Origin of the sequence: Bosea sp. PAMC 26642, from assembly GCF_001562255.1 — a bacterium.
GTDB lineage: Bacteria > Pseudomonadota > Alphaproteobacteria > Rhizobiales > Beijerinckiaceae > Allobosea.
In genome coordinates this window covers 5178117-5287559 of the sequence record NZ_CP014301.1, presented here as the reverse complement: position 1 = coordinate 5287559, position 109443 = coordinate 5178117, and the positions used below count along the sequence as shown (strand labels likewise).

111 protein-coding genes, 1 tRNA gene and 2 pseudogenes (2 of these 114 running past the window's edge) are annotated in these 109443 nt (G+C 65.8%); 46 read left to right on the top strand and 68 right to left on the bottom strand.

Going from position 1 to position 109443, the window contains the following annotated elements; all coding sequences use genetic code 11:
- Window positions 1-2617: the 3' portion of a UvrD-helicase domain-containing protein gene (locus tag AXW83_RS25300; protein ID WP_066621233.1), read on the top strand. It extends 155 nt beyond the left edge of the window; 2617 of the gene's 2772 nt are visible here — the last part of the coding sequence; its start codon lies off the left edge, out of view; its stop codon occupies window positions 2615-2617.
- 181 nt (window positions 2618-2798) lie between these two features.
- Here the strand turns inward: AXW83_RS25300 and AXW83_RS25295 are convergent, their stop codons facing one another.
- From AXW83_RS25295 to hisC, 4 genes are all read right to left on the bottom strand, one after another.
- Window positions 2799-4043, bottom strand: a complete 1245-nt coding sequence (locus tag AXW83_RS25295) for a tyrosine-type recombinase/integrase (RefSeq protein ID WP_066619030.1) — start codon at window positions 4041-4043, stop codon at window positions 2799-2801.
- A 164-nt stretch (window positions 4044-4207) separates the two neighbouring features.
- A tRNA-Thr gene (locus AXW83_RS25290) sits at window positions 4208-4283 on the bottom strand.
- Window positions 4284-4351: 68 nt separating this feature from the next.
- A complete protein-coding gene (locus tag AXW83_RS25285; protein ID WP_066619029.1) occupies window positions 4352-5299 on the bottom strand; it encodes a prephenate/arogenate dehydrogenase family protein in 948 nt (315 codons plus the stop codon).
- The gene (gene hisC, locus AXW83_RS25280; RefSeq protein WP_066619027.1) at window positions 5296-6402 is read right to left on the bottom strand and encodes a histidinol-phosphate transaminase; all 1107 of its coding nucleotides are present in this window, start codon (window positions 6400-6402) and stop codon (window positions 5296-5298) included. Before hisC ends, AXW83_RS25285 begins: the two co-directional genes overlap by 4 nt.
- Between hisC and AXW83_RS25275 the strand changes: the two genes are divergently transcribed.
- Window positions 6401-6592, top strand: a complete 192-nt coding sequence (locus tag AXW83_RS25275) for a hypothetical protein (RefSeq protein WP_156640416.1) — start codon at window positions 6401-6403, stop codon at window positions 6590-6592. The two genes, hisC and AXW83_RS25275, sit on opposite strands and share 2 nt — an antisense overlap.
- On the opposite strand, the gene AXW83_RS25270 is transcribed toward AXW83_RS25275, so the two are convergent.
- Window positions 6573-7409, bottom strand: coding sequence for a chorismate mutase (locus AXW83_RS25270; protein ID WP_066619021.1), 837 nt, complete (start codon window positions 7407-7409; stop codon window positions 6573-6575). The two genes, AXW83_RS25275 and AXW83_RS25270, sit on opposite strands and share 20 nt — an antisense overlap.
- 169 nt (window positions 7410-7578) lie before the next feature.
- Here AXW83_RS25270 and metX point away from each other — a divergent pair, with 169 nt between their 5' ends.
- Both metX and metW read left to right on the top strand, forming a co-directional pair.
- Window positions 7579-8748: a homoserine O-acetyltransferase MetX gene (gene metX, locus AXW83_RS25265; protein WP_066619018.1), complete on the top strand. Its 1170-nt coding sequence runs from the start codon at window positions 7579-7581 to the stop codon at window positions 8746-8748.
- 217 nt (window positions 8749-8965) lie between these two features.
- Window positions 8966-9535 (top strand): methionine biosynthesis protein MetW, encoded by a 570-nt coding sequence (metW, locus tag AXW83_RS25260; protein WP_066621231.1) that lies wholly within the window; start codon window positions 8966-8968, stop codon window positions 9533-9535.
- Between the two features lie 99 nt (window positions 9536-9634).
- Here the strand turns inward: metW and clpB are convergent, their stop codons facing one another.
- The gene (gene clpB / locus AXW83_RS25255) at window positions 9635-12256 is read right to left on the bottom strand and encodes an ATP-dependent chaperone ClpB (RefSeq protein WP_066619015.1); all 2622 of its coding nucleotides are present in this window, start codon (window positions 12254-12256) and stop codon (window positions 9635-9637) included.
- Window positions 12257-12434: 178 nt separating this feature from the next.
- On the opposite strand from clpB, the gene AXW83_RS25250 reads away from it, so the two are divergent.
- The gene (locus AXW83_RS25250; protein ID WP_066619012.1) at window positions 12435-12779 is read left to right on the top strand and encodes a DUF2293 domain-containing protein; all 345 of its coding nucleotides are present in this window, start codon (window positions 12435-12437) and stop codon (window positions 12777-12779) included.
- An 83-nt stretch (window positions 12780-12862) separates the two neighbouring features.
- On the top strand, window positions 12863-13654 hold the full coding sequence (locus AXW83_RS25245) for an MOSC domain-containing protein (RefSeq protein ID WP_066619010.1): 792 nt from the start codon (window positions 12863-12865) through the stop codon (window positions 13652-13654).
- Window positions 13655-13744: 90 nt separating this feature from the next.
- Here AXW83_RS25245 and AXW83_RS25240 read toward each other — a convergent pair whose 3' ends face one another.
- The 6 genes from AXW83_RS25240 to otsA all read right to left on the bottom strand — a co-directional run bounded on the left by AXW83_RS25240 (window position 13745) and on the right by otsA (window position 21526).
- Window positions 13745-14824, bottom strand: a complete 1080-nt coding sequence (locus tag AXW83_RS25240; RefSeq protein WP_066619007.1) for a DUF4167 domain-containing protein — start codon at window positions 14822-14824, stop codon at window positions 13745-13747.
- Window positions 14825-15215: 391 nt separating this feature from the next.
- Window positions 15216-16037, bottom strand: coding sequence for a peptide chain release factor N(5)-glutamine methyltransferase (gene prmC, locus AXW83_RS25235; RefSeq protein ID WP_066619005.1), 822 nt, complete (start codon window positions 16035-16037; stop codon window positions 15216-15218).
- Between the two features lie 41 nt (window positions 16038-16078).
- Window positions 16079-16327 carry a hypothetical protein gene (locus AXW83_RS25230; protein ID WP_156640414.1) on the bottom strand — a complete coding sequence of 83 codons (249 nt, stop codon included), beginning with the start codon at window positions 16325-16327 and terminating at the stop codon, window positions 16079-16081.
- A 72-nt stretch (window positions 16328-16399) separates the two neighbouring features.
- Complete coding sequence (prfA, locus tag AXW83_RS25225) at window positions 16400-17485, bottom strand: peptide chain release factor 1 (protein WP_066618999.1); 1086 nt, start codon at window positions 17483-17485, stop codon at window positions 16400-16402.
- A gap of 59 nt (window positions 17486-17544) precedes the next feature.
- Window positions 17545-19812, bottom strand: a complete 2268-nt coding sequence (ptsP, locus tag AXW83_RS25220) for a phosphoenolpyruvate--protein phosphotransferase (protein ID WP_066618992.1) — start codon at window positions 19810-19812, stop codon at window positions 17545-17547.
- A gap of 175 nt (window positions 19813-19987) precedes the next feature.
- Window positions 19988-21526, bottom strand: coding sequence for an alpha,alpha-trehalose-phosphate synthase (UDP-forming) (gene otsA / locus AXW83_RS25215; protein ID WP_082767398.1), 1539 nt, complete (start codon window positions 21524-21526; stop codon window positions 19988-19990).
- Here otsA and AXW83_RS27405 point away from each other — a divergent pair.
- Genes AXW83_RS27405 through AXW83_RS25205 form a run of 3 tightly spaced genes read left to right on the top strand, consistent with a single transcriptional unit; the run spans window position 21525 to window position 24430 of the window.
- Window positions 21525-21794, top strand: coding sequence for a hypothetical protein (locus AXW83_RS27405; RefSeq protein WP_156640412.1), 270 nt, complete (start codon window positions 21525-21527; stop codon window positions 21792-21794). The two genes, otsA and AXW83_RS27405, sit on opposite strands and share 2 nt — an antisense overlap.
- Before the next feature lie 23 nt (window positions 21795-21817).
- A complete protein-coding gene (gene otsB, locus AXW83_RS25210) occupies window positions 21818-22585 on the top strand; it encodes a trehalose-phosphatase (RefSeq protein WP_236841769.1) in 768 nt (255 codons plus the stop codon).
- A 6-nt stretch (window positions 22586-22591) separates the two neighbouring features.
- Window positions 22592-24430, top strand: a complete 1839-nt coding sequence (locus tag AXW83_RS25205; RefSeq protein WP_210179630.1) for a glycoside hydrolase family 15 protein — start codon at window positions 22592-22594, stop codon at window positions 24428-24430.
- 131 nt (window positions 24431-24561) lie between these two features.
- On the opposite strand, the gene AXW83_RS25200 is transcribed toward AXW83_RS25205, so the two are convergent.
- Both AXW83_RS25200 and AXW83_RS25195 read right to left on the bottom strand, forming a co-directional pair.
- On the bottom strand, window positions 24562-25707 hold the full coding sequence (locus AXW83_RS25200; RefSeq protein WP_066621217.1) for a M20 family metallopeptidase: 1146 nt from the start codon (window positions 25705-25707) through the stop codon (window positions 24562-24564).
- Window positions 25708-25896: 189 nt separating this feature from the next.
- Window positions 25897-27402, bottom strand: coding sequence for a catalase (locus tag AXW83_RS25195; RefSeq protein ID WP_066621215.1), 1506 nt, complete (start codon window positions 27400-27402; stop codon window positions 25897-25899).
- A gap of 127 nt (window positions 27403-27529) precedes the next feature.
- Between AXW83_RS25195 and AXW83_RS25190 the strand changes: the two genes are divergently transcribed.
- The gene (locus AXW83_RS25190; protein ID WP_066618990.1) at window positions 27530-28480 is read left to right on the top strand and encodes a hydrogen peroxide-inducible genes activator; all 951 of its coding nucleotides are present in this window, start codon (window positions 27530-27532) and stop codon (window positions 28478-28480) included.
- 89 nt (window positions 28481-28569) lie between these two features.
- A complete protein-coding gene (locus AXW83_RS25185) occupies window positions 28570-29076 on the top strand; it encodes a hypothetical protein (RefSeq protein ID WP_066618989.1) in 507 nt (168 codons plus the stop codon).
- Window positions 29077-29080: 4 nt separating this feature from the next.
- On the opposite strand, the gene AXW83_RS25180 is transcribed toward AXW83_RS25185, so the two are convergent.
- Window positions 29081-29587 (bottom strand): DinB family protein, encoded by a 507-nt coding sequence (locus tag AXW83_RS25180; protein ID WP_066618988.1) that lies wholly within the window; start codon window positions 29585-29587, stop codon window positions 29081-29083.
- A gap of 150 nt (window positions 29588-29737) precedes the next feature.
- Between AXW83_RS25180 and AXW83_RS25175 the strand changes: the two genes are divergently transcribed.
- A complete protein-coding gene (locus tag AXW83_RS25175; protein ID WP_066618986.1) occupies window positions 29738-30517 on the top strand; it encodes an alpha/beta fold hydrolase in 780 nt (259 codons plus the stop codon).
- 17 nt (window positions 30518-30534) lie between these two features.
- Here the strand turns inward: AXW83_RS25175 and AXW83_RS25170 are convergent, their stop codons facing one another.
- Window positions 30535-31758, bottom strand: a complete 1224-nt coding sequence (locus tag AXW83_RS25170; protein ID WP_066618983.1) for an NAD(P)/FAD-dependent oxidoreductase — start codon at window positions 31756-31758, stop codon at window positions 30535-30537.
- An 87-nt stretch (window positions 31759-31845) separates the two neighbouring features.
- Window positions 31846-32760, bottom strand: a complete 915-nt coding sequence (gene gcvA / locus AXW83_RS25165) for a transcriptional regulator GcvA (protein WP_066618980.1) — start codon at window positions 32758-32760, stop codon at window positions 31846-31848.
- A gap of 253 nt (window positions 32761-33013) precedes the next feature.
- Between gcvA and amaB the strand changes: the two genes are divergently transcribed.
- The 4 genes from amaB (at window position 33014) to AXW83_RS25145 (ending at window position 38920) form a co-directional block, all read left to right on the top strand.
- Window positions 33014-34534 carry an L-piperidine-6-carboxylate dehydrogenase gene (amaB, locus tag AXW83_RS25160; RefSeq protein ID WP_066618977.1) on the top strand — a complete coding sequence of 507 codons (1521 nt, stop codon included), beginning with the start codon at window positions 33014-33016 and terminating at the stop codon, window positions 34532-34534.
- A 169-nt stretch (window positions 34535-34703) separates the two neighbouring features.
- A complete protein-coding gene (locus tag AXW83_RS25155) occupies window positions 34704-35921 on the top strand; it encodes an acyl-CoA dehydrogenase (protein WP_066618974.1) in 1218 nt (405 codons plus the stop codon).
- A 142-nt stretch (window positions 35922-36063) separates the two neighbouring features.
- Window positions 36064-37254, top strand: a complete 1191-nt coding sequence (locus AXW83_RS25150; RefSeq protein WP_066618967.1) for a CaiB/BaiF CoA transferase family protein — start codon at window positions 36064-36066, stop codon at window positions 37252-37254.
- Window positions 37247-38920 (top strand): thiamine pyrophosphate-binding protein, encoded by a 1674-nt coding sequence (locus AXW83_RS25145; protein WP_066618961.1) that lies wholly within the window; start codon window positions 37247-37249, stop codon window positions 38918-38920. Before AXW83_RS25150 ends, AXW83_RS25145 begins: the two co-directional genes overlap by 8 nt.
- 144 nt (window positions 38921-39064) lie before the next feature.
- On the opposite strand, the gene tal is transcribed toward AXW83_RS25145, so the two are convergent.
- The 4 genes from tal to AXW83_RS25125 form a co-directional block, all read right to left on the bottom strand.
- The gene (tal, locus tag AXW83_RS25140; RefSeq protein WP_066618959.1) at window positions 39065-40036 is read right to left on the bottom strand and encodes a transaldolase; all 972 of its coding nucleotides are present in this window, start codon (window positions 40034-40036) and stop codon (window positions 39065-39067) included.
- Between the two features lie 230 nt (window positions 40037-40266).
- Window positions 40267-41103, bottom strand: a complete 837-nt coding sequence (locus tag AXW83_RS25135; protein ID WP_066621213.1) for a carbohydrate ABC transporter permease — start codon at window positions 41101-41103, stop codon at window positions 40267-40269.
- A complete protein-coding gene (locus tag AXW83_RS25130; protein ID WP_066618957.1) occupies window positions 41103-41999 on the bottom strand; it encodes a carbohydrate ABC transporter permease in 897 nt (298 codons plus the stop codon). The genes AXW83_RS25135 and AXW83_RS25130 overlap by 1 nt, the downstream gene beginning before the upstream one ends.
- Window positions 42000-42102: 103 nt before the next feature.
- Window positions 42103-43485, bottom strand: coding sequence for an ABC transporter substrate-binding protein (locus AXW83_RS25125; RefSeq protein ID WP_066618955.1), 1383 nt, complete (start codon window positions 43483-43485; stop codon window positions 42103-42105).
- A gap of 317 nt (window positions 43486-43802) precedes the next feature.
- Between AXW83_RS25125 and AXW83_RS25120 the strand changes: the two genes are divergently transcribed.
- Both AXW83_RS25120 and AXW83_RS25115 read left to right on the top strand, forming a co-directional pair.
- Window positions 43803-44795 carry an ABC transporter substrate-binding protein gene (locus AXW83_RS25120; RefSeq protein ID WP_066618953.1) on the top strand — a complete coding sequence of 331 codons (993 nt, stop codon included), beginning with the start codon at window positions 43803-43805 and terminating at the stop codon, window positions 44793-44795.
- A gap of 25 nt (window positions 44796-44820) precedes the next feature.
- Window positions 44821-46566: an ABC transporter permease gene (locus tag AXW83_RS25115; RefSeq protein WP_082767397.1), complete on the top strand. Its 1746-nt coding sequence runs from the start codon at window positions 44821-44823 to the stop codon at window positions 46564-46566.
- A gap of 2 nt (window positions 46567-46568) precedes the next feature.
- Here the strand turns inward: AXW83_RS25115 and AXW83_RS25110 are convergent, their stop codons facing one another.
- Window positions 46569-47483, bottom strand: coding sequence for a LysR family transcriptional regulator (locus tag AXW83_RS25110; protein WP_066618951.1), 915 nt, complete (start codon window positions 47481-47483; stop codon window positions 46569-46571).
- Between the two features lie 125 nt (window positions 47484-47608).
- On the opposite strand from AXW83_RS25110, the gene AXW83_RS25105 reads away from it, so the two are divergent.
- Genes AXW83_RS25105 through AXW83_RS25090 form a run of 4 tightly spaced genes read left to right on the top strand, consistent with a single transcriptional unit; the run spans window position 47609 to window position 51280 of the window.
- Entirely contained in the window at window positions 47609-49105 is a 1497-nt protein-coding gene (locus AXW83_RS25105; protein ID WP_066618949.1) for a CoA-acylating methylmalonate-semialdehyde dehydrogenase, read from the top strand.
- A gap of 29 nt (window positions 49106-49134) precedes the next feature.
- The gene (locus AXW83_RS25100) at window positions 49135-49344 is read left to right on the top strand and encodes a hypothetical protein (RefSeq protein ID WP_066618946.1); all 210 of its coding nucleotides are present in this window, start codon (window positions 49135-49137) and stop codon (window positions 49342-49344) included.
- Window positions 49341-50495, top strand: a complete 1155-nt coding sequence (locus tag AXW83_RS25095) for an isobutyryl-CoA dehydrogenase (protein ID WP_066618943.1) — start codon at window positions 49341-49343, stop codon at window positions 50493-50495. Before AXW83_RS25100 ends, AXW83_RS25095 begins: the two co-directional genes overlap by 4 nt.
- 17 nt (window positions 50496-50512) lie before the next feature.
- Window positions 50513-51280, top strand: a complete 768-nt coding sequence (locus AXW83_RS25090; RefSeq protein WP_066618940.1) for a short-chain dehydrogenase/reductase — start codon at window positions 50513-50515, stop codon at window positions 51278-51280.
- A gap of 3 nt (window positions 51281-51283) precedes the next feature.
- Here AXW83_RS25090 and AXW83_RS25085 read toward each other — a convergent pair whose 3' ends face one another.
- The 11 genes from AXW83_RS25085 to AXW83_RS25035 all read right to left on the bottom strand — a co-directional run bounded on the left by AXW83_RS25085 (window position 51284) and on the right by AXW83_RS25035 (window position 58020).
- The gene (locus AXW83_RS25085) at window positions 51284-51490 is read right to left on the bottom strand and encodes a hypothetical protein (RefSeq protein ID WP_066621207.1); all 207 of its coding nucleotides are present in this window, start codon (window positions 51488-51490) and stop codon (window positions 51284-51286) included.
- 65 nt (window positions 51491-51555) lie between these two features.
- A complete protein-coding gene (locus AXW83_RS25080; protein ID WP_066618937.1) occupies window positions 51556-52659 on the bottom strand; it encodes an anhydro-N-acetylmuramic acid kinase in 1104 nt (367 codons plus the stop codon).
- A 73-nt stretch (window positions 52660-52732) separates the two neighbouring features.
- Window positions 52733-53041, bottom strand: coding sequence for a DUF1330 domain-containing protein (locus tag AXW83_RS25075; protein ID WP_066618934.1), 309 nt, complete (start codon window positions 53039-53041; stop codon window positions 52733-52735).
- A gap of 3 nt (window positions 53042-53044) precedes the next feature.
- Window positions 53045-53332 (bottom strand): DUF1330 domain-containing protein, encoded by a 288-nt coding sequence (locus AXW83_RS25070; protein WP_066618931.1) that lies wholly within the window; start codon window positions 53330-53332, stop codon window positions 53045-53047.
- Window positions 53333-53371: 39 nt separating this feature from the next.
- On the bottom strand, window positions 53372-54079 hold the full coding sequence (gene pyrF / locus AXW83_RS25065) for an orotidine-5'-phosphate decarboxylase (RefSeq protein WP_066618928.1): 708 nt from the start codon (window positions 54077-54079) through the stop codon (window positions 53372-53374).
- Window positions 54076-54660: a histidine phosphatase family protein gene (locus tag AXW83_RS25060; protein ID WP_066618926.1), complete on the bottom strand. Its 585-nt coding sequence runs from the start codon at window positions 54658-54660 to the stop codon at window positions 54076-54078. The genes pyrF and AXW83_RS25060 overlap by 4 nt, the downstream gene beginning before the upstream one ends.
- 6 nt (window positions 54661-54666) lie before the next feature.
- Window positions 54667-55311 carry a DsbA family oxidoreductase gene (locus tag AXW83_RS25055; RefSeq protein WP_066618924.1) on the bottom strand — a complete coding sequence of 215 codons (645 nt, stop codon included), beginning with the start codon at window positions 55309-55311 and terminating at the stop codon, window positions 54667-54669.
- A gap of 33 nt (window positions 55312-55344) precedes the next feature.
- Window positions 55345-56397, bottom strand: a complete 1053-nt coding sequence (locus AXW83_RS25050) for a lysine-2,3-aminomutase-like protein (protein WP_066618921.1) — start codon at window positions 56395-56397, stop codon at window positions 55345-55347.
- Complete coding sequence (epmA, locus tag AXW83_RS25045) at window positions 56394-57458, bottom strand: EF-P lysine aminoacylase EpmA (RefSeq protein WP_066618919.1); 1065 nt, start codon at window positions 57456-57458, stop codon at window positions 56394-56396. Before epmA ends, AXW83_RS25050 begins: the two co-directional genes overlap by 4 nt.
- Before the next feature lie 12 nt (window positions 57459-57470).
- Window positions 57471-57788 carry a BrnA antitoxin family protein gene (locus AXW83_RS25040; protein WP_210179629.1) on the bottom strand — a complete coding sequence of 106 codons (318 nt, stop codon included), beginning with the start codon at window positions 57786-57788 and terminating at the stop codon, window positions 57471-57473.
- Entirely contained in the window at window positions 57769-58020 is a 252-nt protein-coding gene (locus tag AXW83_RS25035; protein ID WP_210179628.1) for a BrnT family toxin, read from the bottom strand. The genes AXW83_RS25040 and AXW83_RS25035 overlap by 20 nt, the downstream gene beginning before the upstream one ends.
- A gap of 175 nt (window positions 58021-58195) precedes the next feature.
- Here AXW83_RS25035 and efp point away from each other — a divergent pair, with 175 nt between their 5' ends.
- Window positions 58196-58765: an elongation factor P gene (gene efp, locus AXW83_RS25030; protein ID WP_066618911.1), complete on the top strand. Its 570-nt coding sequence runs from the start codon at window positions 58196-58198 to the stop codon at window positions 58763-58765.
- Window positions 58766-58855: 90 nt separating this feature from the next.
- Complete coding sequence (locus AXW83_RS25025) at window positions 58856-59374, top strand: DUF1993 domain-containing protein (protein WP_066618907.1); 519 nt, start codon at window positions 58856-58858, stop codon at window positions 59372-59374.
- A 244-nt stretch (window positions 59375-59618) separates the two neighbouring features.
- Here the strand turns inward: AXW83_RS25025 and AXW83_RS25020 are convergent, their stop codons facing one another.
- From AXW83_RS25020 to AXW83_RS24970, 11 genes are all read right to left on the bottom strand, one after another.
- Complete coding sequence (locus AXW83_RS25020) at window positions 59619-59990, bottom strand: hypothetical protein (RefSeq protein ID WP_156640408.1); 372 nt, start codon at window positions 59988-59990, stop codon at window positions 59619-59621.
- A gap of 23 nt (window positions 59991-60013) precedes the next feature.
- On the bottom strand, window positions 60014-60670 hold the full coding sequence (locus AXW83_RS25015) for an MBL fold metallo-hydrolase (RefSeq protein ID WP_066618903.1): 657 nt from the start codon (window positions 60668-60670) through the stop codon (window positions 60014-60016).
- A 102-nt stretch (window positions 60671-60772) separates the two neighbouring features.
- Window positions 60773-61114 (bottom strand): hypothetical protein, encoded by a 342-nt coding sequence (locus tag AXW83_RS25010; protein ID WP_066618897.1) that lies wholly within the window; start codon window positions 61112-61114, stop codon window positions 60773-60775.
- On the bottom strand, window positions 61111-62727 hold the full coding sequence (locus tag AXW83_RS25005; RefSeq protein ID WP_066618895.1) for a fumarate hydratase: 1617 nt from the start codon (window positions 62725-62727) through the stop codon (window positions 61111-61113). The genes AXW83_RS25010 and AXW83_RS25005 overlap by 4 nt, the downstream gene beginning before the upstream one ends.
- Window positions 62728-62926: 199 nt before the next feature.
- On the bottom strand, window positions 62927-63388 hold the full coding sequence (gene ptsN, locus AXW83_RS25000; protein ID WP_066621204.1) for a PTS IIA-like nitrogen regulatory protein PtsN: 462 nt from the start codon (window positions 63386-63388) through the stop codon (window positions 62927-62929).
- A gap of 85 nt (window positions 63389-63473) precedes the next feature.
- Window positions 63474-64061, bottom strand: a complete 588-nt coding sequence (gene hpf / locus AXW83_RS24995; protein ID WP_066618893.1) for a ribosome hibernation-promoting factor, HPF/YfiA family — start codon at window positions 64059-64061, stop codon at window positions 63474-63476.
- A gap of 173 nt (window positions 64062-64234) precedes the next feature.
- Window positions 64235-65764, bottom strand: a complete 1530-nt coding sequence (gene rpoN, locus AXW83_RS24990; RefSeq protein ID WP_066618891.1) for an RNA polymerase factor sigma-54 — start codon at window positions 65762-65764, stop codon at window positions 64235-64237.
- Window positions 65765-65939: 175 nt separating this feature from the next.
- On the bottom strand, window positions 65940-66770 hold the full coding sequence (gene lptB / locus AXW83_RS24985; protein WP_066618888.1) for an LPS export ABC transporter ATP-binding protein: 831 nt from the start codon (window positions 66768-66770) through the stop codon (window positions 65940-65942).
- 130 nt (window positions 66771-66900) lie between these two features.
- On the bottom strand, window positions 66901-67638 hold the full coding sequence (locus AXW83_RS24980; protein ID WP_066618886.1) for an LptA/OstA family protein: 738 nt from the start codon (window positions 67636-67638) through the stop codon (window positions 66901-66903).
- A gap of 1 nt (window position 67639) precedes the next feature.
- On the bottom strand, window positions 67640-68422 hold the full coding sequence (gene lptC, locus AXW83_RS24975) for an LPS export ABC transporter periplasmic protein LptC (RefSeq protein ID WP_168166155.1): 783 nt from the start codon (window positions 68420-68422) through the stop codon (window positions 67640-67642).
- A 122-nt stretch (window positions 68423-68544) separates the two neighbouring features.
- On the bottom strand, window positions 68545-69159 hold the full coding sequence (locus tag AXW83_RS24970) for a ribonuclease D (RefSeq protein ID WP_066618881.1): 615 nt from the start codon (window positions 69157-69159) through the stop codon (window positions 68545-68547).
- A 200-nt stretch (window positions 69160-69359) separates the two neighbouring features.
- On the opposite strand from AXW83_RS24970, the gene AXW83_RS24965 reads away from it, so the two are divergent.
- The 3 genes from AXW83_RS24965 to AXW83_RS24955 all read left to right on the top strand — a co-directional run bounded on the left by AXW83_RS24965 (window position 69360) and on the right by AXW83_RS24955 (window position 71644).
- Window positions 69360-69842, top strand: a complete 483-nt coding sequence (locus tag AXW83_RS24965; protein ID WP_066618880.1) for a DUF805 domain-containing protein — start codon at window positions 69360-69362, stop codon at window positions 69840-69842.
- Window positions 69785-70987, top strand: a complete 1203-nt coding sequence (gene dapE / locus AXW83_RS24960; protein WP_066618877.1) for a succinyl-diaminopimelate desuccinylase — start codon at window positions 69785-69787, stop codon at window positions 70985-70987. The genes AXW83_RS24965 and dapE overlap by 58 nt, the downstream gene beginning before the upstream one ends.
- 69 nt (window positions 70988-71056) lie before the next feature.
- On the top strand, window positions 71057-71644 hold the full coding sequence (locus AXW83_RS24955) for a hypothetical protein (protein WP_066618874.1): 588 nt from the start codon (window positions 71057-71059) through the stop codon (window positions 71642-71644).
- Window position 71645: 1 nt separating this feature from the next.
- On the opposite strand, the gene truA is transcribed toward AXW83_RS24955, so the two are convergent.
- The 3 genes from truA to def form a co-directional block, all read right to left on the bottom strand.
- A complete protein-coding gene (gene truA / locus AXW83_RS24950; protein WP_066618871.1) occupies window positions 71646-72383 on the bottom strand; it encodes a tRNA pseudouridine(38-40) synthase TruA in 738 nt (245 codons plus the stop codon).
- Window positions 72383-73312, bottom strand: coding sequence for a methionyl-tRNA formyltransferase (gene fmt / locus AXW83_RS24945; protein ID WP_066618868.1), 930 nt, complete (start codon window positions 73310-73312; stop codon window positions 72383-72385). Before fmt ends, truA begins: the two co-directional genes overlap by 1 nt.
- 148 nt (window positions 73313-73460) lie before the next feature.
- Window positions 73461-74042, bottom strand: coding sequence for a peptide deformylase (gene def, locus AXW83_RS24940; protein WP_066618865.1), 582 nt, complete (start codon window positions 74040-74042; stop codon window positions 73461-73463).
- 118 nt (window positions 74043-74160) lie between these two features.
- Here def and AXW83_RS24935 point away from each other — a divergent pair, with 118 nt between their 5' ends.
- The 3 genes from AXW83_RS24935 to AXW83_RS24925 are packed head-to-tail and all read left to right on the top strand — an operon-like array spanning window position 74161 to window position 76102.
- Complete coding sequence (locus AXW83_RS24935) at window positions 74161-75345, top strand: DNA recombination protein RmuC (RefSeq protein ID WP_066618863.1); 1185 nt, start codon at window positions 74161-74163, stop codon at window positions 75343-75345.
- A gap of 59 nt (window positions 75346-75404) precedes the next feature.
- Window positions 75405-75668, top strand: a complete 264-nt coding sequence (locus AXW83_RS24930; protein WP_066618861.1) for a type II toxin-antitoxin system prevent-host-death family antitoxin — start codon at window positions 75405-75407, stop codon at window positions 75666-75668.
- A 26-nt stretch (window positions 75669-75694) separates the two neighbouring features.
- The gene (locus tag AXW83_RS24925) at window positions 75695-76102 is read left to right on the top strand and encodes a hypothetical protein (RefSeq protein ID WP_236841768.1); all 408 of its coding nucleotides are present in this window, start codon (window positions 75695-75697) and stop codon (window positions 76100-76102) included.
- On the opposite strand, the gene AXW83_RS24920 is transcribed toward AXW83_RS24925, so the two are convergent.
- The 4 genes from AXW83_RS24920 to AXW83_RS24905 all read right to left on the bottom strand — a co-directional run bounded on the left by AXW83_RS24920 (window position 76103) and on the right by AXW83_RS24905 (window position 79522).
- Complete coding sequence (locus AXW83_RS24920; RefSeq protein WP_066618856.1) at window positions 76103-76612, bottom strand: OsmC family protein; 510 nt, start codon at window positions 76610-76612, stop codon at window positions 76103-76105.
- Window positions 76613-76704: 92 nt separating this feature from the next.
- On the bottom strand, window positions 76705-77487 hold the full coding sequence (locus tag AXW83_RS24915; RefSeq protein ID WP_066618853.1) for an ABC transporter ATP-binding protein: 783 nt from the start codon (window positions 77485-77487) through the stop codon (window positions 76705-76707).
- Between the two features lie 12 nt (window positions 77488-77499).
- Window positions 77500-78330, bottom strand: a complete 831-nt coding sequence (locus AXW83_RS24910) for an ABC transporter permease (protein ID WP_066618850.1) — start codon at window positions 78328-78330, stop codon at window positions 77500-77502.
- A 217-nt stretch (window positions 78331-78547) separates the two neighbouring features.
- Window positions 78548-79522, bottom strand: coding sequence for an aliphatic sulfonate ABC transporter substrate-binding protein (locus tag AXW83_RS24905; protein ID WP_066618845.1), 975 nt, complete (start codon window positions 79520-79522; stop codon window positions 78548-78550).
- Window positions 79523-79848: 326 nt separating this feature from the next.
- Between AXW83_RS24905 and AXW83_RS24900 the strand changes: the two genes are divergently transcribed.
- The 3 genes from AXW83_RS24900 (at window position 79849) to AXW83_RS24890 (ending at window position 83939) form a co-directional block, all read left to right on the top strand.
- Window positions 79849-82626, top strand: coding sequence for a [protein-PII] uridylyltransferase (locus AXW83_RS24900; protein WP_066621201.1), 2778 nt, complete (start codon window positions 79849-79851; stop codon window positions 82624-82626).
- 92 nt (window positions 82627-82718) lie between these two features.
- Window positions 82719-83321: a nucleotide exchange factor GrpE gene (gene grpE / locus AXW83_RS24895; protein WP_066618842.1), complete on the top strand. Its 603-nt coding sequence runs from the start codon at window positions 82719-82721 to the stop codon at window positions 83319-83321.
- A gap of 3 nt (window positions 83322-83324) precedes the next feature.
- Window positions 83325-83939: a trimeric intracellular cation channel family protein gene (locus tag AXW83_RS24890; RefSeq protein ID WP_066618838.1), complete on the top strand. Its 615-nt coding sequence runs from the start codon at window positions 83325-83327 to the stop codon at window positions 83937-83939.
- A gap of 86 nt (window positions 83940-84025) precedes the next feature.
- Here the strand turns inward: AXW83_RS24890 and AXW83_RS24885 are convergent, their stop codons facing one another.
- The 3 genes from AXW83_RS24885 to AXW83_RS24875 all read right to left on the bottom strand — a co-directional run bounded on the left by AXW83_RS24885 (window position 84026) and on the right by AXW83_RS24875 (window position 86725).
- On the bottom strand, window positions 84026-84649 hold the full coding sequence (locus AXW83_RS24885) for an alpha-ketoglutarate-dependent dioxygenase AlkB family protein (RefSeq protein ID WP_066618835.1): 624 nt from the start codon (window positions 84647-84649) through the stop codon (window positions 84026-84028).
- Between the two features lie 5 nt (window positions 84650-84654).
- A complete protein-coding gene (gene dapB, locus AXW83_RS24880; protein WP_066621198.1) occupies window positions 84655-85461 on the bottom strand; it encodes a 4-hydroxy-tetrahydrodipicolinate reductase in 807 nt (268 codons plus the stop codon).
- Between the two features lie 283 nt (window positions 85462-85744).
- Window positions 85745-86725: a TIM44-like domain-containing protein gene (locus tag AXW83_RS24875; protein WP_066618832.1), complete on the bottom strand. Its 981-nt coding sequence runs from the start codon at window positions 86723-86725 to the stop codon at window positions 85745-85747.
- Between the two features lie 210 nt (window positions 86726-86935).
- Here AXW83_RS24875 and AXW83_RS24870 point away from each other — a divergent pair, with 210 nt between their 5' ends.
- Window positions 86936-87235: a hypothetical protein gene (locus AXW83_RS24870; protein WP_168166154.1), complete on the top strand. Its 300-nt coding sequence runs from the start codon at window positions 86936-86938 to the stop codon at window positions 87233-87235.
- Window positions 87236-87576: 341 nt separating this feature from the next.
- On the opposite strand, the gene AXW83_RS24865 is transcribed toward AXW83_RS24870, so the two are convergent.
- On the bottom strand, window positions 87577-88821 hold the full coding sequence (locus AXW83_RS24865) for an amidase (RefSeq protein WP_066618828.1): 1245 nt from the start codon (window positions 88819-88821) through the stop codon (window positions 87577-87579).
- Between the two features lie 2 nt (window positions 88822-88823).
- Window positions 88824-89051, bottom strand: coding sequence for a DUF2798 domain-containing protein (locus tag AXW83_RS24860; RefSeq protein ID WP_066618825.1), 228 nt, complete (start codon window positions 89049-89051; stop codon window positions 88824-88826).
- 238 nt (window positions 89052-89289) lie between these two features.
- Between AXW83_RS24860 and AXW83_RS27680 the strand changes: the two genes are divergently transcribed.
- Window positions 89290-90444 (top strand): extensin-like domain-containing protein, encoded by a 1155-nt coding sequence (locus AXW83_RS27680; protein WP_066618822.1) that lies wholly within the window; start codon window positions 89290-89292, stop codon window positions 90442-90444.
- Window positions 90445-90783: 339 nt separating this feature from the next.
- On the opposite strand, the gene mepA is transcribed toward AXW83_RS27680, so the two are convergent.
- Entirely contained in the window at window positions 90784-91674 is an 891-nt protein-coding gene (gene mepA / locus AXW83_RS24850) for a penicillin-insensitive murein endopeptidase (protein WP_236841767.1), read from the bottom strand.
- Between the two features lie 239 nt (window positions 91675-91913).
- On the opposite strand from mepA, the gene AXW83_RS26845 reads away from it, so the two are divergent.
- The 7 genes and pseudogenes from AXW83_RS26845 to AXW83_RS24830 all read left to right on the top strand — a co-directional run bounded on the left by AXW83_RS26845 (window position 91914) and on the right by AXW83_RS24830 (window position 96439).
- Window positions 91914-92084, top strand: coding sequence for a DUF3309 family protein (locus tag AXW83_RS26845; protein ID WP_082767393.1), 171 nt, complete (start codon window positions 91914-91916; stop codon window positions 92082-92084).
- Between the two features lie 201 nt (window positions 92085-92285).
- Window positions 92286-92681, top strand: coding sequence for a hypothetical protein (locus AXW83_RS24845; RefSeq protein ID WP_156640403.1), 396 nt, complete (start codon window positions 92286-92288; stop codon window positions 92679-92681).
- A 115-nt stretch (window positions 92682-92796) separates the two neighbouring features.
- Window positions 92797-94282 (top strand): annotated as a pseudogene (locus tag AXW83_RS24840) (acetyl-CoA carboxylase biotin carboxylase subunit); the annotation flags it as partial.
- A pseudogene (locus tag AXW83_RS28345) lies at window positions 94255-94509 on the top strand (acetyl/propionyl-CoA carboxylase subunit alpha); the annotation flags it as partial. The pseudogenes AXW83_RS24840 and AXW83_RS28345, both read left to right, overlap by 28 nt.
- A gap of 48 nt (window positions 94510-94557) precedes the next feature.
- A complete protein-coding gene (locus tag AXW83_RS28340; protein ID WP_442855259.1) occupies window positions 94558-94797 on the top strand; it encodes an acyl-CoA carboxylase biotin carboxyl carrier protein subunit in 240 nt (79 codons plus the stop codon).
- Between the two features lie 44 nt (window positions 94798-94841).
- The gene (locus AXW83_RS24835; protein WP_066618811.1) at window positions 94842-95462 is read left to right on the top strand and encodes a glutathione S-transferase family protein; all 621 of its coding nucleotides are present in this window, start codon (window positions 94842-94844) and stop codon (window positions 95460-95462) included.
- Between the two features lie 188 nt (window positions 95463-95650).
- Window positions 95651-96439 (top strand): YdcF family protein, encoded by a 789-nt coding sequence (locus AXW83_RS24830; protein ID WP_066618808.1) that lies wholly within the window; start codon window positions 95651-95653, stop codon window positions 96437-96439.
- 13 nt (window positions 96440-96452) lie between these two features.
- On the opposite strand, the gene AXW83_RS24825 is transcribed toward AXW83_RS24830, so the two are convergent.
- The gene (locus AXW83_RS24825) at window positions 96453-96722 is read right to left on the bottom strand and encodes a DUF3253 domain-containing protein (RefSeq protein WP_066618805.1); all 270 of its coding nucleotides are present in this window, start codon (window positions 96720-96722) and stop codon (window positions 96453-96455) included.
- Window positions 96719-97438 carry a DUF599 domain-containing protein gene (locus tag AXW83_RS24820; RefSeq protein ID WP_066618804.1) on the bottom strand — a complete coding sequence of 240 codons (720 nt, stop codon included), beginning with the start codon at window positions 97436-97438 and terminating at the stop codon, window positions 96719-96721. Before AXW83_RS24820 ends, AXW83_RS24825 begins: the two co-directional genes overlap by 4 nt.
- 112 nt (window positions 97439-97550) lie before the next feature.
- Between AXW83_RS24820 and AXW83_RS24815 the strand changes: the two genes are divergently transcribed.
- The 3 genes from AXW83_RS24815 to AXW83_RS24810 all read left to right on the top strand — a co-directional run bounded on the left by AXW83_RS24815 (window position 97551) and on the right by AXW83_RS24810 (window position 100410).
- Complete coding sequence (locus tag AXW83_RS24815; protein ID WP_066618798.1) at window positions 97551-97973, top strand: rhodanese-like domain-containing protein; 423 nt, start codon at window positions 97551-97553, stop codon at window positions 97971-97973.
- A 9-nt stretch (window positions 97974-97982) separates the two neighbouring features.
- On the top strand, window positions 97983-98159 hold the full coding sequence (locus tag AXW83_RS27395) for a hypothetical protein (RefSeq protein WP_156640401.1): 177 nt from the start codon (window positions 97983-97985) through the stop codon (window positions 98157-98159).
- Between the two features lie 454 nt (window positions 98160-98613).
- Window positions 98614-100410 (top strand): ABC transporter ATP-binding protein, encoded by a 1797-nt coding sequence (locus tag AXW83_RS24810; protein WP_066618795.1) that lies wholly within the window; start codon window positions 98614-98616, stop codon window positions 100408-100410.
- A 42-nt stretch (window positions 100411-100452) separates the two neighbouring features.
- Here the strand turns inward: AXW83_RS24810 and AXW83_RS24805 are convergent, their stop codons facing one another.
- Complete coding sequence (locus tag AXW83_RS24805) at window positions 100453-100950, bottom strand: gamma-glutamylcyclotransferase family protein (protein WP_066618792.1); 498 nt, start codon at window positions 100948-100950, stop codon at window positions 100453-100455.
- A 192-nt stretch (window positions 100951-101142) separates the two neighbouring features.
- Window positions 101143-102315 (bottom strand): isovaleryl-CoA dehydrogenase, encoded by a 1173-nt coding sequence (locus AXW83_RS24800; RefSeq protein ID WP_066618789.1) that lies wholly within the window; start codon window positions 102313-102315, stop codon window positions 101143-101145.
- 329 nt (window positions 102316-102644) lie between these two features.
- Here AXW83_RS24800 and AXW83_RS24795 point away from each other — a divergent pair, with 329 nt between their 5' ends.
- The gene (locus AXW83_RS24795; RefSeq protein ID WP_156640399.1) at window positions 102645-102875 is read left to right on the top strand and encodes a hypothetical protein; all 231 of its coding nucleotides are present in this window, start codon (window positions 102645-102647) and stop codon (window positions 102873-102875) included.
- A 158-nt stretch (window positions 102876-103033) separates the two neighbouring features.
- On the opposite strand, the gene AXW83_RS24790 is transcribed toward AXW83_RS24795, so the two are convergent.
- From AXW83_RS24790 to rpsA, 7 genes are all read right to left on the bottom strand, one after another.
- On the bottom strand, window positions 103034-104011 hold the full coding sequence (locus AXW83_RS24790) for a glycoside hydrolase family 25 protein (protein WP_066618785.1): 978 nt from the start codon (window positions 104009-104011) through the stop codon (window positions 103034-103036).
- A gap of 154 nt (window positions 104012-104165) precedes the next feature.
- Window positions 104166-105119 carry a bifunctional Delta(1)-pyrroline-2-carboxylate/Delta(1)-piperideine-2-carboxylate reductase gene (locus tag AXW83_RS24785; RefSeq protein ID WP_066618783.1) on the bottom strand — a complete coding sequence of 318 codons (954 nt, stop codon included), beginning with the start codon at window positions 105117-105119 and terminating at the stop codon, window positions 104166-104168.
- Window positions 105119-105457 (bottom strand): lipopolysaccharide assembly protein LapA domain-containing protein, encoded by a 339-nt coding sequence (locus tag AXW83_RS24780; RefSeq protein WP_066618781.1) that lies wholly within the window; start codon window positions 105455-105457, stop codon window positions 105119-105121. Before AXW83_RS24780 ends, AXW83_RS24785 begins: the two co-directional genes overlap by 1 nt.
- 242 nt (window positions 105458-105699) lie before the next feature.
- Entirely contained in the window at window positions 105700-105984 is a 285-nt protein-coding gene (gene ihfB, locus AXW83_RS24775; RefSeq protein ID WP_066618778.1) for an integration host factor subunit beta, read from the bottom strand.
- 28 nt (window positions 105985-106012) lie between these two features.
- On the bottom strand, window positions 106013-106981 hold the full coding sequence (gene sppA, locus AXW83_RS24770; protein WP_066618776.1) for a signal peptide peptidase SppA: 969 nt from the start codon (window positions 106979-106981) through the stop codon (window positions 106013-106015).
- A gap of 70 nt (window positions 106982-107051) precedes the next feature.
- Complete coding sequence (locus AXW83_RS24765) at window positions 107052-108341, bottom strand: Hsp70 family protein (RefSeq protein ID WP_066618775.1); 1290 nt, start codon at window positions 108339-108341, stop codon at window positions 107052-107054.
- Window positions 108342-108585: 244 nt separating this feature from the next.
- A protein-coding gene (rpsA, locus tag AXW83_RS24760; RefSeq protein WP_066618772.1) for a 30S ribosomal protein S1 crosses the window boundary here: on the bottom strand, window positions 108586-109443 show its 3' portion. It continues 849 nt past the right edge of the window; 858 of the gene's 1707 nt are visible here — the last part of the coding sequence; its start codon lies beyond the right edge, outside the window — the gene reads right to left on this strand; it ends in the stop codon at window positions 108586-108588.

Genomic DNA, 109443 nt, shown 5'->3' with positions numbered 1-109443 from the left:
CATGCTTTGGACGGGCATCACCTTTTACCCCGAACATGGGCGGGCGGTGGCGGGTGATGGGTTACCAAACGCCGCAGGGGCAGCCCTGACCCGGGCGTTGAATGCCGTTCTGATCGAGAAGCGTCTTCGTGAAGAGCTGGAGCTTCTCGACAATCAGCATCGGATGATCGACCGATGGCTGGAGTTCAAGAGCAGCCAGGAACAAGCCTGTTCCCAACGGCGCCGATGGTTCACCCATGAACTCCAGGCCTCCGTGATATCTACTCGCCCGACTATGGATGCCAAGGCCATTCGCGATCGGCTGAAGGAGCCCGCAGTGGCGATGCGCCTGGGTCCAAAGGCCGACGCGCTGGAGCAATCTCTCTCGGCATGGGAAGCCGACCCTCACCCCGCCTGGGCCAGCTTCAACGCCGCACACACCGAAAGCGAGCTGAAAGCCTGCAAGGATCTGCTCGACCGGGTCGAGAGCAAGCCCCTGACCGAAGAACAGGCCAGGGCCGTCATCTGCTTCGACAACCGGGTGCAACTCGTCGCCTCGGCCGGGTCCGGCAAGACCTCGACCATGGTGGCGAAGGCTGCCTACGCCATTCACCGCGGGTTCGTGGATCCCGAGCGCATCGTGATGCTGGCGTTCAACAAGCAAGCCGCCGAAGAGCTCGGTGAGCGTGCGGCGAAGTCCTTTAAGCGCGTGGGTCTGGAGGAGGTGATGGTCGAGACCTCCACCTTTCATGCCTTGGGCTTGAGCATCATCGGCAAGGCCACGGGAAGGAAACCGTCCGTCCCGGACTGGGCGAGCGATGCCGTGAGCGGCTTCCGTAAGCTGACCGACATCGCCGAGCGTTTGAAGGAGAGCTCGCCCGCCTTTCGGCAGCGTTGGGATTTGTTTCGCTTCGTTTTCGCGAGGGACCTTGCCCGCCCGGGCGCGCCAGGCAAGGCGGACGTTTGGGACGGCCAAGGCAAGGGCGGGATCCGTACCGCCGCTGGCGAAGTGGTCAAGAGCCAAGAGGAGGCCATGATCGCCGACTGGCTCTTCTATAACGGGGTCGAGTACCGCTACGAAGAGAGTTACGAGCACGAGACGGCCGACGCCGACCATCGCCAATACAAGCCGGACTTCCACTACCCCAGGCTGGATCTCTATCACGAGCACTTTGCGCTCGATGCCCATGGCATGCCGCCATCCGAGTTCAGAGGGTACCTCGATGGGGTTCGTTGGAAACGCCAAAAGCATCTTGAGATGGGCACTTCGATGTTCGAGACCACCTCGCATGGTCTTCGCAACGGCCATGATTTCCCGCGGCTGGAAGCCGAGCTGACCGCGCGCGGCGCCGCACTGAATCCCGATCCCGATCGGGAGATTCCAGAGGGCGGTCGAAAGCCCATGGAAGCGGCCGAACTGACAGGCTTGGTGCGTACCTTCATCAGCCACGCCAAAAGCAATTGTTTGACGATTCCAATGATGTGCCAGCGCTTGGACGGCATTCCCGAGGGTAACTTCAAACTCCGATACCGGGTGTTCCTCGACATCGTGGCGCCCCTGCTGAAGGCGTGGGACGCCGCCTTGGCGGCCGAAGACGGCATTGATTTCGAGGACATGCTCAATCTGGCGGCAGGGCACTTGGAAAGCGGCCGCTACGAGGCCCCGTATGAGCTGGTAATGGTCGATGAATTCCAGGACGCCTCGCAGGGCCGCGCCCGCTTGTGCCGCGCATTAGTCCAGAAACCGGGCCGGTTCCTATTCACGGTGGGCGACGACTGGCAGTCGATCAATCGCTTCGCCGGCGCCGACGTTTCGGTGATGAGTGGTTTCCGACAGTCGTTTGGCCATGGCCAAGTCCTGAAGCTGGAACAGACGTTCCGCTGCCCGCAAGCCTTGTGCGACGTGTCCAGCGCATTCGTTTCGAGGAATCCCGCCCAGATCGCAAAGCGAGTACGGTCGGTCATCCCGGCACAAGGTCCGGTGCTCCAAGCCTTTCAAGTGGATACCAAGGACAAGCTGGCCGCCGCGATCGAACAATTCATCCTGAAACTGGCCGAGGGCGTTCGCGATGGAATCATCCCTCCGGGTCGAAGCGGCAAGATCTCAGTCTACCTGTTAGGCCGCTACAACGCCGATCGCCAATACCTACCGGCCCGCAAGACCCGTATCGATCGCTGGGTCGAGGTTTCATTTCTGACCATTCACCGGTCGAAGGGCAGCGAGGCGGATTACGTTATTCTGCCCGAGATGCTCAGTGCTCTTCGCGGGCGAAGCTTCCCCAACACCCGCGCCGACGACCCCGTGCTGACGTTGGCCATGCCCGAAGGAGATGACTTCCCACAGGGTGAAGAGCGTCGTCTGTTCTACGTGGCCTTGACGCGTGCGCGCCGGAGCGTGGCAATGTTCACCGTCCGCGGGCAATGCTCCGAATTCCTGCGCGAACTCGTAGAAGACGGGGCGGTGTCGATCACCGACACCGATGGCATAGCCGTCCGGGAGGAGAGCTGCCCCGCCTGCAAGCAGGGCGTGCTGGTGTTACGCACCGGGCCGTACGGGGAGTTCCGCTCCTGCTCAAACTTCCCGACCTGTCACTTCAAGCCCAGGAACAGACCACACGTCAGATTGCATCTTCAGTAGATCGGCGCAGGAATGAAGAGACCGGCGGATAAGGATAGATCGCAATCTTGGAATGTCCGCTTCCCGGCAATGCGTCAATTTCCGAAGCAGGACCGGTCAGGTTGGCCTGGCCAACTTCTGCAAACGACCCGCCTACGACGTGCGAGAGTCTAGCCCTGAGAACCTTGCTACTGAGGCGGGTTCATCCTGCCTTCGGCCCGAAGGAAATCACTCGCGCGCCATCGCGCCATGCGTCGAGTTGATCGGCCCACCATTGTGCCATCGTGAGCCGTTCCTTCCAATGCTCTCCACGCGCATATGCGCGGCGCACGGCGTCAGGGTCCTGATGCGCCAACGCCCTTTCGATGGCGTCGGAAGAGAATTTGCCGCTTTCGTTCAGGAGTGACGAGGCGGCGGCTCGGAAGCCGTGCGATGACATTTCATCCTGGCCATAGCCCATGCGTCGAAGAGCACCGTTCAGCGTATTTTCCGATATTGGCCGTTGCTCCACCTTCCGACCTTCGCCGCCGCTAACACCATAGCCGGGCAGAACCAGCCGGTCGCCGCCGGTGATGCGCTGGAGGTCTTGCAGGATCACCAGTGCCTGACGCGGCAGGGGCACACGATGTTCACGGCGCATTTTTGCGCGGATTGCCGGAATCGTCCAAAGCGCATTGCCTAGATCGAATTCTCGCCATTCGGCCAGCCGCAGCTCGCCAGGGCGAGGGAAGAGATATGCCATCAGCTTCAGCGCCGCATTCGTCGATGGCTGGCCGTTGAATCCCTCGATTGCTCGCATCAGCCCGCCAAGCTGAACCGGATCGGTGATCGCTGCGCGGTGCTTCACCACAGGAGCGGATATTGCGCCGCGAAGTGCGAAGGTGGGATCGTTGACGGCGCGAGCGGTCGCAATGGCATAGCGGAAGACTTCGCCTATGACGGCGCGCAGGCGCTTGGCGGTTTCGAGTCGGCCCTTACCTTCCGCTTTCCGCAGAACAACCAGCACTTCTGCAGCGGTGATTTCCGTCACCGGCCGATCGCCAATCGAAGAATTCGTCAGCCCATACAGCCATTCGAGTTTTGCAAGTGTGTTGGCCGCTTTGCCTTCCCGCCGCTTCTTCTCGAGAAGCTCGGCAGCCACCTTGGCGAAAGTCTGACCCTGCGCCTCCTGCGCCAGCGCCTTTTCGGCCTGCTTTTGAATTGAAGGATCACGACCGGCGACCAAGTGCGCCTTCGCTTCGTCGCGCTTGGCTCTTGCGTCGGAAAGGCCGATGGCGGGGTATGGTCCAATCGCCAGCTTCTTCTGCTTCCCGGCGAAACGATAAGCCAGCCGCCAGAGCTTCGCGCCACTGGGCATGAGCCAGAGCTGCAAGCCGCCACCATCGGACAGTTTTTTCACAGCGGCAGCGGGCTTTGCGGCGCGGATCGCGACATCGGATAGCGGCATCTGTTGGCCTCGCCTCTGTTGGCCGCGTTGGCTGGCCAACAGAAAGGCCAACAATCGGCCCGGCTGTCAATGTACGCCAAAGGACGCCAACGGCATGAACGAGCCAAAAAACCAACAAAAAACCGCCCTTTCGGGGCGGTTCAAGACGTCGGTGAATGTAGGAGTGGTGCCGCTTGAGGGATTCGAACCCCCGACCCCCTCATTACGAATGAGGTGCTCTACCAGCTGAGCTAAAGCGGCAACGCGTGGGGCCATAACAGCCCGGCCGATTCTTGGCAAGGTGAAGTCCCGACCGAAGCGGGGCAAGCTCAGGATTTGCGCAGCTTTTCCGTCTCCGGCTTTTCCTGGCCGAGCGCAACGATGCCGCGGCGGATGGCGCGGGTGCGGGTGAAATGCTTGTGCAGCGTCTCGCCGTCGCCATAGCGTATGGCCCGCGTCAGCAGCGCGAGATCTTCGCTGAAGCGGCCCAGCATCTCCAGCACTGCGTCCTTGTTGTGCAGGAAGACGTCGCGCCACATCGTCGGGTCGGACGCGGCTATGCGGGTGAAGTCGCGAAAGCCGCCGGCGGAAAACTTGATCACCTCCGACTGCGTCACGGCCGCCAGATCCTCCGCCGTGCCGACGATGTTGTAGGCGATCAGATGCGGCAGGTGGCTGGTGACGGCCAGCACGAGGTCATGATGCGTCGCGGTCATGACCTCGACGATCGCGCCCATGCCCTCCCAGAACTGGCGGGTGCGGGCGATGGCGGTCTCGTCAGTGCCGTCCGGCGGCGTCATGATGCACCAGCGGTTGAGGAACAGGCTCGGGAAGCCGGCATCGGGGCCGGAATTCTCGGTGCCCGCGACCGGGTGGGCCGGGACGAAATGCACGCCCTGCGGCAGATGCGGCAGAACCGCCTCGACGACCGCGCTCTTGACCGAGCCGACATCCGAGAGGATCGCGCCCGGCTTCAGAGCCTGCGCCATCTCGGCTGCTACACTCCCACAGGCACCGACCGGCACGCAGAGAATGACGTGGTCGGCGTCCCGAGCCGCATCGGCCGCCGTCTCGGCGACGCGATGTCCGAGGCCGAGTTCGCGGGCACGGAGACGGGCGGCCTCGTCGCGGTCGTAGAGGACGATCTCGCCGGCAAGGTTCAAAGCCTTGGCCGCGTGCGCGATCGAGGAGCCGATCAGGCCGATGCCGATGATGGCAAGACGGCCGAAGATCGGCTCCTCGCGCCGGGGCGCGAAGCTCTCCGGGTTCGCGGTCATGGCTTGTCTTTCAGGAAATCCGCCAACGCCGCCACGACGAGGCGGTTGGCCTCCTCGCTGCCGATGGTCAGACGCAAGGCACCGGGCAGGCCGTAGGCTCCGACGCCGCGCAGGATCAGCCCGCGCTGGGTCAGGAAGGCGTCGGCCTCCTTCGCCGTCTTGCCGGGCGTCGCGGGGAAATGGATCAGGATGAAGTTGCCGACCGAGGGGGTGATCGTCAGGCCAAGCTTCTCCAGTTCGGCGGTCGTCCAGGCGAGCCACTTGTCGTTATGTTCGTTCGCGGCCGCGACATGCGCCTCGTCGGCGATGGCGGCGGCGCCCGCCTCGATCGCCGCGCCGTTGACGTTGAAGGGCCCGCGGATGCGCTCGAGCGCATCGATGATGTGCGCCGGGCCGTACATCCAGCCGATGCGCAGATTGGCGAGACCGTAGATCTTCGAGAAGGTCCGCGTCATCACGACGTTCTCGCTTTCCGCGACCAGCTCCAGCCCGGAGGCATAGTCGTTGCGGCGGACATATTCGGCATAGGCCGCGTCGAGCACGAGCAGCACGTCGGCCGGCAGGCCGGCGTGCAAGCGCTTGACCTCGTCGAAGGGCAGATAGGTGCCGGTCGGGTTGTTGGGGTTGGCGAGGAAGACGATCTTCGTACGCGACGTGATCGCCTTCAGGATCGCATCGACATCGGCGGTGAAGTTCGTCTCCGGCACGACGACAGGCTTCGCGCCGGCAGCGAGGATGGCGATGCGGTAGACCAGAAAGCCGTGCTCGGTGAAGACGCCTTCGTCGCCGTCGCCAAGATAGGCCTTGGTGATGAGCTGGAGCAGTTCGTCCGACCCCGTGCCGCACAGGATACGGCCAGCATCGAGCCCGTAGCGGCCGGCAATGGCTTCGCGCAGCTTCGTGGAGGCGCCGTCCGGATAGAGTTCGAGCTTGCCGGCCATGCTGCCATAGGCTGCGACCGCCTTGGGGCTCGGGCCGAGCGGCGTCTCGTTCGAAGAGAGCTTGTGCAGCTTCACGCCGGCCGGGGCGGCGGATTTGCCGGGCACATAGGCCTCGATGTCGAGGACGCCGGGACGGGGGACGGGACGGCTGGCGATGGACATGAGTTTGGCTTCCGGTTTGGTTCTCTCCACCGTCATCCCGGACAAGCGGCGAAGCCGCGCCGATCCGGGATCCATCATCGAGCACGACAGCACTCTAGGATGGATCCCGGATCTCCGCTTCGCTGTGTCCGGGATGACGGTGGAGGATCAGGGGACAGGCATGGATGGGTTCACGAGCGGGCGGATTTGACGGCGAAGCGGGCGGCGTGGCTGCCGATCTCGGCGAAATCGCTGAGGCCGGCCGGCTCCAGGGCCTTACGGATCACGCCCTGATCGACTTCGCCGGAGGCGGCGACCAGCAGCGACAGATGCGAACCGTCGGCAGCGCTGGCCGAAACCTCGGCGAGATGCTGGGCGAGCCCCGCGCGCAGCGTCTCCGACCAGCGCTCGACGCGGGCGGCATAGAGTACGATCTCGCGGACGGCGGCGTCGGCCAGCGGCTTGGCGATGCAGTAGACCGGCGTGCCGGCGGGATGGCCGGGGCGCTCGATGAAGGGCAGACGCGCGATGATCTTGGGACGGTCGGGGCCGATCAAATCGCGCCACCAGATGCCGGCGCTGGCGCCCTGGTCCATGCGGAAGATGCCGAGATCGCCGGCCGAGTCCCCGACGGCGCGGATGACGGCGCGCGCATCCTCATGGGTGACGAAGGGTACGGTGAAGCCGAAATGGAAGCGGGCAGAATCGCGCATCGCCGCATCGCCGCCTGAGACGTCGGCATGGACCGCATAATTCGCCTGCACGAAGGTGAAGGTCGCGATGATGATACGCCAGATGCCCTCGATCGTATCGAGCGGCAGCAGACCCTTATGACGCAGCGCCAGCCGCTTCATCATGTCGGCCTCGCGGCCGGGCCGGAAGGCCGAGCCCGAGACCTGCGTCTTCTTGACCGCGATCAAGGTCTCGATGATCGAGGAGCGCTCCATCAGCAGCGCGTGCATCTCGCTGTCGATGCGGTCGATCCCGGCGCGCAGATCGGCAAGGGTGGTGGGAGCGGCTTCGGTCATGATGCAATCTTGGCAGGTTCGCGCGTCTCTTAGCGCCCATAGTGAAACTTGGCAAAGCCGCGATATAGCAGCGCGCGTTGACACCGCGCGCGTGGCACGGCATCGCTAAAGTTCGATCTTCCGAACAAGCAGACCGGCAAGACAAATCATTCTGTCAAAGCGGACGAAGATGAGCGATCTCTCCTTCACCCTCGCAGACCCGCTGAAGGAGGCCAACGAGCCCTCCAGCGCAGTCGCGCGGTTCGGCCCCGAGACGCCGCTGCTGATGGATTGCGGCGTCGTGCTCGAGCATTGGCAAATCGCCTACCAGACTTATGGCGCTTTGAATGAGTCGCGGTCGAATGCCGTTCTGGTCTGCCACGCGCTGACCGGCGATCAGCATGTCGCCAGCCGCAACCCGATCACCGGCAAGGGAGGCTGGTGGACGGCGATGATCGGGCCGGGCAAGCCGATCGACACCGAGCGCTTCTTCGTGATCTGCGCGAATGTGATCGGCGGCTGTACCGGCACGACGGGGCCGGCCTCGACGAACCCCGAGACCGGCAAGCCCTGGGGGCTTTCCTTCCCGATGGTGACGATCCGCGACATGGTGCGGGCGCAGCGGCACCTGATCGACTCGCTCGGGATCGACAGCCTGTTTTGCGCCGCCGGCGGCTCGATGGGCGGAATGCAGGTGCTGCAATGGGCGGCGAGCTATCCCGAGCGCGTGTTCTGCGCCCTGCCGCTGGCGACCGGCGCCAAGCATTCGGCCCAGAACATCGCCTTCCACGAGGTCGGCCGGCAGGCGGTGATGGCCGACCCCGACTGGCGCGGCGGGCGCTATCTCGAAGAGGGCACCCGGCCCTCCAAGGGCCTCTCGGTGGCGCGGATGGGCGCCCATATCACCTATCTCTCGGAGCCGGCCTTGCACCGGAAATTCGGGCGCAGGCTGCAGGACCGCGAGGCGCCGACTTTCTCCTTCGATGCCGACTTCCAGGTCGAGAGCTATCTGCGCCACCAGGGCGTCTCCTTCGTCGAGCGCTTCGACGCCAATTCCTATCTCTACGTCACCCGCGCGATGGATTACTTTGACCTCGCCGCCGACCATGACGGCGTGCTGGCCAAGGCCTTCGCGGGCACGAAAACGCGGTTCTGCGTCGCCTCCTTCACCTCCGACTGGCTGTTTCCCACCGCGGATTCGCGCGCCATCGTCCATGCGCTGAACGCGGCGGGCGCCTCGGTCTCCTTCGTCGAGCTTGAGAGCGACAAGGGCCACGACGCCTTCCTGCTGGAGGAGCCAAACCTGTTTGCGACGACGCGCGGGTTTCTGGGCGCGGCGGCGCGGGCACGGGGGATCTGATGGCGAGCACCTTCCGCTGTCATTCCGGGGCGGGCCGCAGGCCCGAACCCGGAACCCACGACTGGGTGAGCCCTGTCGACAGGCCGGCTGTGTCCGTCGAGCCCCGTCGTGGGTTCCGGGTTCTTCGCTGCGCGAAGCCCCGAAATGACAGCGGGAGCGCCCGGTGACAACGACAGACCTCAACACCAACCGTATCGACCTGAAGCTCGTCGCCGAGATGGTGACGCCCGGATCGCGCGTGCTCGATGTCGGCTGCGGCGACGGGGAATTGCTGGCGCTGCTGGCGGAAACCCGCAATGTCGATGCGCGCGGCATCGAACTCTCGCGCACGGGCGTGGCGGGCTGCGTCGCACGCGGGCTATCGGTGATCCAGGGCGACGCCGACACCGACCTCGCCGACTATCCCGACGACAGTTTCGACTACGTCATCCTCTCCCAGACCATCCAGGCGACGCGCAATCCCCGGCTCGTACTCGAACACATGCTGCGGATCGGCCGCCGCGCCATCGTCTCCTTCCCGAATTTCGGGCATTGGCGGATGCGCAGCCAGGTCTTCTTCCGGGGACAGATGCCCGTGACGGATTCGCTGCCCTATGCCTGGTGGGACACGCCCAACATCCATTTCTGCACGATCCGCGATTTCGTCTCGCTCTGCGACGCGGTCGGCGCCGAGAAAGAGCGCGCGGTCGCGCTCGATGCCGCCGGAGGCAAGGTCGGCGTCAGCGCGCCCTGGTGGTTCTGGAACCTGTTCGGCGCGCAGGCGGTGTTTTTGCTGAAGCGGGGGTAGGGCCGTGCCGTAGTGCTCGGGCTTGACCCGAGCATCTCATGGACGAAATCCTCGGGTCGCCGCTTGCGCGGCGCCCGAGGATGACGCAACTGCGCCGCGTCAGTTCAACGCCACGCCCACCGGACGCTTTTCCTTCACGGCCGCGACATCGCCGATCATCAGGCTGGTCGGGCCGACGGTGACCGGGACGCGGTCGCCGTCGCCGATCTTGCCCGAGAGCAGCAGCTCTGCCATCGGATCCTGGACGTATTTCTGGATCGCGCGCTTGAGCGGGCGGGCGCCATAGGCCGGGTCGTAGCCCTTCTCGGCCAGCCATTCACGGGCATCCTCCGAGAGGTCGATCGCCATCTTGCGATCGACCAGCAGCCTGGCGAGACGGGCCATCTGGATATCGACGATCGCGCCCATATCCGCCCGCCGCAGGCGGTGGAACAGGATGATGTCGTCGATACGGTTCAGGAACTCCGGCCGGAAGGCCTGCCTGACCACGCCCATGACCTCGTCGCGCACCTCTTCGGAATCCTGGCCCTCGGGCTGGGCGACGAGATAATCGGAGCCCAGATTCGAGGTCATGATGATCAGCACGTTGCGGAAATCGACCGTGCGGCCCTGCCCGTCGGTCAGGCGCCCGTCATCGAGTACCTGCAGCAGCACGTTGAAGACGTCCGGGTGGGCCTTCTCGACCTCGTCGAACAGCACGACCTGATAGGGCCGGCGGCGCACGGCTTCCGTCAGCGCCCCGCCTTCCTCATAACCGACATAGCCGGGAGGCGCGCCGATCAGCCGCGAGACCGAGTGCTTCTCCATGTATTCGGACATGTCGAGGCGCACCATCGCGGTCTCGTCGTCGAACATGAACGAGGCCAGCGCCTTGGTCAGCTCGGTCTTGCCGACGCCGGTGGGGCCGAGGAACATGAAGGAGCCGATCGGCCGGTTGGGATCCTGCAGGCCGGCGCGCGCGCGGCGCACCGCCGTCGAGACGGCCTCCACCGCCTCGCGCTGCCCAACGACGCGGGCCGCCAGCACCTCCTCCATGCGCAGGAGCTTTTCCTTCTCGCCCTGCAGCATCCGGTCGACCGGAACGCCGGTCCAGCGGCTGACGATCTGTGCGACATGGTCGGCCGTGACGGCCTCCTCGACCATGCCCGACGTGTCGCCTATAGCCTCGATCTCGGCCAGCGCCTTCTCGAGCTGCGGAATCTCGCCATAGGCGAGTTCGCCGGCGCGCTGGTACTCGCCCTTGCGCTGCGCCTGCGCCAGTTCGTTGCGGGCGTTGTCCAGCTTGGTCTTGAGTTCGGCGGCGGCGCCGAGCTTGTCCTTCTCCGCCTTCCAACGCGCGGTAATCGTGGCCGAACGGGTTTCGAGATCGGCGAGTTCGGATTCGAGCCGGCTCAGGCGCTCCTTCGAGCCCGCGTCGCTCTCCTTCTTCAGCGCCTCCTGCTCGATGCGCAGGCGCACGATCTCGCGGTCGATCGTGTCGAGCTCCTCGGGCTTGGAATCGACCTGCATCCGCAGGCGCGCAGAGGCCTCATCCATCAGGTCGATGGCCTTGTCGGGCAGGAAGCGGTCGGTGATGTAGCGGTTCGACAGGGTGACGGCAGCGACCAGGGCGGAATCCGTGATGCGGACGCGGTGATGCTGCTCGTATTTCTCCTTGAGGCCGCGCAGGATCGAAACCGTGTCCTCGACGCTGGGCTCGTCGACGAAGACGGGCTGGAAGCGCCGGGCCAATGCCGCGTCCTTCTCGACATATTTGCGGTACTCGTCGAGCGTGGTCGCACCGATGCAGTGCAGGTCGCCGCGTGCAAGCGCGGGCTTGAGCAGGTTGGAGGCGTCCATCGCGCCGTCGGTCTTGCCGGCGCCGACGAGGGTATGCATCTCGTCGATGAACAGGATCACGCCGCCATCAGCGGCCGAGACCTCGTTCAGCACCGCCTTCAGACGCTCCTCGAACTCGCCGCGGTACTTCGCGCCGGCGATGAGCGAACCCATGTCGAGCGAGAGCAGCTCCTTGTCCTTCAGGCTCTCGGGCACGTCGCCATTGACGATGCGCAGCGCCAGCCCCTCGGCGATGGCGGTCTTGCCGACGCCGGGCTCGCCGATCAGGACGGGGTTGTTCTTGGTCCGGCGCGACAGCACCTGGATGGTACGGCGGATCTCCTCGTCGCGGCCGATGACCGGGTCGAGCTTGCCGTCGCGCGCCGCAGCCGTGAGATCGCGGGCGTATTTCTTCAGCGCGTCGTAAGCCTGCTCGGCGCTGGCGGAGTCGGCCGTGCGGCCCTTGCGGATCGCCTCGATCGCGGTGTTGAGGCCCTGCGGCGTCACGCCCGCCTTGGCCAGCGCCTTGCCGGCCTCGGTGTCCTTCTCGATCGCCAGCGCCAGCAGCAGCCGCTCGACCGTGACGAAACTGTCTCCCGCTTTGTCGGCAGCCTTCTCGGCCGTATCGAAGACACGGGCGAGGCCGGGCGTGAGGTTCAGGCCCGAGGCACCGTTCCCGCTGACCTTGGGCAGCGTGTTCAGCGCCACATCGGTCAACTGCAGCGCCAGTTTTGCCTGGCCGCCGGCGCGGTCGATCAGGCCTGCCGCCATGCCCTCGCTGTCGTCGAGTAGCGCCTTGAGCAGATGCTCCGGCGTGAACTGCTGATGGCCCTCGCGCAGCGCGATGGTCTGCGCCGCCTGCAGGAATCCCTTGGCCCTGTCGGTGTATTTCTCGATGTTCATGTCTTGCGTCTCTCTGCCCACCGGCGCGCCCCGTAGCAGCGTGGTCCGGTTGCCTGTCGTCAGAATGGAGCTCCCGCCTGGGCCGCCCCTCGTGGACAGAGATAGGTGTGGCATCCGCGCAACGGAAGAGGGCAGGCCTGCAATTGACCTGGGCTGGATCCAGCGCGCACGATAGGCCATGGCAGGGACGCAGCGACAGCAGTCGATCCGCAAGGCGCTTCGGGCGCTGGCACCGGGGATCCCGCTCGCGGATGCGCAGGCGGTGCTGGCGCTGGCGGAGCGTCGGCACATGAAGGATCTGCCGCCCGCGACGGCGCTGTGGCTGGCACTCGGCAGCCATGTCCGGCATGTCCATACCGATTACGAGCAGCTGCTCGAGGACGGTTACGAGCGCGAGGCGGCGCGCTTCTTCGTGGCGGAGGAGACCGACGCCGTGCTCGCCGGATGGGGCTGCGAACGCTCCGTGACGGAGAGCGAGGAGGTAGAGGCCGAGGCCATCAAGGTCAAAGTTTCCCGGCGCTGATCGAACTCATCTGACGATTTGATCGAACGAGCCGGTGATATGGCGTTAGTCTGCCACAACCATTGCCGCTCGGATCGTCTACCATGCGTATCGCCTCGCTTTTTCGCTATCCGGTCAAGGGCCTGTCGCCCGAACGCCTGCCGCGTGCCAACCTCCCGACCGCCGGCTATTTCCCCGGCGACCGGATGTTCGCCATCGAGAACGGGCCTTCGGGTTTCGATCCTGCGGAGCCGGTCCATCAGCCCAAGATCAAGTATCTGATGCTGATGCGTAACGAGGTGCTGGCGACGCTGCGCACGCGCTATGACGACGCCAGCGGGGATCTTGTCGTCACCCGGAACGGCACCGACGAGCTGCGCGCCAATACGTCGACGCCAGAGGGTCGGGACAGCATCACGACATTCTTCGAAGGCTTCATGCCCGAAGAGCTGCGCGGCAGGCCAAGGCTGCTGCAAGCCTTGGACGGCTACCGCTTCACCGATTCGCGCTCTGGCTTCGTCTCCATCATCAACCTCGCCAGCGTCGCCGATCTTGCGGGCCGGATCGGCTCAAGCCTCGACCCGCTGCGCTTTCGCGGAAACGTTATGGTTGAGGGGCTTGCGCCCTGGGCCGAGAACGACCTCGTCGGCCGAGAGATCAGCGGCCCATCCGGCCTGAGGCTGAGGGTGATCAAGCGAATCGAGCGCTGCGCCGCGACCAATGTCGATCCGCAGACGGGCCTGCGCGATCTGCAGATTCCGAAGGCATTGATGACAGGCTATGGCCATGTCGATTGCGGCATCTATTGCGAGATCGTTGCCGGTGGGACGCTATCGGAAGGCGACAGGCTGGAGTCTTCGCCGGCCGAAGCGGTGGCACCGCTCGGTATTGCCTGATACCGAAATCGGTCGGTCCTCCGGTCTTCGACAAAGAAAAAAGGGAACCCTTGCGGGTTCCCTTCGATCGTTTCGGCAGATGATTTCACGTCACTCGGTAACGTTGTCGCTGTCGGAGCCGAGCGCGTCCATGACCTCGCGGGGAGAGCGGCGGCGGCGCGGGCGCTTCGGCGCGGATGCCTCGTCTGACACCGGCGCTGCCGCCTCCTGAGGCTTGGCCGGAGCAGCCGCGGGCGGCGTCTCCTCGACCACGGCGACCGGAACCCGCACCGGGGTGGTCAGGAAGGACGGCAGTGCCGCGGCGACATCGATCGCCGGTTCGGCTTCCGCATCGAAATCCCGGCGCGGGCGACGCTCGGCCCGTTCGGGACGCGGACCACGCTCGGGCCGGTCACGCTCGATACGCGGCTCGGCCTGCTGGCGGACCGGCGCGACATCGGGCTGTTCGGACGGCACGGGGATATCCGACCTCGGCGCATCGGGGCGGGGCGCATAACCGCCCTGCCCGCCGGGCGCATTGTCCTGGCGCTGGAAACGGCTCTCGCCGCGATCCGGGCGGTCGTTGCGATCAAAGCGGCGATTGCCGGTTCGGTCGTTGTTCTGGCGATCGTTGTTCTGGCGGTCGGAGTTGTTGCGATCGGGGCCGTTGCGGTCCTGATTGTTCCGATTCGGGCGGTCGAAGCGCTGGCCGTTGTTCTGCTGCGGGTCGGACTGGTCGCCCTCGGCACGGGGCGCTCCATTGCCGTTATAGCCGTTGCCGTTGGCGCCGTTGTTCTGGCCGCGAAGATCAGGCTGGGGCCCGGTGCCGGGCTGGAATTCGGGAGCGTCATCATCGCCCTCCTCCTCGCCGTCATCGGGATTGTCGCCGAAGCCGCGATTGGGCGGGAAACTGTGACCGAATTGCTGGGCCATCTGCTCCTGCGCGGCCAGCAAGATGCGATAATAGTGTTCCGCGTGCTGGAAATAGTTTTCCGCCGCGACCGGATCGCTCGACGACTGCGCATCACGCGCCAGTTGCAAGTATTTCTCGGCAACATGCTGCGCTGTGCCGCGCACCTTCACGTCAGGCCCGTTGGATTCATAGCTCCGCTGCAGCGGGTTCGGCGCCTTGCGGTTACCATTGCTGTTATTGTTGTTATTATTGCCGCTATTGTTGTTACGGCCGCGCATACGCCGGTTCTGACCTGGTCTCATTAGCGTCTATCTCGCGCTCTGTTCGTTCTGAGCAACCGTTGCGTCGTCATGCACGCTCCGGTGCACAGCGGGTTGCGACGCTGCACCGGGTTGAGTTGACCTGAAGGGGCGTTACGCCGTTTCTGGTCTTCACGCGCTCTTTCCATGGGGGGCTTTTACGCCCCGGAGGCCGTCGGCGCCACGACGCCTTGGGATTTCCAACCTGTTTCGTCAGTGTCGTCGATCCGCGGACAAATCCGAAGACAACATCTAGCCAATAAGGGGATGACCCAAGGCTCGGCACTGACGACACCAGCTTCGGCTGAAAAGCTCATAGCGCTTTTCGCGTATCTTTCCAAGCAAAATCGCAAAAAGCCTGTGGGCAGCGTCATGGCGTGAAGATCAGCGCCCGCAGATGTCCTCCGAGATCGTGACGCCCTCCTTGGTGAACGAAGCCCGCCAGGTTCATGATCGCGATCACATCGTCGGCCTGCCCCGCGCCGATCTCCAGCACGACGATGCCGCGCGGGGACAGGACGCCAGGCAGGCCGCGCGCCAGGGCCCGGTACGCATCGAGCCCGTCCTGGCCGCCATCGAGCGCCAGGCGCGGATCATGCTCGCGAACCTCCCGCGACAGCCCTGCGATGTCGCCGGCCGGGATGTAGGGCGGATTGGAGACGACGAGATCGAAGGCCTCGTCGAGCCCTTCTGTCCAGTTGCCCTTCCGGAAGGAGGCGCGTGCCGCCACACCATTGCGCTCGGCGTTGCCGCGCGCCGTGGCGCAGGCCTGACCAGACATGTCGATGCCGATCCCGCGCGCGCCGCCATATTCGCTGAGCAGCGCGATCAGCAGGCAGCCCGTGCCGGTGCCGAGATCAAGGATCGCGAGCGGCTCGTCGCGGCGCGGATCGAGGGCTTCGAGCGCGGCCTCGACGATCGTCTCGCTGTCGGGCCGCGGCTCCAGCGTCTCCGGAGAGAGCTTAAACGGCAGGCCCCAGAACTCGCGCTCACCCACGATGCGCCAGACCGGCTCGCCCGCCAGGCGACGGGCGGCCAAATCGTCGAGGCGATCGAGCGTCGCACGATCGAGAACATGAAGGTCCTCCGGAAGGTCCTTCAGCGCCGCCTCGACCAGCCAGCGTGCGTCCACTGCAGCCGATTCGATGCCAGCAACGCGAAAACGCGCCGCCAACCGGCGGCGCGCACTCATGATCGTATCGCTTTGCCCATAATCAGGCTCGGCGGACGAACTCAGTTGCCCTGCATCTTGCCGTTTACGCAGGTCTTCATCTTCGTGCGGATAGCGCTCTTGCTTTCGCGGGCTCCCCGCATCTCCTGCTGGCATGCACTCCGCGCTTGGCGCTCCGTCATCGCCTTGTCCAGGGCGGCCGGCTGACCGGCGGTCGCCTTGCGGAGCATACGCTCCTGCGACTGTACCGGGGACGCCACGGCCAGCCCCATCAGGCCCGCGACGGCGATGCTCGAAATGATCTTGATCATGATGTTCTCCAGCCGATTGAGGTCGTTGCGACACATCAACGCGGGGGAAGCCCGGAGGTTTCATCGTCATGGTCAGGACATGCCTTCTTCCGCCAGCAGTCCGGCCTGGTGCTCGGCGGTCAGCGCATCGATGATCTCGTCGAGTACAAGGCCCTGCATCATCTCGTCGAGCTTGTAGAGCGTCAGGTTAATGCGATGATCGGTGACGCGGCCTTGCGGAAAGTTGTAGGTGCGGATGCGCTCCGAACGGTCACCCGAGCCGATCTGGGAGCGCCGGTCGGCGGCGCGATCGGCATCGGCGCGGCTGCGCTCGATGTCGTAGAGCTTGGCGCGCAGCAGATCGTAGGCGCGCGCCTTGTTCTTGTGCTGTGAACGCTCGTCCTGGACCACGACCGCGATCCCGCTCGGCAGATGGGTCAGGCGCACGGCCGATTCGGTCTTGTTGACGTGCTGGCCGCCGGCGCCGCCGGCCCGCATCGTATCGATGCGGATATCGGCATCGTTCAGGACAATATCGACATCGCCCGCCAGCGGCAGCATGGCGACCGTCGCGGCGGAGGTATGGATGCGCCCGCTGGTCTCGGTATCGGGCACGCGCTGGACGCGGTGGACACCGGATTCGAATTTCAGCCGGGCATAGACGCCCTTGCCGGCGATCTCGGCGATGACCTCCTTGAAGCCGCCGACGGTGCCTTCGCTTTCAGAGAGGACATCGACGCTCCATCCCTTTTGGGCGGCGTGGCGCTGATACATCCGGAACAGGTCGCCGGCGAAGAGCGATGCCTCGTCGCCACCGGTGCCGGCACGGATTTCGAGGATGACGCCGCGCTCGTCGGCAGCGTCTTTCGGCAGCAGCGCGATCAGGATTTCGCGGGCTCGCGTGTCGATCTCGATGCGCGCAGCGTCGCGCTCCTCATAGGCCAGGTCGCGGAACTCGGCGTCGGTGGCGGGATCGTCGATCAGCCCTTGCGCCTCGTCCAGCGTCGCGAGCGCCTGGCGCCAGGCTGCGATGGCCGTGACGACCGGGTCGAGTTCGGAGAGTTCCTTGGCGAGTTCCACCGTCCGCACCGCGTCGGAGGCGGTGTTGATCTCGGCGGAGGCTGCGGCGTGGCGCGCGACGATGCCATCGAGGCGGTCCTGGGGAAGCTGAAGCGACATCGGAAACTCGGATATTGAAACGGTGCGAGGGGGGTCTTCCGGCGGCGAGGACGGCCTCGCTAGACCGGAACCTTGAACTCTGCCGCAAACGCCGCAAGCTGGGGCCGCAGGCTGGCGGAACCGTCGGGCGAGGCCAGCATCCAGTCCATGCGCTCGCGCAGCTTGCCGGTATCGAGCGCACGCAGCATAGCCTTGATCGGGCCGATCGCGGCCGCCGACATCGAGAAGGCGCGATAGCCCAGCCCGATCAGCGCCATCGTCTCCAGCGGCTTGCCGCCCATCTCGCCACAGACGGTAACCGGGCAACTCGCCTCGGCGGCCGCATCGACGATGCTGCGGAGCGCCCTGAGCGCGCTGACGCCGAGCGGATCGAATCGGTCCGAGACCCGCTTGTTCTCGCGGTCGGCCGCGAACAGAAACTGCATCAGATCATTGGTTCCGATCGAGAGGAAATCGGCTTCTCGCGCGATTTCCGGCAGTTCGAAGAGAAGCGAGGGCACCTCGACCATGACGCCCAGTCTAAGGCTGAGCGGCGGCTCATGACCCTGCTTGGCCAGCATCGCCTGCTCGCGCTGCATAAGCACGCGCGCACGCTGGAATTCGTCCACCGTCGCAACCATCGGCAGCATGATCTTCATGTCGCGGCCGGCGCCAGCGCGCAAAAGGGCGCGCAGTTGCGCGCGCAGCAGGCGCGGCTTGTCGAGGCCGATGCGGATCGCGCGCCAGCCCAGGGCCGGATTCTCTTCCTCGACGCGTTCCATATAGGGCAGCACCTTGTCGCCGCCGATATCGAGCGTGCGAAAGGTCACGGGCCGCCCTTGAGCCTGGTCGAGCACCGCGCTGTAAAGCTGCTGCTGTTCGCTGGTGGTCGGCATGTGTTGCGCGACCATGAACTGAAGTTCCGTTCGGAACAGGCCGATCCCGGAGGCCGCGGTGGCCTCGAGGTTGGGCATATCCACCAGCAGGCCCGCATTGATCTGCAGAACGACCGGGACACCATCCTTGGTGATCGCGGGCTGCGTCTTGAGCTTGCGGTACTGCTCCTGCTTGCGGGCACGCAGCCGCGCCTTGTCCTTATAGGCATTCTCGACATCGGGCTGCGGCCGGATCTGGACCTCGCCGGCCTGCCCGTCGACGATGACCGCATCGCCCGACTGGATCAGCGCGGTGGCATTGACGATTTCACCGACCGCCGGGATGCCGAGCGCGCGCGCCACGATCGCGATATGGCTGGTGGGGCCCCCCTCCTCCAGCACGAGGCCGCGCAGATGGGCGCGGTCGTAGTCGAGCAGTGCAGCAGGCCCCATCGAACGCGCGATCAGGATGGCGTTTTCGGGCAATTGCTCGCGCGCAACGCCGTTAGCCTTTCCCACCAGCGTCCGCAGCAGCCGGTTGGCCAGATCGTCGAGGTCGTGCAGGCGCTCGCGCAGATAGGGGTCGGTCTGGCGCAGCATCTTCGCGCGCGTATCCGATTGTACGCGTTCGACGGCGGCCTCGGCCGTGAGGCCGGTCATGACGACTTCGCGCATCCGCCTGAGCCAGCCCTGATCATGGGCGAACATGCGAAATGTCTCGAGCACGTCGCGATGCTCGCCGGTATGGGCGACGTCGCCGCGCTCGATCAGTTCGTCGATCGAGGCACGCATTTCCGCGATCGCCGCTTCCAGCCGCCTGACCTCGCTCGCAGGATTCTCGGCGATGAGGTTGGTGATGGCGACCCGCGGCTCGTGCAGCACCGCGTGGCCGAGACCGACGCCGTCGGCAAGCGACGCGCCGATGCCATGGATCGGACGGTCGAGCCCGATCGAGGCCCCGGGGGCGGCTAGCGACTTGAGGCCGCCGGCTGCGATCATCTCCGCCATGATCATGGCGGTGGTCTGCAGCGATTCGACCTCCTCCTCGCTGTAGAGCCGCGTCGCACGATTCTGGATGACGAGAACGCCCATCACGGCGCCGCCGCGCAGAATCGGTACGCCGAGGAAGGAGTGGTAGATTTCCTCACCCGTTTCGGGCCGGTAGGAGAAGGCCGGATGGGCCTGCGCGTCCGAAAGCGCGACCGGCTCGGCTTCGCGCGCGATCAGGCCGACGAGGCCTTCCCCTGCACGCATGGTCGTCAGGTGGACCGCCTCGCGGTTGAGGCCTTCGGTGGCGTAGAGCTCGAGCGAGCCGTCCTCGCGCAGGACGTAGACCGAGCAGACTTCAGCGATCAGATTGCCGGCGATCAGGACGACGAGCCGGTCGAGCCGCTCCTGCGGGCTGATCGACGCTGCCATCACCTCGCGGAGGCGGCGCAGCAGAACGCCTGGTCCTCCGAGAGCGCCTCGCATCGATCTCAGCCCTCCGCCTGCCTCTTCAGCCATCGCGGCCGATGCCTCCGGAGACCTGACACCTGTCATGGCCGAGTCGCAAGCGAGCCTTGGTTCCAGCCGCCTTCTAGCGAGGCCGGGGCCTGTTCGGCAAGGGCTACAACCTGACCGAGAACAGGAAAGGCGAGTATCCGGTTCAAGCGGGGCGCGACACCGGTGTCGTCTTGGCAGCCCGCGGCTTCGGTCTGGGCTTTGCCGGATTTGATCCGTCCGACTTCGGCACGGCCGACATGGGCGCCTTCTTGCGAGCAACGGGGCGACGCCGTTGCGGATTCGCTGGCGCGGACTCGGCGCCCGCCAATTCGATGCCGGACAGCGCCTGTAGGTAACGGTGCGTCCACCAGCCGATATCTGTCGCGGAGATCGTCGCGTAGAGCCGCTCGAAGCGGCGGATGCGCTCGGATTTCGGCATGGCAAGCGCGGTGCGGATGGCTTCCGCGACTTCGTGCGTGTCATAGGGATTGACGATCAGCGCCTCGCCCATCTGCTGGGCGGCGCCGGCAAAGCGCGACAGGACGAGTACGCCGGGATCGGCCGGGTCCTGCGCGGCGACATATTCCTTGGCGACGAGGTTCATCCCATCGCGCATCGGCGTCACCAGACCGACCTGGGCGCGCCGGTAGAAGCCCGCCAGCGCATTGCGGGAATAGGCCTTCTTGACCACCCTGATCGGTGTCCAGTCGAATTCGCCCAGCGCGGCGTTGAGGCGGCCGGCGACCTCGTCGGACTGACGATCGAGTTCGGCATATTCGGGCACGTCGGAGCGAGAGGGCGGCGCGATCTGCAGAAGGCCGACCCGGCCGCGCTGCTCGGGATGGTTGCGGAGGAACTGGCCGAAGGCCTCCAGGCGCTGCACGATGCCCTTCGAATAGTCGAGCCGATCGACGCCAATGACCAATTTGCGCTCGCCCAGGGTCTCCTTCGTCGTCTTGATGGGGCGCGTCGCGGCCCGCTCCGAGGCCGCGGCGAGTTTCCTGAAGGCTTCGACGTCGATGCCGATCGGAAAGGCCTGCACGATCGTCTCGCGGCGGCCCACCTTGACGTGATCGCCATCCACCTTGGCGCCGCATAGCGCCACGAGGCCACTAACCAGGTTGCGGACATCGACGACCGTCTGGACCCCGACGAGATCGTAGGCCGCCATGGTGCTGATCAGTGTGGCGCTGAACGGCAGCGCGCCGAAAACCTCGGCCGGAGGCCAGGGAATATGATGGAAATAGCCGATGCGATTCCTGACGCCGCGCCGGCGCAACTCGGCTGCCAGCGGGATCAGGTGGTAATCATGGATCCAGACGACGTCGTCGGGCTCCAGCAAGGCGATCAGCGCCTTGGCGAAGCGCCGGTTGACCGCGAGATAGCCGGCATAATCGGTGCGGGAAAATTCGGTCAGGCCGAGGCGATAATGCATATTCGGCCACAGGGCCCGATTGGAGAAGCCGAGGTAGTAGGTCTGGCGCTCGGCCTCGGTCAGGTCGGTAACGGCGTAGGTGACCTTGCCTCGCTGGACCGTCCGAACGGCATTGGCATCGGATTCCACCACGTTTCCGCTCCAGCCGAACCATAGCCCCCCGCGGGTCTCGAGCGCCTCGCGCAAGGCCACCGCCAATCCCCCTGCCGCAGCCTTCTCGTGGCGATCGGGGATGGTGACGCGGTTGGACACGATGACGAGACGCATGGCTGAACAGTTCTTTCAAAAACGACGCCTGCCCGAATTTCGACACCGGCGGCAGGAACAGAACGCTGCTGCGAACGTAAGGTTTCCCGAGGCGGCGCGGACGCCGAGCGGGATTATGGCTGGATCGCGGCCGGATCTCGAGATCAAGATCATGCTGGAAGACGAAGATTTCGGTTCGCGAAGCCTGCGAACCCATCGTAAACGTACTCTATGGGGCCACCAGCCAGGAAGCCGCATTTTGCCGGCCTCATGGCCAGACAGACAGTGATGACGGATTTGAGCGACACTCATTTGACGGATGGTATTGTTTCCTCTGCTGGCGAACAGCCGGGCATCGCCCTGTTTCTTGATTTCGACGGAACGCTGGTGGAAATCGCGCCCCTCCCCGACGCGGTGAAGCTCGACCGCAGGATGCCCGCCGCCCTCGACGCCTTGCGGAGCAGCCTCGGCGGGGCCCTTGCCCTCGTCTCGGGCCGGCCGATCGACTTTCTCGACGAGGTGCTTGCGCCTCATCGCTTCGATATAGCGGGTCTTCATGGCGCGCAGATCCGCATGGACGGCGAGATCCGTTCGCAACTGGACGTTCCGGATTCGATGCGCGAGGCGACGCGCGATCTCGTGCGGTTCGCCAACAGCAACGTCGGCGTGATCGTGGAAGATAAACGGATCTCGGTGGCGCTGCACTGGCGGATGGCGCCGCACCTGCAGGACGAGGCGCTGGAGATGATGCGCGCCATCGCGCTGCGCATGGGACCCGGCGTGCGGCTCCAGGAGGGCAAGGCGGTCGCCGAACTGGTCCCGGCCGGCGCCAGCAAGGGCGAGGCCATCGCCTGGCTGATGAGCCATCCGCCCTATGCCGGACGCAAGCCGGTCTTCATCGGCGACGACGTCACCGACGAGGCCGGCTTCGAGGCTGTCAACGCCATGGGCGGCCTGTCGATCCGGATCGGCGAGGGCGAGACCTGCGCCGCCCGCAGACTTGCCTCGCCAACCGAATTGCGCTCGATCATCCTTGCCGCTGCCGAGACCGGCAGCCTGACCGATTCGAGCTTTTCATAGGTTGACATGACAATTTCGACGACCGTGGGGCTGCATTCAGCCTCGCTCGACCTCGGCGTGATCGGCAATTGCTCGATCGCAGCCCTCATCGACCGGCGCGCGCGCATCGTCTGGGGTTGCTTTCCGCGCTTCGACCGCGACCCGGTGTTCTGCGCGCTGATCGACAACCAACCCGATGACGGCGAGGCCATGCCGGCGAAGGGCGTCTTCGCGATCGAACTGGTCGGCATGACGCTCTGCGAGCAGGCTTACCTCGACAATACCGCGATCCTCTCCTCGGTGCTTTCCGACGACCATGGCAATGCGATCGAGATCCTCGACTTCGCGCCACGCTTCGTACGCTATGAGCGTTTCTTCCGGCCGCCGCAGCTGGTGCGGCGCGTCAGGAGGATTTCGGGGCGGCCGCGCATTCGCGTCGTGGTGAAGCCATGCCTCGGCCTCGGCGCAGAGCCCGACGAGATGACGCGCGGCTCCAACCATGTCCGCTTCGTCGGGGCCGACCAGACGATCCGCCTGACGACCGATGCGCCGATTTCCTATGTCGTCGATGGCGTTCCCTTCGCGGTCGATCGGCCATTTTCGTTCTTCATCGGCTCGGACGAGGCGCTGCGGGCGGAGATCGAGACAACCTCACGCGAATTCCTCGACAAGACGACGGACTACTGGCGCGACTGGGTCCGGTCTCTCTCGATCCCCTTCGACTGGCAGAAGGAGGTGATCCGGGCCGCGATCACATTGAAGCTGTGCTCCTTCGAGGAATCGGGCGCGATCGTGGCTGCCCTGACCACTTCGATCCCGGAGGCGCCGGGCACGCAACGCAACTGGGACTACCGCTTCTGCTGGCTGCGCGATGCCTATTTCGTCGTGCACGCGCTTAATCGGCTAGGCACGACGCGGACGATGGAGGACTATCTTGGCTTCATCACCAATATCGTCGATACCTTCTCCGAAAGCGGGGCCGAGCATCTGCCGCCGCTCTATCCGATCACGCGCGGCGGGGCGCTCGACGAATTCGAGGCCAAGAACCTCTCGGGCTATCGCGGCCACCAGCCGGTGCGCTTCGGCAACGGTGCGGCGACCCAGATCCAGCACGACGGCTATGGCGCGGTCGTGCTCGCAGCGACGCATTCCTTCTTCGACCAGCGCCTGATCCAGCCCGGCAAGGACGCGCTGTTCGGGCAGCTCGAACATATGGGCGAGCTTGCGATCGCCTGTTTCGACAAGCCCGATGCCGGCCCGTGGGAACTGCGCGAGAAGGAGGCGGTGCACTCTTTCTCCAGCGTGATGTGCTGGGCGGCCTGCGACCGGCTCGCCCGCATTGCCGGGACGCTAGGCCGCGCAGACCGGAAAGACTTCTGGAAGGGCGAAGCCAGGCGGCTGAAGCAGATCATCGGCGACCGCATCTGGAACCAGGAAAAGGGCCATTTCGTCTCCACCTTCGACGGGGCCGACCTCGATGCGACGTTGCTGCTCTTCGCGGAACTCGGCTTCGTCAAGGCCGACGATCCGCGCTTCATCGCGACGGTGGAGGCGATCGGCCGCGACCTGACGCGCGGCGACCTGCTCCTGCGCTACGCGACGCAGGACGATTTCGGCTTCATGCACACCGGCTTCCTGATCTGCGCCTTCTGGTATGTCGATGCATTGCACGCCATCGGCCGGCACGAGGAGGCGGTCGAGCGCTTCAACCGCATCCTCACGCGCCGCAACAGCTTCGGCCTGCTCTCGGAGGACGCCGACCTGACGACCGGCGAACTCTGGGGCAATTTCCCGCAGACCTATTCGATGGTCGGGATGATCAATTCGGCGATGCGTCTCAGCCGGAATTGGGAAGAGGCGTTCTGAGATCGAGCGTAAGGCGCATCCGTCATTGCGAGCGCAGTGAAGCAATCCAGAGGGTTGCGCGAGACCTCTGGATTGCTTCGCTACGCTCGCAATGACGCGTCTGTGTCACGGCTTGGCTCGGTTGGCAGGTCTCACTCCATCCTCGCCGCCGTCCGCATCACGGCCAGCGCCAGCACCTGCGCCGCCGGCACGATGCTTTCGACCTCCAGAAATTCGTCGGGCGTGTGAGCCAACCCGCCGATGGGTCCGACGCTGCACAGGGTCGGACAGCCCTGCGCCGCCGTGAAGCCTGAATCGGCGCAGCCGCCGGTGAACTCGGCGACGGTCGCGATGCCGAAGCCGGCCGCCGCGTCGCGATAGGTCTCGAACAGTAGCGCCGATTCCGGCGTGGTTTCCAGCGGCACGAATTCGCCCTTGATGCTCAGCACGGCGGACGAGCCCGGCACCTCCGGCGTCTCGACGATCGCCTTGATCGCCCCGACCAGTTCGTCCCGCTGGGCGGCGGTGAGGTAGCGCAGGTCGATCTCGCACCAGGCATGGGGCGCGACCGTGTTGACGGTCTGGCCGCCGCCGATCAGGCCGACATTGACGGTGATGCCTCGCTCGAGGTCGGTCAGGCCCTGCAATCTGGGGATCTTGTGGCCGAGATCGACGATGGCCGAGACGCCCATCTGGTAGTTTGCGCCGGAATGGGCGGCCTTGCCGGTGAATTCGGCGCGCATGAAGACGCCGCCCTTGCGGCCCGAGGTGATCGACTGCCTGTGGTCGCGGGCAAACTCCGTGCCGGCCGGCAGGCGACTGGGCTCGGCATTGAAGACGCAGCGGGCTTCGCGCGCGGCCGCCTCGATGACCGGCCGGGACGAAGGCGAGCCGATCTCCTCGTCGCTCGTCGTCAGCATCATCAGCGGCGCGGTGAGACCGCCGCATTCGGCGAAGGCTGCCGCCACGAAGGCCTCGATGACGAGGCCCGCCTTCATATCGGCGACGCCCGGGCCATAGGCGCGGCCGCCCTCGATCGTGAAGGGGCGGCGCGTCGGCTCGCCCTGGGGGAAGACGGTGTCGCGATGGCCGAGCAGCAGCACCGGGCGCTGGTCGTTGGCCGTCGGATTGGGCAGGCGCGCCATGACCGCGTCGCCGAAGCGGGCGTCGGGCAGGACCTCGACGTCGAGCCCGTTCCGCTCATGGAAGCGCGCCAGCACCTGCCCTGCCCGATCGACGCCGGCCTTATCGTAGGAGCCGGAATCGGTGTCGACCATCTCGCGCAGCAACGCGATCATCGCGTCCTTGCGGGTGGCGAGCCAGTCGGTGACGGTCTTCTCTTCGGCAGTCAAAGGCACGGATTCGATCCCCACAACACGAGACTGGAACGCTAGAGCCTTCTGCGTGGTAATTGAACCATCATGCGATCGTAGCAAAAAGGGCCGCGGCTTTCGCCACGGCCCTCCTGTCTCCTGCTGGCAGCAGGATCATTCGGCGGCCTGCTGCGGGGTCGCGGGGGTCACCGAGATGCCCGGCCGCTCGGTGCCGTCTGCCTGCGACAAGGCGCGACGCACGCCATTGCCGTAATCGGGGTGGATCCTGTCGAAATGGACGAGCTGGCGCTCCTCGATCTCCAGCGGGATGCCGCCCATCGCCGCAGCGATGTTGGAAAACAGCCGCTCCTTCTGGCCGGCGTCGAACAGGTTGAAGAGCGCGCGCGGCTGCGAATAGTCGTCATTGCCGATGCGGTGGTTGTAGCGGGCGGCATCGCCCGAAATCCGCAGCGGCGGCTCCTTGGCGGAGGGCTGCTCGACCGGACCGCCGAAGGAGTTGGGCTCGTAATAGGCGTCGGGATGGCCGGTCCTGATGCCGCCATAGGTGTTCATCTGGCCATCGCGATGATAATGCGCGACCGGAACCTTGGGCTGATTGACCGGGATGTTCTCGTAGTGGGTGCCGAGCCGGTGGCGATGGGCATCGGCATAGGAGAAGATTCGGGCCTGCAGCATCTTGTCGGGCGAGAAGCCGATGCCCGGCACGATGTTTGACGGCGAATAGGCCGCGTTCTCGATCTCGGCGAAGTAGTTTTCCGCATTGCGGTTGAGTTCGAAGACGCCGATATCGATCACCGGGTATTCGCTGTGCGGCCAGACCTTGGTCAGGTCGAAGGGGTTGTAGGAGGTCTTCTCGGCGTCGAGCTCGGGCATGATCTGGACCTGCATCTTCCAGCGCGGGAAATCGCCGTTCTCGATCGCGTTGAAGAGGTCTTCCTGCGTCGATTCGCGGGTCTTGCCGACGACGACCGAGGCCTCGTCATTGGTCCAGTGCCTGTGGCCCTGCAAAGTCTTGAAGTGGAACTTCACCCAGTAGCGCTCGCCGGCATCGTTCCAAAGCGAGAAGGTGTGCGAGCCATAGCCGTTGATGTGGCGCACATCGGTCGGGAGGCCGCGATCCGACATCAGGATCGTGACCTGGTGCAGGCTCTCAGGGCTGAGCGACCAGAAATCCCACATCGCGGTGGGCGAGCGCATATTGGTCTTGGGATGGCGCTTCTGGGTGTGGATAAAGTCGGGGAACTTGACGGGATCGCGTACGAAGAACACCGGCGTATTGTTGCCGACTAAGTCCCAGTTTCCTTCTTCCGTATAGAACTTCAGCGAAAAGCCGCGCACGTCGCGCTCGGCATCGGCCGCGCCCATTTCGCCGGCCACGGTGGAGAAGCGCGCGATCATCGGCGTCGTCGCGCCGGGCTGCAGCACCTTGGCCTTGGTGTATTTCGAGATATCGCCGGTGATGGTCAGCGTGCCATGCGCGCCCCAGCCCTTGGCATGGACAGCGCGCTCGGGGATGCGCTCGCGGTTCTGGTGGGCGAGCTTTTCGAGAAGCTGGTAGTCCTGCAGCAGGACCGGGCCGCGCTCGCCGGCGGTGATCGAATTCTGGTTGTCGGGAATCGGCGCGCCGGCCGTCGTCGTCATGGTCGGGTTCTTCGACATGCAGTCCTCCATCATTCGATGGGCGGGACCCCCCAACCCAATTTCGAATTGGTCGAACTAACAGCGCTTTGTGACGATGATGTCCAATACCGTTTACGGGCGGCTACGATAAGTTTATCAAATCGTCATGATCACCTTGAAGCAGCTTCGCTATTTCGCCGCCGTGGCGCGACACCGCCATTTCGGGCGGGCTGCACAGGAATGCCATGTCAGCCAGCCGGCTCTTTCGCTGCAGATCCAGGAGTTGGAAAGCTATCTCGGCTGCCAGCTCATCGAGCGGCGGCGCAACGCCATCGCGCTCACTGAAACCGGCATCGAGATCGCCGGGCGGGCCCAGCGCATCCTGCTGGAGACGAGCGATCTGGTCGACCAGGCCCGGCATCGGCCCGGCCTGCTCAGCGGCGAACTCGACCTCGGCGTCATTCCCTCGATCGCGCCCTACCTGCTGCCGGCGACGCTGCCGGCGCTGCAACGGCGCCATCCCGATCTCGATCTGCGCCTGCGCGAGACGCAGACGGCGACACTGCTGGACGAATTGGCGGATGGCCAGCTGGACGTCGCGCTGCTCTCTCTGCCGGTCGAGCGGGCGGGCTTGGAGACACTGCCGCTTTTCGACGATCCTTTTCTGCTGGTGGTGCCGGCCGGCCCGGCGGCCCATGGCGCGGCTTTCACTCCCGAGACGGCACTGTCCGGCGATACCATGCTGCTGCTGGAGGAAGGGCATTGCCTGCGCGATCAGGCGCTCAGCTTCTGCGGCTCGACGCGGCTGGAATCGCGCCGGCAATACGGCGCCTCCAGCCTCTCGACGATCATGCAGATGGTGGCCAACGGGTTTGGGACGACGCTGATGCCGGCGATGGCACTGCCGGTCGAACTCAGGCCCGACATGCCGGTGAAACTGTTCCGCTTCGGCGAGCCGGAGCCGCGCCGTTCGATCGGCCTGGTCTGGCGCAAGAGTTCGCCGCGCCGTCAGGATTTCGAGGCGCTCGGGCGCATCCTCTCCGAAGTCGGCCTCGGCATCGCGGCCGCTGGCGAACGCGGCCTGGGGGCCGAGCCCGAATTGATCAGCCTGCGCTGAACGATGTCCGATCGCTAATTCGCCCGCCAGCGGTTGCATGCACGCGGCCAAGCGTCGATCATCGCCGCTCTTCCGCAGCGCAGGCCGCCATGACTTTGTTCAGCCGAATCCTCTACACCGTCATCGCCGGGGCCTTTCTCGTGGCCGCGGTGCTTTTGATCGGCGTCGCGGTCTGGCGCACGGTCACCGGCTTCTGGACAGGCGATGGCGCGCTGGAGACGATGCTGGACGGCATCGGCCTGATCATCATCGCGGTCGCGGTCGCCGATGTCGGCAAATTCCTGTTCGAGGAAGAGGTCATCAGCGATCGTGAACTGCGCCGCCCGGCCGAAGCGCGCGGCTCGCTGACGAAGTTCATGACGATCATCATCATCGCGCTGAGCCTGGAATCGCTGGTGCTGATCACCAAGGCCTCGCGGGGCAACATGGCCGATATCGTCTATCCGGGATTTCTGGTGCTGCTCGCCGTGCTGGCGATGGTCGGGCTGGGGCTGTTCCAGAAGCTCAGCCAGAACGCGACCGCGTCAGTCCCGCCCGAGGCGGACGCGACCAGCCAGGCAGCACCTGCCAAGCGGAGCAAAGCGACCGGCGGTTGACCCGTCAGCTCCAGTCTTCGACCAGCATCAGGTCCGTGTCGCTCGGCCTTGCACCCGCCGCCGTAAGCATCGCATGAACCTGGCCACGATGATGGGTCTGGTGATTGAACATATGGGCCACCAGCAGACCGACCGGCTTGCTCATCTCGCGCTGCGTCGCGCCGGAAAACCACGTCAGATCGCTGGCAAGCCAATCCGGCGAGAGCGTCGCCGCCCATTCGCCGATCAGCGCGTCGGTGGCCCGCCGCTCGGCTAGGAGTTCCGACCATCCCTCGATCATCCGGGCCGACTCACTGCCCGGAACCAACGGCTTCGGCGTGCCCGTGAAACGCGAGAGCCACATCCGGTCGCCCCATAGTAGATGGCAGAACGTACCGTGGATCGAACCGAAGAAGGCGCCGCGCTCCAGCCGCCGCGCCTCGTCGCTCAAGCTCGCGGCAGCCGCATACAGATTGTCGTTCTGCCATGCATTGTAGCGAGCCATGGTCTTAACGAAGGCCGGATCAATCATGGGTGGCTCCGTGAAGTGACGCTGATCCACTGCAGCGCGCTAGGCGATCTACAACCACCAGATGTCTGCGCCATACCTAAGCATAATCGCCGGACACATCCCATAAGCCGATAATCACTTATCGAAACCCCTTCAGGAGCAAGATTTGCCATGGCGATCGACAGGCGTAGTTTTGTTGCGGCTCTGGCCGCCGTTGCCGCAACCTCGGTGGTGTCCGGCCGGAGCGCGACAGCGAAGGCGGCCCTCACTCCCGCTCGTAACGTCGTGCTGGTGCACGGACTGTTCGCCGACGGTTCGTGCTGGACAGAGGTGATTGCCCGGCTTCAAGCCGCCGGGCTCAATGTCACTTCCGTGCAGAATCCTCTGACGACGCTGCCCGATGCCGTGGCCTCGGCCGAGCGGGTGCTGGCGCGGCAGGATGGACCGACTGTGCTGGTCGGGCACTCCTTCTCGGGCATGATCGTGACCGAGGCCGGCCTGCACCCCAATGTCTCGGCACTGGTCTATGTCGCGGCACGGGCTCCGGATGCAGCGGAAGACTATACGGCGCTGGCCAAGACCTTCCCGACGCCGCCGGCGACGGCCGGCATCGTCTTCGACGGGGACGAGGGGCGCCTCAGCGAGGCCGCATTCCTGCGCGACTTCGCCGGCGATCTGCCGCAGGCCGAAGCGAAGGTGCTTTATGCGGTGCAGCAACCCTTCCAGAAAGCGCTGCTGGCCGGCAAGACGACTCAGGCGGCATGGCGCTCAAAGCCAAGCTTCTATGCCGTTTCGACTCAGGACCGGACGATCAATCCCGATCTCGAACGCTTCATGGCCAGGCGCATGGGAGCCAGAACCATCGAAGTCGAGGCCAGCCACCTGTCGCTGATATCCCGCGCCCAGGAGATCAGCGATCTGATTCTTGAAGCCGCGGGCCAACCCGCCTGACCATGCAGGCGGTGCCGTCAGATGACATTCGTTTCCAGCAAGGGCCTGCGCGCGACGATGCGCTCATGGCCGAGATCGGCCAGATCGAGCGTGCGATAAGCGCCATGCAAAATGTGCTCGGCGAGCCCGCGCCCGACCGCCGGCGCCTGCTGCAGGCCGTGGCCGGAGAAGCCGTTGGCGAGATGGAGGTTGGGCGCGCCGACCGCCGGGCCGATGATCGCGTTGTGATCAAGCTCGTTCATGTCGTAGGGGCCGGCCCAGGCCCGGCCGGGCCGGATTTCCTCGAAGGCCGGGATGCGGTGGGCGAGCGTCGGCCAGACCGTCTCCTCGAAGAAGGCCCAATCGACATCCTCGACGGACGGATCGGTCTCGATCCACTCCTGGTCCTGCTCGGCGCTGAGCGGATAACAACTGCCGATGAAGAGCTGGCCGTCGCTGCCGCGTTTACCCTCGGGCCTGCACCAGACGCCGCTCGTGTCGATCAGCAGCGGGCAGTTGTCGACCGCGCCCTTGCAGGTGAAGCTGAAGACGTAGCGCTTCATCGACCGAACCGGGATCGCGACGCCGGCGGTGGCGGCCAGCCTGGCGCCATGCGTCCCCGAGGCGTTCACCGCCGCGCCGCAGGCGATGCGGCTGCCGTCGGCAAGCTCGACGGCAGCCACGCGCCCGCCCTCGACAATGTAGCGCGCGACTTCGCCCTGCCGATATTCGACGCCAAGCGAACGCGCCTTCTTGCGGAAGGCCTGCAGCACGGCCCAGCCGTCGAACCAGCCCTCTCCGCTAATGCCCAGGGTGCCGCAGGTGATATCGGATGTATTTAGCCAGCTGAATTTGCTGCGCAGCATTTCTGCAGCATAAAGCGCAACATCGGCACCTTCGGCTACCTGGAGCTTCTGGTTCGCGGCCAGGACAGGGGCACCCTCCTCGCTTGCGAGATACAGATATCCGCCCTCGTGCAGATCGATGACCGGCACGTCTTCATCCACGGCGAGATGCGTCCCGATGTTGCGCAAAAATGCGATGCCATGCAGCGAGATCCGGATGTTCACGGCGCTCGAATATTGCTGGCGGATCGAGGCTGCTGAGAGTGCGGAGGCCGCGAGCCGGTAGGTTGGATCCTTCTCGACCACGACGACCTTGCCGGTGAAGCCGGGATCGGCCGCCAGATGATAGGCGACGGAAGAGCCGATCACGCCGCCCCCGCAAATCACGACATCGACGCTTTCGGAAGAAGACGACATGGCGGTCCCACGCAGAGACGGTTTCGCTTGCAGCGACACCTTGGTGAACTGCGCGCATGATTGGCGCGCCGTGCAACGCTTGTCCAGTCAGTTGGCGGCGGCACATTCGCCCAGCAGCCAGTCGCGAAAGGCGATGACGGCCGGCAGCTCCGCACGCGTCTCGGGATAGACCAGATAATAGCCTTCGGTGCCGGTGACCGGCCGGTCGAACGGGATGACCAGCGAACCCGAACGCAGTTCCTCCTCGATCAGGAAGCGCGGCACGATGGCGAGGCCGAGGCCGGCGACGGCCGCCTGCGAAACCATGGCGAACTGCTCGAAGCGCGGCCCCATCAGCGCGCGCTGCGGCGGCAGGCCCTGCTGCTCCAGCCAGTTGGCCCAGGCGCGCGGCCGCGTCGATTGCTGCAGCAGCGGCGCGCGCAGCATATCCACCGGGACCTTGAGGCCGAGGCGCGCTATCAGCGAGGGAGACGCGACGGGCACGATCTCCTCTCCCATCAGCCGGTGCAGGAGCGCGCCGGGCCAGACGGGATCGCCGAAATGGATGGCGGCATCGAGTTGCTCGCGGCTGAAATCGAACGGCACCAGTTTCGTGGCGAAATTGATGGTGATTCCCGGATGCGCCTCGGTAAAACGTGGCAGGCGCGGGATCAGCCAGCGCGTGCCGAAAGTCGGCAGGATGGCGAGGTTGAGCACGCCGGCGGCGCCTCGAAACGCCATGGCCGAAACGGTCGCCGCCGCCAGCCGCGAGAGCCCGTCGCGGATATCGGCCGCATAGGCCGCACCGGCAGGCGTCAGGCTGACCCGCTTGCGAATACGCTCGAAGAGGGCGAGCCCCAGCACCTGCTCGAGATGGGCGACCTGACGGCTGATCGCACCTTGGGTGAGGTTGAGTTCCTCCGCGGCACGCGTAAAGCTGCCATGGCGCGCCGCAGCCTCGAAGGCAGCAAGCGACGAGAGCGAGGGCACCGAAAGCCGGCCGGGGATGATCTCGAAATCCATGATTTATTCTCATCAAGTCGTGAGAACATATCGGTTGCCGGAGCAGGGTGGAAGGGGGCATTGTTCCGGCTTGAAATTCGGAGGCGCTCCAACCACGCCGTCATCCCGGACGCAGCGAAGCGGAGATCCGGTATCCATCGGAGGCCATTGCGCTCTATGATGGATCCCGGATCGGCGCGGCTTCGCCGCTTGTCCGGGATGACGGCGCGTTGAGAGACGGCCTCGCGGCACACGACGTAAAGGCCCCGATCACATGACCTCTCCCCTGCCCCAGGACGCGCTCGCACTGCTCAAGCGCCTCGGCGTCACCGACGCCGCCTTTGCCCCGAAGGGCCTGACCGCTCATTCGCCGATCACGGGCGAGACCGTCGCGACGCTGAAGGAGACCAGCCCTGCCGAGGCTGAGGCCGCCATAGGTCGAGCCCAGTCGGCGTTCCTGCTGTGGCGCAAGGTGCCGGCACCGCGCCGTGGCGAGTTCGTGCGTCTGCTCGGCGAAGAGCTGCGCGCCGCCAAGGACGATCTCGGCCTGCTGGTGACGCTTGAGGCCGGCAAGGTCACCTCCGAGGGCCTGGGCGAAGTCCAGGAAATGATCGACATCTGCGATTTTGCCGTCGGCCTGTCGCGCCAGCTCTACGGCCTGACGATCGCGACCGAGCGGCCGAACCACCGCATGATGGAGACCTGGCATCCGCTGGGTGTCTGCGGCGTGATCTCGGCCTTCAACTTCCCCGTCGCGGTTTGGTCGTGGAACGCGGCGCTCGCCTTCGTCTGCGGCGACAGCGTCGTCTGGAAGCCATCGGAGAAGACGCCGCTGACCGGCATCGCCGTGCAGGCGATCGTCGAGAAGACGATGAAGCGCTTCGGCCCCGAGGCGCCGGCCGGCCTCTCCGAAGTCCTGATCGGCGGGCGTGAGATCGGCGATATCCTGGTCAGCGACCATCGTGTGCCGGTCGTCTCCGCCACGGGCTCGACCCGGATGGGCAAGGAGGTCGGCCAGAAGCTCGCAAGCCGCTTCGCCCGCGCCATCCTCGAACTCGGCGGCAACAATGCCGCGATCGTGGCACCCTCGGCTGATTTGGACATCGCGCTGCGTGGAATCGCGTTTGCGGCGATGGGCACGGCCGGACAGCGCTGCACCACCCTGCGCCGCCTGATCGTGCATGAGAGCGTTTATGACGCGCTGATCCCCAAGCTCATCAAGGTCTATGGCTCGGTGACGATCGGCGATCCGCGCAAGGCCGGCGTGCTGGTAGGCCCGCTGGTCGATGAAGCCGCCCATCAGGCCATGCAGAAGGCGCTCTCCGAGGCCAGGGCCGAGGGCGGCACCGTCCATGGCGGCGAGCAGGTCGAGGTCGGCGCTGGCGGTTTCTATGTCCGTCCGTCGCTGGTCGAAATGCCGTCGCAATGCGGCCCGGTCGAGCGCGAGACCTTCGCGCCGATCCTCTATGTGATGAAGTATAAGACGCTGGAACAGGCCATCGCGATCCAGAACGCGGTCGGCGCCGGCCTGTCCTCCTCGATCTTCACGCTCGACATGCGCGAGGCCGAGGCCTTCATTTCGGCGGAAGGTTCCGATTGCGGCATCGCCAACGTCAATATCGGCCCATCGGGTGCGGAGATCGGCGGGGCCTTCGGCGGCGAGAAGGAGACCGGCGGCGGCCGCGAGGCCGGCTCCGACGCCTGGAAAGCCTATATGCGCCGCGCCACGAATACGCTCAACTACGGCACGACATTGCCGCTGGCGCAGGGCGTCAGCTTCGATGTGGATGCGTAACGAGAGCTTTTGAAACGAGGAACGGCCGCCGTCATTCCGGGCGCAGCGAAGCGCAGACCCGGAATCCATCATAGGGCAACGACAGCACTCTAGGATGGATTCCGGATCGGCGCCGCTTAGCGGCTTGTCCGGAATGACGCGGTTGGGACAGCAGGGAAGGAAAAATACCATGGCAGAAGCCGCCCGCAGCCACGCCACGAGCCAGAAGCTGGCCGAATTCACCTGGGACGACGCCTTCCTGCTCGACGAGCAGCTGAGCGAGGACGAGCGCCTGATCCGTGACACGGCACGCGATTTCGCTCAGGAGAAGCTGCAGCCGCGCATCTCGGAGGCCTATCTCAATGAGGCAACCGACCGGTCGATCTTCAACGAGATGGGCGAACTCGGCCTGCTCGGCGTCACCGTCCCCGAGGAGTATGGCTGCGCCGGCGCCAACTACGTCTCCTATGGGCTTGTGGCCCGCGAAGTCGAGCGCGTCGATTCCGGCTATCGCTCGATGATGTCGGTGCAGTCCTCGCTGGTGATGTATCCGATCTATGCCTATGGCGACGAAAGCCAGCGCAAGAAGTACCTGCCCAAGCTGGCGTCCGGCGAATGGGTCGGCTGCTTCGGCCTGACGGAGCCCGATGCCGGCTCCGACCCGGCAGGCATGAAGACCCGCGCCGAGAAGGTGTCGGACGGGTATCGCCTGACCGGCTCCAAGGTGTGGATCTCGAACTCGCCGATCGCCGACGTCTTTGTCGTCTGGGCGAAGTCGGCCGCGCATGACAACCAGATCCGCGGCTTCATCCTCGAAAAGGGCATGAAGGGTCTGTCGGCGCCCAAGATCGGCGGCAAGCTCAGCTTGCGCGCCTCGATCACGGGCGAGGTCGTCATGGACGGCGTGATCGTGCCGGAGGAGAACCTGCTGCCGAACGTCTCGGGCCTCAAGGGTCCGTTCGGCTGCCTCAACCGGGCGCGCTACGGCATCTCTTGGGGCGTGATGGGCGCGGCCGAGGACTGCTTCCACAGGGCCAGATCGTATGGGCTCGACCGCAAGCAGTTCAACAAGCCGCTCGCCCAGACGCAGCTCTACCAGAAGAAGCTGGCGGACATGCTGACCGAGATCACGCTCGGCCTGCAGGGTAGCTTGCGCGTCGGACGCCTGCTCGACGAAGGCAAGATGGCCCCGGAAATGATCTCGCTGGTGAAGCGCAACAATTGCGGCAAGGCGCTCGACATCGCCCGCCAGGCCCGCGACATGCATGGCGGCAACGGCATCTCGATCGAGTACCATGTCATGCGCCACGCGGCGAACCTCGAGACGGTAAATACCTATGAGGGCACGCATGACGTTCACGCGCTGATTTTGGGTCGGGCGATCACCGGGCTGCAGGCGTTCTTCTGAAACCTTCCGACACCCTCCGCGTCATCCCGGGCGAGCGCAGCTCGACCCGGGATCCATGCCAGAACATCGCCGATCAGCGTTCAGGCATGGATCCCGGCTCTCCGCTTCGCTCCGGCCGGGATGACGGCGCGGATTACTTGCAATGACTTCAACCCCTCCCCTCGCCGGCCTGCGCGTCCTCGAACTCGCGCGCATCCTTGCCGGTCCCTGGATCGGCCAGTTGCTGGCCGATCTCGGCGCGGATGTCGTCAAGGTCGAGGCACCTGAGGGCGACGATACGCGCAAATGGGGACCGCCCTTCGTCGAGGCGGCGGACGGCGAGCATCTCTCAGCGGCCTATTTCCATTCGGCCAATCGCGGCAAGCGCTCGATCACGGCCGATTTTCGTACGCCCGAGGGCCAAGCGCTGGTGCGCCGGCTCGCTGCCCATGCCGATGTCGTGGTCGAAAACTTCAAGGTCGGCGGGCTCGCCAAATATGGGCTCGACGCCGCCTCGCTGCGGGCGGCCTTCCCGCGCCTGATCTATTGCTCGGTAACAGGCTTCGGCCAGACCGGCCTTTACGCCCCGCGCGCCGGCTACGATTTCCTCGTGCAGGGCATGGGCGGGCCGATGTCGGTTACCGGCGAACCGACCGGCGCGCCGATGAAGGCAGGGTATGCCGTCGCCGACATCTATACGGGTCTCTACGCCTCGGTCGGCATCCTCTCGGCCTTGCGCCGGCGCGATGCCACCGGCGAGGGGGCAATGCTGGACATGGCCCTGCTCGATGCGCAAGTCGCGGTGCTCGGCAATCAGGCGATGAACTATCTTGTCTCCGGCACCCCGCCGGCCCGGCTCGGCAACGCACACCCCAACATCGTGCCTTATGACGTTTTTCCCGTCGCGGACGGCCACATCATCATCGCCACCGGCAATGACGGGCAGTGGCGCAAGCTCTGCGAGGTCCTGGGCGATGCCGCGCTGGCCGACGAGCCCGGCTATACCGACAACCGTTCGCGCGTGGAGAACCGCGTCGCGCTGACCGAGCGGCTGCACCAGCTCTGCCAGCGCTATCTGAAAGCCGATCTGCTTGCGGCGCTAGAAAAGGTCGGCGTGCCGGCCGGCCCGATCAACGGCGTCGATGAGGTCTTCGCCGATCCACAGGTGCTGGCGCGCGGCATTCGCGTCGATCTGGAAAGCGACGCCGCGAAGGGCGGGGCCATCCCGACCGTCGCCTCGCCGATCGTCATGGACGGGGTGCGACAGGTGTCTGGGCGCTCGAGTCCGCGCCTCGGCGAACATGCGGATGAGATTCTGAACGACCCGGCCTGGGGAGGGCCTCAGCATGACTAATCGCACCGGCGGGCAGATCCTCGTCGACCAACTCATCCTCCATGGCGCCACCGACGCCTTCTGCGTGCCGGGCGAGAGCTATCTCGCCGTGCTCGACGCGCTTCACGACGCCGATCTCAAGGTTACCATCTGCCGGGCCGAGGGCGGCGCCGCGATGATGGCCGAAGCCGCCGGCAAGCTGACCGGCAAGCCCGGCATCTGCTTCGTGACGCGCGGACCCGGCGCGACCAACGCCTCCCCCGGCATCCACATCGCCGACCAGGATTCGACGCCGATGATCCTGTTCGTCGGCCAGATCGAACGAGGCATGCGCGAGCGCGAGGCCTTTCAGGAACTCGACTACCGCGCCGTCTTCGGCACCATGACGAAATGGGCGACCGAGATCGACGATGCGGCGCGCATTCCCGAGATCATCAGCCGCGCCTTCCATGTCGCGACGTCGGGCCGGCCCGGCCCGGTCGTGATCGCACTGCCCGAGGACGTGCTGACCGATCTAGCGGACGTGGCCGACGCCGAGCCTTATCAGGTCACCGAGACGCATCCGTCCCTTTTGCAGACGATCGACCTGCAGAAGCGGCTCTGGGCGGCGAAGTCTCCGGTCGCGATCTTGGGCGGCTCGCGCTGGGACCCGCAGGCGATCGCGCGCTTCCAGCGCTTTGCCGAGCGCTTCGACCTGCCCGTCGCTGTTTCCTTCCGCCGGCAGATGCTGTTCCCTGCCGATCATCCGAACTTCGCTGGGGATCTCGGCATCGGGCCCAATCCGAAGCTGCTGAAGCGCATCCAGGAGAGCGACCTCGTCATTCTCGTCGGCGGCAGGCTGTCGGAGATGCCGAGCCAATCCTACACGCTGTTCGGCATCCCCAATCCAGGCCGGCCGCTGGTGCATGTGCATCCGGACGCCGAGGAACTCGGCCGGGTCTACCGTCCGTCGCTGGCGATCAACGCCTCGCCGACCGCGTTTTGCGCCGCGCTGGAGACCGTGCATCCGCCGCAGGAGATCCCGTGGGCGGGCGAGGCCGCGCAGGCGCATGAAAGCTATCTCGGCTGGAGCGGCCAGCCTGCTCCGGTCGCCGGCACCTTCCATCCCGGCGAGATGGTGACCTGGCTGCGCCGGCACCTGCCCGATGATGCCATCATGTGCAACGGCGCCGGCAACTACGCGAGCTGGGTGCATCGCTTCCACCGCTTCAATAAATTCGCGACGCAGCTTGCGCCGACTTCGGGTTCGATGGGCTATGGCGTGCCTGCCGCGATCGGTGCCAAGCGGTTGTTCCCTGAAAGAACGGTGATCGCCTTTGCCGGCGACGGCTGCTTCCTGATGAACGGGCAGGATTTCGCGACCGCCGTGCAATATGACCTGGGTGTGATCGTCATCGTGATCGACAACGGCATGTACGGCACCATCCGCATGCATCAGGAGAAGCACTATCCCGGCCGGGTCTCAGCGACGACGCTGAAGAACCCTGATTTCGCGGCCTACGCGAAGGCCTTCGGCGGCCATGGCGAGCGGGTCGAGACCACGGCGGAGTTCGGCCCGGCCTTCGAGCGCGCAGTCGCCAGCGGCAAGCCGGCGATCCTGCATTGCCTGCTCGATCCCGAGGCGATTACGCCATCGAAGTCGCTGAACACGATCCGGGCGGAGGCGTTCGCGGCACAGGGGTCTTAGAGCGTCATCCCGCGCGCGCTGCGGCATGCAATGCCGCGGCGCAGATGCGGGAGCGCCATGAGGAAAAGGCGCCTTCTCGTCTTGCGGTCCCGTGTCTGCGCCGCATCACTGCGTGCTGCAGCGCGCACGGGATGACGCTCCCGATCAGACCAGCTTTTCGGCCACGAGCTTGCGCAGACCGCGAAGATCCTTGACGAAACCGCGGATGCCTTCGGCCAGCTTGTCGCTGGCCATCGCGTCCTCGTTCATGGCGAAGCGGAAGGCCTTCTCGTCCAGCACGATCTTCTTGGCGAATTCGGGCGCGGCCTGGGGCGATGAGGCCGGCGACAGCCTGCGCGGCAGGTCGCCTGTCGCGGCGGCCAGTTCGTCGAGCAAGGAGGGGCCGATCGTCAGTCGGTCGCAACCCGCCAGCGCCTCAATCTCAGCCATATTGCGGAAGGAAGCGCCCATGACGACCGTCTTGATGCCGAACGCCTTGTAATAGGCATAGATGCTCTTCACGGAGACGACGCCCGGATCGGTCTCCGCCGTGTAGGGACCACCGCCGGCCTTGACGTGCCAGTCGAGGATACGGCCGACGAAGGGAGAGATCAGGAAGGCGCTGGCGTCGGCACAGGCCACCGCCTGCGGCAGGGCGAAGAGCAGCGTCAGATTGCAGTCGATGCCTTCTGCCTGCAGCACTTTGGCCGCCTGGATGCCCTCCCAGGTCGAGGCGATCTTGATCAGAACGCGGTCCTTCTCGATGCCACGCTCCTTATAGGCGGCGATGATCGCACGCGCCTTGTCGATGGTGGCCTGCGTGTCGAAGGACAGGTCGGCATCGACCTCGGTCGAGACGCGGCCCGGCACGATCTTGGTGAGTTCGGCCCCGAAGGTGACGGCCAGCCGGTCGCAGACGGCATGGACCGTGTTTTCGCCCGCGTCGCCAGCCTTCTTGCCCCAGTCAACCGCCTCATCGACGAGATGGGCATAGGCCGGCGTTTCGACGGCCTTCAGGATCAGCGTCGGGTTCGTGGTGCAATCGACGGGCTTCAGACGACGGACCGCTTCGATGTCGCCGGTATCGGCGACAACGGTGGTCATCTCGCGGAGCTGGTCGAGCTTGGAAGCGGTCATGTCAGGGTCCTGGCAGTCTTCGTCTTGAATCTAACGCTCGCAATGTGACGCCTGTTCGGCAGCATGGCGAGGGAAATAGAGAATGTCCGGCATGCGTCCCACGTCATTCCGGGGCGGCTGAAGGCCGAACCCGGAACCCACGACCGGGTGAAAACCCTGCGGCCGAAATGGGCTCGCCCGGTCGTGGGTTCCGGGTTCTCCGCTGCGCGAAGCCCCGGAATGACAGGGGTTCAGCTCTTCACCGCACCTGCCGTCAGGCCGCCGACCATGTTCTTGCGGAAGCCGTAATAGATCACCGCGGGCGGGATGGCGTAGAGAAGGCCTGCGGCCATCAGCAGGTTCCAGGGCGCGTCGTCGGCCGACAGAAACAGGCCGAGTCCCACCGCGAGTGGAACGGCCCTCTCGCTGGAGAGCAGCAGGAAGGCATAGAGATACTCGTTCCAGGCCAGCAGCAGCGCATAGATGCCGATGACCACCATCGAGGGCTTCATCAGCGGCAGATAGACCAGCCGGAAGAGCTGGAGCGAGGTCGCGCCATCCATGATCGCCGCCTCGTCCAACTCCCTCGGCAGCTTGTCGGAGGCCTGCTTGAGCACCCAGATCGCATAGGGCGAGGCAAGCGCGACCATGGCCAGGATCAGCGCCGTCTGCGTGTTCAGGAGTCCATAGGAGCCCATCGCCTTGTACATCGGGATGGCGAGGAAGGCGGCCGGGATCAGATAGGTCGCCAGCGCCAGGTTCATGATGGTGCGGCCGCCCTTGACCCTCAGCCGCGAGATCGCGAAGGCGGCAAAGGTCGCGACCAGCAGCGTGATCATCCCCGTCGCGATGGCGATGAAGAAGCTGTTGAACATCTGCAGCCAGAAATTCGTCAGGTAGTAGTGCTGCTGCTTGAAGACGATCTGGAAATTCTGCAGCGTCGGCGCGTCGGGCCAGAGTTTTCCGGCCAGCATCGATTCCTGATTGGAGATCGAGAGCACGAAAAGATGGTAGATCGGCAGCAGCGTCCAGAGCAGGACGGGGATGGCGATCAGGATGAGTTTTCCCTCGTCGAGAACCTTCTTCATCATTCGGCTCCCTTCGAGAGACGCTTCACCATGAAATAGACCATCGGCAGGATCAGCGGCATCGCGATGATGATCGAGGCGATGCCGAGATCGAGGTTGTTGTTGCGCATGTAGCGGATGCCGAGGGTCGACAGCACATGGTTCAGGTCGCCTGGTCCGCCGCCGGTGAGCAGGTAGACGCTGTTGAAATCGCCCAGTGTCCAGATCATCGAGAGCATGGTGGATGTGACGTAGAGCGTCGCCAGCGACGGCCAGGTGATGAACTTGAACTGCTGCCATTTGCTGGCGCCGTCGACGCTGGCAGCCTCATAGAGGTCCTGCGCGATGGCAAGCCGGCCGGTGACGAGGATCAGCGTCCAGAACGGCAGCGACTTCCAGATATGGACCATGATCGACATGCAGAAGGCCAATGTCGGGTCGGTCAGCCAGCCGGGCCCCTCGACAATGCCGAACCAGTGGAACAGCTGCTGGTTGATCATGCCGTTTTCCGGATTGAGCATGACCCGGAAGGACAGGATGGTCGGGATGGAGGGAACCGCCCAGGGCAGGATGAACAGCACCAGCACGAAGCGCACCCAGGCCCGCTGCGCGACAAAGAAACCCGACAGGACAAGCGCGATCGCGAATTTCAGGTTCACCGCGACGAACAGGAAGACGATGGTGTTGATGACCGTGCGGATGAAGATCGGGTCGGCGAAGAGGGCTCGATAGGAATTCCAGTTGAGGCCGAGCCAGAGGCCGTAACCGACGGGGTAGACCACCATCACGGCGAAGACGAGCACATAGGGCGCCAGCATGATCGCGCCCCAAAGCGCGCGGTCACGCGTATGTCCGGAGACCGCGTCGCTCGACTTCGAGGCCGGCAGCGCCGGCGCGGCCATAGTGGTCGCTGTCATGGTTTTCTCCCTCGGCGTCGCCGTCGTGCTGAGACGGGTCGGCGCCCCGCGGCTGTTGTTTGCCGCAGGGACGCCTTGTCGGTCGATTCTACGATCGTCGGACTTAGCCGGCGATCTGCTTGATGCGGGCGATCATCTCGTCGACCGCGACTTCAGGCGCGATCTTGTCCTGGACCACGCGGTTGACGGCCTTGGCCCAGACGTTCTCGGCGTTCAGGGTCGTGAAGTTGTAGTTGTAGACGAACTGGAACGGGATCGTGCCGTCCTTGTACTGCTTGTAGACGACGGCGCGGTGGGGATCCTTGCCACTGGTCCAGAACGGGCTCTCGATGCCCTTCAGCGTGGTCGGCACCCAGCGGCCAGTCGAACCGTCGACGAAGGGCTGCAGGTTCTCGTCCTTGAGCAGGAAGGCCATGAACTCCTTGGCGCGCTTCTTGTTCTTGGCGTCGGCGAAGATCACAGCCGTCTTGACCGCCGCGAGATTGGTCATCTTGCTGCCGTCCGGCTTGGTCGGAAACTCGGCCGTGCGGATATTGTCCTCGTAGTTTTTCTTGGCCGTGGCACGCTGCTCTTCCGTGAGCGCAGGGTTGGACATGTCGTCCATATGCTTGCCCGCGATCGAGATCGTGGCGTTATGGGTCATGACGGTCGTGCGGTTGTGGAACGCGACGTTGTTGTCGGGATCGAGCCAGTTCACCGAGGAGGGTGGAGTGCAGCCACGCTGGAAAATATTGGCGTAAGCCTTCACGGCCTCGATCATCGCCGCCTTGTTCTTCGGCTGGTCGAGAACGACCTTGCCATCCTCGTCGACGATCTGGGCGTTGAATTCATTAGCGAAGGTCAGGAAGCTGTAGAACGTGTCCGACGCGGCAATGCCCATGGGATGGCCGACGGCGTAGATGCGCTTGCCCTTGGCGCGCATCGCACCCTGGACCTTGTCGCACCAGAAATCCCAATAGCCGTCCCAACCCTTGGGAATGTCACTCTCCTTGAAGCCCGCTTCCTCAAGCATGTCCTTCCAGTAGGTGATGTGCATCATCTGCTGTTCGACCGGAAAAGCGTAGTAGGACTTCGCCTTGGTCTTGCCGTTCATCAGGAAAGTCGTCGCCAGCGCCTGCGGCTGGAACTCCGCCTTGATCGGCGTGATCACATCGGTGACGTCTTCGAGCTTGCCGTCGAAGGCCCATTTGCCGGTGGTACGGAAGTCGTAGGTCGTGCAGAACCCGACATCGGGCGGTGTTCCGGCCTCGACGGCGCCGACCGACTTGGTGACGCAATCCTCGGTCGCATAGAGAGAAAGATCGACCTTGACGCCGGTCGCCTTCTGGAATTTGTCCACCACGGCAAGCAGGGCATCATCCTCGCCCTTGTAGAAGCCCTTGGTGAACCAGACCGTGACGGTTTCCTGCGCCACCGCGGCGCCGGACCAGCCGGCGGCGATCGCGGCAAAAGCCGCGCCAGTGACGAGACAACGAACCGATTTCATTGATACCTCCCAATTAAAACGTTTGAAGCCGACGATTTAGGACGTCTTAAAGTGGACCCTAGTCGAAAACCCCCATGACAAACAAGCGGCCCGAACGCCGGAAATTCGAGCAGTTCCAGAGAAAGCCGGGGAGGGTTAATCGCTTTTTGGCGCGCTTTGCCGCGATTTCCGACGATGCAGCATCAAGGAAACACAGACCGTCACTAATGCGTCATGAGTGCGCCTTACGGCGACGCAGGAAATCGGCTGGCCGAGACGGAGGCCGGATGCGGCTTGCCGCTTGTCCGCCTACCGCAGATTTGTCACTGGAGAACGCGATGCGTCATACCATGATCGCTACGACCGCCCTGTTGGTGCTGGCGACCGCAGCCATTGCGACCGCGACGCCCGTCTGGGCGGCGGAAGGCAAGCTCGTGCTCTACACCAGCCAGCCCAACACCGACGCGCAGCAGACGATCGACGCCTTCAAGGCGAAATATCCCAAAGTCGAGGTCAGCTTCGTGCGCGACGGGACGCCCCGCGTGATGGCCAAGCTCCGGGCCGAGTTCGAGGCCGGCGCACCGCAGGCCGACGTGCTGTTGATCGCGGATTCGGTGACGATGGAAGGCCTCAAGAAGGAAGGCCGGCTTCTGGCGCATGAGAGCGCCGATCTGTCGGCCTATCCGGGCGGCATCCATGATCCCCAGAAGATGTGGTTCGCCACCAAGCTGATCACCACCGGCATCGTCTACAACACCAAGGCGAGCCTCAAGCCGACAAGCTGGGCCGATCTCGGCAAGCCGGAGGTGAAGAACCTGCTCGCCATGCCCAGCCCGTTGACGTCGGGAGCCGCGCTGATCCACACCATGACGCTGACGGGAAATCTCGCCGGCGGATGGGGTTACTATGAAGCCCTCAAGAGCAATGGCGCCCTCGCGGCCGGCGGCAACGGCGATATCCTGCGCCAGGTTGCGACCGGGGAGAAGCTCTACGGCATGATCGTCGACTTTATGCCGATCCGTGAAAAGGCCAAGGGCGCGCCGGTGGAGTTCGTGTTTCCCAGCGAAGGCGTCTCGGCCGTGAGCGAGCCGGTCGCGATCCTCAAGACCACCAAGAACCCGGAGGCCGCCAAGGCCTTCGTCGATTTCCTGATCTCGAAGGATGGCCAGGAAATCGCGCTGAAACAGGGCTATGTCGCCGCACATCCGCAGGTCGCATTGCCTGCGGGCTATCCCGCCCGCGACACCATCAAGCTGATGCCGTTCGACGCTGCCAAGGCGTTGGCGGACGAAACCACCGCGCGCAAGCGCTTCAGCGACATCTTCGAGTGACGGTTCGGCGGGGCGCGACCGGTTCATGAGCACCGTCGCATCCTCGCCGGGCAGTCGCAATCTCCCCGGCGCGCCGTGGCCGCTCATCCGCTGGCCGGCCGGTCTTGGCCTGCCGGCCTTGCTGACGCTGACCGCGTTCCTTCTCGGCGGGCTGCCGTTGCTGCGGCTCATCGCGGCCGCCTTCGCGCCCGGCTGGCGCTTCGCGCCAGAAGGGGCGCTTGCCCAGATCGGCAGCCGCGCGGCGCTCAACGCGACGCTCCATACCTTCGAAACTGCCGGCGCCTCGGCGCTCGGCGCACTGCTGATCGGTGGGGCGGTCGCGCTGGCGCTGGGCGTGACCGATGTCCGCGGCAAGCGCGCGCTCGCCTTCACATTCGTCTTCTCGATGATGATCGCACCGCAGGTCGCGGCGCTCGCTTTCCTCAGCCTGTTTGCGCCGCATTCGGCCATTCTCGGCTGGCTCGGCCTGTCGCCGGAACCCGGCACGCAAAACCCCCTACTCGGACGCGGCGGGATCATTCTGGTGATGGCGCTGCACCATGCGCCGCTGGTCGCGATCACCCTGTGGACCGGCCTGCGCAGCGTGCCGCACTCGCTGATCGAAGCGGCGCAGATGGAAGGCGCCGGGCCCCGCACCATCGTGACGCGCATCCTGCTGCCGGTGCTGCGGCCGCAGATCATCGCGGCGGCCCTGATCGCCTTCGTCGCCGGGATCGGGAATTTCGGCATTCCGGCGCTGCTCGGGCTGCCGGTCAACTATCTCACTTTGCCGACGCTGATCTATCGGCGCCTGTCGAGCTTCGGCCCGGCAGGCCTGTCGGACGCGGCTGCCCTGTCGCTGCTGGTCGCCCTCGTCGCCGGTCTCGGCATCCTGGCGAGCGTGTTCGCGACGCGCCGCAACGGCGGCCGGGTCGAGATCGAACGGCCCTTGCAGCCCTTCTGGATGCTCGGCCGCGCGAGGCCGTTCGTGGCGGCCGGCTTGTGGGCGCTGCTCGCGCTCAAGCTCGGCCTGCCGCTGCTCGCGCTGCTGGGCGAGGCCTTGACGCCGGCGCTCGGCGTCGCCCTGTCCTGGCACAGCCTGACGCTGGACAAGTTCACCGAGGTGCTGGTCCGTCAGACGGTGACGGTGCGCGCCTTCCGCAACTCTTTCCTGTTTGCGGGCGCCGCCGCGGTCATTCTCGCTCTGGTCTCGATCGCCTTTGCCTATGGGCTGGAGCGACGCATGGGCAAGTTCCGGCGCGCGGTCGAACTGGTGATCGAGTTGCCCTATGCGCTGCCGGGCGTCGTACTCGCCATCGCCTGCATCCTGCTCTTCCTGAAGCCGCTGCCGCTGCTGGGATGGAGCCTTTACGCCACGCCCTTCATCATCCTGTTCGCCTATCTCGCACGGTTCATGCCGCTGGCGCTGAAGGCGCCTGTCGCAGCGATGGCACAGCTCGAGGCGCATCACGAGGAGGCGGCCAAACTCGACGGGGTTACGCTCTGGCAGATGCTGCGCTTCATCGTCGCGCCAATCCTAGCGCCGGCGGCGACGGTTTCGGCGCTGATGGTGTTCCTCGTCGCCTTCAACGAACTGACGGTGTCGGCCCTGCTCTGGACGTCGGGCACCGAAACGCTCGGAGTGGTGCTGTTCAGCCTGAAGGAAGCCGGCCTGGCCGGAGAGGCTGCGGCGGTAGCGCTCAGCGCCTCGGCGGTGATCCTTGCCGCGATGCTGGTTCTGGAGCTTTTTGCCAGGAAGCTGCCCGCCAACGTTCTGCCCTGGCGGATCTGAATTCAAGCCGCCGAAGCGCCCTCGCCCATCAGCAGGGCGCGGCTGGCCTTGGCCTCGCGCACGACGAAATCGACGATGGCCCGCACCCGGGCCACGTCCTTCAGATCGGCATGGACGAGCAGCCAGAACGAGCGGGTAATCGAGACGGTCTCCGGCAGAACCGGCACAAGGCGGGGCTCGCCCTGCGCCATAAAGTGATGAATCACGCCGATGCCGGCGCCGGCGACGACGGCGTTCATCTGCGCTAGGACGCTCGAACTCTGGATTTGCGCGCGCAAGCCTTTCGCGACCTCGTCGAGATAATCGAGCTCGGGCGTGAAGATCAGGTCGTCGATATAGCCGACGATGCGGTGAGAGAAGAGGTCGTCCGGCTTCGTCACGGGCGGCATCGAATCGAGATAGCCCTGCGTGGCGTAGAGGCCGAGGCGATAGTCGGACAGCTTGCGCGCCACGACCTTGCCTTCCTTGGGAGGGGCGAGCGTGATCGCGACATCGGCCTCGCGCTTCGACAGCGAGAGCAGGCGCGGCATGGCGATGAGCTGGATCTCGAGGCCGGGATAGGCGCTGGCCAGTCTGGCGAGGCGCGGCGCGAGGAAAATCGTGCCGAAGCCGTCCGGCGCACCGATCCTGACCGTGCCGGCCAGCGCCATGTCGGCACCGCCGATATCGCTCTGGATCGCCAGCGCGTCGGTTTCCATGCTCTCGGCCCGGGCGAGCAGCCGTTCGCCATGAGCCGTCAGCGTATAGCCCTGCGGCCTGCGCTCGAAGAGCTTGGCCTTGAGCGAGTCCTCCAGCGAGGTGATCCGGCGCGAGACCGTGGCGTGGTCGGCGCCGAGCCGGCGGGCCGCCGCGGTCAGCCGGCCTGAACGCGCGACCGCCAGGAAGAAGCGCAGATCGTCCCAGTCGAACCGCTCCAAAGGCGCTCTCCCTGATATTTGCTTTTGCGCACGGCCTTCAATCCATGATGGCTATAGCCGTGCGCAAACGTGAATGGTAGGGGTAGCGCCATTCACGGCACACCACCATTCGTAGGGAGGGCGCGATGCGTCAGGTCGGGCATTTCATCGGCGGCAAGCATGTCGCAGGCACCTCGGGCCGCACCGCCGAAATCTACCAGCCGATGGACGGCAGCATCATCGGCCAGGTCGCGCTGGCTTCGCCGGCCGAGATGCGCACGGCCGTCGAGAACGCTGCGGAGGCCCAGGTGAAGTGGGGCGCCGTCAATCCACAGCGCCGCGCCCGCGTGTTGATGAAGTTCCTCGACCTGATCGCCCAGAACAATGACGAACTGGCCGAGCTGCTCGCTCGCGAGCATGGCAAGACCATTCCGGATGCCAAGGGCGATATCCAGCGCGGCGTCGAGGTCGTCGAGTTCTCGCTCGGCGTACCCAATCTGATGAAGGGCGAGTTCACCGACGGCGCCGGGCCGGGCATCGACATCTATTCGCTGCGCCAGCCGCTGGGCGTGGTCGCCGGCATCACGCCGTTCAATTTCCCCGCGATGATCCCGCTCTGGAAGCTCGGCCCCGCGATCGCCTGCGGCAACGCCTTTATCCTGAAGCCTTCGGAGCGCGACCCCGGCGTGCCGATGCGGCTCGCCGAACTCTTCATCGAGGCCGGCGGACCTCCGGGCATCCTGAACGTGGTCAACGGCGACAAGGTCGCGGTCGATGCCATTCTGGACGACCCCGACATCAAGGCCATCGGCTTCGTCGGCTCGACGCCGATCGCGGAGTACATCTACGCCCGCGGCTGCGCCAATGGGAAACGCGTGCAGTGCTTCGGCGGCGCCAAAAACCACATGGTCATCATGCCCGATGCCGACATGGACCAGGCGGTCGATGCGCTGATCGGCGCGGGCTACGGCTCGGCCGGCGAGCGCTGCATGGCGATCTCGGTCGCGGTTCCCGTCGGCAAGGCCACCGCCGACGAACTGGTGAAGCGGCTGATCCCGCGCGTCGAAGCCCTCAAGATCGGCCCCTCGACCGACATGGCCGCCGATTACGGCCCGGTCGTCACCAAGGCGGCGGAAGAGAAGATCCGGTCCTATATCGATATCGGCCTCGCCGAGGGCGCGACGCTCGCGGTCGATGGGCGCGACTTCAAGATGCAGGGCTATGAGAACGGCTTTTATGTCGGCGGCTGCCTGTTCGACAACGTCACCAAGGACATGCGCATCTACAAGGAGGAGATCTTCGGACCGGTCCTTTCCGTGCTGCGCGCCGAGACCTATGACGAGGCGCTGAAGCTGACCAACGACCACGAATACGGCAATGGCACCGCGATCTTCACCCGCGACGGCGACGCGGCGCGCGACTTCGCCTCGAAGGTCCAGGTCGGCATGGTCGGCATCAACGTGCCGATCCCGGTGCCGCTGGCCTATTACACCTTCGGTGGCTGGAAGCGCTCCGTCTTCGGCGACCTCAACCAGCATGGCCCGGATTCGATCCGCTTCTACACCAAGACCAAGACGGTGACGGCGCGCTGGCCGAGCGGAATCAAGGACGGTGCGAGCTTCGTCATTCCGACGATGGGTTGATAGGATCGAGACAAGCGGAGGATGTCATCATGCCGAAGTTGAGCGAAATCGAGATCGGTCCGAACGACATCCTCATCCCAGACGTCAGCGACGAGGCCATCGCCGCCCTGCGGGCGCATGCTCAACTGATGGGCAAGTCCTTCAGCGACTCCGTGTTGGACGTTTTTGCGCGCGGGCTCGACAGCCCGCGCGAGAGCTTGGCCGGAGCTTCAGTCATTGTCTTGGACGATGAGGCATGACCGCCTTCTCCCTCACCGAAGACCAACTTGCCATCCAGGAGATGGCGCTCGGCTTCGCCGCCGAGAGACTCGCTCCCAACGCGATCCGCTGGGACGAGGAGAAGCATTTCCCGGTCGAGGAAATGCGCGCTGCGGCCGCCCTGGGCATGGGCGGCATCTACATCAATGAGGATGTCGGCGGCTCGGAGCTCTCGCGGCTCGACGCGGCGCTGATCTTCGAGGCGCTCTCGACCGGCTGCCCCACGGTCGCGGCCTATATCTCGATCCACAACATGTGCGCCTGGATGATCGACCGTTATGGCGACGAGGCGCAGCGCCAGGCCTTCCTGCCGAAGCTCTGCACCATGGAGCATCTGGCGAGCTACTGCCTGACCGAGCCCGGCGCCGGCTCCGACGCCGCAGCGCTCAAGACGAAAGCGGTGCGCGACGGCGACCACTACGTCCTCGACGGCCAGAAGCAGTTCATCTCGGGGGCGGGCGTCTCCGACGTCTACGTCGTGATGGTGCGCACCGGCGAAGCCGGCCCTTCAGGTATCTCGACGCTGGTCGTCGAAAAGGGAGCGCCTGGCCTCTCCTTCGGAGCCAACGAGAAGAAGATGGGCTGGAACGCCCAGCCGACGGCCGCGGTGATCTTCGAGAACTGCCGTGTTCCCGCCGCCAACCGGCTGGGGCCGGAAGGGATCGGCTTCAAGATCGCGATGGCGGGGCTCGATGGCGGGCGCCTCAACATCGGCGCCTGCTCGCTTGGCGGCGCGCAAGGGGCGCTCGACAAGGCGATCGCCTATGCGCAGGAGCGAAAGGCATTCGGCTCGCGGATCGCGGATTTCCAGGCGCTGCAGTTCAAACTGGCCGATATGGCGACCGAATTGGAAGCGGCGCGCAGCCTTTTATGGCGCGCGGCGGCTTCCCTCGACGCCACGGCACCGGACGCCACCAAGCTGTGCGCCATGGCCAAGCGTGTCGCGACCGATACCGGCTTCGAGGTCGCCAACCAGGCGCTCCAGATCCATGGTGGCTATGGCTATCTTGCCGATTACGGCATCGAGAAGATCGTGCGCGATCTTCGGGTTCACCAGATTCTGGAGGGCACCAACGAAGTCATGCGGATGATCGTGGCGCGTGGCCTGGTCGGGCGTGCGAAGGGCAACTGACGACAAGAGTAGTTCATATGGATTTGAAACTCGACGGCCGACGCGTGCTCATCACCGGCGCCTCAAAGGGTATCGGCGCCGCCTGCGCGAAAACCTTTCTTGCAGAGGGCTGCTCTGTCGTGCTGGTCGCGCGCGATGGTGCTCGCCTTGCCGCGACCGCGGAAGCGCTTGGCCAAGCCAATCGCGTTGCGTTCCATGCCGCCGATCTGTCGCAGGGTGGCGCGCGCGAGCAACTGGCGGCGGCTTTCCCCGACATCGACATACTGGTCAACAACGCCGGCGCGATCCCCGGCGGTGGCCTGCTCGACCTGTCAATGGAGACGTGGGAGCAGGCCTGGGCACTGAAAGTGATGGGCTACATCCACCTGACCAAGCTCTATCTTGCGCGGATGAAGGAACGGCAAGACGGCGTGATCGTCAACATCATCGGAGCCGCCGGCCGCAGCCCGCGCTACAACTATGTCTGCGGCGGAGCCGGTAATGCGGCGCTGATGGCCTTTACCGGTGCAGTCGGCGGACAATCCGTCGATTGGGGCGTGCGTGTCTTCGGGATCAATCCGGCACAGACGCGGACTGACAGGGTCACAACCCTGGCCAGAAGTCGCGCCGCCACAAGCCTCGGCGATGCGGAGCGCTGGCAGGAGATGCTGACGGGGCTGCCGCTCGATCGCCTGATCGAGCCGGGTGAAATCGCAAATGCCGCTGCGTTTCTGGCGTCGCCGGCCTGCGGGTATGTCAGCGGCACCGTCCTCGATGTGGACGGGGGCGGCGCCAACCGAAGCTGACGCTTATCGGGTCGCGCGGCGCGTTGAGCGCACAACGGTCGGAGCGGTGACGGCACCAGCCGCGCCGCCAACGACAGCGCCCACAGGCCCCGCCACCACTGCACCCGTGCCGGCACCAACCGCTGCGCCACCGACGCGCTGTTCCAGCGTGTTGCAGGCGCCAAGCGCAAGAGCGGCGGCGACGAGAATGAAGCTGGTCGTCTTATTCATCATGAAATTTCCTGGTGAGTTTGCGTATCGGCAACGCCGTCGAGAGCGCTTGGTTCCGGCGTGGGCTACCTGGGTGTGTTCAATCGGCCGCCGGTCATCGGCTGCGGCACGCCGGTCGTGCCCGGCAGGCTGAGCGGCAGGCCCTTGAGCGAACGGATCGCGAGATAGGCGAAGGTCTGCGCCTCGAGCGCATCGCCGTCCCAGCCGACAGCCTCGACCGGCTCCACCGGAACACCGAGCCGCTCGGTCAGCCGCGCCATGAAATGGCGGTTGAGCCGGCCGCCGCCACCGACGACCCAGCGTTGTGGTCTGCGCGGAACGTGACGTAGTGCTGAGACGAGGCTTTCGACTGTGAAGGCGGCGAGCGTCGCGGCTCCATCAGGGTCCGAGAGCGTTTCGACGACCTGTGCACGGCGATGGAAATCGTTGCGATCAAGCGATTTCGGGGCCGGCCTGTCGAAGAAGGGGTTGTCCATGAACGCAGCGACAAGGTCTTCGTCGACCTGCCCGCTCGCAGCAAGTTCGCCGTCGCGGTCATAGGCGAGACCCCGCCGCCGCTGGACGAAATCGTCGAGGATCGCACTGGCCGGCCCGGTGTCGAAGGCGATCACGGTCTCGCCGTCGATATAGGTGACGTTGCCGACGCCACCGAGGTTCAGCACCATCACGGGCTGGGCCATGCCTTGCGCCAAAGCGCGATGGTAGAGCGGCGCGAAGGGAGCTCCCTCCCCGCCGGCGGCGACGTCGGTGTATCGGAAGCGGTCGATCGTCGGAATACGCAGCGCGTCGGCTATGGCCGGGCCATCGATGAGCTGTCTTGTGAAGCGCAGATCGGGGCGGTGATAGACGGTTTGGCCATGGAGGCCGACGAGATCGATCGTCGCCCGGTCGATGGCCTGTTCGGCGATGAAGCGTTCGATCGCCGCCAGATGATCGGCCGTTACCGCCGCTTCGAGCTCGACCAGCGGCTCGGTCAGGGCTCTTTCGGCCTCGGCGATCAGCGCCTGCAGCGCGCTGCGTGTCTCGGGGCGGTAGGGGTACGAGGCGCCGGCGCCAAAGCTGACGGCGTCGACGCCGTCGCTCGTGACGATCGAGACGTCGATGCCGTCCATCGAGGTGCCGCTGATGACACCGATGGCGGTGAGGGTACCGACCGCACCTTTCGTCATCTCGATGTCCTGGTGGCTGAAATTGCGCCGTCATCCCGGACGCAGCGCGGGACCTGAGAGTTGAGCGAAATACTCAATCGCCCGGCTGAGCGCCGTCATGGCCGCCGATAATGATCAGATCGACCGCGCCGACATTGGCGAGATGTTTGACCGCCGCCTGGTATTCGGGGGAATCGTAACAGGCGCGCGCCGTCTCGACATCCTTGAATTCGAGGACGACGTTGTGCTTGCGACCCTCGCCCCGCGCCAGCTTGTAATCGCCACCGCGCACCAGGAACTTCGCGCCGTATTTGGCGAAGGCGACGGCGTTCAGAGAGCGATAGGCGTCGTACTCCGCCTGGTTCTGAACATCGAGCCGGGCGATCCAGTATCCCTTGGCCATGGTTCAGACGCCCTCGACCACGACGATGTCGATCTCGCCCGCACCCTCGCGCAGCTTGCGGGCCTCGGCATATTCCGGTGAGGTCGTATAGGCCTTGGCCGAGGCGAAGTCGGCGAATTCGATGACGATGTTGCGGACACGGCCCTCGCCTTCCGCGACCGTCATCTGGCCGCCGCGCACGATAGGCGTGCCGCCATAGATCTTCATCGCCTCGCCGGCCTTGGCGGCATAGGCCGCCCATTGCGTCGCGTTGGTAACTTTGGCGCGTGCCACGACATATCCCTTGGGCATTGTAAGCATCCGTTCTCGAGTGTGGATCGGCGCTGGAGCTTATGAGGCCGCGGCGATCTCGTCCATGATCGCGGCCGCCGCTCCACGCGGGTCCGCCGCGCGGATGATGGGACGCCCGATGACGAGGTGATCGACGCCGACACGGATCGCCTCGCCCGGCGTCAGGGTGCGCTTCTGGTCGCCTACATCGGCACCACTTGGCCTGATGCCAGGCGTGACGATGACCATGTCGGAGCCGACGACGTCGCGGACGATCTCGGTCTCGGCGGCGGAGCAGACGATGCCGTCGATACCGGTGGTGCGGGCCTGCTCGGCGCGCAGACGAACGAGGTCGCGCACGGCCAGCCCATAGCCGGCATCGCGCAGGTCGCTATCGTCGTAAGAAGTCAGCGCCGTCACGGCCAGCAGCTTGAGAGCGCTGTCGCCGCGGCCCTCCACCGCGCCGCGCATGGTCTGCGGATAGGCGTGCACGGTGAGGAAGGTGACGCCGAGCTTCGTCAGCGAATCGACGCCTTCGGTGACGGTGTTGCCGATGTCGTGCAGCTTCAGGTCGAGAAAGACCTTCTTGCCTTCGCAAATCAGCTGCCGGGCGAGGTCGAGACCGCCGGCGAAGGCGAGCCTATAGCCGATCTTGTAGAAGCTCGCGCCGTCGCCCAGCGTCGAGACGATACGGTAGGCATCCCAGATCGTCGGCACATCGAGCGCGACGATCATGCGGTCGCGGAGATCGTTGATCTTCTGCGTCATCGGCCGGCCACCTCCTCCATCGCGCACCACGGGTGGTGCACGATTCGCGTCGTGGCGTCGAATGCGAAGAGGTTGCCGCCGCCGCCAGGCTGGTCGTGCTTCCGGGCGATCGGCTCGGACAGGAGATGGCACAGGAGCAGCGTGCCGACGCCGCCATGCCCGACGAAGAGGATGTCGCCATCGACAGGCTGCGCCAGCACGGCCTCGACCTCAGCGAGGATCCTCGCCTGCGCGTCGCGCGCCCGCTCCCAGCCGCGCACGCTCTCGTCGGGCGAGGCGAAGAAGGCGTCGGCCATCTTTTCGAACTCCGGCGGCGGCAGGAACCCCGTCGCCGAACGGTCGTTCTCGTGCATCGCCTCGCGGATCTCGACAGTCAGGCCAAGCACGTCGGCGACGCATTGGCCGGTCTCGATCGCCTTGCGTTCGGCGGAGGAGACGATGCGGCGCGTGGCCTTGAGAAACGGGGCGGCGGCGAAGCTGCGGCTCCGCGCCAGGCCGAGGTCGGACAAGCCCCAGTCGGGCACGGGCACGTCGGGATCGATCCGGACCTGCGGGTGGCTGAGATAACGAATGGTTGGCATGGTCGGTCAGGCAGCGTCGCGCATCACTTGCTGGAAGACTTCGGCCCAGACATCGCCGGTCTGCGCGCCGGAGACCGCGAGCTTGCCGTCAATGATGAAGAAGGGCACGCCGGTGACGCCGACCTTCTGGGCATGGGCTTCCAGGCCGATCACGGTCTCGCGCAACTCGTCGTTGGAGAGTTCGTCGCGCGCCGCCTGCTCGTCGAAACCCTGCTCGACGGCAATCGCGACCAACGTCTCCAGATCGCCGACATCCCGACCCTGCTGGAAATAGGCCTTGAACAGAGCCGCGGTCATGTCGCTGCCGCGCTGCACCGTCGAGGCGGCGGCGACCAGCATATGCGCCATACGGGTATTCACGCTCCGCGTCACCTTGGGCCAGTTGAAGGTGACGCCGCTTTCGAGCGCGGCTTCCGAAAGCCTGATTTCGATCTCCTTGCGCTTGCCTGCGCCGAACTTGGCATCGAGATACTGCGTCCGGTCCATGCCCTCTTCGGGCATCTCGGGATTGAGCTCATACGGCAGCCAGGTGATGGCGACGCGGTCGGTCAAGCCATGGGCTTCGAGCGCCTTCTCCAGCCGCGCCTTGCCGACGAAGCACCAGGGACAGACGATGTCGGAGACGATCGCGATGGGCATCTTGTCTTGCATGGCGTGTCCTTCCATGATCGGCGGCTATGGTCGTCAGGTTGGTGGATAGGAATGCAGGCCGCCATGGCGGTCCTCGGCCATCGCCTCGGCGCCCGGGGTCTCGCAGCCCGACAGAAAGTCAGGTCCTACCGGAATTTTTCCCGCTCCGCCGGGGATGTCGAGAATATAGGTCGGCTGGCACAGCCCCGAAAGATGCCCGCGCAGGCTTTTGACCAGCGCCTGCCCCTCCTCCAGCGTGAGCCGGAACTGCGCGGTTCCGGGCGCGAGATCGGGGTGATGGAGGTAGTAGGGCTTCACGCGGTTCTCGACGAAGGCACGCATCAGCGCGCCAAGCGTCGCGACATCGGCATTGACGCCCCTGAGCAGCACGCTCTGGCTGATCAGGACATGACCGGCATCCGCGAGACGGGCGAGCGCTGCCCGCGCCTCGTCGGTGAACTCGCGCGGGTGATTGGCGTGGATCGCGATGTAGCTCGCCTTGCCGGATACGCGCAGCGCCCGCGCATAGTCGGCCGTGACCCGCTCGGGCTGGACCATCGGCACGCGCGTATGCCAGCGCGCGACCTTGATATGGGGGATGTCGGCGAGCCGCCGGGCAATCTCGCGCACGCGTCTTGCCGAGAGGATCAGCGGGTCGCCACCGGTCATGATGACCTCCCAGATTTCCGGCCGGGCGGCGAGATAGGCCAGTGCCGCATCGAGCCTGTCGCCGGCCAGCGCCTCGCCGCCGGGCCCGATCATCTCGCGGCGAAAGCAGAAGCGGCAATAGACCGGGCAGGCATGGACGAGCTTGAGCAGAGCGCGGTCGGGGTAGCGATGGACGACGCCCTCGACCGGCGAATGCGCAGCATCGCCGATCGGATCGGCGCGTTCCTGCGGCAGCGTCACCAGTTCTGCCGCATCGGGAACGAACTGCCGCGCGATCGGATCGGCGGGATCGGCGGGGTCGATCAGGGCCGCCATCGCCGGCGTGACCGAGACGGCATAGCGGGCCGCGACAGCGTCCAGCGCCTGGCGGCGACCTGGCGTCACGAGGCCCTGCGCGATCAGCGCGTCGATGCTGCGGAGCGGCGTGTGGATCGTCATGCCCGCGTCCTGCCCGGTTCCGCCACCGGCGTCCAGAGCACGTCCTCGATCCGGCGCGCATGGGTGCACAGCATTACCAGCCGGTCGAAGCCGAGCGCGATGCCGGATGCGGCGGGCATTTGTGCCAGCGCGGCCAGAAAATCCTCGTCCACCGGATAGCGCTCGCCATAGATGCGCGCCTTCTCGTCCATGTCGGCTTCGAAGCGCCGGCGTTGCTCGGCCGGGTCCGTCAGCTCCCCGAAGGCATTGGCGAGTTCGACGCCGCAGGCATAGAGTTCGAAGCGCTCGGCGACGCGCGGGTCGCCGGGCTTGGGCCTTGCGAGCGCGGCTTCGGAGATCGGATATTCGCACAGGATCGTGACGCGGCCTCGGCCGAGATGCGGCTCGATTGTCTCCGAAAGGATGCGGCTGAAGATGTCCGACCAGCTGTCGTCTTGCGCCAGGCGAATGCCGGCTGCAGTGGCGGCTGCAGCCAGAGCCCCGCGGTCGCCTACGCCATCGACGGCAACAGTCGCCATCAGGTCGATGCCGACATGGCGGGCGAAGGCGTCCTGCAGCGTCAGGCGCTCTGGTTTGGCAAAGGGATCGGCCGCAACGCCGCGCCATTGCAGCATCGTCGCGCCCGCCGCCGTCGCGGCCTCGGCCAGCAGTGCCGCGCAATCGGCCATCAGCACATCATAGTCCTCCCCCGCCCGATACCATTCCAGCATCGTGAACTCGGGATGATGCAGGGCCGTGCGCTCGCGGTTGCGGAAGACGCGCGCGAAATCGAAGATGCGGGTCTCGCCTGCCGCCAGCAGCTTCTTGGCGGCGAATTCGGGCGAGGTGTGCAGGTAGTAGGGGTGGCTCGTGCCGGCATCGTCGATCAGCGTCGTCGCGAAGCCGTGCAGATGGGTTTCGTTGCCGGGCGAGAGCTGCAGGATCGCCGCCTCGACCTCGACGAAATCGCGCGCCTCAAGCCAGCGCCGCAGCGCCGCCTTGATACGTCCGCGCGCCAGCAAGGCCGGCCGGCGGTCGGCGTGAATGTCGGGCCGCCAGAAGGGCGGGCTTCCTGAAGTCATGGGCTTTTGCGGTCAGCCCGCCTGCTTGATCAGCACATCGCGCAGAATGTCGTTGATGCGCGTCTGCCAACCCGGACCACCAGCCTTGGCGCGCTCCAAGACATCCTGATCAAGCCGCAGGGAGACGAGCTTCTTGGTTGGGGACTTCTGGGCTCCGCGCTCGCCTTGACGACGGCGGTGCTCGCGCATCAATGCGACGAGGTACGGCGGCAGAACCTCGTAAGCAGGACGCATCAATGCGAAATCTGCCTCGGTCAGTTCGCGAACCTCACCCTCTTCATCGGTCAGAGGTGGCAGGTCCATTGCTGCTTTAGCCTGTTGATTGCTCATATTTCGCAACCTCCCTTGCATTGGCCTTGCGAAAACTGATCACCCGGATGCCATCCGGGATCGGAGTGAAACAGACCACGAAGACGCGGCTCCCGATCAGCCCGGACGACACGAAACGCGGTTCCGGATAGGCAAAACGCCGGTCTTCGTGCGTCTCTGCCGTTTCCCAGGCAAAGTCATCGACGAGCGCGAAAGGTAGCCCGCGCGCACGAATATTGCGCTCATTCTTCAACGGGTCAAAATCGTGCCTCACTCTTTAATTGTATTTACAATGCCGCGATGTCAATGGCTGCTGCCGTGGATTCAGCCAAGACCGCTTCCGTTTTGCGCCCCGATGGAGTAGTTGCGCGGCAACGAATTGCACAACAGGCGCGAACGCCGCGCACCGAGCCTCAAGGACATCTCACGTGGTCAAGGTCATCGCCTCCTCCGTCCGCAAGGGCAACGTGCTCGATCTCGACGGGCATCTCTGCTCGGTCCTCTCGGCCGAGAGCTTCTTTCCCGGCAAGGGCACGCCGACGACGCAGATCGACATGCGCCGGATCCATGACGGCACCAAGATGACGCAGCGCTACAAGACGACAGAGCAGGTCGAGCGCGCCTATGTCGAGGATCGCGACTACACCTATCTCTATCAGGACGGCGAGCAATACGTCTTCATGAACCCCGAGACCTTCGACCAGATCAATGTCGACGGCGACGTGGTCGGCGACATGGCGCCCTATCTGCAGGAGGGCATGAAGGTCACGCTTTCGGTCTTCGAGGAAAAGGCCGTATCGATCGAGTTGCCGCAGCGTGTCGTGGTGGAGGTCGCCGAGACCGAGCCGGTGACGAAGGGCCAGACGGCCTCGTCCTCCTACAAGCCCGCAATCCTGGTCAACGGCGTGCGCACCTCGGTGCCGCCGCATATCGGGCCCGGCGTGCGCATCGTGGTGATGACCGAGACCGGCGCCTATGTCGAGCGCGCGAAAGATTGATCCGGATTAGCAAGCCGCGATAGCGGGCGATCCTCTATAGCGATGTTGGGCGGGCCCTTTCCGGGCCCGTTCTCATTCGAGGATACCGCCATGCCGCTCACCGCTCAGGCCGCCGTCTTCGCCGGCTTCACCCAGACGCTCGAGGCGCTGTCTGCCATCATCGACAAGGCCGTCGCGCAGGCCGCCGAGCGCAAGATCGCGCCCGAGGTGCTGCTGTCCTCCCGGCTGGCGCCCGACATGCTGCCCTTCAGTCGCCAGATCCAGTTGACCTGCGACTTTGCCAAGAACGCGGCCGCCCGTGTCAGCGGCGCCGAGAATCCGAAGAAGCCGGACGAGGAGACGAGCTTCGACGAATTGAAGGCGCGCATCGCCTGGACTTCGGCTTTCATCGCGTCCGTAGATGCAACAGCATTGGACGCCGGCCTCGCCCGTGACGTCACCTTCCCGCGCGGCCCCTCTGCCACGGTCACGATGACCGGCGAGAAATATCTGACGCGTTTCGCCGTGCCGAACTTCTATTTCCACGCCACGACGGCCTATGCGATCCTGCGCGAGAACGGCATCCAGATCGGCAAGGGTGATTTTCTCGCCCATGTTCTCGACGGCTGATGCCGACGCCTTGAAATCGACATAGGCCGTGTCCATATCAGCGTCACGGCGATGTCGAGGGCGTTCCACTGTCCTCCAGCGCCGTTGAAGACGGCCATGAGCCGAACGTTTGACGCCGGATGTACGCGCACCCGTTCAGGACATGGCCGTTGGTTCATTCCGAGGCCCGTAGCGGATATCCGCTGCGGGTCTTTTCGTTTGCAGTATCCTGCGCGAAGAGCGACCTGGATTGGAAGCTCTCAGGTCACCAGCAGACCGTCATGTTGGCTAGCGAGCGGTACCCTGAGTAGCGGATATAGACGCCGCTACCGTCGATGACGCTGACGATCGCGTATATGTCATCGATGTTGCGCGCTTCGATGATGTCAGGCGGCACGAGCGCCCTGAGAGTCTTTTCAAGCCCCGGATTGTCGCGCTTGACCTCGGCCAGACTATGATGCTGCGGCGCAAAGCAATGGATGCGTCCGCTTTTCGCCAGGGGCTCGAATGGGCGGATCGAGACGGGCTTCAATTCCGCCGACGGTGCACCGGGCCATAGCGAGAGCACCAAGAGACCAGCCCCCAGAGCAGTGACGGTCCAAAATATCGTTCTGCCGATGAGCATTCTCTTGGCCATCATCGCGCTCCAGGCGTCTCAGGCTACCCCTGCAGAAACTGGTTGTTCAGCCGCTCCTCGCCCAGCGTGCTGGCAGGCCCGTGGCCTGGCAGGAATTGCACGTCGTCGCCGAGCGGCAGCAGCTTGGTCTTGATCCCTGAGATCAGCAGGTCGTGATCGCCGCCGGGCAGATCGGTGCGGCCGACGGAGCCTGCAAACACCGTGTCGCCCGCCAGCAGGAAGCGCACATCCTTCTGGAAGAAGGTGACGTGGCCTGGGCTATGGCCGGGCACGTGATGCACGGCGAAGGCGACGTCGCCGACCGAGACCGTGTCCCCCTCATCGAGCCAGCGCGTCGGCGTGACCGGACGCAAGCCGAGCATGTCGAAGCGCAGACCCTGCTGCGGCAGTGAGTCGAGCAGAGGTTTCTCCGCTTCGTGAGGCCCGATGATCGGCAGTGACAGCGCCTCGGCGAGTTCGGTCGCGCCGCCGGCATGGTCGATATGGCCGTGAGTGAGCCAGATCGCGGCCGGTGTCACGCTGAGTTCCTTCAGCGAGCCTTTGATCAGCTCGACGTCGCCACCGGGATCGACGATCGCAGCCTGCATCGTCTTCGTGCACCAGACGATCGAGCAGTTCTGCTGGAACGGCGTCACCGGCACGACGGCGATGCCAAGGGGCGATTGCGGCTGGTCTGTCATGTCGGAAGCCCTTTTATTGGTAATATCAAAGCCCTCATCCTGAGGAGCCGCGTCAGCGGCGGAGTACTCCTCAGGATGAGGGCTGTGAGATACGCACCACCATCAGCGCGCACCGCAGCGATTGGCCAGCAGAAGCCGATAATCTGCGAGGGACACATCCGCCTGGCCGACATTCTCCTCGCGCTCGCGCCCGTTCTGACAGGTCGCGAAGACGGCGCGGGATTTCTGGAGATAGGCGACATGCTCGCGCCAGACCCGGCACTGCGTCGCCTGATCGCCATTGGCGGCGACCTGGAGCCGTGTCTGCTGCTGGCGCAAACCTGCCTCGTTCTGGAACAGGTCGCGCGAGCAGGTCGCGGGCGCGCCGGGACGGCTTTGGGCCATAGCCGAGCCTGCGGGGAGCACCAGGACGGCAAGGGCGGTTGCGACGAGACGGCGCCTCATCCGAGGTTCAGTTCCTTGAAGAAGTCGTTGCCCTTGTCGTCGATGACGATGAAGGCGGGGAAATCCTCGACCTCGATGCGCCAGACCGCCTCCATGCCGAGTTCCGGATACTCCAGAATCTCGACCTTCCTGATGCAGTCCTGTGCCAGCCGGGCGGCCGGGCCGCCGATCGAGCCGAGATAGAAGCCGCCATGGCGCTTGCAGGCCTCGCGGACGGCAGCCGAGCGGTTGCCCTTGGCGAGCATCACCATCGAGCCGCCGAAGGACTGGAACTGGTCGACGAAGGAATCCATCCGGCCCGCCGTCGTCGGCCCGAAGGAGCCCGAGGCCATGCCGTCGGGCGTCTTGGCCGGGCCGGCATAATAGACCGGGTGGTTTTTAAGATAGTCGGGCATGCCCTGCCCGCTTTCGAGCCGTTCGCGGATTTTCGCATGAGCGGAATCGCGCGCGACGATGATGGTGCCGGTCAGCGAGAGCCGCGTCTTGACCGGATATCGGGAAAGCGTCGCCAGAATCCCGCTCATCGGCTGGTTGAGATCGACCTTCACGACATCGCCGCCCAGCGAGGCATCCTCGACCTCGGGCAGATATTTCGACGGGTCGGTCTCGAGCGCCTCCAGCCAGATGCCATCCCTAGTGATCTTGCCCTTGGCCTGTCGGTCGGCCGAGCAGGAGACGCCGAGCCCGATCGGCAGCGAGGCACCGTGGCGCGGCAGCCGGACGACCCGCACGTCATGGCAGAAATACTTGCCCCCAAACTGCGCGCCGACGCCGAGCGACTGCGTCAGCCTGTGGATCTCCTCCTCCATCTCGATGTCGCGGAAGGCGTGGCCCGAGGGCGAGCCGCTGGTCGGCAGGGCGTCGAGATATTTCGTCGAGGCGAGCTTGACGGTCTTGAGGTTCTGCTCGGCTGAGGTGCCGCCGATGACGATGGCGAGGTGATAGGGCGGGCAGGCGGCGGTGCCTAGCGTCAGGATCTTCTCCTTCAGGAAGGCCAGCATGCGGTCCTTGGTCAGGAGCGAGGGCGTGGCCTGGAAGAGGAAGGTCTTGTTGGCCGAGCCGCCGCCCTTGGCGACGAAGAGGAATTTGTAGGCGTCCTCGCCTTCCGCATAGATGTCGATCTGGGCCGGCAGGTTGGTGGCGGTGTTCTTCTCCTCGAACATCGAAAGTGGCGCGACCTGCGAATAGCGCAGGTTGCGCTTGAAATAGGCGTCGGCGACGCCCTCGCCCAGCGCCGCCTCGTCATCGCCATCGGTCCAGACCTTGCGGCCCTTCTTGCCCATGATGATCGCGGTGCCGGTGTCCTGGCACATCGGCAGCACGCCGCCGGCCGCGATATTGGCGTTCTTGAGCAGGTCATAGGCCACGAACTTGTCGTTCGAGGTCGCCTCGGGATCGTCGAGGATCTTCGACAATTGCGCGAGATGGGCCGGGCGCAGCAGGTGATTGATGTCGATGAAGGCCTGTTCGCTCAGCTTGCGGATCGCCTCGCGCGAGACCGTCAGGAGTTCGCGATCGCCGAGCCTTTCGACCGAAACCCCTTCGGTGCCGAGCCTGCGGTAGGGCGTGGTGTCTTCGCCCAGGGGGAAGATATCGACATGGGTATAGGCCATCGGGCGGCGCTCCGGCAGTGAATGGCTCGCTCCCGCCGTGAGGCCGGGCGCGCTGGCGGAGGCAATAGCCGAAGTTGCGATCTGGTCAAATGCGAGAGATGGCCGCGCATTGTTCTTGGTTCACGACCGCGCCGTCATCCCGGACGCAGCGAAGCGTAGATCCGGGATGACGGCGCGTATGTCGGAGAGTCTTCGCTGACTACGCCGCCTTTGCCGCCGACTCGGACAGGATCGCATAGATCGCGGCCGGGTCGCGGGCGTGGCGCACCTGTTCCAGAACGGACGGGTTGCGCAGGACGCGGGCGACGCGGGCCAGCGCCTTGAGATGGTCGGCGCCGGCGCCCTCGGGCGCGATCAGGACGAAGATGATATCGACGGGCTGCCCGTCGAGGGCCTCGAAATCGATCGGCCTTTCGGCGCGGGCGAACAATCCGACCAGCCGGTCGATGCCCGGCATTCGGCCGTGGGGGATGGCGATGCCATCGCCGATGCCGGTGGAGCCGAGGCGCTCGCGCTGCAGGAGCGCCTCGTAGAGTTCACGTTCGGGCAAGCCGGTCAGAACGGCGGCGTGCCGGGCCAATTCCTGCAGCGCCTGCTTCTTGCCGTTGGCCCGAAGCGGCGAAATCACCGCCGCGGGGGTCAGGAGATCGGTGAGCGTCATGCGCCAGTCCATGCATGTCCCGTGCCGGGCTTGAACACCCGTCGGCACGGGTCAGGTTTGACAACCGGGGCCGCTGCTGCCCGGACTACGACAACGACGCTGGCGGATCGATCCAGCCGATGTTGCCGTCGCGGCGGCGGTATACGACGTTCATCCGGCCATTGCCAGCATGGCGGAAGATGACGACGGGGGCGCCGGTCAAATCGAGTTCGGCGACAGCGTCGCTGACGGTCAGGACATGGAAGGATTTGGTCGATTCGGCCACGATCACCGGGTTGTCGCCGACAGATTCCGCCTCGATCTCCTCGATCTCGTCGTCAGGAGCAGCGATCACATAACTGGGGATTTCGATCCCGGCTTCACGCCCATTGGGGATGGCGGAGCGATCCTTGAGCCGTCGCTTGTAGCGGCGCAAGCGCTTCTCGATGCGCTCGGCCATCTTGTCGAGGCTGGCATAGGCGTCGTGGGCCGTACCGGATGCCTCGAGCGTGATGCCGGAGGAAAGATGCAGGACGCCGTCGGTCTTGAAGCCCGTGCCGTCCTTGCCGACGGTGACATGGCCCTGATAGCCGCCCTCGTAGTATTTGCTCAGCGCAGCGGCGACCCGGGTTTCCGCCTGGCCGCGCAGGGCTTCGCCCACGTCGAGATTCTTGCCGGAGATTCGCAAGCTCATGGAGTGCTTCCCCTTATGTCGGAGCCTGCGACAGATGCTGCCGAAGACCCTTAGCCACGGCCAGTGATCGACCGTCCGTAGGAGGTAAGAACGGGGTGCGGGGGTTGTCAATGACGCCGCCGAAGAGGATGCCGCCATGCGTGGCGCACCGGAGCGTGACGCAATGAGCAGCTTCAGCGGCTGCCCATGGCCATCGCGACCTTTTCCCGCCGACGCTCCATCGACGAGGGAATTCGCAACGATTCCCGGTATTTGGCAACGGTGCGCCGGGCGATGTCGATGCCGCCGGCCTTCAGTCGTGCTACGATGGCGTCATCCGACAGGACGTCGCTGGGGATTTCGTCGTCGATCATCTGCCTGATGCGGAAGCGCACGGCTTCAGCCGAATGGGCCTCGCCATAGCCGGTCGCGGCGATCGCGGCGGAGAAGAAATATTTCATCTCGAAGACGCCGCGCGAGCAGATCAGATATTTGTTCGAGGTGACGCGCGAAACGGTCGATTCATGCATCCCGATGGCATCCGCCACGGTCTTCAGGTTCAGGGGCCGTAGGTGCTCGACGCCATGGGCGAAAAACCCGTCCTGCTGGCGCACGATCTCGCTGGCGACCTTCAGGATGGTGCGGGCACGCTGTTCCAGCGAGCGCGTCAGCCAATTGGCCGTCTGCAGGCACTCGGCGATAAAAGCCCGGTCTTCGTCCTTGATCGCGGCCTTGGAGACCTTGGCATGATAGGTCTGGTTGACGAGCACGCGCGGCAGCGTGTCGGGGTTGAGATCGACCAGCCATGAGCCGTCGGGCGCGGCACGGATGAAGACGTCGGGTACGACCGTCTCGGCCGTCAAACCGCCGAAACCGCGCCCGGGCTTGGGGTCGAGCTGGCGGATCTCGCTGACCATGTCGGCGATATCCTCGTCGTCGACGCCGCAGATGCGCTTCAATGCCGCGAAATCGCGCTTGGCGACGAGGTGGAGATTGGCGACCAAGCACTGCATCGCCGGATCGAAGCGATTGCGGTCGCGCAGCTGGATCGAGAGACATTCGCAGACGTCGCGGGCCGCGATGCCCGAGGGATCGAAGCCCTGGACGATGCTCAGGACACTCTCGACGCGCGTCACGCTGATGCCGAGGCGCTCGGCGAGTTCCGGGACGGGCTCACCCAGATAGCCGGCATCGTCGACCGCGTCGATAAGATGGCGCCCGATGATGCGGTCGGCCGGGTCCGTGATGGCGAGATCGAGTTGCGCGCTGAGATGCTCGTGCAGCGAGGCCTCGACCGTCAGGCCGCTCTCGAATCCTTCCGGCCCCTCCTCAAAGGAGCCGCCTGAGCCGCCATAGGCACCGCCGATGATGGGCAGCGAGTCGGCCCCGCGGGTGTCGAGCCGCGCGATGCTGGGCTGCTCGCCCTGGAAGACGTTGTCGAGCCCGGTGCCGAGCCGGTTCTCCATGCCCTCCTGGCTGTTCAGGCTCTCGGAGCGGGCGAAGGTGTCGGCATCGACGGCCAGCGGTCCGTCGCCGCCATTGGCACGCAGCGGACCCTCCGTGACATCGTCGCGCTCCAGCAGCGGATTCCGTTCGAGTTCGCCCTCGACGAAGTTCTGCAGCTCCAGATGCGACAATTGCAGAAGCTTGATCGCCTGCAGCAATTGCGGCGTCATCACCAGGGATTGCCCCTGGCGCAGCTCCATGCGCGGCATCATGGCCATTGCGCTCTCGACCCCATTCATGCCAGCGCGCCATTTCGGCACGCTTCTTGCCTGTGGGATGGAGCCTAGCCTTGTCGGTGCGGCACGTCAAAGCCCTTGCCTCGACATTGGGCAGGGAAGTTAATTGCTCGCTCCGCTATGGCCCGCTGGCGAGCTTTTAAGCCGAAACCGGCGCCTAAAGCCGGAAGTCTTCGCCCAGATAGACGCGACGGACATCGGGATTGGCGATGATCTCGGCCGGCGAGCCTTCGGTCAGCACGCGGCCGGTGTGGATGATGTAGGCGCGATCGACCAGGCCGAGCGTCTCGCGGACATTGTGGTCGGTGATCAGGACGCCGATGCCGCGATCGGTCAGCTGGCGCACCAGCGCCTGAATGTCCCCGACCGCGATCGGATCGATGCCGGCGAAAGGCTCGTCGAGCAAGATGAAGGATGGTTTTCCGGCGAGCGCGCGGGCGATCTCGCAGCGCCGCCGCTCGCCGCCCGAGAGCGCGATCGAGGGCGCCTTGCGCAGCCGGGCGATGTTGAACTCCTCGAGAAGCTGGTCGAGCTGGCGCTCGCGCTCCTTGCGATCCGGCTCGACCACTTCGAGCACGGCGCGGATATTGTCCTCGACACTGAGGCCGCGGAAGATCGAGGCCTCCTGCGGCAGGTAGCCGATGCCGAGCCTGGCACGCTGGTACATCGGCAGGCCGGTGATGTCGTTGCCTTCGAGCGAGATGATGCCGAGATCGGCCGGGACGAGGCCGGTGATCATGTAGAAGATCGTGGTCTTGCCGGCGCCGTTGGGGCCGAGCAGGCCGACCGCCTCGCCCTGGCGCACGAACAGGCTCGCTTCGGAGACGACGTTGCGGCCGCCATAGCTCTTGCGCAGGCCGCTGACGGCGAGAATGCCGGGGCCCCCGATCGTCGAGGCCGAAGGCGCGTCGGCAGCGGACTCGCCCGCGCCGAAGAGCCGCTTGATGCGAGACGCAACGCCCCCGCGGCGCAGCGCCGTCACGGGCATCGGCGCCGCGATCGACGCTGGATCGGGGTCTGGCGTGTAGGAAATGGACACTGCGAAAGGTGCGCCTGCTCTAGAGGTGGTCTTAGGATCGCAATAGGTCGGTCCGACAAGCGTGCCCGCGCGCCTTGTCTTAGTTGGTTGGCGCAGGCTTGGCGCCGGCAGCGCCCGGACGCGCCGGGGCGGCGGGTGTACCCGGCTTGGCTGCCTCATTGGAATTGGGAACGAAGAAGCCCTGGACGCGGCCCTTGTTGTTCTCGACATTGGCGACGCCGGTCACAGTGTTATAGACTAGCCGCTCGCCGCGCGTGATGTTGGGACCGTCGTTGAGCGCGACGTTGCCAGTCATGATGACCTGGTTATTGGCGCGATCGAAGACCGCATTGTCGGAAGTCGCGGCCTGGGTCTTCGAGACGACCGTGACCGGGCCGTTGCATTCGATCCGCTTGATGCTGCTGTCATTCGACTGGCCCGCCGCACCGGCAGGAGCCGCGGGGGCCGCGGGGGCCGGAGCCGGTGTACGCGTGGCGCCACCACCACCCTGCTGGCCGCTGCGGCCCTCGTAGAAGACGGTCATGATCGAGCAGCGCACCGTGGTCTCGCCCTGCACCGCCACCACATTACCGGTGAAGACGGCGCGGTTGTCCTTGTCGAGCACGTCGAGCTTGTCGGCGTCGATCTTGATCGGCTCCTTGCTGTCGCCGCCGAAGCCGCCGAGCGGGGAGCCCGAATCGCCGCCACGCCCGCGCCGCCCTTGCGCCTCTGCAGCATCGAAAGCGAAAGACATGGTCAGCACGCCGGCCAGCGCGAGCGCGGCCGCGCCGCGCGGGAGGAAGCGGCCTCGAGTCCGGGAGATCGGCGCTGGCCTCATGTCACTGTCTCGCTTCCATTGTCGCGGTATCGGCGGGCTCGGCCGCCGCACCATTGATAGGACCGGCCCCGGCCGGGGAGAGCAATTCCAGTGCCGGCGTGCTGCCCTCGCGCTCAGGTCCCGCGATGGTGCGGGCCGGCGCGTTCTCGATGACGGCGCGGACACGACCCTCGAAGGCGATCAGCGCGCCACTATCCTTCACGTCGAGCGAATCGGCATTGATCGTCGTGGTGCCGAGATTGACGCTGACCGGCTCCCTGGAGACCACCGTCCCGCCCTTGAAATCGACATCGGCCGTCCGCATCCGGATATCGTAGCCCGTTTCGGTGCGGACGCGAACGTCATCGATGAGACGCAGCTTCTCCTTCTGGGTGTCAAAAAAGCCGCTCTTGGAATTCACGGTCACCCAGCCCTCGCGCTCCATCTGGAGGCGGGCCGTCAGAACCGACAGCTCGACCTGGGTCGGATTGCGGATATCCTGCAGCGCGGCTTCGGCCGTCACCTCATAAGGGCGATTGTCCTTGCGGTAGCCGGTCAGGCGCGGCGTTTCCATCTTGACCTTGCCGCCCGAGATGCCGACGGAGCCGAGCGTCAAACCGCTCACGCCACGCAGCGGAGCAAGGAACGGCGTCACGACCAGGCCGACCACGGCCACGATGGCGCCGATCGGGATCGCGCGCCGCAGGAACAGCACGAGCAAAGTATGCCGGCGCGCTGCCCTGAACGCGGCCTGGCTCGAGAGATTACGCCCCGCATTCGCCAGGGCCCAATCATGGGTTGTCATCGCCACAGTCATATCCCGCGCAATGGCAGTCGCTAACGGCTTTTTCGTGTCGGGCCGCGGCAGAACACGCCAGTTGGCGCCGCCGACATCGCCCAGACTGACGCAAGACTCCTTAGAAATTGTCAAGCATGAGCGAAAATGTCGTTCTCGGGCCAGCCGGCGAGATCGAGTTCGGCCCGGAACGGCAGAAACCCGAAGCAGGCCTCGGCCAGATGCATGCGGTTCTCCCGGACAAGCATCGCCTGGAGACGCGCGTGGAGAGCGTGCAGGTGCAGGACGTCGGATGCCGCGTAGGTCAGCTGCGCCTCGCTCAGCAGGTCGGCGCCCCAGTCGGAGGATTGCTGCTGCTTCGACAGATCTATGCCGAGCAGCTCCCTGACGAGATCCTTGAGCCCATGCCGGTCGGTATAGGTGCGCGTCAGCTTCGAGGCGATCTTGGTGCAGTAGACCGGCCCGGTGACGACGCCGAAGGCGTGGCGCAGCACGGCGATGTCGAAACGGGCAAAATGGAACAGCTTCAGCACGTTCGGGTCGGCCAGCAGGCGGATCAGGTTCTCCGGGCGAGGCCCATCCTTGAGAATCTGCACCACATCGGCCGAGCCGTCGCCGCGCGAGAGCTGCACGACGCAGAGCCTGTCGCGATGCGGATTGAGACCGAGCGTCTCGGTGTCGATCGCGACGATGGGGCCTGCGGAAAAGCCATCCGGCAGATCGCCGCGATGCAGACGGATGGTCATGACGAGGAACCTCTCTGGGCCGGTGCACGGCCTGTCGGCGCTACCGACGAACGCAATACGCGTTCGCAGCTAGCGGCGCGGCCTTCGCCGTTCAAGCCTTTTCTCGGCAACCGTCCCCGCTCGCGGCGTTAACCTTCGATTCACCATAAGCTTCATTGCCGGGCCGGAGCGTGCGAGACAGGGGCAACGGAGCCCAACGCATGTCGATCTTCCGCCTGCTGACCGATTTCGAAGGCCGCATCGGGCGCAGCCGCTTCTGGCTCGGCAGCGCGCTCGTCGCGCTGGCGCTGCTGGCCATCCAGAAGATCGCACCTCTGCTCGTGGCGCCGCAGGCGGCCAGGCAATATGTTGCTTTCGCGGGTGCATTTGCCCTGTTTCCCTGGGCGGCTCTCGCGGCCAAGCGAGCGACTGACCGGGGCGGGGCTGCCCTGTTCGGTATCCTGCTCGTCTGCGCGATTGTACTCCCCGGACAGCTTCGCCCTTATTTCTCGTCCGTATGGGGCCCCTCTCTCGATACCGTGGCGCTGATCGCCTGGGTGGTCGCCCTGCTCGATCTCGGGCTGATGCCGTCTGCTGCCCAGAAAGAGCGGATTGCGGAGCCCGCAGCCGATGCTAAAGCGACGGCATGGACCCAGCTCAGCACGCCCCCATCGCCCTCGACCCCACCGATCCCGTCGCCCTGACCCAGGCGCTGATTCGCTGCCCCTCCGTCACACCGGCTGAGGGCGGCGCGCTCAGCCTGCTCGCCGGGATCCTGGCGGCTGAAGGCTTTGCCGTGCACCGACCCGTCTTTGGCGAGCCCGGGATGCCAGACATCAAGAATCTCTACGCCCGTATCGGCACAACAAGCCCCGTGCTGGTCATCGCCGGCCATACCGATGTCGTGCCCGTCGGCGATGCTGCGGCCTGGACGCGCGATCCCTTCGCCGGGACGATAGAGGACGGCGTGCTCTATGGGCGCGGCGCCTGCGACATGAAGGGCGGGCTCGCGGCGATGATCGCCGCCGTCCTGCGCTTCCGCCGGGCAAACCCGGAAGCGCCGGGCTCGATCGCGTTCCTCGTGACCGGCGACGAAGAGGGGCCGGCGGTCAACGGCACGGTCAAGCTGCTGGCCTGGGCGCATGAACGCGGCGAGCGCTTCGACCATTGCCTGCTCGGCGAGCCGACCAACCCCGCCAGCATGAGCGACATGATCAAGATCGGCCGGCGCGGCTCGCTGACCGGCAAGCTTATCGTCAACGGCAAGCAGGGCCATGTCGGCTATCCCCATCTCGCCGACAATCCGATCCGCGGGATCGTGCGGCTGCTGGCGGCGCTGGATGCTGCGCCGCTCGACGCCGGGACCGAGCATTTCGACCCGAGCAATCTCGAAGTCACCACACTCGATGTCGGCAATCCGGCAACCAATGTCGTGCCCGCGACCGCAAGGGCCGTGTTCAACATTCGCTTCAACGATGTCTGGACGCCCGAGACGCTCGCAGCCGAGATCGAACGGCGCATCCGTGAGGCGGCCGGAAACTCGGTGCGCTACGACCTGACCTTCGAGCCGACCAACGCCGTCGCCTTTCTCACCGAGCCCGGTCCCTTCGTCGCGATGATCGCGGATGCGGTCGAAGCCGAGACAGGCCAGCGCCCTGCCCTGTCCACGACCGGCGGCACCTCGGATGCGCGCTTCATCAAGAGCTACTGCCCGGTGGTCGAATACGGCGTCGTCGGCCAGACGATGCATCAGATCGACGAGCGGGTCGCGGTGGCCGATCTCGTCGCGCTCGAAGCGATCACGCACCGCCTGCTGAACATTTATTTTGCAGTGCAGCATAGGGCTTGACCGCCGCCGGCAAGCTGCCAATATGCTCCTTAGACGAAAGTCTAAGTTGGGCCATTTGGAGTGTCTGCCATGGCACTGGCTGCGGAAGATGTTGCGCGCTCGCTGCGCGGTTCGTGGCGGCTGATGTCGCAGGGCGCGAAGGCACTGCCGGAACTCGATCTCTCGAGCGAGGGCTTCCTGCGCTCCTATGGCGCTGCCGTGCTGACGGTTCCGGCCATGGTCGCCGTGCTTGCAGCCGAACGGACGATGTCCGGCCTGCCCAACAGCGAAGGCCTGTTTCACTCGACGCCGCTGGTGATCGCCGTTCTGGTTTCCCAGGTGGCGGCGTTCCTTTGCGTGCCGGCCCTGCTGATTGCGCTCGCGCCGCCATTACTGCGCTCTCCGGCCCTGTCGGGCTTCATCATCGCCTGGAACTGGACCGAGATCCTCGCCGCCAGCCTGCTGGCCGTTCCTGCGGCTGTCCATGCGATCGGCTGGTCGACGCCGACCATCGCCACGATGCACTGGCTCGCCTTCGCGGCGATCGTGGCAAAACTGCGCTATGCCACGGCGAAGGCGACGCTCGGTGCCGAGCGTGGCGTCGCCCTGATGATCGTCTGCGCGAGTTTTCTGGGGCAGTTGGGCGTCGCGAGACTGCTCGGGCTCTGGGGGTTCTAAGTCAGTAATCCACGCCCGCCAGATAAAGCCCACAAGGCGGTGCCAAAGCCGCGCATTGCGAGCGATCCTTCGCCGCCAGTACCTTGCCGAGCTTGTTTTCCGGCCAGCGGCCCGCGCCGACCATCTTCAGGCAGCCGACCATCGAGCGGACCTGATGATGCAGGAAGGAGCGGGCATGGGCGTAGACCACGATCTCGTCGCCCTCGCGCGCCACGTCGAAGCGGTCGAGGGTCCGCATCGGCCCGTTGGCCTGGCATTCGGCGGCGCGGAAGGCGGTGAAGTCGTGATGGCCGAGCAGCGCCTTGGCGGAGCGGTCCATCGCCTCGTGATCGAGCGTCATCGGCACATGCCAGAGCCTGTCGCGGTCAAGCCCGGGTTGGGCGCGGCGATCGAGGATACGGTAGATGTAATGGCGCCGCCGCGCGGAGATGCGGGCGTCGAAATCGTCGCCGACGGCCTCCGCGCTCAGCACGGCGACCGGCAGGTGCTTGAGCCGGGCATTGGTCGCGTCGCGGACGACATCGGTGCGCCACTCCCGGTCGAGATCGACATGGGCGACCTGATGCGTCGCATGCACGCCGGCATCGGTGCGCCCGGCGCAGTGTAGGCGCACGGCATGGCCGCAGAAGCCCTCGACCGATTCCTCGACGCTCTGCTGCACTGACGGGCCGTTGAGCTGGCGCTGCCAGCCCGAAAACGGCGTGCCGTCATATTCGATGACGAGCTTGTAGCGCGGCATCAGAGCTTGCTGCCGGCAGCGAGCCGCGCGCCGCGCAGGAACTCCGCGCCGCTCATCGGCTTGCCGCCGGCGCGCTGGACCTGGAGGAGCTTCACCGCGCCCTCGGTGCAGGCGATCGTGCCCTCGCCGTCGAGAAGCGTGCCCGGCTCGGCCGCGCCGCCGGCCAGCGCCGTGCGCAGCACCTTCAGCCGCTCCGCACCCTTGCCGAGGTCGATCTCGGCATAGGCTCCTGGAAAGGGCGAGAGGCCACGCACGAGGTCATGCAGCTGTCGCGCCGGACGCGCCCAGTTCAGCTGGCCTTCGGCATTGCCGAGCTTGGCGGCATAGGTCACGCCCTCCTCCGGCTGCGGCGTGAAGCGCAAGGCCCCGCGTCCGAGCGCGGCGAGTGCGCGCACCATCAGGTCGGCGCCGAGCGGGGCCAGCGCGTCGTGCAGTTCGCCCGCCGTCATGTCCGGACCGATGACAAGTTTCTCGACCATGCCGACCGGGCCGGTGTCGAGGCCGGCTTCCATCTTCATGACGCAGACGCCGCTCTCGGCATCGCCCGCCATGACCGCCCGCTGGATCGGCGCGGCGCCGCGCCAGCGCGGCAGCAGCGAGCCATGGAGGTTGAGGCAGCCGAGCTCGGGCAAATCGAGGATCGCCTGGGGCAGGATCATGCCATAGGCGACGACAACCGCCACATCGGCCTGATGCGAGGCGACGGTCTCGGCGGCCTCGTCCGTCCGCAGGCTCTTTGGCGTGAAGACCGGGATACCGAAGCGCTCGGCAGCGCGCTGGACCGGCGACGGCTTCAGCTCCAGCCCGCGACCGGCCTGCGCCGGAGCGCGCGTATAGCAGCTCACGACCTCGTGCCCCTGCCCGATAATCTCGGTCAGCGTCGGCACGGCGAAATCGGGCGTGCCCATGAAGATGACGCGAAGGGTCATGTATTCGATACTACCTCAACCTTGCCGTCATTCCGGGCGCAGCGAAGCGGAGACCCGGAATCCATCGTATGACACTGCGTGCTCGATCATGGATTCCGGATCGGCGCCGCTGCGCGGCTTGTCCGGAATGACGCGTGTTCCTGCTCGTTTAGGCCGCGTTCTCGCGCTTGGCCATCTTGGCGAAGCGCTTGGTGACGCGCTCGCGCTTCAGGCGCGAGAGATGGTCGATGAAGAGCACGCCGTTGAGATGGTCGATCTCGTGCTGCAGGCAGGTGGCGAGGATGCCGTCGGCATCGATCGCCTGCGTCTTGCCCTCGAGATCCATGTAGCGGACCTTGATGGCGGCGGGCCTTTCGACCTCCTCGTAATACTCCGGGATCGAGAGACAGCCCTCCTCGTGGACGTTCATCTCATCGGAGGACCAGGTGATCTCCGGATTGATGAAGGCCATCGGATTGCGCGGCTGGGCATCGCGCTTTTCCTGCGCTTCCGCGTTTTCCTCCGCTTCGCTGTCCTCTGTCTCGCCAGCGGCACGCTTGGCGACGTCGAGCGTCACCACGCGCCAGGGGACGCCTATCTGGATGGCGGCAAGGCCGATGCCCGGCGCGTCATACATCGTCTCGAACATGTCGCCGACGAGGGTGCGGATTTCGGGCGTGATCTCCTCGACCGGGGTCGAGACCAGGCGAAGCTGGGCGTCGGGCAGGATGATGAGCGGGCGGATGGCCATGGAAGGGCTTCTGTGCGGTTTTTGGTGACGACCCGGCGACATAAGCCCTTGCGCGCGGCCGGTCAAACTGTTCCGCTTTCGTTCGAATTCATTCACCCGAATCGATTACCGTCTCACCATGAGAGAGATCGCCTTCATCCTGCTCGACCGCCCCGTGACCTGGGCGGAGGCGGCTTTCGGCTTCGTGGGCGTTAGCCTGCTGCTGCTCCTGATGGTCGTCGTTTCGTCCTGGCGGAACGCGCGCAGCCGCGCGATCGAGGCGGCGATGGCGGGCGAACGAACCCGCGAGATGGACGACAAGGTCGCCGAGATGAATCGCCTGCAATCCGAGCTCGCCGGCCGGATGCAGTCCATGGCCGAGATCCTGTCGACGCGGCAGGGCGACCTCGCCCGCCTCGTCGCCGACCGGATGGACGGCCTGAGTCACAAGGTCGGACAGGGGCTGGAACAGAATGTCCGCCAGACCTCGGAAAGCCTCGGCAGGCTTCAGGAGCGGCTCGCCGTGATCGACTCGGCCCAGAAGAACCTGACCGACCTGACCTCCGAGGTGGTGACGCTGAAGGACGTGCTCTCCAACAAGCAGGCGCGCGGCGCCTATGGCCAGGGCCGGATGGAGGCGATCATCCGCGACGGCCTGCCGGCCGGCTTCTTCGCCTTCCAGCCGCAGCTCTCCAACGGCAAGCGGCCCGATTGCATGGTGACGCTGCCCGGCGACGGGCGCGGGCTCGTCATCGACGCGAAATTCCCGCTGGAGAGTTTCACCCTGCTGCGCGAGGCGCGCGGCGAGGAGGCGAGGAAAGCCGCCGGCGCACGCGTGCGCAACGATGTCGGCGTGCATGTGAAGGACATCGCAGAGCGCTATTTCCTGCCCGGCGAGACCCAGGACATGGCGCTGCTCTTCGTGCCGTCGGAATCGATCCATGCAGACCTGCACGAGCATTTCGACGACGTGATCCAGAAGGCGCATCGCGCCCGCATCATGATCGTCTCGCCCTCGCTGCTGGCGCTGGCCATCCAGCTGATGCAGTCGCTGGTGCGCGACGCCCGGATGCGCGAGGAGGCGCAGGTGATCCAGACCGAGGTCGGCAAGCTGCTCGACGACGTCCGGCGGCTCGGCGAGCGCGTCGACCGTCTCGACAGCCATTTCCGCCAGGCCCAGGAGGACGTCGTCCAGATCAGGACCTCGGCCGGCAAGGTCACAGGCCGGGCCGAAAGGATCGGCGCGCTGGAGTTCGACGAGGCGAGGGCCGAGCCGACGCTGCCCTTTGCGAAAGGGGCGGCGCTCAAGGATGCGGCGGAGTGAGGCTGGCGGGCAGCTCTAATTCATATTATGTGTATAATACACATCTTTGGGAGGCGGCCATGCGAGTAACGACGGCTGATTTCATCAAGAACTATGGCTCGCTGGCGGACAAGGCTTTGGCCGAGCCTGTCACGATCACAAAGAACGGGCGTGATCGTCTGGTGGTGATCTCGGCCGGCGAGTATGAACGCCTGCTGCGCCGGGATCGTCGCGTCGTTCTGGCCGAGGAACTCAGCGATGAAGAACTGGCGCTGATCGCGCAGGCCGAGGTTCCGCCCGGCTACGAACATCTCGACGCCGAACTCGCGGATTGGAAATTTTGACTTGGCCAGCGCCCGTTCCCGGGCTCGTGATCCGCTACGCCTATCTCCGGAAGCGAGAGGCGGCACGTGGCCGCGAGGAGGCGCCAAAAGACAGGCCCGCGGCGGTTGTCGTCACGATCGCCGACGAATCGGGCCAAACCCGCGTTTACGCGCTGCCGATCACCCATTCACCTCCGCTTGAGGCAAACGACGCCGTCGAGATTCCGGCCATCGCAAAGCGCCGCCTCGGTCTGGACGGCGAGCGGTCCTGGATCATGTTGACGGAGGCCAATGTCTTTCTTTGGCCGGGGCCAGATCTGCGCATTCTGCCAGGCTCCGATCTCTCGAGCGTAGCCTATGGCATGCTGCCGCCAGGCGTGCTGCGGGAAGTCAGGAAGCGCTTCCTCGCGCGGGCACAGCGCAGACTATTGCGACTCGTCCCGCGGCCGGATTGATCACCCCACCTTCAACACCGCACTCAGCTCCGGCTTCACGTTCAGCGTCTGGAACACCACGCAATAGCGTTCGGTCAGCTTGAGCAGCGTATCCAGCTTCTCCTGCGGCGCGTCGGTCTCGACGTCGAAGGAAAGGCGGATCGCCTTGAAGCCGACGGGCGCGTCCTTGGCGACGCCGAGCGTGCCGCGGAAATCGAGATCGCCTTCGGCGTGAACCACGCCCTTCTTGAGGTCGATCTCGAGCGCGGTCGCGACCGCCTTCAGCGTCACGCCCGCACAGGCGACCAGCGCCTCCAGCAGCATGTCGCCCGAACAGAGTTCGGCGCCCGAGCCACCCGTCGCCGGGTGCAGGCCCGCCAGCGCGATGGCGCGGCCGGTCTCGACCTTGCAGGCGATGTGCTGGTCGTCGAGCTCCCCCTTGGCCTTGAGCGTGACGATTCCGGCGTCGGGGTCGGTGCGATAGGCATCCTTGAGCGGAGCCTGCATCGCGCGGAGAGCGGTCACGTCCATGGAATCGTACCTCGGTCTCGGTTGAGCCTGTCTGACCCGCTGATAGACCCTCGCGTAACATGAGGCCAATACGTCTTTCGCGGAACCTGATCCTACCACCACATCCCCGCCGTCTCGGCCGTCTTGTTCTGAAGCGGGGCCTCGTCGCGCAGGGAGCGGTCGAGCGTGCGCAGGGCTTCGCGCTTGAGCGCCTCGAAGGCCGGCGAGAGCCGGTCGCGCGGGCGGGCGAGCGGGTTGTCCAGTTCGTCGAAGATGCGGCCGGGCTTGGGCTGCATCACGATGATGCGGTCGGCGAGCGTCACCGCCTCCTCGACGTCATGCGTCACCATCACCATCGTCGGCCGGCTCTCGTCCCAGAGCGCCAGCAGGTGGCCATGGAGGCTTGCACGGGTCGTGGCGTCGAGCGCCGAGAAGGGCTCGTCCATCAGCAGCAGTTTCGGCCTCGTGATCAGCGCGCGGGCGATGGCGACGCGCTGCTGCTGCCCGCCCGAGAGCTCGCGCGGCCAGCGCTTCTCGTAGCCGGCGAGGCCGACGCGGACGAGGGCGTTGGCGACCAGCCCCTCGCGCTCGAAGGCCGACAGATGCGACAGGCCGAAGGAGACGTTGTCGGCGACGTCGAGCCAGGGGAAGAGCCGCGGCTCCTGGAAGATCACGCCGACATCGGCACGCGGCTCGGTGATCGCCTCCCCGTCGAGCAGGATGGCGCCGGAGCTGGGCCGGTCGAGCCCGGCAATCAGCCGCAGCAGCGTGGTCTTGCCACAACCGGAGCCGCCGACGAGCGAGAGGATCTCGCCCTGGCCGACGCTGGCCGTGATGCCGGACAGCGCATGGGTGCCGTCCGCATAGGTTTTCGAGAGCGCCTCGAAGCTTAGCATCGGGGTGACTTTCTAGAGCGTGCCGCGTGCCGTGTCCTGCCAGGCGAGGAAAGGCCGCGTGATGGCGAGAAGCAGCGCATCTGCCAGCTTGCCGAGCACGGCGAAGCTGATGATGGCCGCGATGATGGTGTCGGGACGGCCGAGCTGCTGGCCGTCCACGAGCAGGTATCCGAGGCCTTCGCTGGCGCCCATGATCTCGGCCGCGACCACGAACATGAAGCCCAGCCCCAGCCCCGAGCGCAAAGCCGTGAACCAGGCCGGCAGGATCGCCGGCAGCATCACCCGCCTGACCATGGCGAGGCGCCCGAGCCTGAAGACGCGGCCGACTTCGATGATCTTGCGGTCGATGCCCTGGATCGCGGCGGCGACGCCGAGATAGACCGGGAAGAACACGCCGACCGCGATCAGCGCCACTTTCGACGCCTCGAAGATGCCGAACCACAGGATGAACAGCGGCACCCAGGCGATGGACGGGATCGCGCGCAACGCCTGCAGCGTCGGGTCGAGCAGGCCACGAGCCACCGGCAGGGCGCCGGTGATCGCACCGAGCACGGTGCCGACGCCGGCTCCAAGCCCAAAACCCGCCGCGACGCGCCAGAGCGTCGCCGCCGCATGTGTCAGCAGTTCGCCCGAGGCCGCGAGGCCCCAGAGTGTCTTAGCCACGACGCTCGGCGGTGGCATCAGCCGGCCGTTTGCGATGCCGGCCCTGACCAGGACCTCCCAGGTGATGGCAAGCAGGATCGGCAGGACGAGCCCGGCCAGGGCGAGGCGGCGGCGCGCGCGCGGCGCCGGGTCAGACCTGACGACGGTATCCTCGATCGTGGCAGGGGCAAGTATGCTCATGCAAGGTCGGCCAGACTCTTTTGCCTCGACGGAGAACCCTCTCCCGGAGGGAGAGGGCAGGGTGAGGGGTCGGCCCTTCTTCGCATGAAGCGCCACCTATCCGCAGCTCTAGCGAACATAACCGCTTCACTGGTCCAACGGCCATCACCTCACCCCTGCCCCTCTCCTTACAGGAGAGGGGTTCCCCGCGCCTCCTCGTCCAAAGTCACCGCCTGAGTCAGTTGCTGGCGGCGGCGAAGCGCCGGTCGAGCAGCGCATCGACCACTGCCTTGATATCCGTGGTCGCGGGCAGGACGCCGGCATCCTGCAAAGCGAGGCCAGCCGCGACGATCGTGTCGGCCTGGGCCTGGCCGATGCTGGAATGGGTCAGCTCGGTGCGGGTCAGCTGGCGCTCGATCACGGCCTCGGAGAGCTTGGTATAGTCGACCAGCGTCTTCTTCAGCTCGGCCGGGTTCGCCAGCGCATAGGCGCGCGCCTCCTCATAGGCGGCGATCACCTTGCGAACGAGCGCCGGCTGCTCGGCGGCAAAGGCCTCGCGCACGTTCAGCACGCCCCAGGTGTTGTCGGCCGCCTTGCGGTGAAACAGTTTTGCGCCGGCCTCGACCTCGGCTGCCGCCATCAGCGGGTCGAGCCCGGCCCAGGCATCGACATCGCCGCGCTCCAGCGCGAGACGGCCGTCGGCATGCTGCAGCAGGACGAGCTTGACGTCCTTCTCGGTCAGCTTGGCCTCCGCCAGAGCACGCACCAGGAAGATGTGCGGGTCGGTGCCGCGGGTGACGGCGACGCGCTTGCCCTTGAGGTCGGAGACCTTGGAGATCTCGCTCTTGGCGCCGGTGACCAGCGCCGTCCATTCCGGCCGCGAATAGACGTAGATCGACTTGATCGGGTTGCCGTTGATCTTGCCGATCAGGGCGGCGGCGCCGGCGGTCGAGCCGAAGTCGAGCGAACCGGCATTGAGGAATTCGAGTGCCTTGTTGGAGCCGGCCGACTGCACCCAGCGGACGGTAATGCCCTCGGGCGCCAGCGCCTTCTCCAGGATTCCGCGCTCCTTCAGCACCAGGCTGACGGGATTATAGGTGGCGTAGTCGATCCGGATTTCCTTGGGCGACTGGGCCGTGGCGTTCGATGCGGCGAACGCTAGCGAGGCTGTAGCCAGGCCGGCAAGCACGATACGGCGCGAGAAAATGGTCATGACGGAAGTCCCTTCGTTTCGAGTTATGCGAAGGGATCGGGCCGAACATGACTGCTCGACCTGCGCCCCGACGCTTTAGCTGCACTTGTTTCGCGCCCGCAAGCTGCTGGCTCAAATCGGCGCGTATCCGTCTTGTAGGTCCGCACGTTCTGTTTGTCAAACAGGACGACAGGAAACGTCGAATAGATAATTCTACGTCAGGTTCTGTGTATTTAATCTTTCTTGCGAATCCCCTCCCCATGTTACCAGCAGAGCTGGCAGAGGCCGAACCGGCCGCATTCCGAAGGTCCGTCGCCGTGTCTTCCGTCGCCGATCAGCCGCGTTTCGTGCTCACTGACGTTCTCGACAATCCGGCGCGCGCGGTCGCGAGGCTGATTTCGGGCCTCGGCAAGCCGCCGCAAGCCGACATGCGCCAGGAGCTGGTGGCCGGCCTGCGTCGCGTGCTCGACGAGGGTCATGCTTCGGCCAGGGCGCTACTTGCCGGGCCGCGCAATGGGCTCGCCTGCGCGCAGCGCATTTCGGCGACGATGGACGGCGTCCTCGCTTGCCTGCATGTGGCGGCTACGGAGTATTTCTATCCGGCGATCAATCCGTCCCAGTCGGAACGGATCGCCGTCGTCGCCGTCGGCGGCTATGGCCGCGGCACGCTGGCGCCGGGCTCGGATGTCGATCTGCTGTTCCTGTTCCCGCACAAGCAGACCGCCTGGGGCGAGAGCGTGGTCGAGGCGATGCTCTATCCGCTCTGGGATCTGAAGCTGAAGGTCGGTCATTCGGTTCGCTCGGTCGACGACTGCGTGCGCGAGGCGCGGGCCGACATGACGATCCGGACCGCCCTGCTCGAGGCGCGCTTCCTCACCGGCGACAAAGCGCTGTTCGAGGAGATGGTGCGCCGGTTCAATGCCGAGGTGGTGGAGGGCACGGCGCCGGCCTTCACCGAGGCCAAGCTCGCCGAGCGCGAGACGCGCGTGCGCCGGGCGGGTACCTCGCGCTATCTGGTCGAGCCCAACGTCAAGGACGGCAAGGGCGGCCTGCGCGATCTCAACACCCTGTTCTGGATCGCGAAATACGCCTACCGCGTCGAGGATGTCGGCGATCTGGTCGAGGCCGGCCTGTTCGACGCCAAGGAATTGCTGATGTTCCAGCGCTCGGAGGAGTTCCTCTGGCGGGTACGCTGCTGGCTGCATTTCATCACCGGCCGCTCGGAGGAAAGGCTCTCCTTCGACCTGCAGCGGCAGGTCGCGGCCGCGATCGGCTATGCCGGGCGCAGCGGCCAGGCGCCGGTCGAGCGCTTCATGAAGGCGTATTTCCTCGTCGCAAAAGATGTCGGCGATCTGACCGCGATCGTCTGCGCGGCTCTGGAGGCGCGCCAGCAGAAGCGGCGCGCGACGCTCAGCCGCCTGCTCGGCTCGTTCTCGAAGCGCCGCCGGGTCCGGGCGCTGGGCCATCCCGACTTCACGCTGAAGAGCCAGCGGCTCTGCGTCGTCGATGGCGATGCCTTCAGGCGCGATCCGGTCAACCTGATCCGGCTCTACGAGATCGCCAGCCGCGACGACCTCGCGATCCATCCCGATGCCAGCCGGCTGGTGACGCAGTCCTTGCGGCTCGTCACGCCGCAACTGCGCAACGACAAGGAGGCGAACCGGATCTTCCTGGAGATCCTCACGGCGCGGCGCTCCCCCGAAGCCGTGCTGCGGCGGATGAACGAGTCCGGGTTGCTCGGCAAGTTCGTGCCCGATTTCGGCCGCGTCGTCGCGATGATGCAGTTCAACATGTATCACCACTACACGGTCGACGAGCACCTGATCCGCGCCATCGGCGTGCTGGCCGAGATCGATGCCGGCGTGCTCGAGATCGAACACCCGCTCGCCAACGAGATCATGCCGACCGTCGCCAACCGGCGCGCGCTCTATGTCGCGCTGTTCCTGCACGACATCGCCAAGGGCCGCCTGGAGGACCATTCGATCGCAGGCGCCATCATCGCCCGCAAGCTCGGGCCGCGGCTGGGGCTGACCGAGGGGCAGACCGAGACCGCAGCCTGGCTGGTCGAGCACCATTTGGACATGTCGACCGTGGCGCAGAGCCGCGACCTCGGCGATCCCAAGACGATCGAGAGCTTCGCTGCGATCGTGCAGACGCTGGAGCGGCTGAAGCTGCTGCTGATCCTGACGGTCGCCGACATCAAGGCGGTCGGCCCTGGCGTCTGGAACGGCTGGAAGGGCCAGCTCCTGCGTACGCTCTATTACGAGACCGAGATCGTGCTAGCCGGCGGCCATTCGGTGATCGAGCGCAAGGCGCGGGTCGAGAAGAAGCAGGATGCCTTGAAAGAGCGCCTGGCCGATTGGGACGAGGCCGCGCGCGACGCCTATCTCGCCCGGCACTACCCGGCCTACTGGATCAAGGTGGACGTCGCCGAGCAGGAGAAACATGCCCGCTTCCTGAGGGAAGCCGAGGAGGCGGGCCGCACCACGGCGACGCTGGTCGAGACCGACCAGTTCCGCGGCGTGACGGCGCTCACCATCCTGGCGCCGGACCACCCCCGCCTGCTGGCGATCGTTACGGGGGCGTGCGCTGCGGCCGGCGGCAACATCGTCGATGCGCAGATCTTCACGACGACGGACGGGCTGGTGCTCGACACGATCTCGGTCTCGCGCGCCTTCGACCGCGACGAGGACGAACTGCGCCGGGCCGAGCGGATCGCGGCCGCGATCGAGCGCGCGCTGAAGGGCGAGATCAAGATCGCCGATCTCGTAGCGCAAAGGCGGGCGCCGCCGCCGCGCGGACAGACCTTCCAGGTGGCGCCGGAGGTCATCATCGACAACGTATTGTCGGCCCGGCACACGGTGCTGGAGGTTTCAGGCCTCGACCGGCCGGGCCTGCTCTACGACCTCACCACGGCGATCGGGAAGCTCAACCTCAACATCGCCTCCGCCCATATCGCAACCTTCGGCGAAAAGGCGGTCGACGTGTTCTACGTCACCGACCTGACCAATGCGAAGATCGTCTCGACGGCGCGCCAGCTTACCATCCGCAAGGCGCTGCTGGAGGTCTTCGCCTTCTGGCACGACAAGGCGGCGGCGAAGCCCAAGGCGGCCGTCCGCGCTTGATTTCGCCGGCGCGAACCCCGATATCGGCCCGGAATGCAATCCGCAAACTTTGTCAGGCGGACTGCCCGCTACAATAGGAATTGGATCACGCCATGACGCAGCAGCCTGCGACGGACAACCCGAACGCCGAGCCCGCCATCGACGAGACCGCGACGCTGTCGCCCGAAGAGATCATCCAGGCTAATTTCGCCCGGATCGAGGCCGAACGCGACGATCTGAAGGACAAGCTGCTGCGGACGCTGGCCGACATGGAAAATCTGCGGCGCCGGACCGAGCGCGAGATCGGCGACGCCAAGGCCTATGCGGTGACGAGCTTCGCGCGCGACATGCTCGCTTCGGCCGACAATCTGCGCCGTGCGCTGGAAAGCGTGCCCGAGAGCGCCCGTGCGGCCGAGGAAGCGGCGCTGACGGCGCTTATCGAAGGCGTCGAGCTGACCGAGCGCGACCTGCTCAAGACGCTGGAGCGTCATGGCGTGCGCCGGATCGACCCCCAGGGCGAGAAGTTCGACCCGAACCTGCACCAGGCGATGTTCGAGGCGCCCGACGCCGAGACTCCCAAAGGCATGGTCTCGAAGGTCGTTCAGTCCGGCTACAAGATCGGCGAGCGCGTGCTGAGACCCGCACTGGTCGGCGTCTCGGCCGGCGCCCCGAAGCCGCCCGAGCCGGTCTCTCCCGCAGCATCATCGGGCGAGTAAGCGGTGCTCGAGGCCGCCGGCGTCGCCGTCTTCGCATTGACCGGCGCGCTGGTGGCCGCCCGCAAGGGCATGGACCCGTTCGGCTTCATCCTGCTTGCGACCGTCACCGGCGTCGGCGGCGGCACGCTGCGTGATCTCCTGCTGGGCCGTGTCGTGTTCTGGGTGCGCGACCCGTTCGACGTGCTGGTCTGCACGGCGGTCGCGCTTTGCGCCTGGGGAACGGCCTATGTCAGGCCCGGTATGCTCGACGGCTGGGCCGGCAAGCGCCTGCTGATCTGGGCCGATGCGGCGGGCATGGCGCTGTTTGCCGTCGCCGGTACGCTGCGGGCGCTCGATGCCGGCATCTCGCCGCTGTCGTCGGTCGCGCTCGGCGCGATGACCGGTACCTTCGGCGGCATCCTGCGCGACATCCTGGCCGGCGACCGGCCGATGGTGCTGTGGAGCCGGGATTTCTACGTCACCGCCGCGGCGGCGGGCGCGGCGATGACGGCGGGGCTGTCCCTGCTCGTGATCGAGCCCCTTCTGGTGATGGCTGCCGGCATCGCGATTGGTTTTGGCCTGCGCGCGGGCTCGATCCTGTTCGGCTGGTCGTTTCCGGCGCTGCCGGGCAAAGAATGATCCTCGTCATTGCGAGCGCAGCGCAGCAATCCAGGAGGATTGCGCGAGCCCTCTGGATTGCTTCGCTGCGCTCGCTATGACGGGGATCATTCCGGCTTCGTCACCCGCCTCAACGTCAGATTGATCCGTCCGCCCTGCGGCAGCAGGGCCGAGGAGCCGGCGAGGATGGGGTCTATGCCGTGAAAGGCCAGCCGCGCCTCGCCGCCAAACAGCAGGGCATCGCCGGATGCCAGCCTGAGCGAGACCGTCTTGCCGCCGCGCGCGGTGCCGCCGATGCGGAAGAGCGCGGTGTCCCCGAGCGAGAGCGACAGCACGGGCGCGTCGAAATCCTCTTCGTCCCGGTCCTGATGCAGGCCCATCTTCGCGCCCGGCTCGTAGAAATTGACCAGGCAGGCTTCCGGCGGATGCGGATAGCCCGCAAGTTCGCGCCACGCCTGCAGCAGGACCGGCGGCAACGGCGGCCAGGGTGCGCCCGTGTCGGGGTGCAAGGGCTGGTAGCGATAGCCGCTCTGGTCCGAGACCCAGCCGAGGCTTCCGCAATTGGTCATGCGCACCGAAAAGGGTTTTCCGGTCTTCGGCATACGCGGCTGGAAGAACGGTGCCTGCCGCGCCGCCTCGCGCAGGTCCGCCACCAGCGCGGCCTGCGCATCGGAGCCAAGATAGCCCGGCCAGTGAACGACGCCAGGAGTAACCTGAAGGCGCGTCGCCATCGTGCTCAGAGCGTGTCGAGGCCGAGGACGTCGGCCATCGAATAAAGACCCGGCTTGCGGCCCCTGCCCCAAAGCGCGGCCTTGACTGCGCCTTGCGCGAACAGGCCGCGATCCTCGGCGACATGGCTGAGTTCCAGCCGCTCGCCGGCGCCGGCGAAGATTACCTTGTGGTCGCCGACGACCGTTCCGCCGCGCAGCGCCGCGAAGCCGATCGTGCCGGGCACGCGCGCGCCGGTCTGGCCGTCGCGGACGGCGACGCGGGTGTCCGCGAGATCGACCGATCGCCCTTCGGCCGCCGCCTCGCCGAGCATGACAGCGGTGCCTGAGGGCGCATCGACCTTCATGCGGTGATGCATCTCCACGATCTCGATGTCCCAGTCGGTGCCGAGCGTGGCCGCGACCTTGCGCACCAGGCCGGCCAGCAGATTGACGCCGAGGCTCATATTGCCGGAGCGGACGATGGCGGCGTGACGGGCGGCGGCCTCGAGCTTGGCCAGATGATGCGGCTCAAGGCCGGTCGTGCCGACGACATGGACGATGCGGGCCTGGGCGGCGAGCGTCGCGAATTCGACCGTGGCGTCGGGCGAGGTGAAATCGAGAACGCCCTCGGCATCGACGAAGGCCGGCAGTGCCTCGTCGGTCACCAGCACGCCGCCTGCGGGCAGGCCGGCGAGGACCGCCGCATCCTGACCGAGCGCGGGCGAGCCCGGCCGCTCGATCGCGCCCGACAGCACGCAGCCTTCCGTCTCATGGATCGCCTTGATCAGCATCCGGCCCATGCGCCCGGCGGCGCCGACGACGACGAGACGCATGTCGGTCATGAGGGAAAACTCCGTCTTATGAGAGATCGCGATAGAACCGCTGCGTCATCCCGGACGCAGCGAAGCGGAGATCCGGGATCCATCCTAGAGCACCGTGTCGCCCTGTGATGGATCCCGGATCGGCGCGGCTGACGCCGCTTGTCCGGGATGACGGCGTGGTTCCAGATTGACTTGATCGCCCTATAGGACGGATCGCCGCGCCGCGACACCCAAAACCCGCGCAACGAAAAACGGCCGGGTTGCCCCGGCCGTCCTGATATTCATGTGGCGCCGATCAGGCCGCCGTCTGGATGCCTGAGAGCTTCCAGGCGCCGCCGCGCTCGCGCAGGAAGGTCCAGTGCTCCGTGACCTCCTGGCTCGCGGTCGCATTGCCTTCGACGACCTTGCCGGAGCTGCGCTCATAGAGCGCGTTGATCAGGCTGAAGCGCATCGCGACGGTTGCGTATTCGGCATTGCCCTCGCGCCAGGCCTCGGCGAGGTCGCCCTGCAGCAGCTTAACGTCGGTGACGCGGTCGACGAGGCCGCGCTTGGCGTTGCCCGAGAGATCCTCGTCGAAGTAGCCGAACATCTCCGTCGTGGTGCGCTGGCGCAGACCGGCCTCGTCCTCGTTGGAATAGGCGGTGTTGATCTCGCCGAGCAGGCGCTCGAAAGCGCTGAAGTCCTCACCCGAGATCTGGATCGGCACGGTCTGGACAGCGGGCCGTGCCTGAGCGGTGCCACCGCCCATCGGGTTCATCGGCTGCTGCGGCGGCTGGTAGGCCTCGCGAGCCGAAGGTCCGCCGGCCATGGCGAGCTGCGGCTCGGAACGGCGACGGAAGAAGCGCAGAGCGAGCCAGATGGCGCCGCCAATCAGGGCGATCTGCAGCAGGAAGCCGAAGACCCCCGCGAGGGAGGCAAGACCGGCAAAGAAGCCCGAGCCCGAGAGCAGGCCGAACAGGCCCGCGCCGAGCAGGCCGGCGCCAAGGCCCATCATCAGGTTGCGCGCCATCGACGGGCGGGCCGCCTGCGAGGCGGCTGCGCTAGCGGCGCCTGCCGCGGCGGGAGCCGCCGGCGACGGGGTCGCGCTACGCTGGAAGGGCTGGGCGCCGTTGGGCGCGGTATCGGTGCGGGCAGGCGCGGATTCGGTGCGCGAGCCACGGCTGCCGACGCTCTTGCCGCCACCGGGCCGCGCCTCGGCGAGAACCGGAACGAGCAACAAGGCGCCTGCGAGAACGGCAACAACCCGGCCGCGACGGGCAAGCGAGATGAGAGACATGCTTCCTCCTGAGGCTCCCCTCGAGCCTTCTTGGCGCCAATATGGTTGGCCGGCCCGAGCGATACAAGAGCGATTCCCGAAAGCGACTACGACTAAAGTCGTACATCGTGTCGACGAAAATGGAAGGACTCGCTCGCGACTTGGGCGCGGTTGCCCAACATGCTAGTCTTCGCACGGTGTAGGCGTTCCCGGCGACCGAGGGATCTGGCCATGTGCATGATACCCCGCAGACATTATCCAAGGGCACAGCCGCCCTGGCTGGCATCCATCGCCATGCTGTTGGCAATGACGGCCGCTTCTCAGGCCGGCGAGCCGGCGATCGCGCTCGATCGGCCTCGCCTGGCGCAGGCCCCGGAACCGTTGTGCTTCTGCTGGAGCGACGGCCGCAAGATCGCGGAAGGCGCCACGGCCTGCATCCGGACCAGCCAGGGCCGGCGACTGGCCGCCTGCGGGCGGGTGATCAACATGATGTCGTGGGAGGTCACCGAGAATCCCTGCCCGGAAAGCTGACCGGCCTGCTTCGAATGTCCACGGATCAAAACGAAAAACGCCGCCGGACCCACATCCGGCGGCGTCTTCCAATGGCTCTTGTGGTCCTTCAGACTCGAGACTGACCTCAGTCAGAACGCTCCGAAAACGATCGCGATCACGAACACGAAAGCCGCGCCCATCGCCAATCGGTCGAGACTTAGCGTGAGGCTCATCGCATCCTCCTTTTGTCGTTGACCTGACATGACGCTAGCAGAATTGGCGGTGGCCGCAAGAGGGCGCGAGCGTGACGGACCGATGGCGAGCCAAGAGTATGCTTAAAATTGTGTTAAGCGTTTGATTTCACTTGGGGACAGATTGAACTAGCCGGTTGCTGTCACAAGCTTTTCCAAGGCCTTCGCCACAGCTATGACATGCGCGTCGGCGCCGAAGCCGGCGATAATCTGCACCCCTACTGGCAGCCCGCGCGGCCCGCGCATGACCGGGATCGTCAGGCAGGGCGAGCCGAGCAGCGTCCAAAGCCGGTTGAAGCGCGCATCGCCGGTGGAATCGCGGGTCGCGGGCGCCTCGCCGGGCGCGGCATAGGCGAGCACGACATCCACCTCCGCGAAAAGACCGCGCGCGGCGTCGCGGCCCCGGCGCGAGAGCCGCCGGGCCTCGTCATACTGCGCCGGCGTGACCGTGCGGGCCGTGTCGAGATAGGCCCGCAGCTTGGGCGCGATGGCATCGCGGTGATTTGCGTATTCCCAGGCCAGCGCCTGGGTGGCCTCGTAGTCCTGAAGCGGGCCGTGAGCCCAATAGGCTTCGGCTAGCGCCGATGGGCTGGCGAGTTCGACGATCCGCGCACCCGCAGCGGTCGCGAGTTCGCAGAGCCGCGCCAACGCCGCCTCGGTGCCGGGCTCGGGCTCGCCGGCAAAATCCTGGCGCTGGATGCCGAGGCGCAGGCCCTTCAGGTCGGCCGGTGCGGAATCGAGGTCGGGCCGGCCGGCGATGGCGGCCAGCGACAGGCCGAGATCGTCGGCGCTTGCGGCCATCAGGCCGACGGTGTCGAGAGACCAGGAGAAGGTCTTCACGCCGACGGTCGGCAGCAGGCCGTAGGAGGGCTTGATGCCGGCGATGCCGCAATAGGCTGCCGGGCGCACCACCGAGCCGCCGGTCTGCGTGCCGATGGCGAGCGGGACCATGCCGGCCGCGACGGCGGCGGCTGATCCGGCCGAGGACCCGCCCGGGCTCGCCTGCCGATCATGGGGATTATGCGTCGGGGCGGGATCGAGGAAGGCGAAGGCGGTGGTGTGGGTCTTGCCGGCGACGGTCGCACCCGCCGCCTTCAGCGCCATCACGATCGGTGCATCAGCGTGCGGACGCCAGCCCTCATAGATCGGCGAACCCATGCCGGTCGGCAGGTCGGCCGTGTCGATGATGTCCTTGACGCCGCAGGCGATGCCGGCGAGCGGTCCCGAACCGGCGACGAGGCTGGAGGGACGGCTGGCGAAGGCCTGGATATCGGGTTCCGCCGCGTCGATCGCTGCCTGACAGCGGGCGAGTTCGGCCTGAGGACTGCTTTTACCGGAGGCGATCCGTCCGATGATCTCGCGCAGGCGCAGCATGCTCACTCTCCAATTCGCTCGACGATGGCCGCGGTGATCGCGCGGGCCACCGGCAGCGCGAAGAACGCCACGAAGGCCGCGCTCGGCCAGGCGATGGCGAAGGCGCGCATCCAGCGCGACAGGAAGTCCGGTGCGAAGCCGAGATTGACGAAGGTGATCACGGCGGAAACCACAAAGGCCATCATGAAGGCCATCACGACGGGGAAGATGAAGCGGGCCTTGCCAGTCATGGGGTCTGCGGTCTCCTGAGCCTACCCTGTCTTGCCACGGGGCGTGACGTGCGCGCCAGCCGGCTTCGGACATGGCCGGCTGCAACAGGCGCCGGCTTCACTCAAGGATTGACGTTCCGGTAGGCTGCGGCGGCCCTTTAAGGCCCGGTTAACCGCTCCGCCAAAGTTAATCCGCCTGTGTCGCGGCGGGCTCAGTCGGTTGAGAAACCGTTCACCAAGCGGGTCGCATTTGACTCGTATGCGACGCGTTCATCTCGCCCTCATTGCCCTTGGCCTGCTTGGCGCAGGGCTCGCCGGCTGCGGCAAGTTCCAGAAGCCGCAGCGCGCCGCCTGGCGCGACCAGGCGGAGGCGGCCTGCATGGCCTCGCGCCAGGTGCAGCTCTCCTCCTATGTCAGCCTGCGCGAAAAGCCGATCGACGGCCCGGGCACCTGCGGCATGGAAAAGCCGCTCAAGGTTTCGGCCTTCGCCAATGGCGGCATCGGGCTGACGAGTTCGGCAACGCTGTCCTGCCCGGTCGTTGCGACCACCGACAGATGGCTCGCCGAGGTGGTCCAGCCGGCGGCGCAGAACGTGCTCGGCGCGCAGGTGATCGAGATGCGGGCGGGCTCCTATTCCTGCCGCGCCATGAACAACGGCTCTAACACCAGCCGGACCTCCGAGCACGCCTTCGGCAACGCCGTCGACGTCTTCTCCTTCCGCCTCAATGACGGGCGCAACATCACGGTCAAGGACGGCTGGCGCGGCTCGCCCGAAGAGCAGAACTTCCTGCGCGAGATCTTCGTGGGCGCCTGCGAACATTTCTCGACCGTGCTCGGCCCCGGCGCCGACATGTTCCACTACGACCATTTCCACATCGACCTCGCGCGGCACTCCAAGAACCGCCACGTCTGCAAGCCGGTGATCAAATACACGCCGAACTATAACCTGCCGCCGCCTGACCCGGCGCGCTCCTATTCCTCCGCTCAACCCCTGCCGCAGCCGCGCGCCGCTGCGCCGATGGTGGCGGGGGGCGGGATGCTGCGGCAGCCGAGCGACGCCCTGCGGCCTCCGGGCGCCGTGCAGGGCGGCTATCCGGTGGCGAATTATCACAATGGCCGAAGCCCGTCCCCAGGTCCGGGTCAGGGACTGGAATCGCAGCGGCGCTTTATCGAGGAACTGTCGAGCCAGCCGCTGAACGCGCCGCGCTACAACCGGCCGGAGCCCTTGCCAAGCGAAGCGCGCGGGCCGCTACGGCTGCCTGGCGCCGTGCCGCCGACCGAGGAGACCATCGTCGGCGACGACGAGGGCACCGGCGTACTCGACCAGGAGGGGATGGAGCAGGCCCAGCCCGCGATCACGCCGCAGCGCGACCCGTTCGCCTACAGCGCCGGACGGGCGGCGCCGCGGCGGTAGGGAGATCATCTGCCAGCTGCCCTGCAACCTCGCAGTTTCCTCCAGCCCTCATCCTGAGAGCCTGAAAATGAATTGAATAATTCAGGACCTTCTCACATCTCTTATGCCAACGGACCGTCATTCCGGACAAGCCGCTTTAGCGGCGCCGATCCGGAATCCATGCCGGAACGCTGGTCCTTAAAAGTTCAGGCATGGTTTCCGGGTCTCCGCTGCGCTGCGCCCGGCATGACGGCGCTTGGGCGGCAAACACGAAGCCGTTGAAATTACTCAGTTCATTTCAGGCAGCCTTTAGGGAGCGCCGAAGGCGTCTCAGGATGAGGGCTTGGAGAGAAAAGCCTTTCACCGCGACACCAGCACCTGCCGGCATTCGGCCGGCAGCGCGTCGAGCGACATCGGCGGCTTGGGCTTGGGGGCCGGGCCGGTGCGCGGCTTGGGCGGGTCGAAGATCGCCTTGTGCTGGCGCTCGATCCAGCCCGAAAGCTCCTCGCCGCAGCCATCGCCGAAATTGGGCGGTTCCTGGCCGGAGCAGCCCTCCATGCCGGCGGGGCAGCTCATCCGGATATGGAAATGGTAGTTGTGGCCCCAGATCGGCCGGACCTTGTTCAGCCATGAGCGGTCGGCGCCGGCCTCGCGGCAGAGCGCGACCTTCAGCGCCGGGTTGACGAAGATGCGCTCGACCCTGGGCTCGCTCGCGGCGGCCTTGATCAGCTTCGTCTGGGCGGGCGTCCAGTTCCTGGGATCGACGTCGCGCCAGTCGGGCCTCGCCATGTTGACGGCGGGCATGTTCTCACGCGCCTCGCTGTCGAGCCGGACGCGGGGCATCGGGGTCAGCCAGAGATCGGCGTCGAGGCCGATCTGGTGGGAAGCGTGTCCGGTCAGCATGGGCCCGCCACGCGGCTGCGAGATGTCGCCGACGAGAATGCCCGGCCAGCCATTGATCCTGGGCACGTCGCGGGCGAGCTTTTCAAGATAATCGATCAGGATCGGATGGCCCCAGTTGCGGTTGCGATTGAGCCGCATCACCTGCCAGCTCGGCCCGTCGACTGGCAGTGCCTGCGCGCCGGCGAGGCATCCCCGCGCATAGGAGCCGATGGCCCGCGCCCGCATGTCGGCAGGCGCCGTCTTCTGGCCGAAGAGCGCGCGCGCGGCATCGGGGAAGGCGGCGATATTGGCGGCCCGGCGCCTGGATTCCTCGGCCGCAGTGTCCTGCGCATGGGCAGAGGTCGCCATACATGAGGCAAGGACGAACAGGCAGAACGCGGTGATTCGAGGCGATGGGTTACGCATCGCGACAGGACGCCGCCTCCGCCCGGTTTCGTCAAGCGGGGTCGAGACAAGAAAAGCCACGCTTACAGCACACTAACCTGCCCCATCTTGCCGTGGTGGAACTTGCGGGTCGTTACTGACGTTCTCCGTTCATATTCAGTCGTCGCATCACGCGCCGACGCGATTTCTGAAGGGAACGCGCCATGTCAACGATTCTCATCATCGTTCTGCTCATCGTCTTGTTCGGCGGCGGATATTACGGCCACCGGAGCTACGGCACGGCGGGCCTCGGCGGCGCGCTCGGGCTGGTCCTGACGATCGTCGTCGTGCTGTGGTTGCTCGGCGTGCTCGGCGGCGTCCCCGTCAGGGTCTGACGGCACGCCAGTAACATCCTCGCAACCACGTCGCATCAGCTTCGTTTAACCTGAACATCGATTCAGATTTGCGAATTAACCACCTGCTGGCGAGTGCCGATCCAACGTGTTCCTGCAACAGGAACACTCCGGCACAAAACAAAGCCGGACAGGGGTCAAGCGATGATTGGTCATGAACTTCGTGAATTCGTCGATCGCGTCATGGATAAAGACGCGATCGACGATGAAGACGTCAAGATGCTTCAGCGCAGCATCCTGGCAGATGGTGTGATGACGCGCGATGTCGTCGATGTTCTCGCCGCGCTCGACCGGGCGGTCTCGACGCGCTGCAGCGAATTCTCCGATTATCTCGTCGCGCTCATCGTCGATCATGTCGTCTGGGAGAGCCGGCCGACCGGGATCGTCGACCGCGAGACCGCGCAATGGCTGGTGACGACCCTGTCGGCGGGCGAGGGACCAACCCCGACCGCGCAGCGCATCGCCTTCGAGATCGTCCGGGAGGCCGAGCGCTGCGACGAACTTCTGCTCGGCTTCACGCTCAGCCGCGGTGCCGTTTCGCCCGGTCGAAGAGCTGACCGCGTCATGCTCGCCAGCTGAGCGGGTTACGCACCGGCATCGCTCCCGCCCAAACTTTGGCATCAGTGGACGTCGGCCTCGGCGTCCCATAAACCCGGCTATGACAGGCCTTGTCGGCTGCCGGGAGACGCTACGCATGTTCTCGAAAATCCTGATCGCGAACCGTGGCGAGATCGCCTGCCGCGTCATCAAGACGGCCAAGCGCATGGGCATCGCGACGGTCGCGGTCTATTCCGATGCCGACCGCGACGCGCTGCATGTCGAGATGGCCGACGAGGCCGTGCATATCGGGCCGCCGGCCGCGGCGCAGTCCTATCTCGTCATCGAGAAGATCATCGCGGCCTGCAAGGAGACGGGCGCGCAGGCCGTCCACCCCGGTTACGGCTTCCTCTCCGAGCGCGAAGCCTTCGCCCAGGCGCTGAAGGACAACGGCATCGTCTTCATCGGCCCCAATCCGGGCGCCATCGCCGCGATGGGCGACAAGATCGAATCGAAGAAGGCCGCCGCCGCAGCAAACGTCTCGACCGTACCCGGACATCTCGGCATCATCGAGAGCCCGGAGCACGCCGTCACCATCGCCGACCAGATCGGCTATCCCGTCATGATCAAGGCTTCGGCCGGCGGCGGCGGCAAGGGCATGCGCATCGCCCATTCTTCGTCCGAGGTGGCGGAGGGCTTCGCGCGTGCCAAATCGGAGGCGGCATCCTCCTTTGGCGATGACCGCGTCTTCGTCGAGAAATTCATCGTCGATCCGCGCCATATCGAGATCCAGGTACTCGGAGACAAGCACGGCAACGTCATCTATCTCGGCGAGCGCGAATGCTCGATCCAGCGCCGCAACCAGAAGGTCGTCGAGGAGGCCCCCTCCCCGCTGCTCGACGAGGCGACGCGGCGCAAGATGGGCGAGCAGGCGGTCGCGCTCGCCAAGGCGGTGAACTATGACTCCGCCGGCACGGTCGAGTTCGTGGCCGGTCAGGACAAATCCTTCTACTTCCTCGAGATGAACACGCGGCTGCAGGTCGAGCATCCGGTCACGGAGATGATCACCGGCGTCGATCTTGTCGAAGAGATGATCCGCGTCGCCTATGGCGAAAAGCTGCGGATGACGCAGGCCGATGTGAAGCTGAACGGCTGGGCGGTCGAATCACGCGTCTATGCCGAGGATCCGACGCGCAACTTCCTGCCCTCGACCGGACGGCTCGTGACCTACCGGCCGCCCGCCGAAGGCCCCGACGGCGATGCTACGGTCCGCAACGACACCGGCGTCTTCGAAGGCGGCGAGATCTCGATCTATTACGACCCGATGATCGCGAAACTCGTGACCCATGCGCCCACCCGCGAGGCTGCGATCGAGGCGCAGGGCCGCGCGCTCGACGCCTTCGCCATCGACGGCATCCGCCACAACATCCCCTTCGTCTCGGCGCTGATGCACCACCCGCGCTGGATCGCCGGCAATCTCTCGACCGGCTTCATCGCCGAGGAGTTTCCGGAGGGCTTCGCGCTGCCGCAGCCGCAAGGCGAGATCGCGCTGCGGATGGCCGCCATCGCCATCGCCTGCGACCACCGGCTGAACCAGCGCAAGCGGCACGTCTCGGCCCAGATGGAGGGCTGGCGCAAGGTCGCCTTCGACCGGACGCGCATCGTCGTGCTCGGGGCCGAGCGCTTCGAGGGCGAGGTTTCCGAGCAGGGCGCGGCTGTGTCGATCGGCTTCGGCGAACGCAGCATGGTGGTCGCCAGCGACTGGCGACCGGGCGAGCCGGTCTGGCGCGGCACGCTCGACGGCGTTGCGGTGGCAGCGCAGGTCCGCGCGATCCTGAACGGCGTCTCGCTCGGCCATGCCGGCGCCTACGCCAACGCCCATGTCTACACGGTGCGCGAGGCCGAACTCGCCGCGCTGATGCCGGAGAAGATCGCCGCCGATACCGGCAAGTTCCTGCTCTGCCCGATGCCCGGCCTGGTCAAGGCGGTCTCCGTCGCGGTCGGCCAGGAGGTCAAGGCGGGCGAGGCCTTATGCATGGTCGAGGCGATGAAGATGGAGAACGTGCTGCGCGCCGAGAAGGACGTCACCATCGCCAAGATCCTGGCGAAGGAGGGCGATTCGCTCGCAGTCGACGCGGTGATCATGGAATTTGCCTGAACTCACCGGACAATCGCGGCAACGACAATGAGGAACGCGCCGATATGCTGACGATCTGGGGGCGGATCAGCTCCATCAATGTCCAGAAGGCCGTATGGGCGGCGGGCGAGGTCGGCCAGAGCTTCGAGCGGATCGATTGCGGCGGCACGTTCGGCGGGCTGCGCGAGCCGGTCTTCCTCGCCAAGAATCCCAACGCCCAGATCCCGGTGCTGGAGGATGGCGAGGTCTGCATCTGGGAATCCAACAGCATCGTGCGTTACCTCGCGGCGCGCTACGGCTCCGGCTGGATCTGGGAGGAGGACCCGGCGCTACGCGCCGATGCCGATCGCTGGATGGACTGGATGCAATCGGAACTGCAGCCGGCGATGACTCCGGCTTTCTGGGGCCTAGTGCGCAAGGTGGCCGGCTTTACCGATCCCGACGCGATCGCGGCCAGCGCGGCCAAGGCGGAAAAGCTGATGGACATTCTGGAAAACCATCTCGCCGGCCGGACGTTCCTCGCCGGCGAGCGCTTCGGCATGGCCGACATCACGGTCGGTTGCGGCGCGCATCGCTGGCTCAACATGCCGATCGAGCGGGCGGAACGGCCGCATGTCCGGCGCTGGTACGAGGCCATCGCCGCGCGCCCGGCCGCGAAGCCGGCCCTGCCGCTGCCCGTGGCGTGAACCCGAAATGGCATCGGCTAGATCGCTCCGCGCCGACCCGCAGGGACCGCCGCAGATCAAGCCGATCAGGCGTTAGCGATCTGGCCAGCTTTGACGGTTAGTGCTGGAGCGTTCGTCTCTCCCAGCCCTCATCCTGAAGGGTGGCATAGGTCAGGGGAGAGATACGCCCCACGCAGCCGAGGCCCGCGATGTTCTTCACCCTGTCCAAGATCGTCTGGTTCGTGCTGTCGCCGATCAATCTGGTCGTGCTGCTGGCGGCGTTCGCGGGACTGCTCGCCTTCACGCGGTTCGCACGGGCTGCGCGCTGGCTCGGCGCGCTGGCGCTGACGGGTCTCGTCCTGCTCTCGTTCAGCCCGCTGCCGCGGATGCTGGTGCGGCCCCTGGAGGACAGGTTCCCGCAGCAGAACGCGGCCAAGGGGCCCGTCGCCGGCGTGATCGTTCTGGGCGGTGCCATCGGCGTCGCGCGCGGCGACGTGGTCCTGAACTATGCCGCGGCGCGCATGACCAAGGCGGTCGAACTCGCAAGGCTCCATCCGCAGGCGAAGATCGTGTTTGCCGGCGGCGGCGCCAGCCTGCTGTCGCCGATCGTCCACACGGAGGCCGATGGAGCCAGAATGCTGTTCGAGAGCCTCGGCCTGCCGCCGGAGCGGCTGGTGTTCGAGGACAAATCGCGCAACACCCGCGAGAATGCGAGTTTCACCCGCAGCCTGGTCGACCCCAAGCCGGGCGAGCGGTGGCTGCTGCTGACCTCGGCCTGGCATATGCCGCGCGCCATCGGCGTCTTCCGCAAGGCCGGCTTCGATGTCGAGGCCTTCCCGGTCGATTACATCTCCGGCGGCGAGCAAGCGGACTTCATCCGCCCCTATGCGCGCGCGCCGCGCGGGCTCGGTATCGCCGACGACGCTCTGAAGGAATGGGCCGGGCTGCTGGCCTATTGGCTGGTGGGCTATACGGACGCGCTGTTTCCAGGGCCGTAATCGAGCACCGCCGTCATTCCGGGGCGCCCGGCAGCGACAGCCTGTAGACGCCGCGGAAATCGTCGGGATCGACCGGGCGGCCCTTGCGGGTGATCACTAGCCTGCCCTCCTTCATCAGCCGGACCGCGATCCGGCGCGCCGGCTGCATCAGCGGGCCCCAGCCGTCGGGATGGTCGCCGCCGACGGCCCGCGCCGCCTCGGACGGACAGATCGTCTTGCCGGCGCCCCGCTCGGCGGCGAGCCGCAGCATGGCGGCCTCGAGGTCGGTCTCACGCTCGTTCATGGCTTCGGCTCGTGCTCGCGCAGGACTCCAGGCGGGGGATAGCGGAAGACGCGGGCGGCATCGGACTGGAACTGGCGCCGATACATCGCGATCAGCACCGCGCTGGTGAAGATCAGGAAGGTCGTTGGACCCAGGAACCAGCCCATATAGGCGAGCGCGAAGAAGAACGCACGCTGACCCCGGTTGAAATGCCGGCCGGCCGCGATGTTCATCTCGGTCATCTCGTGGACGGCCCGGGCCGCGTCGTGCTCGTCATGGTTCTTGGCGGGCGGCAGCGCGCCGATCAGGATGACGCAGTAGTTGAACAGCCGGTAGCTCCAGGCGAACTTGAAGAAGGCGTAGCCGAAGATCACCGCGAGCCCGATCACCTTCATCTCCCAGGCGGCGCGGCTCGTCGGCGTACCGAAGGGCAGGTCGGCGAAGAGCGCGACGACGCGGTCGGTCGATTGCAGCAGGGAGAGCGACCCGCCGATGGCGATCAGCGAGGTCGAGGCGAAGAAGGCGGTGCCGTTCTGCAGGCCGTTCATCACCTGCGTATCGACGATGCGGTTGTCGCGGCCCATCGCCTCGCGGACCCAGCGGGCGCGCCGCAGGTTCATCCGCATGTTCAGGCTCCGGCGTGCATGGGGCCCCATCTCGACGGCATAGTGATAGCCGATCCAGGACATCGCGAAGAACGCGAACGCCATGATGTCGAGCGTGCCGAATCCGATCATTGCCTGTTCCTTTCGCAGCGACACTGCGTTGCGAGACCGGTCGTCGCAAGGCCGGATTGACGCGAACGGCCCGGTTGGCCACGGTGCGCGCCTTCGCGACAGGGGCTGCGCCATGCCACAACAGATCACCACGGGCTACAAGGCCTTGCTGGAGCGGGCCGAGGCGGAGGTCGAGACGCTCTCGGTCGAACAGGCGCGGGCCCTTCATGGCCGCGACGACGTCGTCTTCGTCGATCTGCGCGATCCGCGCGAACTGGAGCGCGAGGGCCGGATGCCCGGCGCCTTCCATTGCCCGCGCGGGATGCTGGAGTTCTGGATCGATCCCGAGAGCCCCTATGCCAAGCCGGTGTTCAGCCAGGACAAGCAGTTCGTCTTCTTCTGCGCCGGCGGCTGGCGCTCGGCGCTCGCGGCACAGGTCGCGCAGCAGATGGGGCTGAAGCCGGTTGCGCACATGGGCGGCGGCTTCGGCGCCTGGAAGAAGTCCGGCGCGCCGTTCGAGGCGGATGATCCGAAAGACACGGGCGGGAAGAGCTGAGCCGCCGCCTTGTCCCATATCCTGATCGTTCTGGCCGTCGTCGCCTTCCTGTTCCGCAAGCCGCTGGGGCGTATCCTCTCACGCCAATTCCCGGACCGCGCCAAGCGACACCGTGTCATCGGGACGGTGATCCTGGCCTTCGGGCTGGTGATCGCGGTCAGGCTTGCGGCGCTGTTCTGGAAGTAGGGGGAGTCCTTCTCCCCTTGCGGGAGAAGATGGCTCGGCGAAGCCGAGACGGATGAGGGGTCGCTCCCCGCTCTCCGATAACGCCATTCTTCAATATGATAGCCCGGCGCGACCCCTCATCCGGCGCTGCGCGCCACCTTCTCCCGCAAGGGGAGAAGGGGAGCGGTGGAGCGCCCCGCGACCACCCCATGCGCAAAACGCAACTTGCGCGATCAACTTCGCTGCGGTTATCCTGACTGCCTTGGCTCCAGCACCAGACAGGGAGGGCTGAATGGAATTCATCACCGTCGTCGCTCTCTCGCGATCGTCCCACCGCTAGGTCGGACTCGCACGTGGCCCGCCTCAAGGCGGCGCCCTGAGCATTTTCAATCGCCTCGTCATTTTCGCTGGAGTTCGGCGCGCGTCGCCATCTCCGCTTTTTCGGAGCCGGCCTGACCACAGGCCGGATGATCCCATGTCCCGACAGACCCGAACCGGGCGGCCCGAGCCGTTCCGGGCCGTTCTCGGCTTTACCTTCCGCCACTGGGCGCGCGCGCCGCGCCATGTCGGCTTCGTCGTCGCGACCGTCATGGCCGCGACGGCCGCAGACCTGTTCCTGCCGCTCTATGCCGGGCGGCTGGTCGACGCCGTCTCCGGCGCACGCGAGCCGGGGCTCGATGCCGCGCTGTGGGCGCTGGCGGCGATGCTCGTGCTGGGAGCGATCACGGTCGGCTTCCGCCATCTCAGCTTCATCGGCATCACCGGCATGACGCTGCGTACGATGAGCGACGTCGCGCAGGAAGCATTTGCGCGGCTTCAGCGCTTCTCGACCGACTGGCACGCCAACAACTTTGCCGGCTCGACTGTGCGCAAGATCACGCGCGGCATGTGGGCGCTCGACCTGCTGACCGACACGATCCTGATAGCGCTGCTGCCTTCGCTGATCGTGCTCGTCGGCACGACGGCGCTGCTGGCCTGGCACTGGCCGGCGATGGGGCTCGTCGTGCTCGTGGGCGCGCTGGTTTATGTCGGCGTCACGGTGGCGCTGTCGTTGCGATATGTGGCGCCCGCCGCGCGGCTGGCCAACAGCTGGGACACGCGCGTCGGCGGGTCGCTGGCGGATGCGATCTCGTGCAATCCGGTGGTCAAGGCCTATGGTGCCGAGCTGCGCGAAGATTCGCGCATCGCCGAGGTGATGGCGAAATGGTCGTTGCGGACGCGGCGGACCTGGGTGCGCGGCACCACCTCCGGCACGGCCCAGCAGGTCGTTCTGCTTGGCCTGCGGGCTTCCGTCGTCGGGCTGGTGATCTGGCTTTGGGCCAACGGGCAGGCGAGCCCCGGCGACGTCGCCTTCGTGCTGACGAGCTATGCCGTCGTGCATGGCTATCTGCGCGATGTCGGCCAGCATGTGCACAATCTACAGCGCTCGGTAAACGATATGGAGGAACTGGTCGCGATGCACGGCCAGCCCTATGGCGTGGCGGACCGGAAGGGTGCTGGCGCGATGGCCGTGACCGCGGGGGAGATCGCCTTCGAGGACGTGACCTTTCATTACGGGGGCCATGCCGAGCCGCTCTATCGCGATTTCTCGCTGACGATCGCGGCCGGCGAGAAGGTCGGCCTGGTCGGGCGCTCGGGCTCCGGCAAGACGACCTTCGTCAAGCTGGTGCAGCGTCTCTACGACGTCACCGATGGCCGCATCGCGATCGACGGGGTCGATATCGCTTCGGTGACGCAGACGTCCTTGCGGGCGCAGATCGCGATCGTGCAGCAGGAGCCGGTGCTGTTCCACCGCTCGCTGGCGGAGAACATCGCCTATGGCAGGCCCGGCGCCTCGCTAGCCCAGATCGAGCAGGCGGCGATGCTCGCCAATGCGCATGACTTCATCATGCGGCTGCCGAAGGGCTACGCGACGCTGGTCGGCGAACGCGGCGTCAAGCTTTCGGGCGGCGAGCGACAGAGGGTCGCGCTGGCCCGCGCCTTCCTGGCGGACGCGCCGATCCTGATCCTGGACGAGGCGACGTCCAGCCTCGATTCGGAATCGGAGGCGCTGATCCAGGAGGCGATGGAGCGGCTGATGCTGGGGCGGACCACGATCGTGATCGCGCACCGGCTCTCGACGGTGCGGGCGATGGACCGCATCCTCGTCTTCGACCGCGGCAAGGTGGTCGAGGAAGGCCCGCGCGAGGCGCTGCTCCAGCGCGAAAATGGCGCCTATCGGGCGCTGTTCGAGAAGCAGGTCAGCGAGCTGGCGAAGGGGCTGGCGGTGTAGCTCTTCCTTCTCCCCTCGGGGGAGAAGGAAAAACGCACGCCTTCACTTCGGCGCAGCCGACCGCGGCCGGACGCCCTTCACCGGACCCGGCGGCAAAGCTTCGCTCGCGCCGGTTTCCGGCCGTCCGAGGAACCGCGCCAGGCCAGCGATGTAAGCCTCCGGCAGCGCCCAATGCCGGGCGCTCGCGATCACCGTCTCCATATAGCCGAGCTTCGGCCGACCGACCTCGCCGGAGCGGCCGACATAGACCATCGCCCGCTTCGCCCCACCGGGCACGATCACCGGCTGGCTGATCTTGACGTAGAGCCCGCTCGCCAGTTCCTCGAACTTGTCGAGCGTGCGGATGTCGGCGAGCGCGCAGTCCCAGAGCACGCCATGGACCGCCTCGCGCGGGTCGCGGATCACCGAGGCATAGCCGTCGGTGGTGACGATGAAGCGGTGGCGCGGCAGGCGCGCGAGGCCGAGCGCCTTCGAGCGCGGGCAGCGCTCAGCCATCCCGACCGGGTCCATGTTGAGGCCATAGGCGAAGTAGAGGGGCATAGGGCCTCGTTGATCAAGAAGAGCGCTGGAAGAACCCCTCTCCCGGATGGGAGAGGGGCAGGGGTGAGGGACCGCGGCCGGACGTTGAAACGCGACGGCGCCGTGGGGCTCTTTCTCCGGCGGCGGCAGGCCCTCATCCGGCCCTCCGGGCCACCTTCTCCCATTCGGGAGAAGGACAGAGGCGGCGGTGTTTCACCTCGTCTTCTGGAACAATTCCCGCCCGATCAGCATGCGCCGGATCTCGCTGGTGCCGGCGCCGATCTCGTAGAGCTTCGCGTCGCGCAGCAGGCGCCCGGTCGGGTAGTCGTTGATGTAGCCGTTGCCACCCAAAAGCTGGATTGCATCGAGCGCGATCTGCGTCGCCTTCTCGGCTGAGATCAGGATCGCGCCGGCTGCGTCCTCGCGGGTGGTCTCGCCGCGGTCGCAGGCTTTTGCGACAGCGTACACATAGGCCTTGCAGGCGTTCATCATCACATACATGTCGGCGAGCTTGCCCTGGACGAGCTGGAACTCGCCGATCGACTGGCCGAACTGCTTGCGCTCATGGACATAGGGCATGACCACGTCGAGCGCCGCCTGCATGATGCCCAGCGGGCCGGCCGAGAGCACGACGCGCTCATAGTCGAGGCCCGACATCAGCACGTTGACGCCGCGTCCGACGCTGCCGAGCACGTTTTCCTCGGGAACCTCGCAATCTTGGAAGACGAGCTCGCACGTGTCAGAGCCGCGCATACCCAGCTTGTCGAGCTTCGGATGCGTCGAGAAGCCCTTCATGCCCTTCTCGATCAGGAAGGCGCTGACGCCCTTGGAGCCCGCAGCCGGATCGGTCTTGGCGTAGACGACCAGCGTCTCGGCGATCGGGCCGTTGGTGATCCACATCTTGTTGCCGTTCAGGACATAGCGGTCGCCGGTCTTCTCGGCGCGCGTCTTCATCGAGACGACGTCGGAGCCGGCGCCGGGTTCGGACATGGCGAGCGCACCGACATGCTCGCCCGAGATCAGCTTCGGCAGATACTTCGCCTTTTGGGCGGCGTTGCCGTTGCGGGCGATCTGGTTGATGCAGAGATTGCTGTGGGCGCCGTAGGACAGGCCGACCGAGGCCGAGGCGCGGCTGATCTCCTCGATCGCCACGACATGCTCGAGATAGCCCAGCCCGGAGCCGCCATCCTCCTCCTTCACCGTGATGCCGTGCAGACCGAGCGCGCCCATCTGCGGCCAGAGATCGCGCGGGAACTGGTTCGTCGCGTCGATCTCCTGCGCGCGCGGCGCGATCTTCTCCTGGGCGAAGCTATGGACCGTATCGCGGATCGCGTCGGCGGTCTCGCCAAGGTCGAAGTTGAACGGGCGTGGCGCGTTGGCGAGCATGGTGTCCTCCCGGATATCTTGGAGCTATTGCTTCTTGTCGGCTTTATAGCGCGAAACGGCCTGCTGTCAGGCCGTACCGCGCAATCTGCTCCTGTCGCGTTCTAATCCTGCCGCGCTCCATGGCCATCCGGCCGCAGGCGACGCTTTTCACCAGCACCCCTGCCAAGCCAGTCGAATGCTCAAATAATCGACAAATCGCATTGAATCCGTGCCGGTTACGCTTGCTTAACCGAGCAGAGGCTATTGTCGGCCGTGCGCGATAGAAATCGCGCGGCTGCGTCGGCGTGAAAACGTCATGTTGTGTTGTGTTCAGTACCCGGGAGGCTCAATTGCTTATCGCGATAATCCTGGTCGTGGTAGGCTTTCTGCTCAGCTTGCGAGCACGCATCGTTGTTCTCGTTCCGGTCTCCGTTGTCCTGATAGCCAGCTTTACTTTGATCTGGGTTGCCTTGGGGCAATTCAACCTGTTCAGGGTCGCGATTTTGATCGGCTACATCTTCGCGCTGAATACCGGCTACCTGATCGGCGCGTCGACGATCCACTACAAGCGTGAACAGTAGCAGACCCGCCGATCCACGCCGCCACGATGGTGGTCTCGCCGCGATGTCACCCTCGGCCGAGGCCGCGTAGGGCCGCCTTTTGTTTTGGTCGAAGCCTGCCGTCACGTGCCGAACCGCTTGCTCAAGTAGCCCCCTCGCCGACATCGATCAAACCTCCCTTAATCCCGCCCGATCGTGCCCGTCGATGCATCGCGATTGGCCGCGGTGCGCTGCGACAGCTTGCCCGGCGGAACGAGCCGCAGCTGCGTACCGCCCGCCGCCTTGGGCGCATATGAACCCGCCGAGGTCGCCGGCGGCTTCTGTCCCGCGATCATCTTCTCGCCGCCGAGCCATCTGCGGGCGCCGATGTCGTAGCGGCCCTGCCGCCAGGCGGCGAATTCGCTCTCGCTTCCGAAGAAGGCGTTGCGATCGACGTCGCCGGTGATGCCGGGGACCTTGCCGGTCGTGGTGAATTGCCAGAACTCCCATTTTGTCCGGGCGTAGCGATGCCTGAGCGGGGCCGCCGTCGAGCGCAGCCAATAGGGGTAGTCGTTGAACTCGCCCTCGAGAATGTCCTCGTGGAAGTTGATGTCGGTATAGATGATGGGCTTCTTGCCGGTATGCGCCTGCAGCGCCGCCAGCATGGTGCGGATTTTTGCCAGCGCATCCTCGCGCGAGACCTTGCGGGTGCATTGCGAGCCGTTCTGCCACTCGACATCGAGCACCGGCGGCAACGCGTCGGGATCGCGCGGGATGTGGCGCTTGAACCAGCGCACCTGATCCTTGGCGGGCCTGCACCACCAGACGAAATGATAGGCGCCGCGCGGCACGCCCGCCTTCTTGGCACCGTCCCAGTTGCGGCGGAAGTTCGGGTCGAGATGGTCGCCGCCCTCGGTCGCCTTGATGAAGGCGAAACGGGTTCCGGCATCCTTGACCTTGTCCCAATCGATCTCGTCCTGCCAGCGCGAGACGTCGATGCCCTGGATCGCCATGCGGCGGGCGTCGCGGACACCGTGATGGGGTTCGCTGTCGCCCTTCTTGGGATAGAAGGCCGCCGCCGGGGCGACGAGGGACGCCAGAAGGCCGGCCGCCGCAGCAGTGGACAGAGCGGAGAGCCGCCAGGCCGCCGGAGTGAAGACTGTCGATCGTACAGGCATACGGCCCCCTTTCACCTCGGAGTTGGGACCTCCGTGGTTAAGAGCCGGTTAGAATTGGCTTGCATCCGAACGGCTTGTTTCAGCTTTGGTTAACCGGGGCGCCCGCCGCCGTGTCGCGGCAGCCAGCACCGGCAGCTCCGCCGCTCTCGAGAGTTCAACCGGCGGCCGCGCGTTCCCAGACCGCAACCGCTGCCGCGAGATCCTCGAGCGCGACGCCGACCGACTTGAACAGCGTGACCTCGCCGCCCTCGACGGTGCCGGCGATCGTGCCGCGGCAGAGATCGGCCAGCGTGCCGGCGATCTTGTCGGCGCTGTAGCTGCCCTCTGCGATCGCGACCGCAACGTCGCCGCCCTCGCCGATCGCCTTGGCGGAATCGACGACGACACGGGCACGATCGAGCGCGTCGGCATCGGTCTCGCGCATCTGCATGGTGAAGGCGCCGATGAGGTCGAGATGGGCGTCGCGCTTGAGCCATTTGCCATGGATCAGGGGCTCGGTCGCATTGGTCGCGCAGGAGATGATATCAGCGGTGCGGGCCTCGCCTTCGAGATCGGCAACGGCACGGACGACGATGCCGTCACGCGCCAGTTCCTCGACCACGGCGGCGGCCGCTTCGGGTCGGCGCGCCCAGATCGCGATGTCGGTGAGCGGGCGCACGGACATATGCGCCTTGATCAGGAAGGGCGCGAGCGCCCCGGCGCCGACCATCAGCATCCGGCTGGCGTCGGGGCGCGACATGTAGCGGGAGGCGAGCGCCGAGGCCGCAGCCGTGCGCCACAGCGTCAGGCGGTTGCCGTCCATCACCGCCAGGGGCGCGCCGGTCTTGCCGTCCATCAGCAGATAGGCGCCCATAACGCCGGGCAGGCCGAGCTTGCCGTTGCCGAAGAAGACCGAGAGGATCTTCGTGCCGATATAGGGTTTCTCGGCGTCGGCCGCGCTCCAGGCCGGCATGATCAGCAGAACGGCAGGGTCCTCGCCCGGACGCTGGACGTCGTGATGGACGCGCGGCGGCATCACCGCGTCGCCGCGAAAGGCTTCGTCGAGCGTATCGATCAGGTCTGGATAGCTCAGGGCGGCGTCGATGGCGCCGTGGTCGAACAGCCGCATCAGGCGCGGCCGCTGGTCAGCGCCGGGAGGGCGGAATCGGGCACGGCGGCGCGCAGCATCTGCGTTTCGCCGCGCAGGCTCTCGGCCTCGCGGCGGTTGCGCCGGGCAGCCTTGCGATGCTTGCCCTGCGCCAGCCAGGAAGCAAAGCCGCCGATCAGTACGCCTGCGGCGATGGCCGCGAGAACGACCGCGAAAAGCGGCACGTCGAAGGCGAAGAGCGGCGCATCACGGCTGATCGGATCGAACGAGACCCGCACCGGCGCCCGGTTGGCAACGGAGAACAGCACGATCGCCAGGGCGACGGGGACAAGGATCAGGGCCTTGAAGAAGGATTTCATTGGGGTTCCTCCACACGGGGTGGCCGCTTATCTTGTCCGGCCGACATCATATGAGTGTCACGATGGCGAAGAGGATCGACCTCGATCGATCCTCTCGTTGCTAAAGCTGCGGCGTCATCCAGGACAAGCCGCGTGGCGGCGCCGATCCGTGATCCATCGTAAGGCACCGTGGCTCTCCAGGATGGATTCCGGGTCTCCGCTTCGCTGCGCCCGGAAGACGGCGGTTTCCAATCGCCGCAACCTCACACCTTGCCGTTCAAACGCAGGCGAAGCTCCTTGCCCGTCTTGAAGACGGGGACGAATTTCTCGTCGACCTCGACCGCATCGCCAGTGCGCGGGTTGCGGCCGACGCGGGCCGCGCGCGCCTTGCGCGAGAAGGCGCCGAAGCCGCGCAGCTCGACCCGATCCCCGCGTCCGAGCGCCTTGACGACCTCGTCAAGGATCGCCGTGACGATGTTTTCGATATCGCGCTGATACAAATGGGTGTTGCGCTCGGCGATGCGTTGAACGAGTTCGGATTTAATCATTGTTCCAGGATAACCGCTTGTATCAACATCATTTTTCAAGCGCAGGCTGCCAGAGCGCCAAGGGCGCGTCAAGACGCAAGCCGAGCGGCTGCTCTGCGGCGCGGGCGATCAGCACGGCGACGGTTTCCAGCCCGGCGGCACGGGCCAGAGCCTCGCCTGCGCTCCACAGGCCGAAGGAGGAGGATTCGCTGCGGCGGCGCCAGTCGCGCACCGGCAGATCCTTGGCAACGCTCTTCTCGCGCTCCAGCCAGGCGATGGCTTCGGGCTCGCCGCCGATCTCGTCGATCAGCTTGAGCGCGACCGCCTGACGGCCGGAATGGACGCGGCCGTCGGAGACGGCGGCGACCTCGGGATCGGCCAGGCTGCGGCGGTCGCGGACAAGGCGCTTGAACCAGTCGTAATTGTCGTCGACGACGCGCTGCAGGGCCGCGCGTGCTTCCGGCGAAGTCGGCTCGAAGCCGTTCGGGGCCGCCTTGAGCGGGCTGGACTTGATCTCCTCCAGCTTGACGCCGATCGTATCGAGCAAGCGCCCGACATTGGGAAACTGGAAGAGCACGCCGATCGACCCGACGAGCGAGGTCTGGCGGGCGACGATGCGGTCGGAGCCGAGCGCGGCAATATAGCCGCCCGACGCCGCGAGGCCGTCGACGACGGCGACCATCGGCTTCTTGGCGGCCAGGCGGCGCAGCGCATCGTAGATCGCCTCGGACCCCGTCGTGGTGCCGCCGGGGCTGTCGATCTTGACCAGGACTGCGGTAGCGCGACTGTCCTCGATCGACTTGATCAGTTCCAGCGTGCGCCTGTCGCCGGAAATGAAGCCGGAGATCGTCACGCGCGCGATATGGGCCTGCGAGACCGAACCGGGCGTCCGTCCGCTCCAGGCCAGCCCGCCGATACCGGCCGCGATCAGCACGCCGACCAATGCCAGCAGCCGCCAGAGCGTCAGCTTTCGCCGCAGGCTGCGGCGGTCGGCAAGCAGATCGGCATCGGACGACATGGAGCGGCTCCTCGCGGGTGACCCGTGATGTAGACCCGGCCTGTCGGCCCGGCAAGGCGCATGGCCGGGATCAGGCCGGCGACAGCGCCCGCTGCCGGTCCAGCGCCAGCAGAGCGAGCCCGCTCGCAACCGAGCGGAAAGCGTCGCCGATATGGACTCTGGCTTCGCCGAAGCGACGGTCGAACAGGGCGCGGACGGCGGGCACATGCGAGGTGCCGCCGGTCATGAAGACGGCCTCGATCGCGCCGGCGGAGACATTCGCCTCGTTCAGGGCGCGGTCAAGCGCGGTTTCGATTGCGCCGACATCGTCGGCGATCCAGCTCTCGAAATCGCTGCGGCGGATCGGCGTCTCGATCGTCACATCCATCTGGCGGAAGCTCAGCACGGTTTCGTCCGCGCCCGACAACGCGATCTTGGCGGCGGAGACGGCGCGGTAAAGTTCGTAGCCGAGATCGTATTCGATCACGGTCAGCAGGTCCTCGAGCTTGCCCGGCTCGACCGCGTCGCGGATCAGCGCCTTGAGTTCGGCCATGGTCTCGCGGCTCTTCATCAGGGAGAGCCGGTGCCATTGCGCGAAGGCGGCGTGGTAATGCGCCGGAATCGGCAGCAGCTTCTCGAAGGAGCGGTAGTCGGTGCCCTTGCCGAGACGAGGCGAGATCGCGTGCTCGATGATGCGGTAGTCGAAGGTATCACCCGCGACGCCGACGCCGGCATGGGAGAGCGGGATGGCATCGAGCCGCCCTGCCCCGCCGGGCTCGAAGCGCATGACGGAGAAGTCGCTGGTGCCGCCGCCGAAATCGGCGACCAGCATGGTCTGCGGCTGCTTCAGATCGCGGGCGTACCAATAGGCGGCGCCTAGCGGCTCATAGGCAAAGTCGACTTGAGACAGGCCGGCCTTGGCATAGGAGGCCTTGAGGCGGCCCAGCGCCAGCTCCTCGTCGGGCCGCTCGCCCGCGAAGACGACCGGGCGGCCGGAGACGAGGGGAGTCTGCGCCAGCCCGTCGAGGCCGGCCGAAATGTCGCTCAGGAAGACGCCGATCAGGTCTTCGAGCTGGAACAGCTTGCCGAACAGCCGGGTCTCCTGGAAGGCGCGGCTGGAGAGGTGGGTCTTCAGCGACTGCAGGAAGCGGTGCTCCGTCGTCATGCCCAACGCCATGTCGAGCGCGTCGGGGCCGCTGACATGGGCGACATGGGTCTTGGGCGGCCTGCCCTCGCGCCAGAACATCAGCGCCGAGCGATAGGCATCGACAGCACCCTGCTTCGTCGCGAAGGAGCGCGTCGTCACCGAACCATTGGCATTGGCCAGCGCGACGACGCTGTTGGTGGTGCCGAAATCGATGCCGATCGCCGCGGTGGTCATGGTTGTTTCCTATCTCACGGGCCAGATGCGGATTGTCATTCCGGGGCTTCGCGTCAGCGAAGAACCCGGAACCCACGACCGGGCGAGCGCTTCCCAGCAGCGGCGGTCAGGGTGCATCCGGTCGTGGGTTCCGGGTTCGGCCCTGCGGGCCGCCCCGGAATGACAGGTGGTCCGAAACAAAAGCCCGCGCGGATCGCTCCGCGCGGGCTGGTCTGATGAGCCGGCCGCTTTCGCGGCCGAAACCTCACTTCTTGTCGGTGGTCGTCGCCTTCTTGAGGGCGGCGCCCAGGATGTCGCCGAGCGAAGCGCCGGAGTCGGCGGAGCCGTACTGCGCCATCGCCTCCTTCTCCTCGGCCATCTCCAGGGCCTTGATCGAGACCTGGATCTTGCGCGCCTTCTTGTCGAAGAGGATGACGCGGGCATCGACCTTCTCGCCGGCGGCGAAGCGCTCGGGGCGCTGATCGGCGCGCTCGCGGGCGATTTCGGCGCGCTTGATGAAGGTGGTCATGTCGGTTCCGGTGATCTTGACATCAAGACCGCCTTCCTTGACCTCGATCACCTCGCAGGTGACGACCTGACCCTTCTTGAACTCGCCGGCCTCCACGAAGGGATCGCCGCCGAGCTGCTTCAGGCCGAGCGAGATGCGCTCCTTCTCGACGTCCACATCGAGAACGACAGCCTGCAGCATGTCGCCCTTCTTGTATTCCTCGATGACCTGCTCGCCCGGACGGTTCCAGTCGAGATCGGAGAGATGGATCATGCCGTCGATATCGCCTTCGAGACCCAGGAACAGGCCGAACTCGGTCTTGTTCTTGACCTCGCCCTCGACCGTCGAACCGGTCGGATGGGTCTCCGCGAAGACCTCCCAGGGGTTGCGCAGGGTCTGCTTGAGACCCAGCGAGATGCGGCGCTTGACCTGATCGACCTCGAGGATCGCGACGTCGACTTCCTGGGAGGTCGAGACGATCTTGCCGGGGTGGACGTTCTTCTTGGTCCAGGACATCTCGGAGACGTGGATCAGGCCTTCGATACCCGGCTCCACTTCGACGAAGGCGCCGTAGTCCGTGATGTTGGTGACGCGACCCTTGAGGCGCGCACCGAC

What these genes read in the sequence shown, in the direction of transcription:
- AXW83_RS25295 (WP_066619030.1), bottom strand. Translation starts at nt 4,043, where the DNA reads ATGCCGCTATCCGATGTCGCGATCCGCGCCGCAAAGCCCGCTGCCGCT.
- AXW83_RS25285 (WP_066619029.1), bottom strand. Translation starts at nt 5,299, where the DNA reads ATGACCGCGAACCCGGAGAGCTTCGCGCCCCGGCGCGAGGAGCCGATC.
- AXW83_RS25275 (WP_156640416.1), top strand. Translation starts at nt 6,401, where the DNA reads ATGAGTTTGGCTTCCGGTTTGGTTCTCTCCACCGTCATCCCGGACAAG.
- hisC (WP_066619027.1), bottom strand. Translation starts at nt 6,402, where the DNA reads ATGTCCATCGCCAGCCGTCCCGTCCCCCGTCCCGGCGTCCTCGACATC.
- AXW83_RS25270 (WP_066619021.1), bottom strand. Translation starts at nt 7,409, where the DNA reads ATGACCGAAGCCGCTCCCACCACCCTTGCCGATCTGCGCGCCGGGATC.
- metX (WP_066619018.1), top strand. Translation starts at nt 7,579, where the DNA reads ATGAGCGATCTCTCCTTCACCCTCGCAGACCCGCTGAAGGAGGCCAAC.
- metW (WP_066621231.1), top strand. Translation starts at nt 8,966, where the DNA reads ATGGTGACGCCCGGATCGCGCGTGCTCGATGTCGGCTGCGGCGACGGG.
- clpB (WP_066619015.1), bottom strand. Translation starts at nt 12,256, where the DNA reads ATGAACATCGAGAAATACACCGACAGGGCCAAGGGATTCCTGCAGGCG.
- AXW83_RS25250 (WP_066619012.1), top strand. Translation starts at nt 12,435, where the DNA reads ATGGCAGGGACGCAGCGACAGCAGTCGATCCGCAAGGCGCTTCGGGCG.
- AXW83_RS25245 (WP_066619010.1), top strand. Translation starts at nt 12,863, where the DNA reads ATGCGTATCGCCTCGCTTTTTCGCTATCCGGTCAAGGGCCTGTCGCCC.
- AXW83_RS25240 (WP_066619007.1), bottom strand. Translation starts at nt 14,824, where the DNA reads ATGCGCGGCCGTAACAACAATAGCGGCAATAATAACAACAATAACAGC.
- prmC (WP_066619005.1), bottom strand. Translation starts at nt 16,037, where the DNA reads ATGAGTGCGCGCCGCCGGTTGGCGGCGCGTTTTCGCGTTGCTGGCATC.
- AXW83_RS25230 (WP_156640414.1), bottom strand. Translation starts at nt 16,327, where the DNA reads ATGATCAAGATCATTTCGAGCATCGCCGTCGCGGGCCTGATGGGGCTG.
- prfA (WP_066618999.1), bottom strand. Translation starts at nt 17,485, where the DNA reads ATGTCGCTTCAGCTTCCCCAGGACCGCCTCGATGGCATCGTCGCGCGC.
- ptsP (WP_066618992.1), bottom strand. Translation starts at nt 19,812, where the DNA reads ATGCGAGGCGCTCTCGGAGGACCAGGCGTTCTGCTGCGCCGCCTCCGC.
- AXW83_RS27405 (WP_156640412.1), top strand. Translation starts at nt 21,525, where the DNA reads ATGGCTGAACAGTTCTTTCAAAAACGACGCCTGCCCGAATTTCGACAC.
- otsA (WP_082767398.1), bottom strand. Translation starts at nt 21,526, where the DNA reads ATGCGTCTCGTCATCGTGTCCAACCGCGTCACCATCCCCGATCGCCAC.
- AXW83_RS25205 (WP_210179630.1), top strand. Translation starts at nt 22,592, where the DNA reads ATGACAATTTCGACGACCGTGGGGCTGCATTCAGCCTCGCTCGACCTC.
- AXW83_RS25200 (WP_066621217.1), bottom strand. Translation starts at nt 25,707, where the DNA reads ATGATCGCGTTGCTGCGCGAGATGGTCGACACCGATTCCGGCTCCTAC.
- AXW83_RS25195 (WP_066621215.1), bottom strand. Translation starts at nt 27,402, where the DNA reads ATGTCGAAGAACCCGACCATGACGACGACGGCCGGCGCGCCGATTCCC.
- AXW83_RS25190 (WP_066618990.1), top strand. Translation starts at nt 27,530, where the DNA reads ATGATCACCTTGAAGCAGCTTCGCTATTTCGCCGCCGTGGCGCGACAC.
- AXW83_RS25185 (WP_066618989.1), top strand. Translation starts at nt 28,570, where the DNA reads ATGACTTTGTTCAGCCGAATCCTCTACACCGTCATCGCCGGGGCCTTT.
- AXW83_RS25180 (WP_066618988.1), bottom strand. Translation starts at nt 29,587, where the DNA reads ATGATTGATCCGGCCTTCGTTAAGACCATGGCTCGCTACAATGCATGG.
- AXW83_RS25175 (WP_066618986.1), top strand. Translation starts at nt 29,738, where the DNA reads ATGGCGATCGACAGGCGTAGTTTTGTTGCGGCTCTGGCCGCCGTTGCC.
- AXW83_RS25170 (WP_066618983.1), bottom strand. Translation starts at nt 31,758, where the DNA reads ATGTCGTCTTCTTCCGAAAGCGTCGATGTCGTGATTTGCGGGGGCGGC.
- gcvA (WP_066618980.1), bottom strand. Translation starts at nt 32,760, where the DNA reads ATGGATTTCGAGATCATCCCCGGCCGGCTTTCGGTGCCCTCGCTCTCG.
- amaB (WP_066618977.1), top strand. Translation starts at nt 33,014, where the DNA reads ATGACCTCTCCCCTGCCCCAGGACGCGCTCGCACTGCTCAAGCGCCTC.
- AXW83_RS25155 (WP_066618974.1), top strand. Translation starts at nt 34,704, where the DNA reads ATGGCAGAAGCCGCCCGCAGCCACGCCACGAGCCAGAAGCTGGCCGAA.
- AXW83_RS25150 (WP_066618967.1), top strand. Translation starts at nt 36,064, where the DNA reads ATGACTTCAACCCCTCCCCTCGCCGGCCTGCGCGTCCTCGAACTCGCG.
- AXW83_RS25145 (WP_066618961.1), top strand. Translation starts at nt 37,247, where the DNA reads ATGACTAATCGCACCGGCGGGCAGATCCTCGTCGACCAACTCATCCTC.
- tal (WP_066618959.1), bottom strand. Translation starts at nt 40,036, where the DNA reads ATGACCGCTTCCAAGCTCGACCAGCTCCGCGAGATGACCACCGTTGTC.
- AXW83_RS25135 (WP_066621213.1), bottom strand. Translation starts at nt 41,103, where the DNA reads ATGAAGAAGGTTCTCGACGAGGGAAAACTCATCCTGATCGCCATCCCC.
- AXW83_RS25130 (WP_066618957.1), bottom strand. Translation starts at nt 41,999, where the DNA reads ATGACAGCGACCACTATGGCCGCGCCGGCGCTGCCGGCCTCGAAGTCG.
- AXW83_RS25125 (WP_066618955.1), bottom strand. Translation starts at nt 43,485, where the DNA reads ATGAAATCGGTTCGTTGTCTCGTCACTGGCGCGGCTTTTGCCGCGATC.
- AXW83_RS25120 (WP_066618953.1), top strand. Translation starts at nt 43,803, where the DNA reads ATGCGTCATACCATGATCGCTACGACCGCCCTGTTGGTGCTGGCGACC.
- AXW83_RS25115 (WP_082767397.1), top strand. Translation starts at nt 44,821, where the DNA reads ATGAGCACCGTCGCATCCTCGCCGGGCAGTCGCAATCTCCCCGGCGCG.
- AXW83_RS25105 (WP_066618949.1), top strand. Translation starts at nt 47,609, where the DNA reads ATGCGTCAGGTCGGGCATTTCATCGGCGGCAAGCATGTCGCAGGCACC.
- AXW83_RS25100 (WP_066618946.1), top strand. Translation starts at nt 49,135, where the DNA reads ATGCCGAAGTTGAGCGAAATCGAGATCGGTCCGAACGACATCCTCATC.
- AXW83_RS25095 (WP_066618943.1), top strand. Translation starts at nt 49,341, where the DNA reads ATGACCGCCTTCTCCCTCACCGAAGACCAACTTGCCATCCAGGAGATG.
- AXW83_RS25090 (WP_066618940.1), top strand. Translation starts at nt 50,513, where the DNA reads ATGGATTTGAAACTCGACGGCCGACGCGTGCTCATCACCGGCGCCTCA.
- AXW83_RS25085 (WP_066621207.1), bottom strand. Translation starts at nt 51,490, where the DNA reads ATGAATAAGACGACCAGCTTCATTCTCGTCGCCGCCGCTCTTGCGCTT.
- AXW83_RS25080 (WP_066618937.1), bottom strand. Translation starts at nt 52,659, where the DNA reads ATGACGAAAGGTGCGGTCGGTACCCTCACCGCCATCGGTGTCATCAGC.
- AXW83_RS25075 (WP_066618934.1), bottom strand. Translation starts at nt 53,041, where the DNA reads ATGGCCAAGGGATACTGGATCGCCCGGCTCGATGTTCAGAACCAGGCG.
- AXW83_RS25070 (WP_066618931.1), bottom strand. Translation starts at nt 53,332, where the DNA reads ATGCCCAAGGGATATGTCGTGGCACGCGCCAAAGTTACCAACGCGACG.
- pyrF (WP_066618928.1), bottom strand. Translation starts at nt 54,079, where the DNA reads ATGACGCAGAAGATCAACGATCTCCGCGACCGCATGATCGTCGCGCTC.
- AXW83_RS25060 (WP_066618926.1), bottom strand. Translation starts at nt 54,660, where the DNA reads ATGCCAACCATTCGTTATCTCAGCCACCCGCAGGTCCGGATCGATCCC.
- AXW83_RS25055 (WP_066618924.1), bottom strand. Translation starts at nt 55,311, where the DNA reads ATGCAAGACAAGATGCCCATCGCGATCGTCTCCGACATCGTCTGTCCC.
- AXW83_RS25050 (WP_066618921.1), bottom strand. Translation starts at nt 56,397, where the DNA reads ATGACGATCCACACGCCGCTCCGCAGCATCGACGCGCTGATCGCGCAG.
- epmA (WP_066618919.1), bottom strand. Translation starts at nt 57,458, where the DNA reads ATGACTTCAGGAAGCCCGCCCTTCTGGCGGCCCGACATTCACGCCGAC.
- AXW83_RS25040 (WP_210179629.1), bottom strand. Translation starts at nt 57,788, where the DNA reads ATGAGCAATCAACAGGCTAAAGCAGCAATGGACCTGCCACCTCTGACC.
- AXW83_RS25025 (WP_066618907.1), top strand. Translation starts at nt 58,856, where the DNA reads ATGCCGCTCACCGCTCAGGCCGCCGTCTTCGCCGGCTTCACCCAGACG.
- AXW83_RS25020 (WP_156640408.1), bottom strand. Translation starts at nt 59,990, where the DNA reads ATGGCCAAGAGAATGCTCATCGGCAGAACGATATTTTGGACCGTCACT.
- AXW83_RS25015 (WP_066618903.1), bottom strand. Translation starts at nt 60,670, where the DNA reads ATGACAGACCAGCCGCAATCGCCCCTTGGCATCGCCGTCGTGCCGGTG.
- AXW83_RS25010 (WP_066618897.1), bottom strand. Translation starts at nt 61,114, where the DNA reads ATGAGGCGCCGTCTCGTCGCAACCGCCCTTGCCGTCCTGGTGCTCCCC.
- AXW83_RS25005 (WP_066618895.1), bottom strand. Translation starts at nt 62,727, where the DNA reads ATGGCCTATACCCATGTCGATATCTTCCCCCTGGGCGAAGACACCACG.
- ptsN (WP_066621204.1), bottom strand. Translation starts at nt 63,388, where the DNA reads ATGACGCTCACCGATCTCCTGACCCCCGCGGCGGTGATTTCGCCGCTT.
- hpf (WP_066618893.1), bottom strand. Translation starts at nt 64,061, where the DNA reads ATGAGCTTGCGAATCTCCGGCAAGAATCTCGACGTGGGCGAAGCCCTG.
- rpoN (WP_066618891.1), bottom strand. Translation starts at nt 65,764, where the DNA reads ATGGCCATGATGCCGCGCATGGAGCTGCGCCAGGGGCAATCCCTGGTG.
- lptB (WP_066618888.1), bottom strand. Translation starts at nt 66,770, where the DNA reads ATGCCCGTGACGGCGCTGCGCCGCGGGGGCGTTGCGTCTCGCATCAAG.
- AXW83_RS24980 (WP_066618886.1), bottom strand. Translation starts at nt 67,638, where the DNA reads ATGAGGCCAGCGCCGATCTCCCGGACTCGAGGCCGCTTCCTCCCGCGC.
- lptC (WP_168166155.1), bottom strand. Translation starts at nt 68,422, where the DNA reads ATGACAACCCATGATTGGGCCCTGGCGAATGCGGGGCGTAATCTCTCG.
- AXW83_RS24970 (WP_066618881.1), bottom strand. Translation starts at nt 69,159, where the DNA reads ATGACCATCCGTCTGCATCGCGGCGATCTGCCGGATGGCTTTTCCGCA.
- AXW83_RS24965 (WP_066618880.1), top strand. Translation starts at nt 69,360, where the DNA reads ATGTCGATCTTCCGCCTGCTGACCGATTTCGAAGGCCGCATCGGGCGC.
- dapE (WP_066618877.1), top strand. Translation starts at nt 69,785, where the DNA reads ATGGACCCAGCTCAGCACGCCCCCATCGCCCTCGACCCCACCGATCCC.
- AXW83_RS24955 (WP_066618874.1), top strand. Translation starts at nt 71,057, where the DNA reads ATGGCACTGGCTGCGGAAGATGTTGCGCGCTCGCTGCGCGGTTCGTGG.
- truA (WP_066618871.1), bottom strand. Translation starts at nt 72,383, where the DNA reads ATGCCGCGCTACAAGCTCGTCATCGAATATGACGGCACGCCGTTTTCG.
- fmt (WP_066618868.1), bottom strand. Translation starts at nt 73,312, where the DNA reads ATGACCCTTCGCGTCATCTTCATGGGCACGCCCGATTTCGCCGTGCCG.
- def (WP_066618865.1), bottom strand. Translation starts at nt 74,042, where the DNA reads ATGGCCATCCGCCCGCTCATCATCCTGCCCGACGCCCAGCTTCGCCTG.
- AXW83_RS24935 (WP_066618863.1), top strand. Translation starts at nt 74,161, where the DNA reads ATGAGAGAGATCGCCTTCATCCTGCTCGACCGCCCCGTGACCTGGGCG.
- AXW83_RS24930 (WP_066618861.1), top strand. Translation starts at nt 75,405, where the DNA reads ATGCGAGTAACGACGGCTGATTTCATCAAGAACTATGGCTCGCTGGCG.
- AXW83_RS24920 (WP_066618856.1), bottom strand. Translation starts at nt 76,612, where the DNA reads ATGGACGTGACCGCTCTCCGCGCGATGCAGGCTCCGCTCAAGGATGCC.
- AXW83_RS24915 (WP_066618853.1), bottom strand. Translation starts at nt 77,487, where the DNA reads ATGCTAAGCTTCGAGGCGCTCTCGAAAACCTATGCGGACGGCACCCAT.
- AXW83_RS24910 (WP_066618850.1), bottom strand. Translation starts at nt 78,330, where the DNA reads ATGAGCATACTTGCCCCTGCCACGATCGAGGATACCGTCGTCAGGTCT.
- AXW83_RS24905 (WP_066618845.1), bottom strand. Translation starts at nt 79,522, where the DNA reads ATGACCATTTTCTCGCGCCGTATCGTGCTTGCCGGCCTGGCTACAGCC.
- grpE (WP_066618842.1), top strand. Translation starts at nt 82,719, where the DNA reads ATGACGCAGCAGCCTGCGACGGACAACCCGAACGCCGAGCCCGCCATC.
- AXW83_RS24885 (WP_066618835.1), bottom strand. Translation starts at nt 84,649, where the DNA reads ATGGCGACGCGCCTTCAGGTTACTCCTGGCGTCGTTCACTGGCCGGGC.
- dapB (WP_066621198.1), bottom strand. Translation starts at nt 85,461, where the DNA reads ATGCGTCTCGTCGTCGTCGGCGCCGCCGGGCGCATGGGCCGGATGCTG.
- AXW83_RS24875 (WP_066618832.1), bottom strand. Translation starts at nt 86,725, where the DNA reads ATGTCTCTCATCTCGCTTGCCCGTCGCGGCCGGGTTGTTGCCGTTCTC.
- AXW83_RS24870 (WP_168166154.1), top strand. Translation starts at nt 86,936, where the DNA reads ATGTGCATGATACCCCGCAGACATTATCCAAGGGCACAGCCGCCCTGG.
- AXW83_RS24865 (WP_066618828.1), bottom strand. Translation starts at nt 88,821, where the DNA reads ATGCTGCGCCTGCGCGAGATCATCGGACGGATCGCCTCCGGTAAAAGC.
- AXW83_RS24860 (WP_066618825.1), bottom strand. Translation starts at nt 89,051, where the DNA reads ATGACTGGCAAGGCCCGCTTCATCTTCCCCGTCGTGATGGCCTTCATG.
- AXW83_RS27680 (WP_066618822.1), top strand. Translation starts at nt 89,290, where the DNA reads ATGCGACGCGTTCATCTCGCCCTCATTGCCCTTGGCCTGCTTGGCGCA.
- mepA (WP_236841767.1), bottom strand. Translation starts at nt 91,674, where the DNA reads ATGGCGACCTCTGCCCATGCGCAGGACACTGCGGCCGAGGAATCCAGG.
- AXW83_RS26845 (WP_082767393.1), top strand. Translation starts at nt 91,914, where the DNA reads ATGTCAACGATTCTCATCATCGTTCTGCTCATCGTCTTGTTCGGCGGC.
- AXW83_RS24845 (WP_156640403.1), top strand. Translation starts at nt 92,286, where the DNA reads ATGGATAAAGACGCGATCGACGATGAAGACGTCAAGATGCTTCAGCGC.
- AXW83_RS28340 (WP_442855259.1), top strand. Translation starts at nt 94,558, where the DNA reads ATGCCGGAGAAGATCGCCGCCGATACCGGCAAGTTCCTGCTCTGCCCG.
- AXW83_RS24835 (WP_066618811.1), top strand. Translation starts at nt 94,842, where the DNA reads ATGCTGACGATCTGGGGGCGGATCAGCTCCATCAATGTCCAGAAGGCC.
- AXW83_RS24830 (WP_066618808.1), top strand. Translation starts at nt 95,651, where the DNA reads ATGTTCTTCACCCTGTCCAAGATCGTCTGGTTCGTGCTGTCGCCGATC.
- AXW83_RS24825 (WP_066618805.1), bottom strand. Translation starts at nt 96,722, where the DNA reads ATGAACGAGCGTGAGACCGACCTCGAGGCCGCCATGCTGCGGCTCGCC.
- AXW83_RS24820 (WP_066618804.1), bottom strand. Translation starts at nt 97,438, where the DNA reads ATGATCGGATTCGGCACGCTCGACATCATGGCGTTCGCGTTCTTCGCG.
- AXW83_RS24815 (WP_066618798.1), top strand. Translation starts at nt 97,551, where the DNA reads ATGCCACAACAGATCACCACGGGCTACAAGGCCTTGCTGGAGCGGGCC.
- AXW83_RS24810 (WP_066618795.1), top strand. Translation starts at nt 98,614, where the DNA reads ATGTCCCGACAGACCCGAACCGGGCGGCCCGAGCCGTTCCGGGCCGTT.
- AXW83_RS24805 (WP_066618792.1), bottom strand. Translation starts at nt 100,950, where the DNA reads ATGCCCCTCTACTTCGCCTATGGCCTCAACATGGACCCGGTCGGGATG.
- AXW83_RS24800 (WP_066618789.1), bottom strand. Translation starts at nt 102,315, where the DNA reads ATGCTCGCCAACGCGCCACGCCCGTTCAACTTCGACCTTGGCGAGACC.
- AXW83_RS24790 (WP_066618785.1), bottom strand. Translation starts at nt 104,011, where the DNA reads ATGCCTGTACGATCGACAGTCTTCACTCCGGCGGCCTGGCGGCTCTCC.
- AXW83_RS24785 (WP_066618783.1), bottom strand. Translation starts at nt 105,119, where the DNA reads ATGCGGCTGTTCGACCACGGCGCCATCGACGCCGCCCTGAGCTATCCA.
- AXW83_RS24780 (WP_066618781.1), bottom strand. Translation starts at nt 105,457, where the DNA reads ATGAAATCCTTCTTCAAGGCCCTGATCCTTGTCCCCGTCGCCCTGGCG.
- ihfB (WP_066618778.1), bottom strand. Translation starts at nt 105,984, where the DNA reads ATGATTAAATCCGAACTCGTTCAACGCATCGCCGAGCGCAACACCCAT.
- sppA (WP_066618776.1), bottom strand. Translation starts at nt 106,981, where the DNA reads ATGTCGTCCGATGCCGATCTGCTTGCCGACCGCCGCAGCCTGCGGCGA.
- AXW83_RS24765 (WP_066618775.1), bottom strand. Translation starts at nt 108,341, where the DNA reads ATGACCACCGCGGCGATCGGCATCGATTTCGGCACCACCAACAGCGTC.